We start from the raw sequence: 115,343 nt of genomic DNA, 5'->3' as shown, positions 1-115,343 counted from the left end.
ATCTTCGCCGGTGCAACTCCCCCAGCTCCGTCGAATAACTCCACTTCTTCACCAACCTGAGCCCGCATCACATGCAATAGGTGATGAGCTTCGGAATCTTTTAATTCCAGATCGCGTTCTAACCACGGAGCAGGATAGTAGTAGCGTTTTGACATAGAGAACTTGAATCCGTTGTTTTGTAGTCGAGATGTGTTGTCAAATAATCAGGTTGGCAGCATACTAAGTTAATCTTAAAGAAAAATAGACTGCCTGAAATCAACTTACTAACAATGGGAATTTGACATTATGTCTGATGTTGTCGTAAAACTTCGTGACCATGGCCCGATTCTGATCTCCGGAGATTTTGTCATCGAAGATGGTCAGGGAGAACCGATCGATCTTGCTGGCAAAACGAATATCGCTCTTTGTCGTTGTGGTTCCACCAAGAACAGTCCCTTTTGCGACGGTACTCACAAGGATTGCGGATTTATCGCAGAAAACCGTGCGAAATAGTGGTTTTGGTTTAGAGCATATTCAAAAATTACCTGAGGCGTTCTGCAGGAGCAAACACATCGTTTTTAGGACATTTGATGTCCATGCGACTGCAGATACCATTTGAAAATGGTTTAGCGTTGAAGGTTGAGTCTTCTTCATCAGCTGTTTCCAAGGGGGCTCCTTGGAAACGAATAAATCCTCAACCATCACCACTAAACTCTCAACCAAAATCACTCAGTAGTTTTAGAGACCGAGGCCATTTCGGTTTTTGATCCCAACAGGAGAGCAAACCAGCGGGTTCGTTCATCGCTGGCCAGGGAAATTTTCACGACCATTGTTAAAGGGACGGCCAGCAACATCCCAGCTGGTCCAAGGACCCAGCCCCAGAAGATCAGGGACAGGAAGACAACGAATGTCGAAAGGCCGAGACCTTCTCCCATGATCCGGGGTTCTAACAGGTTGCCAATGACAAAGTTGACTGCCAGAAAAACAATAGCAACATAAGCAGCTGCCCAGGGACCTTGATCAACCAGTACATAGAGGACCGGAACAATCCCTGCGACCATCGACCCAATCGTGGGGATGTAATTGAACAGGAACGAAACGATTCCCCACAGAGCGGCGTAATCTGTGCCCAGTAATATCAGTGCTGCGGTAATTAGAAGTCCTGTCAATAAGCTGACCATTGTTTTTATCAGCATGTAACGACGAATCGAAGCCAGAACTTCCGAAACCTGCTCGATATATTTTTGCGAATTCCCCGGTAGTTCCTCCAGTTTCTTCCCGAATCGAGACCACTCCAACAGCAGGAATAACAGCATCAATAAGACAATCAAAGTGTAGTTCAGGATCCCGACAACACTTTCCAGAAACGCTCGGAAAATCTGCACGGGAGAAAAGATATTCAGAACTCCATCGTCACGATTTGTTGTTTTGGTCGTTGGGAGCATTGGTGAGAATTCGATGATGTGTCGTTGCTCTCCGAAAATGTATCCCGGTAGCCCAAAAGGTTTGACCAGCGGGGAGTCCTCGACAATATTTTCCGGTTCAGGAGTAACAACCAGTTCTGCAGGAGAGCTTTCCTCTGTCATTTCATCTTCCGTTGGGGAATCCGCAGGGGTCTCCTCCGTATTCGGCTCGCCTTCTGCCGGAGTCGTATCTGTGGATGTTCCTACAGGGAGTGGGGTCGCTTCTGGTTGCTGCAAAGGTGGAATCGGGAGTTTCATCCCAACCTCCCCACTCTCTGACTCACTTGTTCCGACTTCGGGAGCAGTTCCTTCAGCCCCAGAAAGTAGCTCTGTTTCATCGGCACCTGAACGGATGGATTCCGTCGAACTTCCTTCGGGGACAGGCATTAATCCTGGGACAGAAATTTCTACAGATTGAGGCTTGGCGGCCCGCTCCTCGCTTTTGGGTAAGTCGAGTGAAAAACCACGATTCTCCAGCCATTTGATAATTCTCTGCTCCTGATTGAGCACGACCGCATTCAATTCCGGGAGTCTGCTGGCCAACTCATTCACCGAACTGACAACGACGGAAATGGCGATCAGTGAGGAGACACCCATAAAGACCATCAACAGGAAGATTGCCGCTCCCGTATTGATATCCCGTTTCCTAAGCCATTCGAGAATGGCGGAAATGATCACACCGATAAAAATTGCCAGTAAGAAGGGAATGATGATCGCGCGCGCGGCACTGATGCCTGCAATCACAATCACAATCGCAGCCGCAATCATCAGTGAATTGATGAATGGTGACCGCCTGTCATCAGGATATGGTGTTGCTTCCTGCACAAACTGAACCTTATGTATATATCATCGAAATAATTGATGATGGGATCAAATTGAGCCGTAGGTCATCAGGCATAGCCTGACCTACAAATCTATTAAATCATGCAAAGAGATAACTAACCGATTCATTACGATGAATTCGACGTATCGCTTCTCCAAGCAGGGGGGCGATGGTAATGGTTTTAAGATTCGGAAGTTGCTGCTCCGGTTTTAAGGCGATGCTGTTGGTCACAACAATTTCACTGATCGGAGCCTCGGCTAACCGCTCAGGAGCAGGGCCACATAACACGCCGTGCGTGGCAGTGACAAACACATTGCTTGCCCCATGTTGCTTGGCCACTCGGGCAGCTCCACAAATCGAGCCCGCGGTTGCTATCATGTCATCAAAAATGAAAACCGTTTTCCCTTCGATAGGACCACCTATTAAATTGGCCTGCTTTGTTTCCATCGCATTGGCTCGGCGTTTATCAATAATCACAAGCGAGCCTCCCAGCTTGTCGACATGCTGCAATGCCCGTTTAATGCTTCCTTCATCGGGACTCATCACAACGATCTGCTCTGGATCGAGTTCCAGCGATTGAAAATATTGATCAATCACTGGGGCAGCATACAGGTGATCGACCGGGACATCGAAAAATCCCTGAATTTGAGCCGCATGCAAATCGACCGTTAATACGCGATCTGCACCCGCCTTCGTAATTAAATTAGCAACGAGCTTGGAAGTGATTGGCACACGACCGGCATCCTTGCGATCCTGTCGGGCGTATCCGAAATAAGGAATCACACAGGTAATTCGTTCGGCACTGGCTCGTTTGCAGGCATCAATCAGGATGAGCAGTTCCATCAGATGGTCGTTGACGGGCGGACTGGTCGGCTGGACAATGAAGACGTCCCGCCCGCGAATATTCTGCTCCAGCCGTATACTGAGCTCACCATCCGGGAAGTCGCCAATCGCCACTGCAGCCATTTCCACACCCAGATACCCGGCGATTTCCCGGGCGAGAGCCGGATTGGCACGGCCGCTCAATAGACTTAATTGATCGTACATCGCTGTTTCAATTCTTTTCATGTCTCGCAAACTATTAATTACGAAAACAGATCGACAGAATTTGCCTAACCTTAATGTTTGTGAGAGTTCGAGCGAAATTCAATTTTCCCGCCTGCACCGTTTTTTTCAAGTCACGTCAATCTTAGCAGCCCTGGACTCCATTCTGTAGGAACTGGCGTGTAAACTCAGAGGTCGTTCAAATGAAACAATCTCTCAATACTGCTTTACAAGTTGATATTCTGCTATTAATTACTAAAAAATGATGACATCCTCTTCAAACATCATGGAAATTATTCGTCGGAATTTGCTCGACATTCAACAGCGTATGCAAGCAGCTGTTGTAAGGAGTGAATTTCGCATCAATATTCCCAAACTGATTGCCGTGACAAAATATGCGGAACCGGAATGGATTGAGGCACTGGTTGAACTGGGATGCAGGAATTTCGGAGAGAGCCGTCCGCAGCAGTTGGCTCAAAGAAAAGTCTGGCTGGCAGAAGTCAAAGATCTCAACTGGCATCAAATCGGACATTTGCAGCGTAATAAAGTGCGACCTGTCGTTGAATCCGGGGCATGGATTCATTCCATTGATAGCTGGCGATTGCTCGATCGGATCGAAGAAATCTCAGCCGAACTCCAGTTGACAACACCACTCCTGCTACAAATTAACATTTCCGGAGAAGAGCAGAAATCCGGATTTGCGCCTGAAGATTTTCTTGAGGAAGTCGAACGGATTAAGTCGCTTAACCATTGTCGGGTATTGGGATTGATGACGATGGCACCTGATACCGAGGACGAAAACATCATTCGCAATGTTTTTCGCGAACTTCGAATATTACGTGACCAGGCTCGTCAAAAACTCCCTGCTGAACTTCAATTGCCGGAGCTTTCGATGGGTATGTCGGGAGATTTTGAAATCGCGATCGAAGAGGGGGCGACGATGGTGCGGGTCGGTTCGAAACTGTATCGTGGATTAACTTCGTAGAGCAAATCACCACCCTGTCCTTGTTGCTTTTACATCGTATTGATTAAATTTCAGAAGAATTGGTTGCAGAACTTCGCTATTTTATCAGACATGTTTTTTGAAATCCTTCACTTAATTACGTGCCTATGCTTTTCGTTGGATTTGAAGTCATGTTAGAATCTGAGTAAGCGAAGAGGGGATTGAATCCTTTCAATCTGTTACAATTTCGCAGTTCACCTGACGTTCATCGATGATGGTGTCTATCAATTTCCTTTAGTTTACTGACGTTGGTCAGATCAGAGATCTCATGAGTTTGGAAGAACAACCGGTATCGGATAGCGAGACCACACAACAGGCGGATGTCGAAAACAATCCTAATCGCACCGAGGAGTCGGCTGCCGACCCGTCCGCGGCGACACCGAGTGAGCCGGAGGCTGTTTCCCCAGCCAACCCTCCTCGAGAGGAAGAACAGGTTGAAACGACAACCGATTCTACGCCTGCCCCCGAACCTGTCGCAGAGGAACCGGCTGCCCAACAGCCCGCACCGGCTACGGAATCTGTAGCAGAAGCTCCGGCGGCGAATGAGACAACTCCTGAACCGGTTTCTGAGAAAACAACGACTGATCCAGCCGCCGAAGAACCTGCCCGCAAGTTTGAACTCAATCCCACGGTCGATGCCAGCCAGGCAAAAGCAAAACCGTCGATCAATTCCGGGACTATGCGGGATTTGAATGAGTCTTCGTCTTCACAGGCAGGTACTCCGCAGCAATCTAATTCTGCAGAAGCCGTACCAAACCAGGGACCAGTAGAAATCCCTGCATTAGAAGATCTCGATGGCGACCTCGAATCTCAACTGGCCGCTGCGATGTCCGGTTCACCGGCTGGCAGCGATGCCACTCAAAATTCAAGCAACTCATCCACAGGAACCCCCAAGGATGACAGTGAACTCGAACCGGGAACGAAATTAAAAGGTAAAGTGGAATCCGTTGATGAAGAACAATTGCTGATTGATATCGGCTATCGTTCTTCTGGAATTCTGGCTCGTCGAAATATCGAAGACGATAAAATCCCGGAAGTTGGCAGTGAAATTGAAGTGATGGTTGGGTCGGTTAATGAAGCCGAAGGGATTATTGAACTGGCTCTTCCTTCAGCCGTCCATCGTGCCGGCGGCGACTGGAACTCATTGGCCCCCGGACAGATTGTCGAATGTACGGTTGAAAAAACGAACAAAGGCGGACTCTCGGTTATTGTGAGTCAGTTGAAAGGCTTTATGCCAGCTGGTCAGGTCGACCTTGGCTTTGTGGGTGATCTCGAAACGTATGTCGGTCAAAAGATGACTGTTCGAGTAATTGACGTTAATCCCAAGAAGCGAAATCTGATTGTCAGCCGCAAGTCGATTATGCAGGAAGAACGTAAAGCAAACGAAGCTAAGGTCTGGGAAACAATCGCAGAGGGAGAGCAGAGAACGGGGATTGTCAAATCGGTTAAAGATTACGGCGCATTCGTCGATATCGGTGGGCTGGATGGATTAGTTCATGTTCGAGAAATGAGCTGGACTCGTGTCAATCACCCTTCCGATGTGATTTCCGAAGGCGATCAGGTCGAAGTCAAAATCCTGAGTCTCGATCGTGGTAAGAAAAAGATCAGCTTGGGAATGAAGCAACTTCTGGCAAATCCCTGGGAATATGCGGATCAAAAATATCCGAAAGGGACAGTCATCAAGGGGATCGTCAAAAAGACGACCGATTTTGGTGCGTTTGTGGAAATCGAGCCGGGTCTCGAAGGGCTGGTTCATATCAGTGAGTTGGACTTCAAACGCGTGAATCACGTGGGTGAAGTTGTAAAAGTTGGTCAGGAAATCGAAGCGAAAGTTCTGGAAGTTAATAAGAACAAACGTCGAATTTCCCTGTCGATTAAAGCGGTCAAACCGAAGCCGCAACTCTCGCCAGAAGAAGTCGCCAAACGGGAAGCCGAAGCGGCAGACATGCAGAAGTTCCGCGAAGAAGCCGAGAAACGCCGTGAAACTCTCAGGGGTGGAACCAGCAGCGGTTCGGGCGGCGGACTTTTTGGAAATCCGACTGATTTTAGTAAGTAGTCGGTCACGGCTACTCTATTGTCGTGTCCCCTCTCCCTCCGGGAGAGGGTTGGTGAGGGAATCCGTGTGAATTGTAATATGAACGTCGCAGGAATCCCCTCATCCGGCCTTCGGCCACCTTCTCCCCAGAGAGAAGGAAGTTAATCCGTTCCTGCATGAGATAAGTGCGGTTAGCCTCCGGGTATGAAGAAAGTCTACTGGCATGCCCGTAAAAAAAAGTACGGTGAAACGCCGGCGCAAACGACGTGTCTCTCCCGAACATGTGACAGCTGTCGTCGATCAATTGCAGGAGAACTATCCTCATGTCGAATGTGAATTGATTCACCACAACGCTTACGAACTGCTGGTCGCGACCATTCTTTCTGCTCAATGTACCGACGCACGCGTCAATCAGGTCACACCAAAACTGTTCAAAAAGTATCCCGATCCGTTTTTACTGTCCAAGGCAAAACAAGCGGATGTCGAGAAGATTATCCATTCGCTGGGATTCTTTCGAGCCAAGGCAACAAACTTAATTGGCATGGCCAAAGGAGTGGTTGAGCAGCATGCCGGAGTCATACCAGAGACACTTTCCGACTTAACGGCTCTTCCCGGTGTTGGACGCAAAACGGCTAATGTGGTTCTGGGAACCTGGTTTGGAATTCCTTCGGGCGTTGTTGTTGATACTCATGTTCGACGGATTTCGCAGTTACTCGGGTTGACCTCTGAGGTGACGCCCGAAAAAATCGAACAGGATTTGATGCAACGACTGCCGGAGGAGGAATGGATCAATTTCTCTCACCGACTGATTCGCCTGGGTCGGCAAACGTGTATTGCCCGCCGACCAAAGTGTGAGGAGTGCCCCATGCTGACGATCTGTCCGCGAGTTGGCTTGCCAGTGCTCAGCACAAAATCATAAAGTGGAATCCTAATTACTTCACAACACTTTCACATCGATTTGACCCATGAACGACTTGCTGCAGACGGCTTATCACGATGTCCTCAAAGGGGCAATTCTTTCCGAAGAGCAGATGCGGGGAGTTGTGAATGAATTGATGGATGGCTTGAGTGACCCGTATCAGACTGCCGGGTTTCTATCTGTTTTGGCAAGTCGAGGAGAAAGTGTCTCTGAAATAGCTGGGGCTGCTCGGGTGATGCGTGAAAAGTGCACGCCGATTCGCGAATCTGGAGCAGGACTTCTCGACACTTGCGGGACAGGTGGAGATGGACTGCACACATTCAACATCAGCACCGCGGCTGCCATACTGTGTGCCTCTTCAGGAATGAGTGTGGCCAAGCATGGTAATCGCTCCGTTTCGAGCACGAGTGGAAGTGCCGATGTGTTGGAACAACTCGGTGTGGCAATCACGCTGACTCCCGAGCAAGTCGATCAATGTATTGAAGCCGTCCAGATTGGTTTCTGCTTTGCACCATTACTGCATCAGGCGATGAAGCATGTGGTTCCAATTCGCAAAGCTCTGAAAACACGAACCATATTCAACATGCTGGGCCCACTGACAAATCCTGCACGAGCCGAGTTTCAACTGGTAGGGACGATTCGTAACGAATGGGCCAGGAAACTGGCAGAAGCGTTATGTACGCTCGGCACAGAACGTACAGCTGTCGTATGCGGGAACAATGAGTTGGATGAAGTTTGCCTGTGGGGAACGACGACGGTTTATCTTGTGGAGAACAACCAGATTACGGAGTTGATCTGGACACCAGGAGAATTTGGACTGCAAGCCTGTGAGGTCGGAGAGATTCAGGTTCATTCGGCAATCGAATCGGCAAAAATGATTCAAGGAATTTTAGCCGGTCAAGCAGGGCCAGCCAGAAATATCGCCGTCGCTAACGCTGCTGCCGCATTGTGGACGAGTCGGAAAGTCAGCACGCTCAAAGAAGGAGTCGAACAAGTTCAGAATGCGATCGACTCCGGAATGGCGCGAAAGAAACTTGAGGAATTGAGCAAGTTCACACAAGCCTTTGCAACGCCAACATAAAAAGCAGGCCTCGGCTTAGAGGCCTGCTTTAAACATATCATCGAGTGGAGCGGAATCCGCGAATTATCGCAGAGCCGCTTCAGAGCCTTTGGCACTGATTTTAGTCATTGCAGTTGCGATAAACTTCGCAGGTGCCTGCACGAATTTGTCAGCGTGTGATTTTGAATGACACATGTAAAGTTTGTTGTCAAAAGACACGACCCAACGGACTTCGCCACGCATCAGTTTTCCGGTTTCTGCCAAGTGAACCGGGCAGTTCCCGGAGAGTTCCGGCCAGAATTTTTCTGGATTCTGATCGAACTTCTTTTTGTTCTCTGCTGATGCAAAATAAACGACATAGCCATCGTGTGTGCTGGAGAACTTTTTGTCGCCGTCGACAAGCTTGTGCTCTTCAATCGCACTGACGAGGCAGTCTTCTGCAAGCACTTCGCCGTTGCCTTCTTCCATGACCAGTTCGGTGGCTGAGGCGAGATTAATTTCCGACTTGTTTCTGTCCAGGAAAGACAAAAACTCGCTTGTTCCCTGATAACCACGAACTTTTTCGGCTTTTTCGGTTGTGGGATCAACCACAGCAATTGTTGGCATCGCACTCACGCCGAATTTTCGAGTGACACCTGGATTATCATCTGTGTCGATCATTACAGGGATGAAATTGGCTTCAATTTCGTGCTCGATTTTGCTGTTGGAAAGCGTTGAACTTTTCATTCGCTTGCAAGGTCCGCACCAGGAAGCGGTGAACATGATCAGAAGCGGCTTTGATTCCACAACTGCCTGCTTTTTAGCCTTATCGTAGTCAGATTCCCATTTCAGACTGCCTGCCTGAACTGCACTCTCCATCAACCCCACCAGGGCAACACATGTGGCGAGTAAATACGTAGCATTACGTGTTAATTTTGACATCTTCTCTCCTTATATTCCTGAAGTTCGAAGGGGTAGACAATATTCCCTTCGTCGGATGGTGTCCGAAAATTCTCCTGCCGTTTACATGCCCGCTTACGAGCAAGCATGTTGATCATCTCTCGTAGATCACCAAACAAGCTGATGAATACTACGAGTTTGTTCCATTATGACCAGTAGCGTTATCACTTTCTGTGAAATGAAATACATCCACGTTGAAAGATTCTGATTGGAAACCATATCTGGTTTCATAATTTGGGAGAGCATCCTGCTGAGGGCTCAATAGCATCCGGCAATTGATAAAGTCATTGGATTGTCGTGTTCGTTCGCGTGAAATAACTCGCACAAGAACGGAGAACATAAAATGTTAAGATGGAGATAATAGTAAAGAGAGAACATCTGTACCAGCGATAAATCGAAGTAATTTCCTACTTTTTAACAGGAATACTTCTGATCGGAATTGGCCGGGATGATAGCGGATATGCCCTGAATGGCAAGGCCTCTATCAGGAAGTGCCCGGAGTGAAAGACCTATCCCAATTTTATCTGACCGATTTCTGGGCTGGATGCCGTTGCGTACAATTTTCGTGGAATTCGACCCGCCCCTGCCGCATCGCGACCAGACTGACAAGCCAACTTCATCGCTCTGGCCATCTTTCGTGGGTCTGCTGCGCCTGCAATGCCAGTATTCAGCAAAACACCATCAACTCCCAACTCCATCGCGAAGCAAACGTCGCTAGCCGTGCCGACGCCGGCATCGACAATGACTGGATAACTGGAATCGTGTTCTTTGAGATATTCCAGACAGATGCGAATATTATTGGGATTCAAAATCCCCTGACCACTGCCGATTGGACTGCCTGCCGGCATGACCGAACTTGCTCCTGCTTCCTGTAGTCGACGAGCCGTCATGGGATCGTCTGTCGTGTAGACGAGCACCTGAAAACCCTCAGCGACAAGTTTTTCTGTGGCCTGCAGAGTCGCGAGCGGATCGGGTAATAGTGTTTTCTTATCACCAAGGACTTCGAGCTTGACCCAATCGGCTCCCGGGTTTTCCAGACCTTCAAGAATTTCCCGCCCCAGTCGCGCCACACGCACGGCATCGTCGGCATTAAAACAGCCAGCCGTGTTCGGAAGAATCGTGTAGCGCTTCAGATCGATATAGTCGAGAATATTGCGACCTTCAGAATCGATCAGGCGATCTCTGCGAACGGCGACAGTAATCACTTCCGCTCCCGAGATTTCCAGGCAATCCCGCATCGTGTCAAAGGTATCGTACTTTCCTGTACCGACAATTAAACGCGAGGTAAAGGAATGACTCCCGATAACGAGAGAGGCCTCTGTTTTTTTAGACTCGGACATAATTTATTGATTCGTGTTAATGACTGATTCAGAATCTGTTGGTCAGACTGTGCCTGACGAATTTAGACGTTCATGGTTAATCATGTCAGGTACTGCCTGACCTGCGAGATTATTCATCCACCGCCAACAAGCGTCACAATTTCAATTTCATCTCCTGATTGCAACTGACATTCACGATGCTGACGCCGCGGCACAAGTTCCCGATTTCTTTCGACGGCCAGATAACGAGAATCCAGAGCCCGTTGTTCGAGGAGATCGCTAATGGAAGTGTTCTCTGGAATGGAGGTTTCCTGGCCGTTGAGTGTAATGGAGATCGTAGACATGGATTTTTCGTATGGAACAGGCGATTCAAAAATGATTGTTATCGTTAATGGCGGAACGCAATGTGATCAAACAATTTACGGCGATGGAATAAACAATTTAATCGCTTCGGAGGCTTGAGATTTGTTCACCAGCACTACTGCAGAATCCCCCGGCTTGAGGACATCTTCTGCGGTCGGAACTTTCACAAAATCATCGCGGACAATCGCAGCCAATAAGGTTTTGGACAGAGAAAGTTCTTTAAGCGGCAATTTCGTGACTGGCGAATTCTTTTTGACTTCGAGTTCCCAAATCAAGACCTCTCCATCTGCCGTCTCTTCGGAAGCGAGCAATGGTCCACCGGAGACCATCCCCAATATCTGCCGTGCCATAACTTCGCGTGGGCTGACGGCTGTATCGATCTGCAATTTTTCGAGAACATTCACATAGTCGGGACGACGGACAACGCTCAAAATTCTTGCAGTTCCCAATTCCCGTGCTTCGACACCGCAAATAATATTGTCTTCATCCCGTCCCGTCGAAGCGACAAAGATATCGGCAAACCCGACCCGGGCTTCCCGCATTTCTGCCTGACTGGTTGCATCGGCCAGCAGAATGGTCGCCTTCGGCAAACTTCTGGCCAAATATTGGCAACGCTCCTCATCCGACTCCATTATTGTGACGCGATACCTCTCCCCTTCGAGCGTTTTCGCCAGATAGTATCCCACCTTTCCGCCACCGGCGATGATCACATCGAGCCGGGGAGGAGCTTTAATCTGAAACATCTTGACGACGCTCCGTAAAACATCTCGCTCACCAACCAGGGTAATTCGATCCCCGACACCAAATGCATCATCGGCATGTGGGATATAGGAACGCCCGCTGCTTGTCACCAGTCCAATGCGAACATTAGCTGGCATTTTGATGTCTCTAAGTGGAACTCCAACTTCGCGAGAGCCTTCCTGCACTTCGACTTCGTGAATTTCGACTCCACCGCGTGCGAACGTTTCCAGTTTGAACAAACCGTTAGCGCGAATGGCTTTGGCAAGTTCGAGGCCAGTTAATTTTTCCAGAGAAAGCAGATTGTCTATTTTAAAATGGCGACGATAATCAAAGGTACTGTAATCAAGATATCTGGGGTCAAAAATTCTGGCAATGCTGCGTTTAGACCCCATTGCACTACATAACGAGGCTCCTACCAGATTCGTTTCATCATCACTGGTGACCGCCAGGCAAAGATCGGCATTGAGGACATCCGCTTGAAACAGAGTTACGGCATCGCACCCAGAGCCATGAATTGTCTGCACATCGAGATCTTCCCCCGATCGAGCCAGGGCTTCTTTACTGGAGTCGACCAGCCGGACATTATGTTGATTTTCACACAACAAAGCTGCGATGGATGCCCCAACGGTCCCCGCACCTAATATGACGACATTCATTCCGTGACCTGATCAGAATTCAACCGGTATCGCTATGATTGAAAGTCTGTCTAAAAATTGGATTCGTAATTGCTCAAAGCTGTCAGCCTGTGTAAAACAAATTCTCATCGTGAAGGATTGAGTTAACAACTATTCGCAGTGTCAGTTTAATAACCTGACATTCTCTTCACAAATACACAACACCAGACCGCGACAGAACTGTGAATTCAATGGACGAAACAGCTTGCCCACTGTGGATTAAAATCTGTGGAATCCGATCAATACAGGATGCCGAAATGGTTTCGCAGTTTCAGCCTGCTGCCATTGGATTAAACTTCTACCAGAAATCCCCACGTTCGGTAACAAGGGAACTGGCACGAGAAATCATCCTGAAAATCTCAGATCCGATTGAACGTGTTGGTGTCTTTGTTGATCAAACTCCCAAGGAAATTGCAGAGATCGCTAATGAGCTTCTCCTGACTCATGTTCAACTACATGGAGATTATCAGCCCGAAGATCTCGATCCTCTCAGAGATCATTCGTTGATCTGGGTGTACCGATTGGGCAACGAAGGAATTTCTCCATTATTGAGTCAATTGGATTCTCTCCTACGGAATCAGATTTCCATCACTGCTTGCCTGATCGATGCCCGCGTTCCCGGACTCTACGGCGGCAGTGGCAAAACGGTCGACTGGGCATCGCTGGCCAGAGACTATGATCAGGAAAAGCTCCCGAAATTGATTCTTGCGGGGGGGTTGGTTCCCGAAAATATTGCAGAAGCGATTTCAATCGTCCATCCCTGGGGAGTTGATGTCGCCAGCGGCGTAGAACAGGACGACCAGAAAAATCCTCAGCTGGTAGAGCAGTTTTTAAAGAATGCGGTGTCAGCCATTTGATCGGAGAGGAGTCGTTTTATTAGAGGGATGCCGTCCCCTCGCTGACGCTTCGGGTTAAGATTGCTCGTTTGGTCCCTCAATCTTCAACTACAAAAAAAGCGGAGCCTCGATAATCGGGCTCCGCATTTTTTATTTTGATGGTAATACAGTTCAACTAGGCAGCACGGCCTTGTGTGAAGCTAAGGAATTCTGGAACCGGCTCTTTGCAGGATTCCATGAACGCTTCGATCACTTGCATATCGAGAGCAGAGGCACTGTCGGATTCGGGATGGAACTGAACTCCCAGGCAGAACCAGTCGTCGCTGATGGTTTCATAAGCTTCGATGATCCCATCGGGCGTTGTTGCTCCCACTTTGAAAGGAGCAGCGAGTTGATCGACAGCCATGTGATGATCGCTATTGACGCGAATTTCACCAGGTCCGTAAATGTCGTCCATGCGGGTTCCGGGAACGATTTCCAGAACGTGTCGCAGTGTGCTTTCCACAGAGTCGCGGTGCTGTAGTGGTCGAGCAACGCCTTCCTGAAGATCATTGAATAAGGTGCCGCCACAAATGACATTCATCAGTTGCATGCCGGAACCGATGGCGAGCACGGGAATTTTCAGATCGTAAGCCATTTTGGCCAGACGTCGGTCAAAATCTTCCCGACGGTTGGGCATCTGTCGCGTCGCAGGATGTTTTTCCAATCCAATTGCGACGGGATCCAGATCGAGCTTGCAGCCTGTAAGAACAATTCCATCGACCATGTTGAGGAATTGCTTAAGGTCATTGTCATCAGCATATGGCGGAGCGATGAGCGGGATACCGCCTCCAGCTGTGATTGTGTCGTAGTATCCGGTGTTGATCCAGCTCAGAGCCGTGGCATCTTTGCGGGCTGGTCGAAAATCACAGTTCATTCCAATAATAGGCTTCGTTGTCATCGGTCGTTCCTTCCATGAAACTGCTCTACACACCAACTTCAAAATCTCATACAAATCAAACTGCATGAATGAAATTGATGCGTGCAAGTTAATCAGATTGAAAGCAAAACAAACTCAAAGCACGAAAACTGTTGCGAAGTTCGGATCAGACGGCAGCAAATTGTCTGACCAGGTAAAGAACATCGACATACTTATCGTCCCTGACAAGTCCTGAATCGAATCATCATAAATTGCGTTTTCTTCATCGTCCCTCCCCGCATCCTTACGGGCTCGTCAAGATCAATTCGATGAAGTGAGCATGTTTTACAAACGTAAATCGCAGCTGTAAAGCAATTCGTTCATTTTGTGAAGAATACTTTCTAAACCACTACATCTTGTGGAGGCTGGGGCATTCAATATCAACTCGATATTTCTCAGATGTCAACATTTTCAGACTGACGCTTGATCGCGTTCAATAGTCTCAGAGCGTATTACACAGTTAAATAGGGCATTTGTAGATTAACATTGCGGAATTTCTTGACTGCATTTGCGATCGTCGCAGTGCTCGGCAAGACTTTGCTCATAGACAGGAAGGTTTTCAGAACGATTCCAGAAGCAACCGAGAACGATTTGAAACCGTATTCGAAGCATACCCAGCGACTTCACTCGACATCCGACATCGTCCGGATTCCGGCATGGTGTTCAGCAACCGCTTCATTGGAAAATGGCCAGTGCAGAATAAACCGGGCACCTTGAACGGGAGCATCGCCGACGACGATGTCTCCGCCATGTTCTCGCATGATTTTTCGGCTGACGGCCAGTCCAATCCCGGTGCCGCTGGCTCCTTTTGTCGATTCAAAGACGTTGAAGATTCGCTCTTTCACCTCGTTGGGGATGCCGGGACCGTTATCGGTCACTTCGATCACAATCTGATCTTCAGCGGTGTCGAAGCGGGTTGTCAGTTCCACCTGCCCTTTACCCTCAGAGTGCTCCGCAGCATCGATGGCGTTGGTTACGATATTTAGCACAGCTCGATGGATCGCTTCCGGATCAAAGGTCGACTTGGGCATTTCCGGATCGGGAATGTACGATAATTGAACTCCATATTCTTGAGCATGCTGCTCCATCAATTCAAATACATCATGAACGACATCGTTAGCTGAGGCGACTTCAATGCTCGGTGTGCGTTCCTTGCTGAATGTGAGCATATCCATGACGAGGTTGTAGATTTTGTCCTGATTCTTTTCGACCAGTTTCCAACCTTTGAGAATCAAATCCCGCTGATCCTGTTTGAGGCCGATGTCGATGAGGTAACTTCCTCCCCGTACTCCCTGCAGAATATTTTTGATGTGATGGCTCAACGTGGCAATCGTCTGGCCAATCGCCGCCAGTCGTTCCGCATCGACTAAGGACTGCTGATAGCGGAAGTTTTCGATGGCCAGTGCACATTGTCGAGCCACTGCGGTGAGCAGTCGAAGTTTCTGATCGGTGAGATGTTGCTCCGAGCGATCATTCAAATTGCGCGTGCCACCGTCTGGCTCTGTCACATCCAGATAGATCGCTCCGAGCAATGTCATCCGACCAAGCATCGGCACACACAATGCTTCTTTGACACCAGCTTGCAGAATGCTTTGACCGGGATCGAAACGGGTGTCGTGCAATGGATCGGTCGAACGAACCGAGTTCCCGGTTTTGATGACGTAGTCGACAATCGATTTTGAAATCGGCATGCGAGCCTGAACAGCGGAGGCGGAAGACTTCACCTCAATCGAACTGACCGAAGACTGTGGCACGACCATACCGGAATCGGTATCGATTAAAAGGATACAACCTCGATCGGCATGAATCGTTTTCAAAATCATTCGCAAAACGCGATCGAGCAATTCGGACAAAGTCATTGAAGGACGCACCGCCTGCTCGGCAATTTCGCCAATCACATAAAGCACATCATCGGGCAGCAGATTGCTATGATCGACCGGAACATCTTTTCCTTGAGTTGTCGATTGCTGAGGAGAAAAGGTGCGGATGATTTGAGAGTGCCCATGTTGAGAGCTTCCTCCAACCAGATCGACATGCGCGATTGAGGAACGATCGGGAGAGCGGATTGCATAAACGAGTGTGGTGCGTCCCAGGCGAACTTGATCGCCAGATTCCAGTACTGTGGATTTGATTTTATGACCATTGACGAACGTTCCGTTGGAACTGTTCAGGTCTTCCAGGATCCAGCCTTCCGCTTCAGGCCGAATCCGGGCATGTGTGCGGGAGGCTTCGGTATCGAGCACGCGAATGGGATGCTGAGTTCCCCGACCGATCAGCATTTCTCCGGTCAACATGAAGCGAGTCCCTTGATCGCTTCCTTCAATGACCAGTAATGATGCTTCACGATCCTGCATGTCTTTTTCCACACTTGCAATGAGAGAATTAACTACTGACTTCGCCCTGGCTCTAATGATCGTTCAATGGTAATCAATGCCCGTCTGGAAATCATCAGAAATGGCTTTTGAGCTCAGACTTTATTTATTCCTACCCTGCTACTGTATTTGTGAACACTGAAAAACGAGGACTCAATTCCGCAGAGACTGCTCAACGATTATGCTACTCTCAAAACGATAGGATTGAGGGATCATTATTTCTGAAATCACAGATAATTTGTTCAACTAATTTGTTCAACTACAGGCAGGAATGTCATCAATGGATCACGCACAAATACTTCATCGGTTATTAGAAGACCGTCTGGTCGCCATTTTACGGGTTGATGATTCTGCTTTATTGATCGATTTATGCAAAGCGATTGCAGCTGGCGGAATCAGGTCGATTGAAATCACAATGACCGTTCCCAATGCACTGCGAATTCTCGAAGAAGTCCGTCAACAACTTCCTGAGGATATTCTCTTAGGAGCTGGCACCGTTCTCGATGCAGAAACCGCACGTCTTGTCATCCTTGCTGGAGCCGATTTTATCGTCTCTCCGCATACCGATGTCGAGATCATTAAGATGTGCAAACGCTATGGCAAACCAATCGTCCCTGGAGCATTCACGCCGACCGAAATTGTGCACGCCTGGCAGTCGGGAGCCGATATCGTCAAGCTGTTTCCTTCAGATCCAATTGGTCCCAAATATCTGAAAAACCTCAAAGGCCCACTCCCGCAAATCCGCATGATGCCAACTGGCGGCGTGGAACTCGACACCATCCACGAGTTTTTCGCAGCCGGTGCCTGTGCCGTCGGAATCGGGGGAGCCCTCTTGAAAAAAGAATGGCTGAAAGAAAAAAACTTCGCTGCTGTTGAAGCCGAAGCCCGGAAGTTTGTGGATGTGATTCAATCGATTCAATCAGCTTAACATAATACTCAATATTGAATTCATTCCAGTTGTTATGAAAACCCGGGTGGCGGGGGCGCACTCGAAGAGAAGCCCCGAATCGTAGAACTTCCGGGGCTTCCGCTAAAGCGGAGCGCCCCCGCCACCCCAGATTCAACTTGTTCCCAAGGTCCTCCTTGGGAACGAGGAAACACAATTCGCAATCTCTGAAATAGACACGAAGCATTATGCACGGATTACAGGAACGGATTCAGGAAACACTCGAGGTCATTCGTGGGCAATGGACCAGAGAGCCTCGTATCGGGATTATTTGCGGTAGCGGATTGGGCAAACTTTCTGAAGCCTTAACGATTGAAGCGGCTTATGAATTTGCAGACCTACCGCACTTCGTTCTTTCGACCGCACTGGGTCATGCTGGTCGGTTTTTATGCGGCAAGTGGAACCAGGCGCCTATTGTCGCCATGCAGGGACGATTGCACTTTTACGAAGGTTACACTCTTGCCGAGATCACATATCCTGTTCGTGTGATGCAGGCTTTGGGGGTAGATCTGTTAATCGTGACCAGTGCCAGCGGAGGTATGCATCCTCAGCATCATCCGGGACAGATTATTGTCATTGATGACCATATCAATCTGATGGGGGATAACCCGCTCGCCGGCTGGAATGACGAAGACCTCGGCCCCCGTTTTCCAGATATGAGCAGACCCTACGATCCTCCTCTCCTTGAAAAAGCTCTGGAAATTGCGCGTCAGAAAAACATTTCTGCTCAGCGGGGAGTGTATGTCGGCGTGAAAGGTCCCAATTACGAAACGCGCGCGGAATATCGGTTTTTCCGGGCGATTGGAGGGGACGTCGTCGGCATGTCCACGGTCCCGGAAACACTAGTCGCCGTGCATGGTGGAACGCGCGTGGTGGGATTATCGACCGTTACGAATGTCTGCCTGCCCGATGCACTGACTCCCGTGACTGGTCAGGAAGTGATTGATGTCGCTCATCAGGCTTCTCGAAATGTTCGCATCATTATCGATGGCTTGATTCAGCACGAAAGTAGAACCATGAAAAGCGAATTGTTTCCTTGAATGGGAAACGCAATACCATCCATAAGGAGAAAATATCATGACCGAACAGAAAACACTCTTTGAAAAAATCATTGATCGGGAGATTCCAGCTGACATTATCTTTGAAGATGATCTTTGCCTGGCATTTCGCGATATTAATCCTCAGGCTCCGGTTCATATTTTAGTGATCCCCAAAAAGCCGATACCCTCATTAGCAGAGGCGACCGATGACGATCGGGTTCTGCTGGGGCATTTATTGCTGGTATTGAAAGATGTGGCCCTGCAGGAAGGACTGGATAACGGATTTCGAACAGTCCTCAATACCGGACCAGATGGAGGACAGGATGTTTATCACATGCACTTCCATCTCCTCGGCAAACGCAAACTGACCTGGCCACCGGGCTGATGGAAGTGATTCCGAAATCAAAACTGCTGGGCAAGTCAGCATTGGCACATATCAAATGACAGACAAAGCTCACAAGTGCATTACCACAACTCCCCGGCGACATTCCCCAGATACCCGATTGCGTTTTTGATATCTTCAAAGCGGTTCTCGCCTGCTGTGCGTTGTATATTCAGGCTGCCCCGATATCCGACTTCGAACAGAGTGGCGAGCATTTCATCCCACACGATTTCGCCGCGTCCTAATTGCGTTTCTTCACCACCACCTGAATAATCGCGGACGGCATCTCGAGCCGTAAATTGCTCGATAGATTGATACAGTTCTCGAAGGGCATCAATGGGATCGTGCCCGCCGAGCATATATCGTGAGGGATCGAAATCGATGGCTGTCGGTCCGGAGCGAATCGTCGCCAGAAACTCTTTGAGCACCTGTGGCGACTTGCCAATTGGAATGATCGTCAGCACGACACCAATATGATTTCCATAACGAGCCAGATCATCGATGGATTGCTGCAGCACCGAATAACTGCGATGTTCGGGATCGGGAATCTCGCCAATCTTCAGGCAGAGGTGCCGAGCTTTGAGTTGAGCCGTCAATTCCATCGCTTCCCGAGTCGCCGCAATCCGGGCATCCAAATCGGCTTCTTCGAAAAATGAACGCCGAATGGTGAAGTTAAGGGCGGTCATTTTTAAACCGTACTCATTGAGAGCTTTGAGCAAATCTCGCTTTCCGGTTTGCGAGATCTCCCGAGGCTTCAATTCGGTCCGGGCATCACAGCGGATACCGGACACTGGCAATTGAGCGATCAATTTCAGTGCCGCCTTTAAAGGCAGGTTGAGTGAACTGGTGGTGACGGAGAACTGATTTTCCATTGTGTCTGTTCATGGTGGAATGTGCAGAGATAGTCAGTGAAGTCAGATCGATGTGCAATACCGCAATAATCGGCAGAGTTGGCAGGATCATCCCAGCCCTCTGTTTCGCTGGCAATTGCTATCGAGCTGACTGAACGGTCGATTTTAGAAAGAGAACATCCTGCTGAATACAGACTCCAGGAAATCCTTCTCAGGAAGTTTCTCGTTAATCAAATATTTATTTGATTTCAATTGTCGTGAACCACAGATCAATCCAGCCGTGCTGGGTTGATCTGTGGCCATCCGTGGTTCAAAAATCAGCTTCACAAATGACCTCAGAACTCAAATTCTCCAGATGAAAACTTTTGCTCATATCTTTGTTCTGATCATATTCGCATTTGCGAACGTGTCGACGGCCTGCGCGGCTTCGTCATCGGGGCAGTTTTCAAATGGAATTCATATTACGAGTGGGTCGATTCCAATCGCCAGGTTTGGGTTTGAAGAAGAGCAGGATCGGGATTACGACCGTCTGCCCGATGACTGGATGCGTCGCAAAGGGCCGGACTTTCGCGACTATGTGTTTGCCGAGATCGACTACACACAGGCAGCCGAAGGACGACGGAGTCTGCAGATCGAAGCCAATGGCAGCAATGCGGCTTATTATTCGAAACCAATCTCGATTGATGCCAAGCACTCTTATGTGATGAGCGCTTCGGTACTGACAAGGGGCTTAAAATATAATGCCGCGGTCGTCACGTTTTCGTTTTTGAATCAGCGCAAGCAACGGATTCATCGTATTGTGACAAATCCTGTTTCAGGGACGCATAAAGATTGGAGTCATCTTCAACTCGAACCACTGATTCCTGACGAGAATGTTCGATATGTCGTGGTGGGCTGCCATTTGATCAGCAGCAGCAAAAACGATATCACAGGGGTGGCATGGTTCGATAATATTTGCATCGGTAAACTCCCGCGCCTCAAACTGGCCAGCGATTTCGAAACTCACTTTCGACAATCCGATGCTCGTGTCACGATTGAATCCTCTGCAACGGGACTCGATACAGAGTACGAAGAGGAAGAGTTTCATTATGAATTGAAACTACACAGTGAGGACGTTTATGGAAAATTACTCGATCAGACGAGCACAGTAATTACTCAGGCGATGATCGAGGAGTCGACCGAGTCGGAAAACACGGGAGAAACTTTCTGGGAATTGCCTGTTTATCCTCCAGGATACTACCGGGTCAGAGCGACCTTGTTGCGGAACGATGTTGAAATTGTCAGTCAGTGGACTTCGTTTGCCGTAATGAACCTCAAAGGAAAATCTCCAGAGAAAGGAGAATTCGGCTGGAATCTATCGGGAGCCCAGCATGGGATTTCTGCGAATGATTTGCTGGACATTACGCGGGAATCGGGAATTAACTGGGTGAAGATCCCTGTCTGGAAGCTGGCCTATTCGCAGCAATCCAGCGAGACCGGCCAATTGCTGACCGGTCTGCGGAATCAGTCGATCATTCCGATTGGGATGTTAGTCAATCCACCAACAGAGATTCGCGATAAATTTACTGAGGAATGGACTGGGATTAGTGAGTTATTCACTTCTCCTCCCATCGTCTGGAGACAAGCCGCCAATCAGGTGATGGCGTTGTATTCCCCGACGGTCACACGTTGGCAACTGGGAAATGATCTCGATTCGAGTTTCGTCGGGATGCCCAATTTCGAGGGATCATTGGATGGCATTCGCAAAGAGTTACAGCGGATTGGACAGATCCGACAACTGGGAGTTCGCTGGAATATCGATTCTCCAGTTCTGAAAAATCAATTGGTTTCGAAAAACTTTTTGACGTTGATTTTCGACGAAAATACGTCCTATGAACAAATCCAGAGCAATGTCGAAGCGATCCACTCCAGTGGATTTGAGGCGTGGACGATTGTCAAAGCCGATGACAGAATTCATCAGACAGATCCTCATCAGCGAGCCAATAATCTGGTTCGACGCATGATTGACGCCAAACGCAGCGGAGCTGACCTGGTCTTTGCCTATGATGTATTCGATCCGGAATATGGACTGTTGAATCAGGATGGCTCTCCCTCCGATTTATTTTTGCCTTGGAGAACAGTAACGCTGGCATTAAATGGCAGTAAATATGCGGGCTCGATTCAATTACCGAATCGCAGCACGAATCACGTTTTTCTGCGAGACAATGAAGCCACAATCGTGATGTGGAATGATGATCCTGTGACCGAAGAGATCTATCTGGGGGATCAAGTTTCTATTCATAGTGTCTGGGGAGAGAAAACAATCGTTGCCAGTTCACCGATTAACGGACGGCAAATAATTGAAGTCTCATCTGTTCCCACAATTTTAACAGGCTGCTCAGCCGAGTTGGCACGCTGGCGGATGGGTGTCAAATTTCAAAAAGGGCGGATTGCCAGTTCTGCAGCTGAGCATGAAGATACGCTCCTTGTGACGAATGCCTTTCCATGGAGTATTCAGGGGAACGTACAGATAGTACCGAATTATGGTTGGGAATTTACGCCTCGCAAGCAGACACTCTCTTCAGACGCTGGAGAGCAGATCGAGCTTCCCTTTTCTGTTAAGCTCCCGTCTCAAACGGCTATTGGCGAACAGCTGATGGCCATCGAATTTGACCTGGGCGGTTCGGGGCTAAATTTCCCATTTCGAGTTTACCGAGACTATCTGGTCGGGATGGGCGATGTCCATATGGAAGTCCGCTTATTGAAATCCGATCATGGCCAGGTGATTGTCGAACAGATCATCACAAACGAAACCAATCCCCCCGAGGTACTTGATTTTCGCTGTAATCTGCTCATTCGTGGACGGAGGCGTCATACCAATAACATGCCGAGTCTGGTCAGTGGCCAAACTCGAAAAGTGGTTTATCTGATCCCTGAGTTCGATAAACTGGAAGCGAAAGACCTCTGGCTACGTGCCGATCAGAAAAATGGCGCACGAACATTGAACGAATTGCTCAATGAAGAGCAGGTGCTGAAACTGTTGGAGCGGCCCAGGGTAGTGAATAGTGTTGAAGGTTGAAAATACACTGGCCTCTGAACACTGGCCATTCCCAGTCCCACAATTGCGACCTGTTGCCCTCGCGAGTTAAACTGATTTGCTAATGCGAAGTCCGTTTAAACTTGAGAGGAATTCTAATGCGTCGCTTTGGATTATTATCAATCGCTCTAATTGCTAGCTGCCTGTTCACCGGTGCCGTCCTGTTGCAGGAATGGAAAAGCGGGATTCCGTGGATTGAACCCCAGGTCGTTGCCCCTGGCGATGCGGATACTCCGCCTGCCGATGCTATCGTATTATTCGATGGCACCGACCTCTCCTCCTGGAATGAAGGCAAAGGCTGGAAAGTGAAAGACGGCTTTGTCGAAGCCGGCGGAAAGCAGGGGATCACCACCAAAGAAAAGTTTGGCGATTGCCAACTGCATATCGAATGGGCTTCACCCGAAAAAGTTTCCGGGAATGGGCAGGGACGCGGTAACAGCGGTGTCTATTTCATGCAGCAATACGAAGTTCAGATACTCGATTCTTACGAGAATGAAACTTATTTCGATGGCCAGTGCGGCTCGATTTACAAGCAGTATCCACCGCTGGTCAATGCCACTCGCCCTCCTGGGGAATGGCAGACCTATGACATCATTTTCACCGCTCCCCGCTTTCATGAGGATGGTTCCGTCGAAGCACCTGCGGCTTTCACCGTGCTGCATAATGGCGTGCTGATTCAGAATCATGTCGAGCTACAAGGCGGAACATTCTGGCACAAGCCGCCTGAATATAATAAGCATGATGACAAACTGCCTATTCATATTCAGAATCATGGCAACAATGTCCGCTTCCGAAATATCTGGATTCGCAATGTCGAACAATTGCCAGCTCGGGAAGATCAGCCTGCGGAAAAGTCTTAAGTCGGTAATTTGAGGAAATCACACACAAGCACGAAGCGCAAGTGAGTGAGTCCAATGCCAATTAACAAACTCGCTTGAACTTCGTGCTTGTATTTTCTCAAACCATCAGCATAAAAATGGTGATAATGACCCCACAGACGGCTAGAAACAGCCAGAAGGGAGCCCATTCCCGCAGTGCACCGCCGAAAGTGTACCACGGATAATAGCTTCCTCCCGCATATCCATCATGCAGGTAGCAGCCGCAGTTGGGGCAGATGGAAGACTCTTCATACACATCGGTTCCACATTCCGGACAGGGGATCGTGTCGACTTCATCGTCGTCATCGTCTCCGTAGTCGTCATCCCAATCGTCATCGTAGTCGCTGTCTTCGTAATCCATTTATGATCTGCTATGCTAACGATGTGCATCATGTTCGCTGTGTGGAACGGAACTCACGAAAGTAATATTTGTAGCACGAACACAAGAAATATCATCCGTTATTAACATTCTGAATTGAAATTACAAGCACGAAGCGCGAGCGAGTGTGTCGCACGGTTTCTACACTCACTCGCTCGCGCTTCGTGCTTGTAAGAATCGTTTTTGACTTTATACAACATTGTCATATTGCATCGATTATTTCAGGCAAAAGTAAAAAGATAATCGAGGCAATCACTTACCCGTATAATTCTTGCATTCTATTTCTCAGGGAAAGTCAGCCGATGCCAGCTATTACGATTAGCGATACCACTTCAGGAAGTCAGGCTCAAGTACTGCCGGAGTTGGGATTCAATCTGTTTCAGTTTTCCGTCACGGTTCAAGGGCAAACGATTGAAGTGCTCGATGCGGACGAAAACTTTGCTGAAGGGAATGTCAAACCGAGCCGTTGTGGAATTCCAATTCTGTTCCCGTTTCCGAATCGAATTGATGCCGGCAAGTTTTCCTGGGATGGAAAAACGTATCAACTGCCGACCCCGAATCCCGGTGCCCATTTCATTCATGGTTTTTGTCTGGATCGCCCGTGGAGAGTCACTGAGCAGACCGAAAGTTCGGTCACTGCAGAATTCCAACTGAGCAAAGACGCACCGGATCGACTCGAATTCTGGCCCGCCGATTTCATCATTCAATGCACGTATTTACTGCGTGGCAATGCTCTCAAATCCCAGTTCACCTTTAAAAATCCCGATAGCAAACCGCTGCCTTGGGGTTTCGGAACGCATGCCTATTTCAAAATCCCACTTTCGGATGGCAGTTCGGTTGAGCATTGTCTCCTTGAAGCCCCCGCTCACCAGCAATGGAAACTGGAGAATTATATTCCGACAGGAGAAAGAGTCCCCGTCACCGAAGCGAACGATTTGACAGATGGAGCATATTATTCTGCCTTAAAGCTCGATGACGTTCTGACCGATCTCAAGCCCGATGGAAAAACACTCAAGTGCGCTGTAGTCGATGAAGGTGCAGGGCTGCAAACAGTTCAGGAATGTGATGGGCGGTTTCGGGAACTCGTCGTCTTCACGCCGCCGGGACGGAATGCGGTTTGCCTCGAACCCTATACCTGTCCGACGGATGCGATTAATTTAACCGCCAAAGGCATCGAATGTGGCTGGGAAACACTCGCCCCAGGAGCCGAACATCATACGTGGATCGACATCCGTGTCGAACCAATTATGGCATAACCAACGCAAGTGGGTGGCTGGGGTCGAAACGCAGCGAAGCCCCCCTGAAAACAGATGTCCTTGTTGATTGAATCAAGAACTCATGAGTAATTCCGATTCCCTGAACCTGTCCACGTTGCTCGAAGCTGTTGCCAGTGGGTCTCTCGATGTTGCCTCTGCCATGCAGCAGATTGAAGTTGCTGATCAAAGCACGAAATCTGAAACAATCGATCTGGACCTGGATATCGATCGTCAGAAACGCTGTGGATTTCCAGAAGCCATCTACGGGGCTGGTAAACCAGCAGAAGTGATTGTGGAAGCCTTCAGAAAATTAATCTCCGTTGGGCAAAATTGCCTGGCGACACGCGTCGAAGAGGCTCAGGCTGAAGTCGTTCTGACAAAACTACCAGATGTGAACTGGAATCCGATCGCTCGAACGCTTCGGTTGATGGTCTCCGAGAATGCAGCAGAAATGTCGAAGTCTGGCACATGTGTTGTTACCGCTGGCACAACAGATCGCCCCGTTGCCGAAGAAGCCGCTGAGACGTTGCGTTGGATGAACTTCGAGCCAGGCGTCATTTACGATGCTGGTGTTGCTGGTCCGCATCGGTTATTAAAGTCATTACCGAAATTGGAGTCTGCCAAAGCAATTGTGGTGGTGGCTGGCATGGAAGGGGCGCTCCCTTCTGTGGTTGGAGGCTGGGTCGCCTGTCCGGTAATCGCCGTGCCAACGAGCGTCGGCTATGGAGCCAATTTTGGTGGACTCTCTGCCCTGCTTGGTATGTTAAACAGTTGTGCCGCTAATGTTTGCACGGTGAATATCGATGGTGGATTCAAAGGAGGATATCTGGCCGGTTTGATCGCCTCGCAATCTGATTCCTCAAATTAAATTTACAAGGAACTTTTCAATGAGAAGTCATTTAGAATCGTTGCCAGCCTTACCCACGCGAGATCAGGATTCGCACAAGGGATCGTATGGGACCGTCCTGTTGATTGGTGGTTCCCGTGGCATGGCGGGATCGATTGCCCTATCCGGCATCGCTGCTCTACGAACAGGATGCGGACTGGCTTTTCTGGCGTGCCCGGAATCGAGTCAGGGAATTATCGCCAGTTTTGAACCCTCTTATCTCACAATCGGTTTACCCGAAGATGAGGACGGCCGAATTTCTTACGAGGCGAATTCTCGAATCCGCGAGCAAATGAATTCTGCTCATGCCATCGCAATTGGCCCCGGTTTAGGTTCTTCTCGCGACACTGAATTACTGCTCCTCGATCTGTACGCGACAACCGAGCAGCCTCTTGTGATTGATGCGGACGGCTTGAATGCGCTCTCCCGTTTGCCGGATGGACTTCCCAAACCCAATGGACCGAGAATTCTCACGCCGCATCCCGGTGAGATGGGACGGCTCACAAAGACGGATGCCAAAACGGTTCAGCAGAATCGGGAAGAGATCGCAGCAGAATTTGCCGAGAAGCAGCAGTGTATAGTGGTCCTGAAAGGCCATCAAACCGTAGTCACCGATGGGCAAACGGTCTTCGTCAACATGACCGGCAACAGTGGACTGGCAACTGGTGGAACGGGCGATGTCTTAACGGGTGTCATCACTTCGTTGATTGCTCAAGGCCTGTCACCCTTCGATGCCACTCGCGTGGGGGTTTATTTGCATGGATCGGCTGCGGAAATCATTGCGGAAAAAATTGGAGAAGACGGCCTGATCGCTTCCGATTTACCTTTGGCTGTTGCGGAGGCCATCCACCGTTATCGATTGCACTGATCTGATCAAGTTAGACAGGCTTGAAGTTTGTCTGAAACAGAGAATCGTGTAATCCCGAGCAGACTTGGCACTTTGAACCGGTAGAATAAATATCCAGTCCACTTTTGATCATTACGATTGTCTCCCATTTCATTTCAAGGTAGGCTTAGCTCTTTCTGATCAGGCTCTTTTCTGAGCAATCGGGATCCTTCATTTTCCCAAATTGTGGTGGATGATTATGCCAATTGAAGTGACGTGTGATCTTTGCTTTCGGGACCATAAGGTTAAGTCCGAATACGCCGGGAAGACATTTAAGTGCAAAGGTTGCGGAGAACCCCTGACAGCTCCCAGGCCGAAACGTCGCCCCAAGCCAACTGCTCCCGTCGAGAACGATGATTTTCTTGGTGCTCTCGACAAAGCCGCAGGCGATCGAGGCAAATCGTTGCCCCCAAAAGTCGCCAGTCGGAAGCCGAAGAAATCTTCTAAGGCATCTTCTTCACAAAAATCAAAACAGACGGCTTCTTCGGGGATGAATGATGGGAATGTGAAAGCCATTATGGGGGGAGTCGGAACTGTTCTGCTTCTACTGCTGGCGGTCGGCTTAAAGCTCGCCAACAAGACTGATATTCTGGATCGACTGATTCCCGCAGGAGTTGAATGGAGTCATTTTCAGATACATAAGGGAAACATCACTCTGGAAGTGCCTTCCACTCCAAAATTGAAACAGACACCTGTTCCTAATGCAATTGCTTATGGAACCTTTGTTTCAGAGGCACGCATGTTTGCAACTTCCGTTGCCTATGCCCAATTTAATACATCTGAAATCCCTGACAACGGAAAGTCGTTGTTCACAATCGGAATGATGAAGTCTGATCTTGCCAGAGAATTGAAAGCTGAACATCCCGGAACAACGATGGAACGCGAAGAAACGGTCATGATTGATGGCATACCTGTGCTACTTCTTGTGACGAATTCGACAATCAAGAATAATAAAATGCGGTTGTTCTGCTACTTTTTTCTGGCAGGAGATACGTTATACGGATTCGAATTTATTGAAAAAGCCAACAGCCCTAAGGATAGTGACCGAGACTACTTTGTGAATTCCATCCACTTTTCAGAGAAAGTCAAAACGGCCTATCGCGACTGGCAAGGCAAAATTGAAAGCCCTGGCTCGATATCTCCTCAAACCAAGGAATGGAATTCTGAAGAAGAAACTTCTGAAGTCTTTAACATTCCTTCAGATACGACTCTGGCTCAACTCATCAGCAATTGAAATAATGACCTCAGTGGAATTGACGCCGCTTCTTCTGCAAATTCTTTCACAGGAACAGGCACTCCATCGCAGCGAAGCTGAGTACCTGAGAATTGATTCCAGCGAAGTTCAATCATTCTGTCGGATGTCCATGAAGATATTGTCTGGCTATTAGTCATTCGAATGATTCGAGCAGTCGAAGTCTGTAACAGATCCTCCAAATCCGTTTCACCAACTACAACGACACAATCGACCTCATTGTGGGCGATCAGGCGTTTTGCGTGATAACGTTGTGGGTCATATTCGCTGCCATCTTGCCGGAATGAAATATGATCCGGGAATCCTGTCATTGCCAGAATAGTTTCCTGTGGGCTGCCATGATGAATTCCACTGCCTGCAACGATCCGATGTAATCGTGCGGTTTTGTTGATTTCCATCAGCATTTGTGTCAATTGAGTCGCGACGCCGAACTCGGCTGATCCTTGCAGTAAAATGGGATACTGAGACTTGGCCGTCTGTTCACCGAAAATTTGACAAAGCTTCTGCAATTCGGAAGATGTCCCGCGATAATCACATTGCAAGTTTTTCCGAATCTGGACTAGTGATTCGAGCAGGCTCTTATCGTCCAGCAGAAACACCTCATCGAAGTTCTCCGAACTTCCAAGATTTTCGGAAGTGCCTACATAGTATACAGTTCTGTCGTTTCGAGACGTAATAAATTGCCCCTTCGGATCCAGAAACCGCTCTGAAAAGCGAGGCCATTGGCTGAAGGGATCGAAATTAAAACAGATCAGTAAGTCGCAACGATGTCGGAGTTCTCCGAAACTGCACCCGCTGCCTCCGTATTTCTGATAAGCAAGTGTCGATTCGGAATCTTTGCCAGTACTCAAAACCATCTGCTCACTTTGAGCAAATCGAATACATTCAGTCTGCATTTCCAGCGAAAGCCCCTGTAAACCGCACATCATGGGAGAATTCGCAGCCTTGAGCCATTGGCGAGCCGTCTTCAAATCCTGATCAGAGTTTGCAGTTGCTGAATTTGAGGAATTCTCGACAAGAGCCGTCAGGAATCTTTGTCCACATGAGCAGGCGTTCGATGTTGAAATTTCCAGCGGGCTGATTTCAAGCAGAATATCGTCGCAAAGTAAGCCGCAGCCACAGCAGGTGACATTTTCGAGACGACGATTCATGTGAGTTTACAGGTGTATTTTAAAGACGTCTGGAATGAGCCGGGAAAAAATCCGGGATTGACCAAAATCGAGAGAACTGACACCATACCAGCTTTGAACCTTCAATGCGATTGCGCTCGTGTTTCCGGCAGGACTCAGGGGCCAAATTTCTTTAATTAACCGCTAAAAATACAGATGGAAATGAGACAAGGATGTCTTATCACCTGATTGATCTAGTCCAATCTCTGGATGCCCCTCGAATTCTTGTGCTGGGCGATCTGATTCTGGATCGCTATTTATGGGGCAATGCTGAACGAATTTCCCAGGAAGCCCCTGTGATTCTTCTCCGAGAAGAAAAACAGGAACTGCGACTCGGCGGAGCAGCCAATGTCGCCAATATGCTACGTGGTCTCGACGCTAAAGTTACGATGGCCGGAGTCGTCGGTGATGATCGCGATGGCGAAGACATGATTGCCGCATTAAAAGCGGTGGGCGTCGATTGTTCCACCATTTTGACTGATCGCACCCGCCCCACCACCACAAAACAACGCCTGATTGGACATGCACAGCATCGACATCCACATCAGATGCTGCGAGTCGATCGTGAAAGTCGCGAGCCATTAGAGCTGATTTATGCAACTCAACTACTCGATCGAATCATTGGTCAAATCTCTCAGCACGATGCGATTCTGATTTCCGATTACGCCAAAGGTGTCTGCACACCCGAAGTTCTCAAGCGGGTGATTGAAGTGGCTCGGGATGCTGGTAAACCTGTGATTGTCGATCCTGCTCCGATGGACGAGTACAGCCGTTATGCAGGGGCAACCGCAATGACACCGAACCGCACCGAAACTGGCAAAGCGACCGAGAGAACTATCCGCAATTACACAGACGCTTTCGCTGCGGGACGACAACTGGTTAATCAGTTGGGACTGGATCGAATTTTTGTGACGCTCGATAAAGATGGCGTGGCCGTCGTGCGAGCCGATGGAACCAGCGAAAGTTTCCCGACTCGTCAGCGCGAAGTTTACGACATCACCGGAGCAGGGGACATGGTTCTGGCTACGATTGGCCTGGGAGCAGCAGCCGGCTGGGACGATGCGGATCTGGCTCGCATGGCGAATATTTCCGGTGGTCTCGAAGTCGAACAGGTTGGCGTGGTCTGTTTGTCCCGTGACGAACTCGTGCGGGATTTATTGCAGGAACGCAGCCGCGATGAAAATAAAACTTACGAACTCGAATTTGTTTCCCGGCACGTTCAGGCCCGCAAACAAATTGGGCAGAAGGTAGTCTTCACGAATGGCTGTTTTGATGTCATGCACATCGGCCACGTCTCCTATCTGAAGCAGGCAGCTGCTCTCGGCGATTGTCTGGTGGTGGCCATCAACAGTGATCAAAGTGTGCGAACATTAGGCAAGGCTCCCGATCGACCCATTTTCCCACAGGAACAGCGAGCCAACATGCTCGCGGCTCTCGAATGTGTGGATTATGTGGTCGTCTTCAACGAGCAAACCCCTCGTAAAGTCCTGGAAGAGATTCGCCCCAACGTGCTGGTTAAGGGCGGAACGTATCAGATCAATGAAATCGTTGGTCGGGAAATTGTGCAGGCTTATGGCGGGGAAGTGCTCGCATTAGGAGAAACTCCCGGCGTATCGACTACAGAAATTCTAGCCAGACTCCGAGGAGATGGCCCGATGAGGTTTGCAGCATGAGACGTGCAGTCTGGTTACCAAATTGGATTGGCGATGCCGTCATGACCACACCCGCTTTGCAGGCATTGCGGAGGAGTGATCCGCAGGGTGATCTTGTCGGCATCTATCGCGAGCCAATGGATGCGGTTTTTGAAGGCAGCAAGTTTCTGACCGAAATGATCCTGGATCGTTCCGGAAAGAACTCGAACTGGTCAGAACGCCGTAAATTCATCAAACGAATTCGCGAAGAACAGTTTGATGAGATCATTCTCTTCACCAATTCCATTCGTACGGCCTATATCAGCTGGCGTGCGAAAATTCCGATTCGTGTCGGCTTTCGACGCGATTGGCGAGGCTGGATGCTGACCGATAAACTCGCACCACTCTCATTGACCGAGCCAAATCCAGTGATTGATGAATACAATCGCCTGGCCAGTCATGCTCTCGCCAAGGAATTGGATGTCTCCCGACAATATCGTCTGTCTCTCAAGACAACCCGGGACGATGAAACCCTCTGGGAAGATTTTGCGAGTTTGCATTGTCTGGATGCCGGTCATTACATCTGCTTCAACTCGGGTGGAGCCTTCGGAGCCGCCAAGCATTGGCCGGTCGCTTCGTTTGCGAAACTGGCCCTGCGAATTGTGAAAGAACAGGAAGTTCCTGTCGTGATGATTTGTGGCCCTGCCGAGCGGGAACTGGCTCGGGAATTTATGCAGCTGACGAAGCATCCGATGATTCATTCGCTGGCTGAGGAATCTCCCAGTATCGGTTTTTCCAAAGCGATGGTGAAGTACGCAGGCTGGATGATCTCGACCGATTCCGGCCCACGACATTTCGCACACGCGTTCGATGTACCGGTCTTCACGATTTACGGACCAACAAACATCGCCTGGAGTGATACGTATTTCGACAAAGCAGAAGCCTCACAACTGGACCTTGATTGTGGCCCCTGTCAGGAACGAACCTGCCCGCTCAAACATCATCGCTGCATGCAGGATCTGGGAGTTGATCAGGTCTATCGGGAGTTCTCAGCCTTCCAGCAGAGAGTCCTGGCGATTCCCGAAGAAGATCATTTCGCCGCTTGAGTTCCCTATGTGGATCGATCCCGTTCTTTTTCACTAGCGGAGTTAACCGTTACAAGCACGAAGCGCAAGCGAGTGTGTCAGACCGTTAAGAAACACACACTCGCTTGCGCTTCGTGCTTGTAACTTCTTTTCGTCATCGACGATCTGAGTCGGAAAAAGTAGGCGTCGCTCAAGCGATTCGGCGATCAGATCCTGGAAGTTCATCGAATTGGAATTCGTCGATGATGTCGTCGTAATGTCCAAGATCATCGAGCAGGTTCAATTCCTGCTCCAGCTTTTCAACGAGTTGAGCAGCAGAAAGATGTTTCGTCTCAACTTTGGAAACACGATTGGGAAAAACGGAGTCTTCCAGCTTTGGAGCCTGGGCAGGTTCGGACTCTCCATCGGTCGTTCGTAATTCATGTTCGACTTCGGCGATCAGATATTCAAACCGATAGTTCCCGATACTGAATTCATCTCCCGGTTGCAACCGGCTGCGGCGTGTGACAGCTCCGTTCACGACCAGTTCGGGATAAGGAAACATCGCTTCGATGCAATGAGCTTCAGCATCCGGCTTGATAATCGCAAAGATCATCGGCACACCGTCTGCCGATAGTTGCAGTTGGCAGGAACTCCCTCCACCAATCAGATATTCATCAATGTCGATCGCCCGCAGTGGATATTGCGTTTTTCCGCGAACGATGCGGAGGACTGGCTTTTTGAGGGTGATTTTCATGGTGAGCATCCTGCTGACTAGAATTGAGCTCGAGCGTCCTGCTGGCTGTATGTGTTTAATTGTTAGATGAAGCGGCATCGAATCGAATTCTGAACACATCTATGGTTTCTTTATCGACGCTTTCAACTCAAATCACGAGTCCTGTCTGAAATCTTACTGCGTCTGGTTCGAACCTCTCAATCCCAGAACAATCAGGCAAGATAGGGCTATTGGGAACAACACGTGGCGGAGGCGACATCAATTGTTAAGAAATAACGATTGTAACGGAAATCGGGTTCATATCGATTGGGTCACTTACCGATCAAACGATTACAGACCGATTAAATGTCACATATCAAAGGTCCTTCCACGTCTATAGAGATCTGCAAGGTGCTCTCTGACCTGCTCCCTTTTGGTTTGAATTGATTTGTTTCAAACAGAAATCCGCCAGAGATTTGCGAAAACGGCTCTCAACATGTCGACTTCTCCCGAATTACAACATGCTCTTGAACTGCATCAGCAGGGTGATTTTTCGACAGCGATTCTGCTGTACGATCAACTCCTGCGATCACGTCGGGATGCCATGACGCTGCAGTTGAGAGGACTGGCTGAGCATCATCGCGGGAATCATCGGGAAGCTCTTCCCTTTTTGAAGGAAGCCCTCCGACAACCCAATCCCACAGCCAAACTGCATCTCAATACCGGAAACGTTTATAAAGCCCTCGGCAATCTTCAACCAGCCGAAAATCATTTTCTGCAAGCGACCAAGATCAATCCTGCATTGTGTGATTCCTGGAAAAGCCTGGCAGAAACCCAGGCAGGATTGAACAAAGAAATATTGGCAATCGAGTCCCTGCATAAAGCGTTACAGATTGAACCCGGCGAAGTCTCCTGTCATCGTTTACTGGGAAAGATTTTTGCAAAAACAGGACAATTGGATGAGGCGGTTACTTCCTATCTGCGAGTTCTCGAATTGGGTGCTGAAACACCAGCTGTCCTGAATGAACTGGGCAGTCTGTATCGCGTCATGGGGAAACTGAAAGAGGCTGTTGAACTCTTCCAACGGGCCACACAAATTGATGTTCGCCAGCCCGGTTTGTGGTGCAATTATGGAGCAACACTACACGAACTCAAACGACTGACAGAAGCCGAGAAAGCGTTGAAACAAGCGGTCCGCCTTCATCCTCAATTTGCCGGGGCACATTACAATCTCGGAAATCTTTATCGAGATTGTCATCGCAATGATCAGGCAATAGAGCATTATCAAAAGGCGGTCGAATGGGCACCTGATAGTACCGATTTTCGTCTGAACTACGTCTCGATGCTCAATACAGTCGGGCGATTTGAAGAGTCTGCGGTTCAGTGTCGAGAGCTGATCCGGATCGATCCGAACTTTGCCCCAGCCTACTACAACTTGTTCACGTTCAATTCCGATCACGTGACCGAGCACGAAGTGGCGGAGTTGGAGCGTTTGCTCCACAACGAAGAACTCGATGAAATTGCACGGGCCAATGCCTTTTTCAGCCTCGGTAAGCGAAGTGATCGGCTGGGGCTTTATTCAGAAGCATTTGCACATTTTGAAAAAGCCAATCAACTGACTCCACGACGTTTAAACTTTGACGAAGGCCGGCTCAAATCACTTGTCGATCAAATGATTGCAGCGTTTCCGGCTCACGCGAATCCTTCTCATCAATTCCGTGGCTCAAAGACAACGCAACCTATTTTTATACTCGGGATGCCGAGATCGGGTTCGACCTTAATCGATCAGATTCTGACCAGTCATTCTCACGTTCAGGGGGCGGGAGAATTCGATGGGATTCGGCATCTAATCCAGAACTTTCTCGAACGTCCCTTTAGACAGGAAGGTCAGAACGAGAAAGCCTATCCGGGGTGTTTGTCAGAACTCAGCCAGTCTTACCTGGAAGAAATGGCTCAGGTGTATCTGCAGCGTCTTGTGGCAACCGCAGGTGAGGCTAAACGAATTACTGATAAAATGCCCAACAATGCGTTTCAACTCGGGTTGATCTCAATGCTCTTTCCCGAGGCGACCATCATTTATACGCAGCGAGATCCTCGTGATATCGGGTTGTCCTGCTATTTTCAAAACTTCACCGCGTACCATGAATTCAGTTTTGATCTGAAGAACATCGGCATCTTCTATCGAGAGCATCTGCGGCTCATGGAACACTGGCATCATGTGCTGCCGATCACAATTCATGAAGTCGTTTACGAAGAACTTGTTTCGAATCAAGTCACAGAAACTCATCGACTTGTTGAAGAAATTTGCGGACTCCCCTGGGAAGAGTCTTGTCTGCAGTTTCATCAAAACGAACGAGCCGTCCACACGGCTTCACTCTGGCAGGTGAGACAGCCAATTTATCAGCAGTCCGTACAGAAATGGAAACAGTACGAAAAATACATTGGGCCACTTCTGGAAACACTTCCGGTAGATACTCAAAGATTCGACTCCCCCCTTTCCCAATGAAAGATGGGCGAGTGATTTGAATCAAAGTAACTCAATAAATAGAGAACCCATATCGTCAGGCACCGCTTGACCAGCAGGGAATAAGGACAGGGACGTTGACTCAAAATCTACCCACGACTCATCGCGAAAATTCCTCGAACGTCGGCGTCGCGGCTCAACCTCATATTTCCTTTCCGGAAAATGAAATCAAGACCGCCATGCAGAAACATCAGCAAGGCGATCTTGCCCAGGCGATGGCAGAGTACGAACGACTCCTGCAACGCGAGCCGGATCATGCAGACGCTTTGCATCTCTCTGGCGTAATTCTCCACCAGCAGGGCGATCATCGGGCTGCGATCAAGCGGATTGAACGTGCTCTGCAACTCAAGCCGAATGCACATTTATTTCTTAAAAATCTCGCTTCGGCCTGTCGATCAGCAGGCGATCTCGACAAAGCAAAACGGCTTTGTGAAGAAGTGCTCGCCATCGAGCCCAACGATCCCGTCGTGCTCAATATGCTCGGCCGAATTCATGAGCAGCAAAAAGATTACGCGGCTGCTGTTCATTGCTATCGCACAGCCTTGAACAGCAATCCGACTTCCCAGGATAAGTTTGACATTCTCATTCACGCAGGCGATTGCCATTCCCGGTTGAATGATCGTGAACAGGCTTTGCAATGCTTTCGATACGCCTTGAGTGATCATCCCAAAAGTCTAGTGGCAAATCATAATCTGGCACGAGAACTGCAATTTGCGAATCAAATGTCCGAAGCTGAAGCTTATTACTTAAAAGCTCTGGAGATTGATCGATCCTGTTCTTCCGCCTGGAATAATCTGGGTGTAATTTATCAGGGACGAGCAGAGTATCTGAAAGGATTGAACTCTCTCAATCAGGCGATAGAAGCCAATCCGAACTTGCCGGATGCTCATAACAATCTCGCAAATATTCTGGAAGCGATCGGAGAACCGGAACGCTGTCAGGAATTGTATGAACGGGCTATTCAACTCCGTCCCGACTATGCCGAAGCTCATCATTCCCTCTCGCAAGTCCATTTGCGAAATCGGGAATTTAAAACTGGCTGGAAGTTATACAACTGGCGATATCGAAAACAGGATCACGACCATCGCCCGTTTCAGCACCCCACCTGGAATGGGGAATCGTTGACCAATCAGAAGCTACTGGTCTTCTCCGAGCAAGGCATCGGTGACGTTGTAATGTTCGCAACCTGCCTGCCGGATTTACTGGCTCAAGCGGAACAAGTCACGCTGGAGATCGATGGGCGGATGGTGCCTCTGCTTGCCCGTTCATTTCCCTCCGTCAAAGTGATTCCACGAGAGGATCTGGACCCAAAAGTCCCCGTCACTCTTCCGGGAATCGATTTCCAGATCTGCCTGGCCGATTTACCTGGACGATATCGCAATCATTTCAATCAATTTCCCCGTCAGGAAAAAATACTGACCGCCAATCCAGAACTTCGCCAAAAATGGAAGTCTCGCTTTCAGGAACTGGGCGAGGGACTGAAGATTGGGATTTCCTGGTTTGGAGGCAAGAATCTCGATTTGCAAACGCGCCGTTCACTCCCGCTTGAACACTGGGAGCAGATTCTAAAAACCCCACATGTGCACTTCGTCAATCTGCAATATGGCAATCATCAACAGGAATTACTCGAAACACATCGTCGTACTGGTGTGAAAATTAACGACTGGTCAGACAGTAATCCGCTGAATGACCTCGAAGATTTCTCCGCCAAAATCGCAGAACTGGATCTCGTGATTTCTATCGACAATGCGACCGTTCATTTTGCGGGCGGATTGGGCACTCCAACATGGTGCCTGCTAAATTCTTTGCCAGACTGGCGCTGGTTTCGTGGAGAGACCTCGACACCCTGGTACAACTCGCTGAAACTTTATCGACAAGCCTCTCCCGGGGAATGGTCAACTGTTGTGGAGCAGGTTGCAGAGGAATTAAAAACACTGGTCAAAGAATCCAGTCAAAAAACATCTCAGACCGAGCTCAGTTCACCGGGTCAACCACCGGTCGTTATTGAGAAATCATCAACAAAGAAGTCATTGCGACCTCAATGTGCAATCATTACCCCAATCGGACCGGGACATGCCGAAATTTACAAAGAAGCAGAACGCTCGATTCGTGATGCCTGCGTCCGTTCGCCCGGTCCATTCTGCAAAGTCATCCCCTTCAGAATTGATGATCTACAGGGACAGATTGGTCGATCTCGGGCTCGTAATTATGCCGTCGAGCAGGCCGCCGCACAGGGGATTGAGTGGGTCTTTTTTCTGGATGCTGATGATGTTCTTGTGCCGGAAACGTTTGCCAATGTCGAGCATTTGCTGGACGATTATGATGCGATCTGGGGGCAGATTTTCAGCTTCAATGATGGCAGTAAACAGGCAGAACGACGCGAGGGGCAACTTGGGCCGACGAATCGATTTGAAGATGTTCTGAATGCAGATCCATTCCACTCGTTGCAGATGGGGCACTTTGTCCGCACAGAAATCGCTGCTGCAAATCCCTTCGACGAAACTCTCGATGTCGGCGAAGATTTTCATTATTACATGCGCATCTGGGCTAAGCATCGTTGCATTAAGATTAACGAGCCCTTGTTTGCCAATCGGCGTGGACGCCATTCGATCGGACCTCGTTCCGGCTCCGGCCATGAATGGACAGTTCGCGTCAATCAGATGTTGAATCAGTATCGGAATCAGCCTGCAACTTCGCCTGCCCAGCAAGTTGCTGCACCGATGAAACTCGCCATTTATGGCATGATGCGAAGCGGTACGACTTTACTCTGCGATAAACTGACGGTTCCCGACCATGGACTGATTCTGCTCGAGCCCAACATTCATCTGAATAACTGGCCCGATCAGGTTCTCAAGCAAATGCAGGAATTCGGACTGAACGTCTCTGAAGAAGACTGGAAAAAGGCGGACGAATCTCCTGAGTCGTTCCAGTCTTATTTTAATCGACGACTGTTGCCCAAATTACAGTCGCTGGATTACTGGGGCGTCAAGATGGTGAACTTCGCCAACTGGCAATCCTTCCTGCAGATGTATCCGCCAGAGCATTTGATTCTGTGTGTCCGCGATCTACGGGATGTCATCCTCTCGGCTCTGGATCTGGCCCCCAAATTGGATCTGTTTGTCGATGACAACTGGATTGAAAAACGTGCGATTCAAACCGCAACTTCTCTCGTCGAAATGGCAAAACGCCCACACACTCTTGTGCGATACATTGATATGTGTCAGCAGCCGGAATTGATTGACAAACTGGCTGCACAACTCGGCTTGCCGGGACTCGGCGACCACCGCATGAGTCTCGAAGCGGTGCCCCATCGCAAGTATGAAGATGACAAACACGAGGGCGCGGTGACTACCAATTCCGTCAATCGTTATCTACGTGAACCTGAAGGACCAGCTAAAGAACTGGCGGAAAGAGTTTTTCAACACTGTCAGGATTACAATGAAGTCTTCGGGTACACAGAAGATTCCTCAGCGACCAGAGTTTCAAGTTTTGAGATGCCAGGTGTCGAAGAAAAACCTCTGGAATCGACAGCCGCTCAGCTCGATGAATTCTGGAAGAACGATCAACTCGCCAACATCATTCCTCAGAATGAGGATCTCGGAGCCTTCCCGGAAGGCTGGGATGTGCGACCGGTTTTATGGGAGCAGCTGAAAGAGCATATCAAACGGAGTGTACTCGAAATCGGCTGTGGTTACGGACGACTCTGCAAGGCCTTTCCGACTGATTATTATCTCGGTCTGGATGTGAATCCACAGGCGATATCAACGGCTGAGGAAACGCATACCGGCTACGAATTCCAGACAATCGGTTTTTGCGATGAATATCCCAAAACCGATGCCGCTCTGCTCTATACGGTTTTGCTGCATATCGATGATGAAACAATCACTACGATGCTCGAGCGAATTAGTCGGGCCAGCGACGTCATTTTGATCGCCGAGATTCTCGGCAAAGAACGCTGGCGTCGCGGCGGGAATCCGCCGGTCTTCAATCGTGATCTGCAGGACTACGTTCAGTTAATGATGCAGCAAGGCTATTACCTCAGTTCATGCATCGAAAAACCATACGAGCATTATCCAGATACGAATATCAGTTTTCTCAAATTCCAGCGAATGCCCGGGAAATAATCTCAGGGCAGGGCAGGTTGTTTGGAAACAAACTCTGTTTAAATAAACACAATATTTATTATTAGGATCAATCATGGGAACAGGTTTTTTGCCGGATGATGTACTAGGCGACATGTTAAATGAATTGATCAATGTGCCTGGAGATTTCGCCGAAGTTGGTGTATTTCGTGGTGCGTTGTTCAAACGACTGGTTGCAGTCGCTCAGGTGCTCAAACGGAAAGTGCATGCGTTTGACAGTTTTGTCGGCATGGCCGAACCGACTGAACACGATCATGGATTGTACAAAAAGGGAGAGCTCAGCTCTGGAGGAGTTGAAAACTTTCGAAAGATCATTCTGGATTCCATCAAAAAGCATCGCGACCTGGCACAAGCGGCTCAACAGAATGTAGGAGTTCTGCCCGGCGAGATTCTCGATGACTGCTTTGAACTCTGGGAAGGTTTTGTGCCCGAGTGCCTGGAAGCTTGTCCGGTGAATCAGTTTGCGTTCATCTACATCGATCTGGATCATCACGATCCGACACATCAAGCTCTCGAATGGGCCTGGCCACGTCTGGCACCAGGAGGTTTACTGGGATTTGATGACTACTTCCCAGGACGAGAGAAACTGGCCTCGCCTCCGATCGATCGATTTCTGGAAAAGGAAGTTTCCAATCTGCATGTGCTGCACTTGAGCAATAACCAGTTGTTCATACGAAAACGGATGTTAGTTGCAGCGAAGAAAAATGTTGCCTGACGGAAATGAAACGCAACGGAATCCGTATTCGTTTCAACCGCTACAAAACCCCAAGTCGGTGGGAAAAGCGTTATATTTTCCGCAAATGATTTAAGCCACAAAGTCTTCGCTGATTCTGTGCCCTGAGCTGTCGATAAATAGTAAAGCGCCATGATGACTCGATGTCTCACAATTCTCGTGTCACTGAGTTTGTTGGTTCCTTTGGGCACTTCAGGTTCTTTCAATGTCTAATCTGTCATTAACAACCGGATTGATCAGCGGACTGGACATTGCCGGTCTTGTGGAAGCACTGGCGACGAATCAGCAGCGTGCCATTGACCGCCTGGATGCTCGTGCCCAGGAATTTGATGCCCAGAAAACGGCGATTGGTGTTCTTGAAGCCAATGTGCTCACGCTCTCGACTTCAGTCTCTTCTCTGAAAAATAAAATCACTTTCGAGCAACAGAAAGTGACGAATGCCGGTTCTGATCAGTTCAAAGTTTCAGTTGGAAAAACTGCGATCAATGGCAGTTACGTTTTCCAATCGGTTCAACAGGCCTCCGCTCATCAGTCGCTTTCACGTGGTTTTGCCGATGCAACTGAGCAGAAGGTTGGCGAAGGTACACTCATCATTTCGCAGGGAGGTTTTCTGGACGAACCGACTCTGCTCGAATCGTTGAATGATGGATCTGGAATCCGTCGTGGCAAGATTCGAATTACAGATCGCTCGGGATCCTCGGCTGTCATCAGTCTGACCGAAGCACTCAATGTCGATGATGTTTTGAATGAAATCAATTCCAATGTCGACATCTCCGTCTCGGCTCGGGTTGTCGATGGTCGCTTTATCCTGGAAGATACTTCCGGGAGCACAAGTACCAATCTAGCCGTAGTCGATTTGAATGGTGGTTCGACTGCTGCAAATCTGGGAATTGATAAATCCGTTTCCAGTGCCACCCTTGACGGAGATGAAGTTTTCGAAGTGACTGAGAACTTCTCTCTCAAGCAGATCAATGATGGCAACGGCATTACGCTCCTGAACGGAGCCGCGGATATCAAGATCAATCTGTCTGATGACACGAATCTGGAAGTCAATCTCGATGGAGTGAAGTCACTCAAAGATGTCCTCACTAATATAAACGATCATGATGACAATGCCGGACGGGTCTCCGCAGAGATTGTCAGTGGACGTATCGTATTAACAGACAATACGTCGGGTGCAGAGACACTCAGCGTCGAAGACATCAACAATTCCTCAGTCGTCAAACACCTGGGACTGAACGCGGCATCCTCTGGAGATACATTGACGGGAAATCGTCTTTCGGGAGGTTTGAATTCTGTCCTGCTGAGGAATATTCGTGGTGGACAGGGAATCGAAACGCTGGGTGAGATTTCGATTACGGATCGATCGGGGCAAACGGCAACAATCGATTTGTCTTCTGCCGAAACGCTGACGGATATTATCGAGGCCATTAACGCAGCAACCGAAGATGGCACGGGTGACAAACTGCTCGTCAGTGCATCGATCAATGATCTCGGTAATGGTCTGATTATCAAAGATACTTCTGGAGCAACCGACAGTAACCTGATTATTGCCGATGTTAATACAGGAACGGCCATCGCCGACCTGGGGCTCGAAGTTGATGATGCTGTGACTGAAATTGATTCCGAGTCTCTGCACCAGCAGTTTGTCAATAAAGCGACCTTGATTTCCGATTATGCACCTGATGGCGGCGCGGTCGAGGTTGGTCTGTTTCAAATCACCGATTCCGATGGCAATGTTGGCGTCATAAACATTACCTCAGCGGTTAAGAATATTGGAGATGTGATTACCCGTATCAATGCAAATTCGTCGGTTTCCGTAAGAGCAGAACTGAATGAAACCGGCGATGGTTTTGTGCTGATTGATGAAGCCGGTGGCGCGGGGACGCTGGCTGTGGAAGAGTTTGGACAAACAACAACCGCAGCCGATCTGCGACTTTTACGAGATCCCTACACAGGTGGCGATGGTGCTCAGCGGATTTCGAGTCGAAAAGCAACCATCGTCGATATTGATGATGACGATACGTTGTCCGATGTTGTCTCCAAAATGAATGCCGCAGGTTCAGCCGTCAAAGCAAGTGTGTTTGACGATGGATCGAGTTTTAATTCGAAACGCCTCAGTGTGACGGCGACAGAAACCGGTAAGAAGAGTCGTCTTGTTTTCGATGATGGAGATCTCGATCTCAACTTTGCAACGATCGCCAAAGGTAATAATGCGATTCTGCGGGTCGGTGCAGATCCTGCTTCGGCGTTTTTGATTTCCTCAAAAACGAATCGATTCGATGGAGTCGTACAGGGAATCGATCTGGATATTACCAATGCAGGGTCAACTGCTGCGACTGTCAAAATCGAGGCCAACACAGAAAGTATTGTCAATAACCTGAAGAACTTCGTTTCGACTTACAATCAGTTTATTGATATTGGGAGCGAGTTGACGAAATTCGACACGGAATCGAATCAGCGGGGAATTCTGCAAGGGGATACTTTCGTTTTGCGAGTCACAAATCGAATGAGTAATGCCCTCGGAAAACGATTTGGGATTGGTAATGAAACCATTCAATCATTAAGTGCGTTGGGAGTTCGCGTTGGAGCCGGCGGAATTCTGGAATTGAATGAAGATCGGCTGCAGGAACATCTGCGGAATGATTTTAACGGCGTCAAAGAATTCTTTACGCAAAAAGATACTGGCTTTGGAGATAAAATTAACAGCACACTGAACTCATTGACTGACATTGTCGATGGAACGTTCACTAATGAGAAAAATTCGCTGACCTCCTCGATCGACACCACGAATGAGCGGATTGAGGAATTGAAAATTCTGCTGGAAAGCAAGAAGGCTCGACTACTCAACGAGTTCATTCAAACCGAAAGCATTCTGGGTAGTCTGGAAACACAGCAGACGGCGCTGGCTGGAATTAAATCCATCAGTGTGCCATCACGATAACACTTTTCAATCTTAAGATTTACTAATTTGCTCAACGGGAAAGCGGGAACTATGTACGAGAATGAATACCTGGAAACACAAGTCATGACCGCTCCCGGTCCTCAACTGCACCTGATGGTTGTCGACGGATCGATTCGATTTGCGCGGCAAGGCAAGCTGGCCTTACAGGAGAAAGATTTTGAACTCTCGCATGAGTGTCTGAATCGTTCCCGTGAATTTCTCTCCGAGATGATTTCCGGCCTCAACCCGGAAGTGGCCCCCGAAATGGTTGGCTCGCTCAAGCAGTTATTTGCCTATATTTATCGCGAACTGGCGCTGGCCGATATCGATCATGAGCCCGAGCACATCGACAAGGCGATTCAAGTGTTGGAAAAACATCGAGCCGCCTGGGTGGAACTCATCGAACAACTTCCCGCCCAATTCATGCAAAAGAACGATGCCCCAACGGACTGGGAAAGTTGAACACAATGATTACGAGTCGTTGGTGGCTCCCATCACATCTAGATGCTGTCTCATTCTACAAGGACGAAGCGCAAGCGAGTGTGTCAGTTTACGTTGAATTAACACACTCGCTTGCGCTTCGTGCATTTATTTCACTCTTAATTACTCAATTCTCTGTCCAGTAATCGACAACGAGAACGTCTGAGAGAATCGGCTTGAGTTTCTCTGTGAATGCGATGTGAGACGGGTGCGGCAGGTAGGCTTCGAGGTCGGCTTTGCTTTTGAAGGTGACCAGAAAACAATGAGTGAATCCTTTCGCCAGTTTTTCCGGGCTGACATCGGTCCCGTGTTCGTAGCTGATTATGGTGTCGACTTCATTTTTAAGTTGACCGAAAGCTGTCACAATTTCATCGATCTGTTCCGTAGTCGCATCGTCATTGAATTTGAAGAGAACGATATGACGATAGACGCGTTCTGCTTCAGTTTTCGGTTGCCCCGAGACCATAGAAAACATACCAGCACAAACAACACACAGACTCATGAGAAATAATTTGGACATAGTTCGCCTCTTCGAATAATTTTTAGTATCGATAATTTATCAAGTATTCAGAAGTTGCATCTGAATCTGCTCGAATCACTTCAGATTAACAGTACTGGTATTAAGTTGCCAACGGCTCACGCAGAAAAAGAGCCCCGTTGAACTGTTTATAAGAAGCGATTACTGGATTAGATCTGCCGCGTGAACATCAGACCTTCTGAAATACTTTGGGCTGCAGTGGGGAAAACCTCTCACTCTTTGATCATTTCGTGGAGTTTTTGCATTAACTGCGAAGTCAACTCGGGTTCACTCTGTGAAATGTCATTCAAATCGAAGCGATCTTCGGGTTTGGCAAAAAGTTCGGGTTCCTGGAAGTGAAGCGAATTTTCTTCCAGTCGATTTTTCTCTGATTGAGGAATGCATAACAGCCACTCTGCGGTCCGCAAACCCAATTGTTTATCCGAGTGAAGCAGAATTTCCTGGCGATTCTGAATTACTAATCCCGCATTCAATTCCAAGAGATTGCAAATAACGGGCAGCAAATCTTCGGCCGACATCAACGATTGATTACGACAATGCTCGGCATTCTCTCCAGCTGACGAAACAATAAGGGGAGCCCAGAATTGTCGCGTAAGACTGTGCTGATAATCGGCTGCAAATGAAGCGGATGAGCATTGTTCATTGTCGAGGAAGCCCCCGGATTCAGTCGTGATGATCCAGTGGAAGGAATTTGCTTCCCGTTTATGAGTGATCAGACAAATCAATTCTTCGATAGCCAGCACAATTTCCATTGCCTTTTCATCCAGATCGCTTGCGATGCGATACCATGTGACATCACATTCGGCAGGAGCAAGTTCCGAGGGAATGTCTTTGGGTTGTATCGAATGGCAGGCAATGGAGATGTCATTGGCGTTGCAGAATGGCTGCAGTTGATCGAACGTCTTTGCGAAACCTGCGGGACTGGTATGATACTCGTGAAAAACTGTCCCAGTCCACCCCAGTTGATCCAATCCGGGTGTGGAAATCTTTTCGTTTCCGTAAACCGGAAGATCCAGTGGAGAGAGAGCGTTCACAGTGATGATTATCAGCGGATTCCGTTTCATGACTTACCCTTTGGTTGGATCAGGTAAGTTTCCCCGTTGCCAGCTTTGACCTTCAGTACTTTCAGGGATAACGGAACGAATATTAACGCGGAAGGAATTCGAAGGCTGGGGACTGAGGCCGGGCAGGGCTTCCTGAGCGTATTTTTTGGGAAGGCGAATGATGCGATTCGGATCGACATCGGGCAGAATCCATTGTGCATAGTTTCCGCCATCTGTCACAACACTTACTGAAAATGTCAGGCTCCTCAAGGGATTGATATTCCGAATACGGCCTTCGAGTTCAAGCAGTCCGCCGCGATCCGTGCGAGAAATCGCAGACAGTTCAATATCGGCCAGTCCCTGTTGAGCATAATAATAGCCCGCCTTCTGAGGTTCCTCGCGAACATTCCTCTGTCGCCTCATGGCGGTGTTGAGAGAGAGGATAAATTCCTGCTTGAGCGACTCCATATCATCGCCAAAGAACTGCTCGAATTCGCGTTTCCGAGCCAGGTCTTCCTCTTTGAGAAGAGGTTCCTTTTCCGAAAGCATTTTTACATATTCGGTGTATTCTTTCGGATGTTCATTCACGAGTAACCAGTGCAGACACCAGGCCAGGCAATAGGCATCGCCCGCCATCACATCTCCCTGAAAGGCGAGGTCTTCAGAGATCAAATCGTCCCAACCAACCTGTTCCACCTTAGGAGCTTTGGCGGCAAATCGCGAATGGACTTTTGCGGGACCTGAGCGGATGCGGTCTTTGTTGGCCTCAAACCCAGTGGCTATGCCTTCGTTGAACCAGGCAGGAATGGGCGCCAGCCGTTTGAGCAGGCCACGATTGTAAACCTGTTGATGGATTGCCTCGTGAAGTGGGACTTCAAACGTCGAACACTCGGCCATACGGATGGAAAGAAAATTTGTCATGCCGTCATAAAATCCGGAAATGCGCGAGACGGAAAGCCCTTGGCCCTTTGTAACTTCCATCGCGTATTTGTTAAAGTCGTCATCGGATTCAAAAATCAGTAAGACGAGTGGCGTTTCTGGGTCCTGAATTTCAAGTCGCATATCCTTGGCGAACGTTTGAAAGACGCTCTGGACATTCTTCATAAACTGAGCCGCTTTGCGCATGAAGCCGGTTGCCGGACCTTCTCCAGCTCGTTCCAGTGGTCCCATGAGCACCATGCCGATCACAAAATGATCGTCCGTAAAACTGCGAAACAGATCACTGCCAAATTTTTCGGTGAGATGTTCGACCATTTCATCAGTGGAATACGGTTCCCAGTCAACAGAATTGTCGCGTTCCAGCACAGCTCCCTGAGCAACAAGCTTCATCCCGCCATCTCGACGTTCAATCGCAATCGCCCCCTGACCACTCCCATGAATTCGCCCGATCACTTCTTCCCGTTCGCCAGCAGGGGTCGCAATGGTAAAACGATCTGCTTGCAATGAAGCTGGCAGAATCAGAAATACGTGCAGAACAATTCCCGTTAAACCAAGCTTGAAATGTTTCATGGAATTGAATTTTCTTAGTGATTCGGTTGGTTCGATTGATGTGTGTTGTCTATTACTCAAACGGATATGACCAATTTCAACGTCATTTTAATATTAAGTGAGAACGTTCCTGGGTTACGATGTTGAACAAAACATCTGAACCAGTGGTACAAGTTCTGTTTACTGATTACGATAAACCTCATTCAAAGGAAACAGCGATCCAGTTTCCGAATACGACATTCTCACAGTCAGGATGAGCGATTTCATGGTTGAATTCAATGGAACATCTTCATCGAAAGCCCTTTCGCATTCGAAAGCGACTCCGTTTGGTTGTGGATGCTTCTTCGTGTTCTTCTTTGGGATTTTCTTCCTGATTGGATCGTTTGGAACAATTCTGGTTGGCTCAGATCTCGTGCTTCCCTATCTGCAGGCACTCAGTTGGACGGAAAATCCTTGTACGATCACCCAATCCCAAGTCGCGCAGAATGGGCAACTGAATTTCGAATACGAGTATACGTATCTTGGAAAACAATATACACAAACACAATACGATGCTTATGAAAGTACAATCAAATCTGCCGACGAACGACGGGAAATTGTGAATGAGAATCCTGTTGGCAAAAAAACCGTCTGCTTTGTCAATTCGAACAGTCCAGATGAAGCCATCCTGAGTCGACATTTCAATCCGATCAGTCTCTTCGCACTGATCCCCATGTTTTTCGCTGCGATTGGACTGATTGGTATGATCGCCGGGCCAATTCTTACTCGGAAGTTTTCGAATAAAATTGCCGAGGCTCAAAAGGATGCAGCTTTTCAGACCAGCTCACCACTCGCAGCTTCCCTCACGTCTCAATCTCGTGACTGGCAGGAACCGGGTGTGACGAGTGGTCCTCAGGAATTGAAATCGGATGATCATCCTAAGCGGAATTTTATCATCTGCCTCCTGTTTTCGATGTTCTGGTGTGGAATCGTTTCGATATTTGTTTTCGAGACCATCGGGGAATGGGTGCAGGGAAATCAACCTTGGATGCAAACCTTGTTCATGACACCTTTCGTTGCAATCGGATTAGGTGGACTCGGTGGATCGGTGTACCTGTTCCTGAAAATCTTCAATCCGGTCCCCAAACTGGTCGTCAGCGAGCGAGCCATTCCTCTCGGCGAAACCATTCGCATGAAATGGATTTTCGATGGCCAGGTCTCTTCTATCAGGAAAATGACGATTCATCTCGTCGGGACCGAATGGGTGCAATATCGCCGGGGAACCAGCACTTATACGGACACGGATGATTTCTATACCGAGGAACTGATTGAAATCACCGATCCGATGCAGATGGAGATCGGGGAGATTCAAGTCACGATTCCTGCAGACACTATGCATTCGTTTTATGCAAGCAGCAACCGCATTCAATGGAAACTGCAAGTCAAAGGCGACATCGCCCGCTGGCCGGATGTGGATCAATCGTTCGGTATTACCGTGCTGCCAAAATCGCTCAATCGATAAACCATGTTCTCAATGGAACCCTGATTTCCGGTATCGTTTTGAAATGGATCTCCAGGGTGGCAGGGGCGATCCGCTTTAGCGGAAGCCCACACTTGCCTGATAATAACCTATCCCCTTAATCGCATGCAGATTCTCTGATATATCCCCTTCCTGCATAACCTTCCTAAATTTTCCTTCCCTCATATTGAAATTAATCCCCCCTATGTTACCCTAGTTAACAGTATCTGAGCAGATGTTATTGAAATGCTTCCCTCTTCAAGAGAGTTTGAAGTGTAGTTCTTCTGCCTTGATGCCAGTTGAATCCAACTCATTTTCGTTCCACAGACTCAGTTCAAAACACATTAAACAAGTACGAGGGGAGCAGTTCATGGTCACATCGAAGGTGAAACTTTTCAGTCTTTATGGCTTTGCCGTGGTCGCATGTGCGATGCTGATGACAGCAGACAACGCCGAAGCCCGCCGTCGCGGATCTTCCGGCAGCAGTGGCAGCAGCGGAAGCAGTGGCAGTTACTACGGCAGTAGTAGTGGTAGCAGCGGAAGCTATGGGAGCAGCAGCGGAAGTTACGGAAGTAGTGGCAGCAGCGGAAGCTCTGGAGGTTACATCAGGGCCCGCCGTGCACTCCGCAGACATTCCTCAGGCTCAAGTGGTTCCAGCGGATCAAGCGGATCAAGCGGATACTACTCTTCAGGCTCTTACGGTTCCAGTGGATCAAGTGGTTCTTCAGGATCTTATGGATACACCAGTTACTATGGTGGTTCCAGTTCGAGTGGCTCTAGCGGTTCCTACGGCTCAAGTGGAAGCTACACGAGCTACTACGGTTCCAGCGGCTCAAGTGGTTCGTCAGGTGGATACCCGACTTATTACTCGTCACCAGGTTACGAATATGAACCGGGACAGATGTACGAGACCGTTCCTCAAGAAGAAGTTCCAGAAGTCGAAACTCCCGTGATCGAAACCGAGCCGTCTGCAGGCACGATCTCTTTCCCACCACTTTCGACTTCTCAGACTGACAACAAAGTCCACATTCAGATGACTGTTCCCGAACAGGCCAATGTGTATTTGAATGGTCAGCAGATGACTTCAACCGGATTGGTCAGAAAATTCGTTTCTCCAGAACTTCCCGGTCAAGGCCCTTATTACTATCAAATTCGGATTGAATTGCCTGCCAAGGGTGAAAATCTGGTTGTAGAACACAAGCAAAAGGTCGTCACTGGCGAAAATTACGAACTAACCTTTGCTGAACAAGAGGGAACGCTTGCCTTGGTCCCAGCGGGGTCAGGAGCTGAACTCGTCAGCCGATAAAATCGTGCTAATGTTCAGGAAGCGTTCTTAAAAGCACGAGTAGGACGCTCGAATTGAATTTTCCAGATTCGGAGAGGAGGCTGAACGCCTTTTCTCCGAATCTTTTATTTAGAGCGCCTGTTTTGTGCAAGTGTGACATTTTGACATTTGAAAATATTTGACACTCCCATCAAAGCAATGGAATACTTTGAAATAGATTTGAGCAAATGGGATCTCAGGCAATGATGAGTTTCGCCGATTTGATCGGCAGGATTTGAGCATGAACAGCAACATGACAACTAAACAGTCAGCCGACAGACAACCAGAGGTCTATCGTCCGAAAGGATTGTGGCCAAAAGTTGGTTTCGCGGTGTTGAATATTTGGATTATCGTTCATCTGCTGGCCATCATTGCTGCTCCGGTTTCGGTTTCACCCTCTTCGAGTGTTGAACGCGGGTTGTGGAGAACACTTGCTCCATATGTGCAGGTTCTTTATCAGAACAATGGCTTCCACTTCTTCGCTCCGAATCCTGAAGGTTCGAATTCGATTCGCTACGTTCTTGAATATGAGAATGGCGAACTGGAGCGTGGGAAATTTCCTAATAAGCAAATCAGTCCTCGCCTGTTATATCACCGCTACTTCATGCTCTCGGAAAATTTGGGACAAATGAATGGTGAGCTACGCGAGATCATGATACGCGATTTTGCACGGCAGCTCTGTCGTGATGCAGGAGCCGAACGGATTACTCTGTTACTGGAGTGGCACGAACTGGCTTTGAGGGAACGGATTATGGCAGGAGGGAGCCTGTACGACGAAGATCTCTATGAGGTTACACCGCTGGGAACATTCACATGGGACGAACTGTCCAAATCCTCGAAAGAGAATGTCGCAACTACATCGGCCAAGTAAGCGAGAATTGGAATCAATTCTGGTTTACACCGCGCGACCCCTTCTCAATGTCCGTCTTGCGCATTCTCGTTGGCTGGATGGTGTTTTATACAACACTCATCTGGGGAATGCGGCTGGAGGCGTTCTTTAATGTCGATGGCTTCAATTCGATGGAGATGATTAACAAAAATCTCCTCACGAATGAAGGTCCGTTTGCGATGTCGTTCTGGTATTGGGTGCCCGAAGCCTGGGTCTATCCGGTCCATTACCTCAGCCTGGCAATCACTTTCTGCTTCATGATTGGCCTGTACACGCGAGTGACTTCGATCTTGTCACTAATTGTGGTGATCTCGTATGCCTACCGCGCACGTTATGCCAATTATGGGCTCGATCAGATCAACGCCATCCTGACATTATATCTCTGCATTGCACCGAGTGGCACTTACCTCTCTGTCGATCGCTGGTTGAAAAAACGTCGCTCGCCTGATGGAGTTCTTCCAATCGTTCAACCGACACTGGCCACGAATATCGCCACACGGATGACGCAGTTACATTATTGTGTCATCTATCTGGCAGCGGGAATGGGTAAGTTATTCGGCGATACCTGGTGGGATGGCTCAGCCATGTGGCGCGGCTTTGCCAATGCGGAATATCAATCGTTCGATTTAACCTGGTTGGCATATTTCCAACCCATTACAGAAATGATTACGCACACGACCGTCGCCTGGGAATTGTCCTTTGCATTTCTCATCTGGCGACCATTAGCGCGTCCGATCATTCTGCTCATGGGAGCAGGGATGCATTTCGGAATCGGTCTCTTCATGGGGATGTGGACCTTCGGCTTCTGCATGATGTTCGGCTATGTCACATTTCTCGATCCGATCAAATTCAAGCATGTCCTCGAATATTTCTGCAGAACATCCTTTGGTATGAGTTCACTTGAAAATCAGGATTCGCTGACCGAGACATCTCGCAAACACAATACGAAGTCTCCATTGCCGGCTGATTATCATCAGGGAGTACTCTCGGACCGAGACCCGGAAACCTCTCAGAAAACAATTCGCGATCTGAAAAAGCAAGGTTACGAAACAGCGGGTCATTAAGAAACTGAATATAATCGCCAAGACGCCAGGTTCAGCAAAAAATGAAATCAGAGATCAAACTCTCTATTCCTTGGCGTCTTGGCGGTTCATCAAAATAATACTGAAGTGAAAGCCTTTTCCAGTACGGAATAGAGGACGATTGTGATGTTGGAAAAATGGACGACTCTGGTCATTACAATGGCTGCGCTGGGAATTTCCGGCTGCACCAATGGTGAAGATAACCCCATGGTGGGACGTCACAAAGCATTGATCGCCTACCAGGAAGGCGATTACGAACGAGCAATCAAACTGCGTGAGGAAGTGCTCGAAAAGCATCCTGACTATCCGTTTTTATGGGAAGTCCTCTACGAACAGGGAGTCGCCTATCTGGATATGGATCAGCCGGAAAAAGCTCTGCCTTATTTTGATCGGACGATTGAAATTGATCCCGAATACAACTTTGCTTACATCCGTCGAGCCGAATGCTACGACATGCTCGGCAATTTCGAGGCTGCTTTGGCTGATGGAAACAAAGCACTCGAAGTCAGCCGAATCAGCAGTGAATTTGCGGATCTGTTTTTGACACGTGGCAACGCATACTCCCAAAATGGGGAGCAAGAAATGGCCGCCCAGAACTGGGAAGTTGGTTTAAAAATTTCTCCCGGCATGGTCCCTTTACTCTATCGCCTCTCAGGATTTTACCTGCGTACAGATCGTGTGGAAGAAGCCCTCGAACTGATCGATCGTTCCCTCGAAGTTGAAAATCAGGATCCCGAAGTGAACCTGATGCGAACAATTGCTCTGGCTCGTCTGGACCGAATGGACGAAGCCGAGGAAGCGTTGATGCGAACTCAAAAAGTGAACACCGAAAATCAGGATAATCACATCGAAGTCCCTGCTTCTCTTCAGGAATTGATGCAGAATATACAAGGCGCAAGAACCTCAGCCGAAATCCCGCAAGCACCAATGCCACTGCCTGAAGTGGTCGATTCTCAGAGCCAGCAGAAGCAGGCGTTTGAAGTCAGCCGGAAGTATTTGATTTCACAGGGATATCAGTGTGAAGAGAAACCAGAGGAAAACCTGCAGTTTATCAGTTGCAAACTGGACGATGAATCCTATTCGATTCGCGTCAAATCGGTCGCGGATGCCCAGGCTGACAGCTTCGGTCTGACCGATGCGGAACTCGAAGAAATGATGCAACAATCTCCACCTGCGGGATTGATCGTCGTCACCGGAATCGATGCAGCTACACCTGAGGCTCAACGAAATCCAACCGGCCGCGTCGCAGCCTTCACAAAAAGCTGGCGACCAGATCCGACTCGACTTTCACCGATTGCCTATCGTTACCCATTGCCAAAACCGGAAGAGTAATTGGTAATCCGACCGACTCGAGTCATTGCTGACTCGGCTCGCCGATGACGAACAAAAACGATCCTTCAATGAATTGCCGAAGGATCGTTTTGTGTTTGATCAATTACTATCTCCGACAGGATTAAGCCGCGTCGGCATCGTAGTAGTTGGAAATACGATTCGAGACCGGCAGCTTGAGGATGTTGGCCTCTTCTTCCAGTCGGTATCGCATGATGTAGGCATCTTCGCTGGTGTCGTCGTAATGCTTCCGCAATACCGTGACGGCCATGAAATCCTGTTTTTTGAAGAACAGTTGAGCGGAGAGATTTCGCTCACGAACTTCAAGCAGGATTTCGCGACGGCGTTGCAGCGAAAGCTTGTCGACCAGGCGCTCGACCATTTTCGTGCCGATGCCTTTGCGAGCATACTGTTTGCCAACAGCAAAATTAAGGACATGTAGATTGGATTTGTGCAGTTCGTAAATCATGAAACCAACGATTTCATGATCGACCTCGGCTACCATGCCGATGCAGTTGCGTTGACGCAGAATGCACAAAAACTCTTCTTCGGTCCAAGCGTACTCAAAACTCTCTTGCTCAATAGCCAGTACTTCGGGCATGTCCCGACGAATCAACCAACGAATCTGTAGAGAAGATTTTGGATCACTAAGATGACTGAAACTCACCGCGGCCTCCTTGCCCATCGATAGGTATCTGATGCCGGAGGTGAATGCTGTCTCCGGGTGTCATACTGACGTAGTGATATCAGCATTCTGAAATTCTGGCAAGACTACCGATACCTTTTGTAAGAGTTACCTCTAATTATCTCGACATTTTTTGCATGCGACATTTGCTCCAAATTGTTTCACACACAGAAGTTTAGCAAATTTCGATAAAATCGAAATTTATTTGGGGAGAGATGCTCATCCAGGCATGTAACCGGGAACATGTGGAGAATTTTGCTCAGACGACGGCAAATCCGTAGAGAATTTTATCATTCAATCGCGGCGATCTGCGGGAGAACAAATCCAAACCAGTAATTTAAGCGTTTCTGCGACAGCAATTGGCTGAGCGAAATGCTCTAAGCCAGCTCTAACTGTTTAGCCATCGCTTTGCGTTCCTGAATCAGATCTTTAATTTTACAGCGGCAGCACATGCACCCCGTTCCCGCTTCTGTCATGCGGGCAACTTCTTCAATCGTCTCGGCTGAAAAGATATCAATCGCCTGTTCCACCGTTTTGCGGGGAATTCCGAGGCATCGACAAAGGATTTGCTGATCGGACACGGGCTTTACCTCAAATTGGAAATTCAAAATTGGGGTGGGCTATGGGGTCAGTTGTGAACTGAATGTGGCATCTCTTAATGAGACTGAGTCTCAGTTCCAATGTATTGTTCCGATAGAGAATGAATGAGTCAATCGTTTTTGTCAAAAAATTGGCAGGAAAAGGTAAAATCATTCAAGAGTGTTGATGGGAATATCAGTGGGATTTCCTGTTTATTGATCTGCCTCCAGTGTGCGGAATAATCCACAAAGCCCTTGCATTCCTCACGTTGCGACTTTCATGCACGAACTCTTGTTTTCCTTTTTGAAGAGTTAGTGGATGCTCCCATCTGGTCAACCTATGTTTAAGATATTCACGGGGCTTCGTGATTAATCATGCGGATTCCTCACCACGATTGGAACTGAGTTACAAGAAATCCGAGTTATTTGCGGAGCAGAATTGATGCGTTGGCAGTTGAAATCATTCATTCTTCGACAATTGAGCGTGATGCCCGGTGGAAAATCAGCCTATTTAACAATTCAAAGAATTCTGGGCACAACACGTCCTCAGCCACGTCGCGATTTCACACGGGCGATAGAGCTGATTGAACTGATTCGGGAAACCGGTCAGCAGATTAACGGCACTTCCTGTTACGAGGTGGGGACAGGCTGGCATCCCTATACACCGCTCGCATTTTATCTGGCAGGAGCCGAACAGATTGAGACAGTCGATGTGAACCCCTGGTTGTCGCTGGATTCCGCCCGAAAGGCCATCGCAGCTGCGGAACCTCATCTCGAATGGCTGTGTGAGTCTTTACAGCTCGACAAAGATGAAGTCTGGAGCCGCTACCGGAAAATCAATCTTCAGGCAAAATCCCTGTCCCAATTACTGGAAACGATGAACTGTCGATACGTTTACCCGGGTGACGCAACCAATACTCCTCATCCACCACAATCTTTTGATTTTGTGGTCAGTTCCAATGTGCTCGAACATATTCCGGAAGAGATCCTGAAAAATATCGCCAAAGAAAGTTGGCGGATTTTGAATCCGGGTGGATTGGCTGTGCATCGATTCAACCCTGGAGACCATTACGCCAACGATGATTCCCGGGTAAGCACCGGCAATTTTCTGAAATTTTCCGAGAACAAATGGAAGCCGCACGGCTCTGGCCTGGCGTATCACAATCGACTGCGTTGCAGTCAATATTCACAAATTTTCCGCGAAGCAGGCTATTTGAGCCTGATTGAAAAAACGCGGGTCGATGAGCGGGTGTTACAGGAAATTACGAACGGCAAGCAGGAACTGTCGCCAGAATTTCAAGAATTTGCTCCGGCAGACCTCGCCTCCGACTACATGTGGACAGTCGGCATGAAAGCCAACGTGAACGCTGATAATGACTTCCCAGCCAATCGGGATTACATCGTCCAGCAAACACCAAAGCACCGCACAGGCAACGCCTGATTCTGCAGAGAAAAGACATTTTGATTCACGCACAGGCTTCCAAGCTGAACTACCCTTCACATAGTGATATGGCTTGCATTCCTTCTCCCTGGAGATCATGTCTGCAGAATTAGTTTGTTCTTGGAAATCATGCACGCAGGGTGTGTATAAACAGAGTGAAGGGGGCTTCAGATGCTGACATTACAAGTCGGATTCTGGCTTTGCGTTGGGTTAATCCTTTACAGTTATCTCATTTATCCGATGATGTTGGCTGTCGCAGTACGGCTGCAAAACCCCCAAACATCGGCACCAGAAACTTGCGAAATTCCCGTCGAAAGTTGGCCGCGAATCTCTCTGATTATTGCCGCCTATTGTGAAGAGAATGTCATTCTGCAGCGATTGCACAATGCTTTAATGCTCGACTACCCGGCTGATCGCATCGAAATTCTGATCGGCGTCGATGGAGATCTTGATGCAACTGGGGAGATTGTCGCTTCCATTCCCGATGACCGCATTCGTTTACTGCAGTTTCCAGTGCGTCGTGGCAAAGCCTCAGTATTGAATGACTGTTTTGCAGCAGCAACCGGAGAAATTTTACTCTTTTCCGATGCCAATACCTTCTGGGACAAAGATGCAGCGAAACAACTCGTGCGACATTTCACCAAAAACAGTGTCGGCGGAGTTTGCGGACGTCTCATTCTGACGGATGCAGACGGCGGGACAAATTGTGATGGCCTCTACTGGCGATACGAAAACCAGCTCAAAGAATGGGAAGGCCAACTTGGGGCATTACTGGGCGCTAATGGAGCCATTTACGGAATCCGTAAGAATCTCTATCAACCGATTCCCCCTCAAACCATTATCGATGATTTCCTGATCGGCATGCGAATCCATCAGCAGGGCTCTCGTTTTCTTTATGAGCCGAACGCAATCGCCCGCGAAGAAACCGCACCAACGATCAGCGACGAATTCAAAAGACGTTCCCGTATTGGAGCAGGTGGCTTTCAATCGCTGGCCTGGTTGAGTTCACTTTTACTTCCCCATTATGGCCTGGTCAGTTGGGCATTCTGGTCGCACAAAGTTCTCCGCTGGATTTGCCCGGCTGCAATGCTGGTCGCGTTAGTCAGCAACTGGTTTCTGGCGGTCACGCCGCCGTATCAGGCCTTGTTATTGCTTCAGTCAGGTTTCTATCTGGCAGCTTTATGCGGAGCGATGTCCATTCTTCCCGGACCACTGGGAAAACTGTCACGCGTACTCTGGATGTTCGTGAATATGAACGCGGCTCTGGCAAGCGGCTTCTGGAAATGGCTTTCACAATCACAGTCAGCAACCTGGAAACGGACCGATCGATCTGAAACGGAAACAGAATCGAAGCCAGAATTTGTGGCTTCTGTAAAATAACATTTTCGGAGTCATTTTAATTTTGAAAGATCGGAACAAGTGAGTCCCCAGAGGACTCCTTTCTTCTGAGGACTCCAGTTCCGTTACCGTGCATGAACATCTTCAGATGTCGGTTGCACGATGAATTATCAACGCAAAAAGCGACCCCAAATTCAGGCCGAAGCCAGGATTCGAGGCCGCAGTGCGAGACCGAATTTGTCACACGCTTTCAGAACATCATGAATCGCTGCTGAATCATGATGAGAAAACGTTCGGTCTGCAGGAGATTTTCTCAACAGGGGCTTCCCACTTAAATAACTGGGACAGGTGTTCTGGGATTCTGCTCGCATTCATGATCAGGCTCTTCTGCTACAGGCGGCTCACCAGCAGGACGTCCAGGATTTTCACTGACGGGCGTTTCGCTCTCGCTTCCTCCACCATTTTCTTCTTCCTGATGACGTTGGAACATGTAGAAGAATTCAGGAAAATCGATCGCACGATCCTTGTCCAGATCGATGATGGCAAAGCGGCGTATCAGCCATTTGGGAGACTCATCGGGAGTAATCAAATGATCCCGATTTTGATCGATGCGACGAAACAGTTCGTGAGCCTGCCGCTCGAGACGCCCCCCTTCCCGTTCCGGGGGTTGTGCTTGAATGTCGGAAGCGAAAATGAATTGAGCAATTCCAATGAGAATAAGAGATCGCATAGCCGAGACTCCGTTTTGATTAGGATGTTTCAGTCTTGCAGAGAAGCAAGGCTGGAATATCTATGGAAACGGAATCGCAAGAGATGTTCTACAGGATTCTACGAGATTTAGAAAAGTGACTACTGCTCGGGGACCTTGATGGATTCGATCATCTTGACGACTTCTTCTTCATTCCACTTTTTCTCATCAACGATCAGCAGAAAGAAAACTTTGCTGCCTCCTTTGCCAGGCAGGATCGCGCGGACCTGACGGACTTCACGTTTCTTATTGGCTGGCTGAGCCTCCTCGTTCTCATCAGCAGGCACTGCAACCTCAGTTCCTTCCTCGGCTGGTATCGTTCCTTCTTCAGGTGCAATAACCTCAATATTCTCAATATTCTCAATATTCTCAATATTCTCAATATTCTCAATATTCTCATTTTCAACAACGATCTCATCTTCAATAACTTCAGCCATACCCTCTTCGGCTTTCACGCGACCATGCAGAAAAGTAAATTCCACTGGTTTCCCACCGATTTCAAATTCCTTGACTTCAGTGCTCAGGACTTCCATTTCAGAGTCATTCGCTTCTTTTTTGATTTCTTCGCTTATCTTATCGAAAAAATCCTGATTCTGTGCCAATTGGCCACTCAGTCCTGCCACAATCAGCACACCGCCATTGTCATCAATCTCCATGAAAGATCCTCTCACTTTCACGAAAGAAAATACATCCATATTGATGGCGGCTTCTGGTTTGTAAGTCTCTGGCAGTTCGATATCGATCAACTCATCGAGATTTGCCTTGGCGGTGACAGGATTGTTCTCGAAAGTGGGAGCCATGGAGTACAGCGAGATCCCGATTCCGCAGCAGCAAAGCATCGTCATGCCGCCAGCCACAGCTAACATAATCAGAACGAAACGGAGACCGCAGCCACTCGATTGTTTTTCGCGAGGCTGCTCCCCTTCGGGACGAAACAGATCATCATCACCAGTTGACATGACGTTTACTTCTATCGATAAGAACTCAGTTGCTATTTGACACTGTTCTTATGATATGACATTCCAGGGGAATTTCTATCCAAATCCCATTTAAGCACGAAATGCAAACACGAGAGAGCCCTGAAACGAACAAAAGCCTCCACAAATTGAGGAGGCTATTGTCATCTATAATGATCAGGGCTGGAATTCAGACCTGTTTTCTGGGCAGAGCAATCGAGTAAAGCATTGTTACCGAACCGAGGGCCAATAACGAGAAGGGCATCCATTCGGGTGGAGCCAGTTCATATTGCTGATTGGCATTGGCGGTCATGAATTCGCTCAGGACAGGAACCTGAGCCGGTTGATCGTAGCCTTCGTTGAAGACAACTCGATCCACCATCAAAAACGTGCCTCCGCAGAGCACGACAAACATTCCAATTGAAAAAAATGCGGAGCGAATCATATCTGCAATATGTTTCCAGACTTGAGGAAGAAGACCTGCATCAATTTAGCAGGTCGGCAAGAAAAGTATCGGCAGAGATTCTGGTTTCAGTGGAGCAGGTTTAGCCATTTGATCACTTTTCATCGCTTGCAGTTCCGAATGTGACGGCTATGCTTGGAACTCTGTTAAGTCCGGTTGTACTGTTGGAAAAACTTCAGGACTTGAACTTGGTAGTGCTCTTTCGAGCTTTAAATGTCGCCCTCAAATCGATATTCCGCAGGTAGTTTGCCTGCTCCAGAATTCTGAACGTACACGACATTTAGCGATAGTTGGAATAGTAGGGTGCGTCTTGACGCACCGTGCTGCAGAGGTCGATCTGATACGGATCGAGTCTGATTATTTTGGAACTTTCGAAACCAACGATGACAGATAGGAATCATCCCTACTGATATCGCCGATCATCAATATTTATTCACCGCTACCATTCGGTGCGTCAGGACGCACCCTACAGGTGCAAGTTCATTAAGAAAGCAATTCGATGCGTGCAAATCTGGTTCTGTTACCTGGAGATGGAATTGGCCCTGAAATCGTAGCCGAGGCGGAAAAGGTCCTCAAATTTATCGCCAGCGAACATGGACACGAATTTGACATCACCACCGGCGAAATCGGCGGCTGCGCCATCGATGCTTATGGCGACCCTCTCCCCGAAAAAACATTGGAACCGTGCCGCAATGCCGATGGCATTCTGCTCGGAGCGGTTGGCGGCCCCAAATGGGATGATCCCAACGCGAAAACCCGTCCGGAAGTCGGCCTGCTCAAAATCCGCAAAGAACTCGGCCTGTTCGCCAATCTTCGTCCGATCAAACCTTACGCAGCCCTAATTGATGCTTCGCCGCTGAAAAAGCATATCATTGAAGGGGTCGACATTCTTTTCGTTCGCGAACTGACCGGTGGGATCTACTTCGGAGATTCGCGGTCGTGGGAAGAAAACGGCGAAACCGTCGCCACCAACGAAATGACGTATCGCACTTCGGAAATTGAACGCGTTGTTCGAGTCGCTGCCAAAGCCGCGCAAACTCGCAATAAACATCTCACCTCGGTCGACAAAGCCAACGTCCTCGAAGTGTCTCGATTGTGGCGAAAAACAGCGGAAAACGTCGTCAAAAAAGATTTCTCAGATCTGAAATACGATGTCGTCCTCGTCGATGCGATGGCCATGCATCTCATTTCCCGCCCACGCGATTTCGATGTCGTTGTGACGGGCAACCTGTTCGGTGACATTCTGACCGATGAAGGCTCGATGCTCCCCGGCTCCCTTGGTTTACTTCCTTCGGCTTCCCTCGGAGAAGATGGCCCCGGTCTTTACGAACCAATTCACGGCTCTGCTCCTGACATCGCAGGCAAGGGCATCGCCAACCCACTCGCCACCATTCTCGCAGCCGCCATGATGCTCAGGCACTCCCTCAACCTGATCGAAGAAGCCGACCGCATTGAAGCGGCTGTGGAATCGGTCCTGAACGCAGGACATCGCACAGCCGACATCGCCGCTGGCGGCAAGTCTCTCGGAACTGTGGAAATGGGAGAGAAAGTACTGGAAGCGTTGAAGGGGTAATCGGCATACAAGCACGATGATCCAATCGCATGTTTTATCACGTGGACAACATACGGGACTTGGTTACCGGGTGATGAGCGAGGCTCTTGGCATTCTGGAGAACTTCTCGACCCGAATGAGCTATTCCGAGAGATGGCGGTTTCAGAAATGAAGGAATCACCATTCATTTTGAATGGTGATGATCGAAAAACAGTTGGCCAAACAATCCAAAGACATTGTGAAATCAGGAAATGGCAATTATTCGCATTGAGCGTAAGAACGAATCATGTTCATGTTGTGGTTACTGCACCTGGGTATGAGCCACTTACAATTTCTCATCAATTTAAAGCATGGTGCTCTCGAAAGCTGAAATCAACTCAGAAAAATCGTCAGCGATTCTGGACAGAGGGAGCAAGTCGTCGGTTCCTTAACAATACTAATCAGCTGGAATCGGCTGTGAAATATGTATTGGAAGCTCAAGACCGTCGACATTGATTTCATACAAGCACGAAGCGCAAGCGAGTGTGTTAATTACGTACATTTGACACACTCGCTTGCGCTTCGTGCTTGTATGTCTTAAGCGGCTCGACGATCCTGATTCCCATCATCCAGATAATTACGAACAAGACTCACATCGCATTGCAGGCAACGGGCGATTTCTTCATCGGCCAGCCCTGCCTGCCGTAGTTCTGTAATGCGTGCCAGTGAGTTCTCATCGAGTGATCCGGCTTTGTTCTCGGGAACGCGATCCGCTCGCGAGAGATTCAGCAAATCTTCCAGACGATCAATTTCTGACTCGGCATCAATGATCAAACGATCGAGCACATTGAGCGTTGTCTCGACCCTGCCTTCGACTTCGCGGCCGTAATCGAACAGACGAACTTCCATTTCGTGCAGAAGTCCTTCAGGAGATTTCGATTTCTTCTGCTGTTCGCGTTCGTTTTCGCGGAGAGGATCTCGACGCGCAATTCGATTCCGACTGGCAGACCCTCGCCACATCAGCATCCCACTGGTCAGCAGGATCCCAGCCGCAAGAGCAAGTGTGAGTTCGAGTTCGGTGAACATGATAGTCGCTAGTCGTTAGTTAATAGTGAATAGAGTTCTGTAACAAGCTGGATTCGGATTCACTCGTCTCTTGTTAATTAATAAGACAAAACACTCTGGCCTCTGGGCACTATACATTTGTCAGTGATCGTGATCGTGATCGTGATCGTGGCGATGAACGTCCGTCTTGTGAGTCTTCGGCTGCGAAGTTGGTTCTACAAAATTGCCTTGAGCGGCTCGATAGACTTCTCTCAGTGGGACTTCGTGTTTCGCTGCTGCCTGGGCGCAGTCTTCAAATTCCGGTTGAAACCAGGCGGTGCGTCCGACCGGGTTGGTCAGTTTTCCCCGGATGGAGCCGTAAATGGTATCAACTGTTATCACTTCCCTTGCCAGTATGCTGCGTTCGAGTTGTGTGATGCGGATTCCCAGGGTGCCAGTTTGTTCGAAGAGAATCGCTTTCATCTTGTCCGACTGCGATGGTTTGCAGAGCACGCTGAATAAGGTGCCGGGCCGATTCTTTTTCATCTGAATGGCTGTGGAATAAACATCGAGAGCCCCGGCTTTTTCGAGAAGTTCTCGGGAGTAGCCAATCGTCTCGGCTGTTGTGTCATCCAGATTGGTTTCGAGCAGAGTGACTGTTTCCTGATTCGGTGTCTCGATCGATTCTCCCACGAACAGTCTGAGCAGATTGGCGCGCTGCGGGAAAGTTTTTGTGCCGGAGCCGTAGCCGATTTGCTCGATGGTCATTGGAGGTCGATGGCCAAAACGATCGACCAGCACTTTGACGATAGCCGCTCCCGTCGGCGTGGTTAACTCAGCTTCGACGGGTACATCCTGAAGTGGAATCCCTTTGAGGATTTCAGCCGTTCCCGGAGCCGGCACGGGGCAGATGCCGTGATCGATATTAATCAATCCGTAACCGGTCGGAATGGGACTACAATGCACCTGATCGACCTTGAGCAAATCAAACCCGATTGCCGCTCCGATGATATCGACAATCGAATCGATTGCTCCGACTTCATGAAAGTGGACTTTATTAATGCTTGAACCGTGCACGCAGGCTTCAGCTGTGGCAATCGCTTCAAAGATTTTCAGAGCCAGTTCTTTTTGTGAAGGCGTGATGACTGCGGAACGATTGAGAATTTCGTGAATATCCGAAAGATGCCGATGAGCATGTTGTTCGGGATGTTTCACTGTGACCGCTGTCGCCGCAAATCCACCTTTGATGACTTTCTCAACATGCAGTTCGACACCATCGAGTTTCAGGGAATCAATCCCGGCTCGAATTTCATCTGCATCGACGCCAGCATCGATCAGAGCGCCGAGCGTCATGTCGCCACTGATCCCCATCTGACATTCAAGATAAGCCGTTCGCATTGGTTTTGGTCAATCGTCGTAATACAACTGCCATCACTGGCAGGGTTCAACTGGAATTCGATACTCTATTCCGTAGTCTAATACAGTCTCACAATTGCCTGAAGTCCAATTTGAAAGCTCCGCTTTGTCTGAATTTGCCTCTTCCAACTGGAAAAGAATCTGTGTTTTTGCCGGGTCGCAGCCAGGAAATGCTCCTGAATTTCAGGCAGCCGCGGTCGAACTGGGCCGGAAAATCGCGGAAAACGGCTGGTCTCTCGTCTTCGGCGCAGGGAGTGTCGGCTTGATGGGGCTGATTGCTGATGCAGTTCTGCAGGACGGTGGAGAATCCATTGGTGTGATTCCTGAATTTCTAGCCACCAAAGAACTGCTTCATCCGGGATTGACCCACGTTCACATCACGGAAGATATGCACACCCGAAAAGCAAAAATGGCCGAACTGTCGGATGCGTTCATCGCCTTGCCGGGAGGATTGGGGACTTTTGAAGAGTTTTTCGAGGTAATGACCTGGGCACAACTGGGCGTCCATTCGAAACCGATCGGCTTGCTGAATGCGAATCGGTTTTATGATCCCGTTGTCAATCTGATCGATCATGCCGTTGAAACCGGGTTTGTCAGAAAAGAGCATCGGGAACTGATTTCCGTCGCCCCCACGACGGATGAACTCCTGACTGCTATGCTGCATCATAAAAATCCAGACATCCCGAAATGGTTCGATCTGGACGAAACGTAACGAAAGCGGAAGACGGAAAGCGGAAAGCCGTCAATCTTTCACCCTGGACTCTGGACCATAGACCCTAGACTAACCACATGCATCCCTCTGCTCTGCCTGAAGAAGAATTATTGCTCGATTGTCAGATCAAACGTCAGCGACGGAGCGGTCCTGGGGGGCAGCATCGGAATAAAGTGGAGACAGCGATTCGGATTCTGCACCAGCCGACCGGACTCTCTGCTCAGGCAAGTGAGCGACGTTCTCAAGCGGAAAACCAGAAACAGGCCATCGAAAGATTGCGGATTCAGCTGGCACTCAACTTTCGCAACGCGGAAAAAGGGGATGAGCTTTCCCCGAGCGAATTGTGGCAATCCCGGGTTCAGGGTGGAAAAGTTGTGGTCAGTCCACATCATGCTGTTTTTGCAGCCTTACTGGCCGAGGCGATGGACCAACTGCTGGCTTGCAACTGGGATCACAAACAGGCAGCGGAACGCCTGGGAATTACGAGTTCGCAGATCATCAAATTTATAAAACTCGAACCGGAGGCCCTCAAATTGCTCAATCAGCATCGCAATGAACAGGGAATGAAGGGTTTGACCTGATCAGGCGAGCCGAATCAATCAAAACCGAGTGGGTTGCTGGAGTCGTAGCGAAGCGAAGCCCCCAGAGCGTGCGTTTTGAAGTAGCACATTTGGCATTTTTTCGTATTAAATTTGATTATGAAGTGTGTGCCACGGCTCTGTGAGCCGTGTTTTCCAGCGTTGTGGCATCAGAAGCGTTAAAAATAATTAGATCGCACTATACACGGCTCACAGAGCCGTGGCACGATGTATCAACGCATTTTTTTGTCTTCCACCTGCATATTTACAGAAAGTGCAACTTTAAAAAGCGTTGGATTCTCTCCGTTTCGACACACTCGCTTCCGCTTCATACTCGCCTTGCCCTCCTGCCATGATGGCAGTTTTGACATTCCTCGTGATCCGCCCCACTTTGTCAGAATTCCCCGTGCCAATTCATAATCCCTTGAATTTATGATCGAAATAAGATTATTCCCCTCCGGGATTAATCTTATTTCACATTGGCACACGAGTTGCGTCTAATCTCATTCAAGCAAATATACGCCTGCAGAATTGTCAATAATGGCAGGCGATGATATTCAGTTCTATTTCTCAAGTTGACATCAGGAGCATGTCCCATGGCAGCGAGTACGGCAGTGAAAATTGTTCCCTTAGGCGATAAAGTCGTTTTGAAACGTCAAGAAGCCGAAACGACAACGAGCGGCGGTATCGTCTTGCCGGATTCTGCTCAGAACAAACCGCAACGAGGCGAAGTGATCGCGATTGGCGATGGTCACGTGAAAAGCGACGGCACAAAGATCCCTCTGACCGTCAAAGAAGGCGATAAAGTCATCTTCAGTTCCTACGCTGGCGACGAGATCAAAGTCGGCGACGAAGATTACCTGCTCCTCCGCGAAAGCGATATCCTCGCAACCTTCTAGGTTGTCTGGAGTTAGTCAATCGCACCCCAGTCATCACTGACTGGGCTCGCCACCCTACAATTGAAACATTTAATTCCTACAAAGAGATCAGGAGAATATTGAAATGGCAAAAATGATTGCTTTCGATCAGGAAGCACAAGAAGCGATGCGTCGCGGCGTGAGCAAACTGGCTCGAGCCGTCAAAGTGACTCTCGGACCACGCGGTCGTAACGTCATTATCGAAAAAAGCTTTGGCTCTCCAACCGTCACCAAAGACGGTGTGTCTGTTGCCAAAGAAGTTGAGCTTGCAGACAAGTTCGAAGACATGGGCGCTCGCATGGTACGCGAAGTTGCCAGCAAAACGTCCGACGTCGCCGGCGACGGTACAACAACTGCCACCATCATGGCAGAAGCGATCTTCAACGAAGGTCTGAAGTCTGTTGTTGCCGGTGTCAATCCGATCGACATGAAACGCGGTATGGAACAGGCTGTTGCCGACATCACCGAAAATCTGCGTGGCATGGCGATTGAATGTAAAACCAAAAAAGCAATTGCTCAGGTGGGAACTGTCGCTGCTAACGGCGATAGCGAAATCGGTCAGATTCTTTCTGAAGCCATGGACCAGGTTGGCAAAGATGGTGTGATCACTGTCGAAGAAGGCCAGAGCCTGGAAACAAGTTTCGAAGTTGTCGAAGGGATGCAGTTCGATCGCGGATATCTCTCTCCATACTTCGTGACCGATTCCACAAATATGGAAGTCAATTTCGAAGACGCCTATGTGCTGATTCACGAAAAGAAGATTTCCAACATTAAAGACCTCGTTCCTGTTCTGGAAAAGGTTGTTAACTCCGGCAAACCACTGCTGATCATCGCTGAAGATGTCGATGGCGAAGCCCTGGCGACACTGGTTATCAACAAACTGCGTGGCACATTCAATGTCGCAGCCGTCAAAGCTCCTGGCTATGGCGATCGTCGTAAGGCGATGCTGCAGGATATTGCCATTATGGTTGGCGGACAGGCTATCTTTGAAGACCTGGGCATCAAACTGGAAAACATTCAGTTGTCTGATCTCGGTCGCGCCAAGAAGGTTGTTGTCGACAAAGACAACACGACCATCATCGAAGGTGTTGGCAAAACAGCTGATATCAAATCTCGGATCGATCAGATTCGTCGCGAAGCGGAAAACTCAACCAGCGATTACGATCGTGAAAAACTGGAAGAGCGAATCGCGAAGCTTTCTGGTGGTGTGGCTCAGGTGAATGTCGGAGCCGCGACTGAAAGCGAAATGAAAGAGAAGAAAGCCCGCGTTGAAGACGCCCTGCACGCAACCCGTGCTGCTGTTGAAGAAGGAATTCTTCCCGGTGGTGGTGTCGCACTGCTGCGTTCTTCAACTCAAGTGAGCCCGAAGAAATTGAATCACGACGAAAAGGTCGGATACAACATCATCGTGCGTGCTTGCCGTGCTCCGCTGACTCAAATCGCTGATAACGCCGGCCTTGATGGTGGCGTGATCTGCGAAAAAGTAAGCGAACTCGAAGGCAAAGTTGGCTACAACGCCGCTTCTGAAAAATACGAAGACATGGTCAAAGCCGGTGTCATCGATCCTGTCAAAGTGACTCGTACCGCTCTGCAGAATGCCTCTTCGGTTGCCACTCTGCTGCTGACCAGCGACGCTTTGATTGCCGAAGCTCCGAAAGACGAAAAAGGCCACGGTGGAGACGACGATCTCTATTAAGCCGAAACAGCTTTGAGCTGATTTTAATAGAAAGACGCCTTCGCAGGAGGGCGTCTTTTTTTATTGGGTAGACTCATTTCGTTCGCAATTCCAGAGGGTGTCTGTCAAACTTTGAAGTTGACTGCCGAATCAGAGTATTGAGGTAGTACACGGCTTGCTTGCAAATCCCCGGTAAGATTATTGAACAGGAAGGTTTATCACATGTGGAAAATTACGCTCGCTTTTCTGCTGATCGTCACGTCCTCATGGACTTCTGAGTCTCTGCAGGCTGCGAAGAAGTCGCCGAATGTTTTGTTTATTGCGGTTGATGATTTGAACAACTGGGTTGGTCGATTGAAGGGGCATCCTCAGGCGGAGACGCCGAATATCGATCGGCTGACGGAGATGGGGGTTCTGTTTACGAACTGTCATTGTGCGGCTCCGGCCTGCAATCCTTCGCGAGTCGCGTTGATGACCGGACGTCGCCCATCGACCTCCGGCATCTATTTCAATGGCACTCCCTGGAAGCCTGCCCTGGAATCGATGACGACCATTCCTCAGCATTTTCAGAAGCATGGTTATTATGCCCTCGGTTCCGGGAAGATCTACCACAGTGGACACGAACCTTCCTGGAACGAATACGCTCCCTCAAAAAGCAAGCACACCTTTGGCGCTGATTTCAAATTTCCTCACAACGTGAATGGCTTGAACAAATCACACTTCGACTGGGGCGGGATTCCACAATCTCCTGAAGAAATGCCGGATAGCAAAACTGTCGATTATGTGATTGGGCAGTTAAACAAAGACTGGGATCAGCCTTTCTTCCTGGCATGTGGGATCTACCGACCGCACCTGCCCTGGTATGTGCCTCAGGAGTTCTTTGATAAGTATCCGCTCGAAGAGATTGTTTTGCCGGAAACGCTGGATAATGATCTGAATGATGTTCCCAAAGCGGGCCTGAAAATGGCCAAGCCGGAGGGAGATCATGCGGCTGTCGTCAAAGCGGATGAATGGAAAAAAGGAGTGCAGGGATATCTGGCTTCAATCGCCTTTACCGATCAGATGATTGGCCGGGTTCTGGAAGCCTACGAAAAATCTCCGCAGCGAGAGAACACGATTCTCGTCTTCTGGACCGATCACGGCTGGCATCTGGGGGAGAAAGAACACTGGCGGAAATTCGCCCTGTGGGAAGATGCGACGAATGTCCCCCTGGCGATTGTGCTGCCTGATATGGAACAAGCTGGCAAAACGTGTGATGTCCCCTGTAATCTGATCGATCTCTATCCGACGCTGATCGACATCTGTGGTTTGAAACCGGCGGAAAAACTGGAAGGCAAATCACTGATCAGTTTCCTGGCTGATCCCGATCAAGAGGAAACACGTTACAGTGTGACGACACACGGGCCGAACAATCATGCAGTGCGGTCTGCTGACTGGCGATATATCCGCTATGCCGATGGCTCCGAAGAATTGTACGATCACCGCAGCGATCCGAACGAGTGGCATAACCTGGCAGGCGATGAAAAATTCGCGGCTCTCATCAAGCAACATGCTGCGGAGTTACCGAAAATGAATGTCAAAGAGTTGGCTTCGGGTGGTGAAGAAAAGACCGTCAAAAACAAGAAACGGAAGTCGAACTGAATTGCGTCATCGAATCTGGCTGGTTTTTCTAATCGCTGTCGTCGCTCGTCTGGCGGCTGCCTTTGTACTGAATATGACATTGGATCGTCTCCCCGATCGGAATTATCTGATCGAGGGAGATGCCGATGGGTATTGGATACTGGCACAGAAAATTGTGTCTGGAGAAGACTTTGCACTTTATGAGCCGCCGCGATATGTGATGCGGATGCCCGGCTTCCCGGCTGTGCTGGCGGTTTCAATTTCGATCTTTGGCGAGTCACTCTACGCGGCTCGATATTTCCTAGCCGTCCTGACCAGCTTTGCGGTCTTCCCCGCATACTGGCTGGGGAGTCGGGCAAGAAACTCTTCGACGGGAATCATTGCGGCATTGCTGATTGCTTTGATGCCAGCTTATGTAGGGTTTTCCGTCGCGATCCTGAGCGAATGTCTGTTTGCAACATTCATTGTCTGGAATGTTTGGGCCTTCACTCGCTGGTTGGAAGCGGAAGATGCCTGGAAAAAAGCCCTCGGCTGGGGAGCTGCTTCTGGACTGATCGCAGCAATTGCCGTTTATATTCGTCCCAGTTGGTTGTTGCTGCCCCCTGCCGTTGTACCGGTGATATTGATCTGGGGGAAAGCGGCTCTGCCAAAACGATTCGTCTCATCAGGAGCGATGCTGCTCTGCCTGGTGGGAGCATTACTTCCCTGGGGACTTCGCAATCAGAATGTCACTGGTCATTTCGTTTTGACGACCTTATGGATGGGGCCGAGCTTGTACGATGGTCTCCATCCGGGAGCAACAGGCGATAGCGATATGACTTTTTTCGAGCAGGAACATGTCAACGACCGACTTTCAGAATACGAAGTGAATCAGCACTATAAAGATCGAGCCGTTCAATTTGCGAAAGAAAATCCATGGCGTGCTTTTGAATTGAGTCTGATCAAACTGATCCGCTACTGGAATCTCTGGCCAAACGCGGCTCAGTTTCAGAATACCGCTTTGGTGATCACTTTGGCGGTTAGTAATCTGTTTTTGTTTGTTGGCGCGGGCTGGGGGATCTGGGTTTCTCGCAATCAGTTGTGGCTGGTCATCCTGTGTGTTTTACCCATCCTCTACTTTGCGGCTCTGCACACGCTGTTTGTCAGTTCATTGCGATATCGATTACCGGCCGAGTATCCACTCATTGTGATGACAGCCCTTGGATGGCAGGCGATTTTCCTGCGTTTCAAAAATGAACTACGGATAGACACGGATGAACACAGATGAAATGATACCCGATAGCCTGCAGTGCATGAGGTGAATAGAGCATACAGGAGATACACGGAAGCGAGTGGGGTCAATTCAGGGAAACACATTCGCTTGCGCGTCGTGCTTATATTGTAAGTTATACTGAAAATCTGCTCTCATTCACTCTCTAAAATTCCTCTGTCGATAAATAAGGATGTTGGCTAGATTACGCCCTTCGAATGGATTCGATTATGGGATTTGGCTTTACATCTCGGAAAAAGCAGAAAAACACCCCGAAAGGGCGTGGGCGATCGTGGTTTGGCTTTTTCTGGGAAACATTGGCGGGAGTCGTCTTTACGGCTGCGATCGTTGCAGCCATTGGGTTAGGCCTGCTGATGTGGGGCTGGTCTCAGCGAGATCAATTCCTGACGGCCGAAATTCGCAAAGCGCTCCTCAATCAATTCCCCAATGCCGAAGTCAAGTTCGATGCCGCTGAGTTTGATCAGCGAGGCCGAATTCTGCTCACCAATTTGAGCTTTGCCTCCCGAGCCGATTCCGAAACAATTTTCTCCGTTCCCGGCTTGCGAGTTACCGTCGATCAGGACTTGATGCTCAATGAGCGTAAGGTCGATATTCAATCGATTGAATTGAATCGGCCTGAATTGACGCTGATACATAGTCGGGATGGTCACTGGAACTGGGAAGGGCTTTTTGAAGCCGAGGGTAAGGAAGCCGCTTTGCCGATTGTGCGAATTCGCGATGCCTCCGTCATTCTGCAGTACGAACACGAACAGTTCTCGCGTGCAGTCCGGCTGAAAATCGACGCCATTGATACTGATCTCATTCCCGCCTCGATGCACGAGTATCGTTTTTCGGGAGTGGGGCGAGAAGAAACTCTGGGCGCCTCTCAGTTTTTTGGGGCTTTTGACATCAAGCATCAAACCTGGGATCTTTCCGGGGAGTTGAATCAACTGAAGATCGACCAGCCTTTGCTGGAAGTGGCCTCGGTCATTTCTCCCGATGCAAAATCGATGGTCGCTCAACTGCAGTCGACCCGGTCGAGTCGGGATGCGGAGGCAAACCTTCAGGTTGCTCAGGTTTCTGCCAGTTCCAACAAGACCTTCGTTGATGGAACTCCAGCCGACGCACAGGTTTCACTCGAACTGACAACCGACGTGCAGTTTCATTCGAGCAAAAAAGCAAATTCCGAACCCGATTTTTCCGTGTTTGCTCAACTGGTCAGCGGGCAGTTGAGTCATCCCGACTTGCCGGTTCCACTGGATCAGATTAAAGGAAGCCTGGCTGTCGATAAGCTGGGATTACGCATCGATAACATTGTGTTGGGGTCTGGAACAACGTCCGCTCGACTGGCCGGGGCCTGGGGCTGGGGAGTCGATTCGTTGCCCGAGCATGTCGATGAAGGAATCGGCATCACCTTGAACAACTATCGAGTTTCTCCTGCGACTCGTGAGTATCTTCCCTCTGGTCTGAAAAAAGTTTACGACGAACTCACCCCGGCTGGATTACTCAGCGGTCAGTTTCGTATTCGACGGGGTGTCGAAAAGCCAATTGATTTTGATCTGGTGAAAGCGAGTATTCGCGAAGCCACGGCGATCCATGAGATGTTCAAGTATCCAGTCTCCGAGATTACTGGAGAAATCATTCGAACAGATGATGGTTCCAGTAAAGAGACCTGGGCGATTGAATGTGAAGGCCGGGCTGCCAATCGGCCGGTCAAATTTTCAGGTACGCTCATCGATCCGGGGCCGGATTATGAAACTGTGATCGATATCCATACCGACAAGTTTCCAATCGATAACCAGTTTTATCGGGCTCTTTCACCCAAACAATCCGAGGTGATGACGCATATCGGCATTCAGGGAACCGCCGATGTGCATTGCGTCGTGCTTCGACGTCAGGCTCATGGCCCAAAGCCGATCGTCCGTCTGGCCATCGATGTCTACGATAGTTCCATGCGTCTGAAATCGTTCCCGCTGCCAGTACGGGATCTTTCCGGACATATCGCTTTCGATGAAAACGGCTGGCAGGTTTCTCGCGTTAAAGGCAAACACGGCGAAACCCCTATCCATGCTTACGGTACGGTCAAGGAAATTGGTAACGACGACTGGAAACTCGAACTGACCATGATGGCTGAGCAGGCTCGGTTCGATCACAATCTCTATCTGGCCATTTCAGAATCGGATAAGAAAAGTGCACAGGTCTGGCAATTGCTGCGACCGCGTGGCCTGTTCGATATCAATCTGAAAGTCGACTGGACGACCGGGCAACAGGTCGAAGTCGATGTGCCTTTGATGAAGCTCAAAAACTGCGAAATCAATCCGACGGTCATGCCATGGCGGCTGATGGATCTGGAAGGAACCGTCACGGTAAATCGCGAACATACGGTAGCCTTTGAAAACCTGAAAGCCCGGCATGATCAATGTGTGATCGAAACTTCCGGCTCGTTCATTCCGCGTAAAGATTTCTGGCAATTGCGATTCGACCAGATCGATGCCGATGATCTGACGCCGAGTCATGAGTTTATGGCTGCTATTCCCAAGAATCTGCGTGATCTGCTGGTTTCAGTCAAACTGAAAGATCCCGTCTCACTTTCCGGACAGGTCGAATTCAAAGGCGATTACGCAGGCCGCACCATCACGGCTGCATGGGATTCGCGAGCGGTGTTGAATCAAACCGATCTCTACATGGGGGTCGATGTCAATGATGTCAGTGGTACGGTCAGTTGTCAGGGATACTTGAATCGTGATGGCGTCGCGATTGTTCCCAACGGAAAACTTTCCATCGATTCCTGCTGGGTGATGGGATATCATGTCACCGATATTCACGGCCCCTTCCAGCTCAGTGAGAAAAAAATGGTAATCGGGTCTCCGAAAATGTTTGATTCCGAAGATGCCGGTAATGAATGGTCGACGGTCTCTCGTGAAGAGCGAGTGACAGGTCGCATTTTTGATGGAGAACTCTTTCTCGATCTTCTCGTTCAGCGAACTCCGACCACGCCCTATTTGCTGCGAACAACTTTGAGTCGAGCGAATCTGGAGAAATGGGCGATTGAAAGCAATTATGGTCAGGCAAACATTCGCGGCGAAGTGAATGGCTATATCGACCTGGCAGGCGACAGTGTTTCCTCACGAGCAACCGTCGGAAACGGGCGACTACTCATCAGCCCGGCTGCGTTGTACGAAGTGCCGGTTCTATTCCAGATGTTCCAATCCCTGCGTTTCGCTCCGGCCGACGATACCGCATTCCGACACGCGTATGCAGAGTTTCGCGTTCTGGATGAGAAATTCGTCTTCGATGAAATCGGTCTGCTCGGCGATACAATGAGTCTGTTTGGACAGGGGTATGTCCGCTTTGACAGGACGATCGATCTCGATTTCGTTTACCGTCCGCCGCGTCGAGGAGGAATTAATCTGGCAAGCCAGCTGATGAATCGTCTGGAAAATGTTCTGCCTGTTCTGTTCACCGTGGAAGTCGATGGCACGGTCGATGTGCCTCGGATAGCCGTCAATGATGGAATGCGGGAAACCCTCCGCGGCTTCGGCCGTATGCTACAGCAGGCACCGGGAAACATCCGACCGCCAAAAATGATGCCACCTCCACGCATTCAACAACCGCCAAGGACTGCTGAATTGCCACCGACTCCGTAATATGTGGTGGCACGTCCCAGAACGAAGTGATGGGCGTGGAGTAAACCCTGGGGGCTCCGCTTCGCTACGGCCCCAGCCACCCCAAATTCCACTTACTGTGCCACGGCTCTGTGAGCCGTGTTTTTGGGCGTCATCGTGGTATACACGGCTCGCAGAGCCGTGGCACAGTCGATTCTGACTAACCTGGTCAGTCTGCCATCATGGCAGATTTGTTTTCCTCGGGTTCGCTGACAAAATCCTATTCTGCTATATCCACTGCGGTTCCCGCTCTTTTCTCCTCTTTTTTCTGAATGGCACATGGCTTGCATTATTGGTGTTAGCAATTGAAAGGAGTGCCATTCCTGCAGGTTCGCTTTGTGAACTCGTGAATGCACTTCTGATATGGACTGCCAATTGTCTTCCTGTCCAAGCTGGAAATCAGCTCGGAAGCGAGAGGCATGTCTCATAGATCAATCGAACATGGAATACTGGGCTTTTAAGTGCCAGTGAAAAGTTAAGGTTGATGATGTTGTAGGGCACGATGATTGTAAATTCAGTCAGCGAAGTGCGTTACAGTTATTGGAACACCAATTCAAAGCCCTGAAACAGGGCAAGTAGTGAGGGAAAACCGTGGCAAAATTGTTGAGTTTTGATGACGATGCGAGAAAGCAACTCCTGGCAGGGGTGACTAAACTTGCCAATGCAGTCAGCAGTACACTCGGACCTCGCGGACGAAATGCCGTTCTGGACAAAGGCTGGGGCGCTCCTAAAGTGACCAAAGACGGCGTGACCGTCGCGGAAGATATTGAACTCGAAGACAAGTTCGAAAACTGTGGCGTCCAACTGGTCAAAGAAGTCGCTTCTAAAACTGGCGATATGGCTGGTGATGGAACAACCACTGCAACAGTTCTGGCCGAAGCGATGTTCCGCTCAGGTTTGAAATACATTGCAGCCGGGGCAGACGCGATGTCTCTGGCTCGCGGAATGAACAAAGCGGTTGCCGCTGTGACCGAACACCTGGGCACAATGTCCAAGACTGTCAAAGCCAACGATCGCGACGCGATTAAGACTGTCGCGACTATTGCCGGAAATAACGATCCGGAAGTCGGCGAAATTCTGGCAGATGCGTTAATGAAAGTCGGCAAAGACGGCGTGATCACGATTGAAGAAGGCCGTCATATGACGACCGAAGTCGATCTGGTCGAGGGAATGCAGTTCGAGCGAGGCTTCCTGTCACCACACTTTGTGACCGATCAGGACAAACAACTTGTCGAAATGGAAAACTGCCGCATTCTGATTCACGAAGAAAAAATCAGCAGTGCTAAAACTCTGGTTCCGCTACTCGAAAAAATCTCTGAGGCCAATGTGCCTTTGCTGATTATCGCTGAAGACATCGACGGCGAAGCACTGGCGACTCTGGTTGTCAACAAATTGCGAGGTATTCTGCGAGTTGTTGCTGTGAAAGCTCCAGGCTATGGCGATCGTCGTAAGGCGATGCTGGAAGATATCGCAATCCTGACCAAGGGAACTGCCCTTTTCAAAGACTTGGGTGTGAATCCAGAAGCGATCGAAATGAAAGATCTGGGCGTTGCCAAGAAGATCATCATTTCTTCAGACAACACGACCATCATTGAAGGAGCCGGTTCCAAGGCTGCGATTGATGGACGAGCAGAACAGATTCGCAAAGAAATCAGCTCAACCGATTCGGAATACGATCGCGAAAAACTGCAGGAAAGACTGGCCAAAATCGCCGGTGGTGTTGCTCAGGTTCGCGTTGGTGCAGCGACCGAAACCGAAATGAAAGAGAAGAAAGACCTCATCGACGATGCCCTGGCCGCTACGCGAGCCGCCATCGAAGAAGGAATTGTTCCCGGTGGTGGAACCGCTTTGCTGCAGTGCCGTGACGCCGTATCAGGCTTGTCGCTCAAAGGCGATCAGGCCCTTGGTGCTCAGCTGGTCGAAGGGATTCTCGAAATGCCACTGCGAAAGATTGCAGAAAACGCTGGTCTCGATGGTTCTGTCGTTGCCAACCGTGTCCGCAAGGGCAAAGGCAAGGCTTATGGCTACGATGCCATGAATAATGAGTACGGCGATATGTATAAGTTCGGCGTTGTCGACCCGGCCAAAGTGGTTCGCTCGGCTCTGCAGAACGCAGCCAGTGTGGCCTGCCTGTTGCTGACAACCGACTCAATTATTGTTGATGAACCCGTCGAAGCCGACGATCATCACGATGATCACCATCACGACATGGGCGGCGGTATGCCGGGCATGGGCGGAATGGGCGGCGGAATGCCAGGCATGGGTGGCATGCCAGGTATGGGTGGAATGGGCGGCATGCCAGGCATGGGCGGCATGGGCTTCTAACACAAGCATTCTGCTTGACCGGGGCAGTCGCATGATTGCTCAAGGAGGTAGAATGTCTGGTTTGCTCCTGCAGGTTGCTGTGGGAGTTAGGGTTAAGAGATCGTTAAATACAATTTGATATAAGCTGATGGTACTTGCGTGCCTCAGATTTCAGTTAAATAAGAGAAATCAATTTAGGAGTTTTGATCGATGAAGTTGAATCCGCTCGATGATCGTGTTGTTATTGAACCACTGGCTGCTGAAGAAGTGACTGCAGGCGGGATCGTTCTTCCTGACTCTGCTAAAGAAAAGCCACAACGTGGCAAAGTGGTTGCCGTCGGGCCAGGACGTTTGCTCGATAGTGGCGAACGCTGTGCGATTGCAGTCGCCAAAGGCGATGAAGTTCTTTACGGCAAATACGGCGGAACCGATATCGAAGTCGAAGGCACGGAATACAAAATCCTTCGCGAAAGCGACATCCTCGCCAAAGTCGTCTAGAGCATTCTGCTCTACCGGGTGCAGTCGCATGGACGCCAAGAAATAGAGCTTGTCGATTTTGCTCCTGCAGAACGTGGCTAGGAAGTAGAGATTTTCAAATTAAGTTTTAATGAGGATCAAATGGAGTCGAATTCATTTTATCCTCAGAATTTGAAAACTCAGGATTATAAAATTTCGCTCGATACTACTGAGAAGTTTTTCAGACAATATTATTCGCCGGTGGAAACAAATGCTCCCGGCGCTGCAATTTTGAGGAGATACCAACGTGGCTAAGCAAATGCTTTTTTCAGATCAGGCTCGCATCAGACTGCAGCGCGGTGTGCGAACTTTGGCGGATGCCGTCGCTGTCACGATGGGGCCAACCGGTCGCAATGTGATCATTGACAAAAGTTTCGGCAATCCTGTCGTCACCAAGGACGGCGTGACCGTCAGTAAGGAAGTCGATCTGGCTGACCCTTACGAACACATGGGTGCCAAGCTCGTCAACGAAGTCGCTTCCAAAACCAGCGACATCGCCGGTGACGGAACAACGACTGCGACTGTGCTGACTCGTGCGATTTACGAAGAAGGTCTTCGCAGCATTTCTCTGGGTGCCAATCCTACGGTTGTTCGCCGTGGAATTGAAAAAGCAGCCAATGCCGCTGTCGAGAAACTGAACAGCATGGCTAAGCCCGTTTCGGATAAATCCGAAGTGGCCAGTGTCGGTGCGATTTCTGCCAATAACGATCAGGCGATTGGCGATTTGATTGCCAACGCTATGGAAAAAGTCGGTCGCGATGGTGTCATCACTGTCGAAGAAGGCAAAGGGAATGAAACAACTCTAGAACTGACCGAAGGGATGCAGTTCGAAAAAGGATACATCTCTCCTTACTTCGTGAACGATCCTGAAACGATGTCCTGTGTTCTGGAAGATGCATTCATCCTGCTCTTCGAGAAGAAGATTTCCAGCTTGCGAGACATTGTGCCGATTCTGGAAAAAGTTTCTCAGACCGGCCGTCCGATGCTGATCATTTCTGAAGACGTCGAAGGCGAACCACTGACTGCACTGGTTGTCAACAAACTTCGTGGCGTGTTAAACATCGCCGCTGTGAAGGCTCCTGGCTTTGGCGATCGCCGCAAAGCGATGCTCGGCGATATTGCCGTGCTGACTGGCGGAACTCTGATCTCAGAAGATCTGGGTCTGAAACTCGAAAATATCGAAGTCGAACACCTCGGACAGGCTCGTCGCATCGAAATCACAAAGGACAACTGCACCATTATCGAAGGTGGCGGAGATTCCAAAGCGATTCAGGCACGCGTCGATCAGATCCGCAATCACATTGAACAGACCGATAGCGATTACGATCGTGAGAAGTTCCAGGAACGACTTGCGAAAATCACTGGTGGCGTCGCCATCATTTCTGTCGGTGCAGCAACCGAAGCAGAAATGAAGCAGACCAAAGCCCGCATGGAAGATGCACTGCACGCGACTCGTGCAGCAGTCGAAGAAGGGATTCTACCAGGTGGTGGAGTCGCACTACTTCGCTGCATCGATACCGTTCGCGCTTTGAAACTCGAAGGTGATGAGCAGATCGGTGTGGATATCATCGCTCGTGCCCTGCAGGGACCAATCCGACAGATCGCAGAAAACTGCGGTGTCGATGGAGCCGTCATCGCTGATGAAGTGATGGGCATGAAGGTCAATGAAGGCTACGACGCCAAGAAGGGTGAGTACGGCGACATGGTTGCCAAAGGTATTATCGATCCTGCCAAAGTTGTCAAAACCGCTTTGACAAACGCCGCTTCGATTGCCGGTCTGATGCTCACCACTCAGGTTTTGGTCACCAAAACCGATGGCGATGGCCAAGATCACAAGCAAATTGAAGGAGCCATCCGTTAATCGGGGGTTCAACGAATAGTTTCGTCAGACACGGACGATAGTGACGAGAAATGAAAAGGGTCATCGCGTTCCGATGGCCCTTTTTTTAAGCATAGTGCTCGACAAGAAATTGACTGGTAGTACAAGCACGAAGGGTGGCGGGGGCGCTCTCGAAGAGAAGCCCCCGAAGTGTTGAACTTTCGGGGGATTCCGCAAAAGCGGAGCGCCCCCGCCACCCCAGATTTGGTTTTGTTGGAATCAGGTTTGGCAGGCGTTCAAAATATGCTCGAGAGTTCTGTCGTGATATTGACAGAAAGCCGAATGGGATGAAAGTACTCTTCAGTCCATTCGATTCAAATAGCGAGAGTCTGAAATGATGGTAGAGAAGCGAGATTATTACGAAATTCTTGAAGTCGAGCGCACGGCTACGATTGAGGTGATCAAAAAGTCGTATCGAAAAATTGCGGTGAAGAATCATCCCGATCGCAATCCCGATGATGAAGAAGCGATTGCACGCTTCAAAGAAGCGTCCGAAGCTTACGATGTGCTTTCCAACCAGGAAAAGCGTGCCCGGTACGACCGTTATGGACACGCCGGCATGGGTGCAGGAGCCGGTGGCGGCGAACAGTTCCACGACATCCAAGATATTTTCGATGCCTTTGGCGATCTATTCGGCGGTGGTGGACGTCGACGTTCCGGCCGCTCCCGCGGACCTGCTCGTGGCGATCATCTGCAGACAACCTTAACACTCGATTTGCTCGAAGCCGCGAATGGCTGCCAGAAATCGATCAGTGTCAAACGCAATAAGCTCTGCGAAACTTGCGATGGAACAGGAGCCAAGCCAGGCACGAAACCAGAATCATGCGAGTATTGCGGCGGTGTGGGGCAGGTCGTCCAGAGCCAGGGCTTCTTTCGGATGCAGACAGCTTGCCCCAATTGTGGCGGGGCAGGGACGGTCGTCAAAGAGAAGTGTACTTCGTGCTGGGGAAATGGATTCGACAAAGAACAGGTCGACCTTGAAGTAAACGTTCCTGCTGGTGTCGATAATGGCATGCAGTTGTGTTTACGAGGAGAAGGAAATCCTGGTCGCGGCGGTGGACCTCGCGGCGATTTGTTTGTGCATATCACCGTCAAAGAGCATCCTCTGTTTCAACGTGAGGGGATGCATTTAATTTGCCGGGTGCCAATTACATTCTCACAGGCGACTCTGGGGTCAGAGATTGAAATTCCAGTACTCGGTGGTAAAAAGACACTGACGATCGCTCCGGGAACCCAGCCAAACGAAGTGATTCGCTTACGCGGAGAAGGAATCGCCGATCCACAAACCGGACGTAAAGGTGACCTGCATGTGGAAATTAATGTTGATGTTCCCAAGAAATTGAATGAGGAACAGGAACGCCTGCTGCGGGAACTGGCCGAGCATGATCATGTACATGTTTCTGCGCAACGAAAAACATTCTGGGATCATGTGAAAGAGTTTGTAAACTGGGATGATGACGAGGATTAAGCATCGTTTTTGAATTGCATATTTTGAACCACGGATGGACACAGATTTTCACGGATAGTCTGAATTGAAAAATATTGGGTTTGTGCTGATACGCCTGATAAATTTATTAAACATATAGAGTTGCTGTGATTGAGAAGATCATGAATAACGAAGAATTGAATTCTGAACAGGACTTGCCGGAAGACGTTGATAATGCGAACGGCGATGAGACGGAAACCATTCCATTTGAAGATGCTGCCGAGCAGGCTGAGGAAGTTTCGCCTCTGATCGTATTGCAGAATCAGGTGGAAGATCTCGAAGACAAACTGGTTCGGTCTCATGCCGAACTGGCCAACTTTCGTCGCCGAGCAGCGGTTGAACTTCAGCAGTTCCGCATGTACGAAGGCATCAATCTGTTACGGGATCTGTTACCGGTCATCGACAACCTCCAGAGAGCGGCTCAGGCTGCGGAGAACGCTTCGAGCATTGACGACTTGAAAAAGGGAGTCGAGATGGTGACTCAACAGTTTGTGGAAACGCTGGGCAAACACAACGTCGAGCCGATTCATGCTGGAAATGAAGCCTTTGACCCAAATCAACATGAAGCGATTCAGCAGATTCCATCAGCCGACGTCCCTGCGATGCACGTCCTGCAGGAACTCGAAACCGGCTACAAAATTCACGACCGAATCATCCGCCCGGCTAAAGTCATCGTCTCAACAGGACCTGCAGAATAAAGCTTGAATATACAAAGCAGGTTGGTTAGTGATGAACAAAATATTTTGAATCAAGTGTTGCACAATCTGGTCTCTGTGCGAATGATATCTGGTGTATTATCGGTTTCTGGAAGGCTCCTGTGAGCATTCCTCTTTTTAAGAGAAGTTCAATGCCAACTTACGATTACATCTGTGGGGCCTGCGATGCCCACTGGGAATTGTTTCAGTCGATTAAAGCCAGCCCCGTCCGCAAGTGCCCGGAATGTGGCAAGATGAAAGCCAAGCGACAAATCGGCACCGGAGCAGGCGTAATTTTTAAAGGCTCGGGATTCTACCAGACCGACTACCGCAGTGATTCCTACAAAAAAGGAGCCGACGCGGCTAAGAAATCGCAGTCAGAAGCGAAATCCGAATCCAAGTCGGAAACCAAGTCGAGTGATTCTACCCCGAAATCGAAATCTTCGAGTAGTAATTCCGAATAGTATGAGAGTTGTCTGATGATCAAACCATTGACCTGTCCCGTCTGTAATAAACAGTTGCCACCTCAGGTCACGGTGTCGTATGCGACGTTCCCTTTTTGCAGTGAACGCTGCCGGAATGTGGATTTGCTCCGCTGGTCGGATGGTAAGTACGCGATCGTCGAAGACATAAAAGATCGGCCGGATCTCGTCCAGGAATATCTCGAAAAATTGGAAGAGCTTGGCGAGGCTGAGTACGAAGACGATTCTGAATCGATGTAACTTTCTGAGGAGTCGAACCGCTTGTCCGATGATCAGAAAATGGAATTTGACTGGCTGATCGTGTGTGCTCTCCAGATTGAAACTTCAGCAATTGCCAGTCTGCTCAATAATCCCAAGTCAATTACCATCGGTAAGAGCTCAGTTGTGATCGGGCAAATCAAAACGGCCCGCATCGCACTTGTCACAACTGGCCCCGGACGAAAGCGAATTCGTCAAGTTCTGCCACTGCTACTGGATCAGATTCATGTTTCGCATCTTCTGAATGTGGGACTGTGTGGTGGGCTTTCATCGGAGTTATCTGCAGGGGCTCTCATCGTTCCGAATGATATCATCGAGGAGCAGGGTCCATCTATTCAGCTGGCTTCACCTGTTAAAGATATTCAGGAATCATTCGCAACTGTCTCTTTGCTCTCTGTCATCCATCCATTGCATTCCCGCGTATTGAAAGAGAAAGCTTTCACAGATTCGTCTGCTCAGGCCGTCGATATGGAAGCGTTTTTTGTAGCAGAAATCGCACAAGATCGAAAAATTCCGCTGACCGTCATCAAAGGTGTCAGCGATGATTCACTCACTGATTTCCCGGCAGAATTAATGCATGTAACGAGACAAGATGGAGGAGTCGACTGGAGTCAACTTGTAAGATCAATTCTCTTTCGACCAGGAATGATCATCAAATTATTACGCTTACAAAAATCAAGCCGGCTGGCAATGAAGAATGTTTCCGAGCAGGTCAAGAGGCTAATTGAAAGATGCCAATCTAATGGAAGAACTGAAGGAACCGCAGATGAACATAGATAAACGCGGATGGCTCACTATTTATCTGCATTAATCTGTGTTCATCTGCGGTTTTAAAAATATTTTCTATTGAGCGTCGATGTTTGATTACGTCATGTACAGCCTGACCTCAGGAAGATTTCTCATCATGACTTGAAGTCGGGATCGTAGACGTGATACTTGATTTATCAAATAGTAAATGTATCGATGCCAAAAGAGGCTCGTAGCGACAGAATAAAATGAGGTTTGGTGATGAGTGCGGCGGTGAAGGAATGTCTGAAGTCCTGGATAGCATCCCGGTGCGATGAATCGACAATCAAATGGATTAACGAATCTTGCGAGCTGATTGCACAAAATCAGCTGCCTCAACTCTACTTGCGTTTTGGCTTGGCATCGCGAAAAGTTCCGAAATTAAATCTGGAATTGTCTGCTGAAGAACTGAGTAACGCTCAGTCTGCTCAAACGAACTGGCGTCCGAAAAATTGGAGTCTGATTGAAGCCGTGCGTTCTTTGTTCGTATTGTCACTTCCAGAAAGTGATGCAGCAGAATATGTGAAGGTGCTGGATCGCTTGTTTGGAGCAGGAGAAGTGAGTGAACTGGTGGCATTGTATCAGGCATTGCCCCTGTACCCGTTTCCGGAAGCTCATGTGAATCGAGCGGCTGAAGGAATTCGGACAAACATGCGGAGCGTGTTTTGTGCGGTTGCTCATGACAATCCTTACCCTACTGATCAATTGCCGGAAGGTTTGTGGAACCAGATGGTGCTCAAGTGCCTGTTTGTGGAAGTCAGTTTGTATCCTGTCATTGGCTTGGAAGACCGTAACAATGCGGCTCTTTCCCAAATGCTAAGCGACTATGCCCACGAACGCTGGGCGGCCAGCCGAACGGTCCATCCCGAACTGTGGCGATGTGTGGATGTCGATGTTTATGAGCCCGCGATTGATGACTTATCGCGTGTTTTAACGACGGGAAACGACATCGAGAGAGCAGCAGCAGGATTAGCTTTGACGGGTAAAAAATCACCCGCAGCGATCAAGTTATTGGATACTCAACCCGAGTTGAAAGAGAAAATTGAGCAACGGCAAATCAGTTGGAAGACTATTCACGAGCAGTTGTTTGCATCCGTGGTACAGAATTCCTAGCCAATTTCGTGAGGAAGTGCCTGACCTACACCTCATTCTCTTGGCGTCTTTGCGGTTCCTACCATTTACGGTTGGGGAAAAATTCGGAAGTTGGGGATTTGCATCCGCTTCATCTCATCTTCGAGGGTTTGAGTGGAGTCCTCTGTGATTTTGATTTTGTCGCCTTGTTTGAGGATATCGAGATTGGTCATGATGACTTGGTCGCCGGGAGTCAGTTGATCTTTCAAGATGCGAATTGTCTGGATATCGATTGTTTTCTCAATCGGGACACTGACGACTTTCCCATCCTGTGCCAATAAAATCTCATCATCGATGACCGCATCGCGAGGAATGGCAATTACGTTCTCGTACACCGGGCCTTCAATTTGCACGGTCACAAAAGTTCCAGGCAGAAGTGGCGATGCTGAGTTTTCATTGTCGACGACGACAAACACATCGACAGTTCGGGTTTGTGCATCGGCTGTCGGAGAGGCTCGGGTAACAAGTCCTTCCCAATACGCATCGGCTGTGCTGCGTGTAGAAATTCGAGCGGTCGGATATTCGCCCGCTGCGATTCGGGGAATGATTTTCAGATAGTCTTCCATCGCAATACCGATGGGGATTTCGACCTGTTTTTTACTAGTCACAGTGACAAGGGGATCTCCGACACGAACGTATTGCCCTTTCTCGACATTGATTTTTGAAAGTTGCCCACTGATCGGACTGGTCACCGAAGTTCGCTCAACTTCCAGTTTCGCCAGATCGAGTTCGTTGCGGCGTGTTTGTCGTTTTGCTTCGACTTGCTTGATTTTCTGGGGCATCAACGCCAGTTCGGTTTCGAGTTGAACTTTGGCTTCTTCGTATTTTCTGAGATCGAGTTCGGCAGTGGTTAAATCGCTGGGACTGGCAATTTCCTGACGGACAAGATTTTCGACTCGTTTATATTCAGAGATGAAGGCATTGAAATTTTTCTCTGCGATTTGGAGTCGTCGAGTGAAATTCTTTTGCTCCTGCTCCAGACGATTCAACTCGGCCTGATCTTCATTGAGTAAGTCCTCGGCTTGTTCAACCCGCTCCTGATACGTCTGGGGATCGATGCGAGCAATTAAATCTCCACTGGATTGTTTGGAGACACCATCGACATCGGTCTGAAAAGAGGCTGCTGAGATTTCCTTGCCGATCTTCAAGGGAACGATCGTTTCGACAATTTCTCCAGAAACCTGAGCAGAAAGAATCACCTCCTGCATCGCTCGGGCCGTTCCGAAACCGGTCAGCATTTCCTGAATGGTCACACTGTCCGCTTGATACACCTGAACGATGTGCGAGCGTTCAACCGGTTCTGCTCGTTTCGGATCCTCCCGCATCGAAGCGACCAGCCAGGTGACAAAGCCGCCACCGATCAGGCAAGCTGCAATCAGAATGATGGAAAACAAAGTTCGCATACCAGGCAACTTTCTCAGCAAAGATGTATGTTCAGAGGATTTCAGAGCGACTTTCCTCGGTGGCGGAGGTGAGGAACTTGTCGAGAAATCGGGCTCTTGGACACTCGAATCGGGCACAGTGAACAGCCTTTATTGGGTCAGATCAGGAATTGGCTAACAATTCCGATAGGTTTTGCAGCAATGAGAAATTGGATTTGGTTGAGTGTTGAAGGTTGAGAGTTGAGCGTTTTTATCTGAAACTACCGCAGATACGAAATTTTATGTACGTGCATTGCAAAACTGCTGTCTCTTCAGCGTTCTTCTCTCAACCCCTCAACCTTCAACCCTAAACTCTCATCAACATTATAACCATTTCTTGTTCTGAGTCAGCATCGAAGTTTTATGGCAATTACGAGAATTGACAAACTGGACGACCCTCGACTCACGGTCTATCGGGAGACACGTAATAAGTCGCTCTGTCTCAATTCGGGTCGATTTCTGGTCGAGGGCTGGCGGGTTGTGGAACGATTACTGAATAGTGATTATGAGGTAGATTCCGTTTTAATCAGCGAACGTCGCATCGAGACATTTGGCCCGCAGTTTGAGCATCGATCAGATGTGTTTGCCTTGCCGCAAAGTGAAGCCGCACAACTGGTTGGGTTTAATTTTCATTCTGGAGTAATGGCCTGTGCATTTCGTCCAGAGAATGCTGTCCTGGAGGATTTTCACAATGAGAAATCGCTGATTGTTTGTTGTCCACAGATTACCGGACCAGATAATCTGGGGTCGATTATTCGACTGGCTGCAGGCTTTGGAGCGAGTGGAATTTTATTGGGATCAAAGTCGGCTGATCCGTTTTTGCGGCGAGTTGTCCGAGTCTCGATGGGATCCATTTTTACAATGCCGATCCGAACCTCAGAAAATCTCACGGAAGATTTACAGAGTCTTCGTAATTCTGGATATCAAATCCTGGCAGCCGAAAAGACCGAACTTTCAATGCCACTTACCGATTACCATCTACCTGAAAATGAATCTCCAATGGTCTTGATGTTGGGAAATGAAGCCGAGGGACTAGATGAAGAGAACCTGCAATATGCCGATGAGGTCCTGCATATCGAGATGACGAGCGGAGTTGATTCCCTGAACGTCGCAAACGCGGCTGCTGTCTTCTTATTTGCGTTGACGAATCGAAGTCACCGTCCTAAATGACTCATTTATCAATGTGTGTATAACCGCCAAGACGCCAAGAATTAAGAGAAGATTTTTTGAACGGTCTAAAGTGTTAATTTTGAACTCTGTTCCAATTGAAAACCGGATTTCCTGTAACGTCTTGAAAAGGTCCTCCGGGGTGGCGGGGGCGCTCCGCTTCAGCGGAAGCCCCCGGAAGTTCAAAGATTCTTGGGCTTCACTTCGAGACCGCCCCGCCACCCGGGTACCATTGGAAACGCGATAAATGATAAACCCTTGTGAATCTTAGTGTCTTGGCGGTTTATATTATTCTTCTTCAGCTTCTGTTTTTTCTTCGGGGACCGCATCGGGATCGATGATTGTGACAATCTGGCCGGAGTTTTCGAGGCTGGCCTGCAAAGAATTGATCGTCCACTTGCCTGCTTCCAGTTTGGCCTTGACAAATAGTTTCCCTGTTCCGATAGGGCCTGAGATTGGAATTGTGCAGTCGGCGTAACCTTGCTGCATGTCGTCATCGACTTCGATATTTCCTTCCGAAATGAAACCGCCTTCGATCGGCAGCCCGAGTTCTTTGACGACCTGCTCATTACCGCGAGCCGCTTCGACAGACTTCATATGCAGAGGGTTTTTTCTCAGAGACTGCAGAGAACTGATGTAGGCAAGTCCAAAACATCCTCCACATAACGAGAATACTAATGCCATCACTATTGGCAGGACAAGCAGTTTGTTATTCCAGGCCCAGTCGAGAAAATAAGGCGAGTGAGGTTGTTTTGGTGCTTCGCTCAATGAATTGTGTCCTGTGGAGTAATGCTGTATAGAATCAATGTGTCTTAAACATCAGAACCTTGAATTGTCAAAACGAGTCGTCTACTGCCGCCGTGATTTCGATGTTCGCAAAGATAAATCCCCTGCCAGGTTCCCAACTGGAGTTGACCTTTTTTGACTGGAATCGAAACAGAGGCTCCCATTAAGGAGGATTTGACATGGGCGGGCATATCATCCGGTCCCTCGCAGGTATGGACGTAGGGAAAATCTTCCGGTGCGATATGATTCATGGCTGCTTCCATGTCGACCTGAACATCGGGATCGGCATTCTCGTTGATGGTTAGCGAAGCGGAGGTATGCTTGATAAATACGTGCAGTAACCCGACCTCAATCGACTTCAACTCCGGCAACGCTTCGACGACGTGACGAGTGATAATATGAAACCCGCGAGTTTTTGCCGGCAATGAGATTTCCGTTTGATGCCACATGGTCGAGAGTTTCTTATTCAAGTATTTTTAGAACTATGGATGGACACAGATATAAATTTGCGGCTATGCCGGTGTGCTCTGCCAATCGCCCTATGTCATTTCATTTGTGCCACTGCTGAGTTTCCCAGCAGTGTTTATTCGGCATTGAATTTAAAGTCCAGACAACATTTTACGAATAAAAATAGTAACTGAGTTTAACCATCATCCTTGTAGATCGTCGGCCCCTCACTGACGCTTCGGTTTAAGATGGTTCATGAAAAACATCCTTGCATATTCGTGGTTCAAATTTCCTTATTGTCCAGGACCGTCTGAGATTTCCATCGCAAATAATGATCGACAATGGTAATCGCGACCATCGCTTCGGCCATGGGGATGAAGCGTGGGAGCAGGCAGGGATCGTGTCGTCCTTTGGTGCTGATTGTTGTGGGCTCGCCATCTTTCGTGACGGTTGGCTGTTCCTGAGATAATGAGCTGGTTGGTTTGACCGCTGCCCGTAATACGATGGGAAGCCCCGATGAGATTCCACCCAGCATACCGCCGTGGCGGTTGGAATCGGTTGTAATTATTGTGGGGGATTGACCGGGGATGAAGTGATCGTTGTGAGCCGTTCCCCGCATGGTTGTGCAGCCGAAGCCGATGCCGTATTCCACACCCAGGACAGCAGGCAGGCTGAAGAGTGCTTTGGCCAGATCGGCTTTGAGTTTATCAAAAACCGGTTCGCCGAGACCAGCTGGGATGCCCGTCGCAACAATCTCGGCTGCTCCGCCGATGGAATCCTGTTCTTTGCGAACGGTGTCGATCAGCTCGATCATTCGGTCGGCTGCTTCTTCATCGGGACAGCGGACGATATTCGGCGTGCCATCGCTGCGGGTTTCGACCTGTTCTAATGTGATTGAGCCAGGATCGGGAATGTTGGCATGGACATCGCCAACTTGAGTCACATATCCAACGACTCGACCGCCGCAGGTCTGTTGCAGAATTTTTTTGGCAATCACACCCGCAGCCACGCGGACAGTCGTTTCCCGAGCAGAGGAACGTCCCCCGCCGCGGTAATCGCGGAAGCCGTATTTGGCATCGAATGTATAGTCAGCATGTCCCGGGCGGTAGATATCTTTAATGTTGCCGTAGTCGCGACTCCGCTGATCTTCATTACGAATCAAAATCGCCAGAGAAGTTCCCGTCGTTCGGCCCTCAAAGACACCCGAAAGGATTTCCGGAATATCGGCTTCCTTTCGCTGGGTGACAATTTTACTTTGGCCGGGACGTCGACGATCGAGATCGACCTGCAGTTCTTCGACGGAAATCTCGATTCCTGGGGGAACGCCATCGATGATGACGACATTTCCCGGTCCATGGCTTTCGCCAGCTGTTGTGATACGAAATGTGTGTCCAAATGTATTACCGGGCATAGTTTATGACTTCAAAGACTGAACCGTACTGGATTTTGTGGGTCATTACGGATTGATAGTTAGGATTTGATTGAACATCATTATGGGTGGCGGGGGCGCTCCACGATAGTGGAAGCCCCCGGACGGTTTGTTTTCGGGGGCTTCTCTTCGAGAGCGCCCTCGCCACCCAGTCAGCAGTGGAACCCGAGGATCCCAACTGTTTAAGATGTTTCTCTCAACCATTCTAGCGATTCCGATTTAAGGAACCAGCCGACAAACTGTTTCGTTCCGCTTGACGTCGTGACGGAATCGCGGACAATCCGGCTGAATGAGACACAAATTGATCAACCATCAGTGGTTGTTGACTTCTTGATCTTCAGGACCTTTTCTCTGCCCGTTTTCACCATCGATAAAGATTTCGAATCCATGAAATTTTCCCCAGCTGTCGAAAATCTCGCCCCTTCAGCCACCATTGCTGCCGCGACCAAAGCCAAAGAACTCAAAGCTCAGGGAAAAACGATTTATGAATTCACACTGGGGGAGCCTGACTTTAACACGCCGGCTCATATTTGTCAGGCGGCAGTCGAGGCGATGAATTCGGGCAAAACTCATTATACACCTGCAGGTGGAGTTCCCGAACTGCGCCAGGCCATTTGTGCAGCCGCCAAGCGGGATTACAATCTCGACATCACGCCTGCCAATGTGGTTGTGTCCAACGGTGCCAAGCATTCCATCCATAATGTGCTCACCACAATGTGTCATCCCGGCGACGAAGTGCTGATCCCGACACCTTACTGGGTCAGCTACAGTGCACTGGTCGATTTGGCCGGCGGAATTCCGATTCTCATCTCAACCGACGAGTCCCAGGGATTTTTGCCGACAGTCGAGCAAATTGCGGAAAAAGTGACCGGCCGTACAAAGCTGATCATGCTCAACAGTCCGTGCAATCCAACAGGCGTTGTGTTCCCGGTTGAACTGATGAAGGCAATTGGTCAGTTGGCCGTTGATCGTGACTTTTATGTCCTTTCCGACGAGATTTACGACAAACTGATTTACGAAGGAAACGAAACCGCCTGCATGATGACGCTGGGCGACGAGATTGCCGCCCGTACTATCGTGATTAACGGAGTGAGCAAAGCCTACGCAATGACTGGCTGGCGAATTGGCTGGACGATTGGTGAACCGGCTTTGATCAAAGCAATCGACAAGCTGCAAAGTCAGCAGACGTCGAATCCCTGCAGTGTCAGCCAGTACGCAGCCATCGCCGCATTGAATGGACCGCAGGAATGTGTCAGTGAAATGCTGGCCGCATTTTCAGAGCGTCGGGAGTATGTTGTGAATCGGATGCGGAAGATCCCGAATGTCACCTTTGCCGATCCGGGTGGAGCGTTTTACGTGTTCTTCAAAGTCTCTGATTATTTCAACAAGCCTCTCCAGAATGGAGCTGTGGCTAAAGATTCAACCGAGTTCTGCACGAAATTGCTCGAAGAAGGTCAGGTCGCTCTCGTGACCGGCGATGCTTTTGGAGCAGAAGGTTATGTTCGACTTTCGTTTGCGACTGATATGCAGACGTTGGAAGCGGGACTGGATCGCCTGGAAAAATTCCTGGCCGGTTAGTGTTATTCTGACTGTGGATTTGTAGATGCATCCACTGTGTAAGCCTGGATGATTTTCTCACCGGTATCGAGATTGAATTCGAGCGACAGGTCTCCTGTATCGGCGTAATCATTCGGATTGAAATCGACTCGGTAAGGACCGATCTGTATTTCGATTTTATTCGTGAATATTCCGTGATAGACAAAGGACGCTTTCGACTCCATTATTTCAACTGGAAGATACTCATACAACAAATCGCCATGTGTGCCTCCATGACTTGATTCGTATTTGAATCGCTGGTCGACTTTCACATAAGGGTGACGTTCCTTGAGCTCTCGGAAATAACGATCTTTAATCTGAGTGAGATTGCCACGGAGAGTGACATGGAGAGATCGTAACGGAGGAAGTTCGTAGACGATGCCGGAAAGCCCAGCGGTCAGATCTGTGAACAGAGTCCGGCGTTTATCAGGTGCTTCAATGATGCCGTAGTACTCATATTGTTTACTCAGTTCCGTTAACTCGAATTTCCCCTGAGCATCGGTCTGGCCTATTTCTTTGCCCATCCAGCCATGAGTCCCGGAACTGTTTTTTCCGACTTTTTCACGTACGTACAAGAGAATCTTCGCATTGGTAACCGGTTGATTCTCGACATCGATCACCGTACCCGTTGTCGGCTCGGCTCTTACAAGCTCCAGCTCATATGTTCCAATTGAATTGGGATGTTCGAGATTTAACTCGGCTGGTTCATACCCGTCTGCTTCCACATAGACTTTGTAGGCGACTTCGTTCACATGCTCGAATCGATAGACTCCTTGCTCCAGGGCTTTAGGTTTACGATGGGAGCCCCCGGAATAATTTCTGTAAGGATAACCATAGACATTGGCGTCATGGATAGGATTTCCATCTTGATTGAAAATGGAAATATCCAGGGGACCCCCCGGCTTAAGAACAACGACCAGATCCTCGACTACTCGATCCGCATGGTTTTCAATCGGTCCCAACCAGGCTGGGGCGTAATCCGAAGAGATAAACATTAATTCCAGATCGCCACTGGAAATTTCCAAATCAAATGTATCCGTGACATTTCCCCCATTACCTGACCTTGAACTCGAAGAATTTTTAGTTCTTCTTTCGGAATGGTAATGAACGGTCACTTCATTCGTATTGGGTGAACCATCTTCCAGAAGTATTTTCCCTTTGACACGGCCTGTTCCCTCCTCATAAGGAACAGTCGGAGCCTTGTCAGGTGATGCCGCTGGAGTGACAACCTTCTTGGCGATCTCCAGTTGCTGCCCAGTCGAAGCCAACCAGATCGAAAGACCGAACACGAAAAGCAACATCAGAGCGATGGGGAGATAGACGAAATAAAAGGCAGGAGAGCGTTTCAAAATTCTTCCTCATTTGGAATCTGAGAGTTTAGTTTTCCTGTTCACTCGAATTTTCGGGAACATTGTAAGGTCGGATTGTTTTCTCTCCCGTATCCATATTGAATTCGAGTAACAGATCTCCTTGGCTGGCATAATCATTGGGATTGAATTCGACTCGGTAAGGGCCAATAAGTACTTCGACTTTCTCACTGAATATTCCGGGACAGGCAAAGGTCGCTTCGGCTGCCTGTTGATCAAGCGGAATATAATCATGCAAAGTATTGCTGTGATTTGAGCTGCCATAGGAGTAGGTGAATTCCTGATCCACTTTGACGTAAGGTCGATTTTCTTTGAATTCATTGAAATATCGATCATGGAGCTGAGCAAGATCGCCTGTGATCTTGCCCTGAAGTGTTCGTTTAGGAGGCATCTCATAGACGAGACCAGTGCTGCCAGCTGTGAGGTTGGTAAAAGGGACGCGACGTTTATCAGGAGCTTCGATGATCCCGGAATGTTCATGGTCGGACATCAAATCGTCCAGTTCGAATTTTCCCTGTTCATCGGTGACTCCGATTTCTTTCCCGCTCCAGCTATGAGTTCCACTGGTATTTCCTCCGACAACCATTGCCCGCACATACAACAGAAACTTCGCATTGGCGACGGGTTGATTGTCTGCTCCAATCACAGTTCCTGAAGTTGGATTTGCTTTGACGAGTTCCTTTTTGTAGAGGCCGACCTTGTCGGGGTTTTCGATCTTAAAACTCGTCGGTTCAAATCCATCCGCTTCGACATAGATTTTGTAAGTCAAATCGTTGACGTTCTCTCTTCGATACACACCCGCCTGAGTCGCCTTGAAGGGGTTATGCGAACCACCTTCATTATTGATAATCGGAAAGCCGGTGACATTGGCGTCGATGACGGGATTGCCATTTTCATCGGTGAGGGAAATGTCGAGAGGGACTCCCTTTTTTAGCACGATGACGAGATCCTCAATCAGTCCATCGGCATGATTCTCCAGCGGTCCCAGCCAGGCCGGGGCAAAGTTTGAAGAGAATACTGTGATGATGGTATTGCCACTTTGAGCTTCCAGATCAAACGAATCGGTCACCTGAGGACCCGTTGCGCGATAAGAGGCGGAAGTCGTTCCTGTGACCCGATTGGATTCGTAGTTAAGTTGAACCTTTTCAGTGTTGGGTGAGCCATCTTCGAGAATAATTTTTCCCTTGAGCCGACCTTTGCCTTCTTCATAGATAAAATCGGCTGGAGTCGCCGTTGCTGCCGATTGATGCATGGTTACGAACAAAGTCCCTGATGCCATTAAAAACAACATCAGACCAAAGATTAACAACAACATTAGCACGACGGGGAGAACAACATAAATCAACACAGGACTTCGTTGCATCAGTTTACCTCTTTTCGGGATTAATTTTGACGTCCGATTTCCCCGTTGTTAAATCGAGTTCGACGTGCCAGTCATCCTGTCCGTTGGAATCAATGGGGACGAGATATGGTCCGATTTGAATCTCGATTTTTCCTGGCAAGGTTCCGTGAAATACGAAAGTTCCGACTCCATCTTCATTCGTAACATTGACCAGATCATTAATCGAAGCTGAGTAAGGCGTATCAAAAGGTGAATATGAGGAGTGAGAATGTGAGCCTCTGGTTTTTTCAGTGAAAGTGAGTAGCTGTTGGATCCCCACGATCGGTTGATTGTTATTGATTGTTTTCAGGAGTGAGAAATCACCTCGGATAGTTCCGGTGATGATGCCGGTTTTGGGGATTTTGATTTCGACATCTTTCTGATCCTCTTTGAGTTCATTGAAGAGGGTCCGTTGCATGTCCGGTGTTTCTACGATTCCGAAATAGATGGCATCTTCTGCAAGCTGGTCCAGAATAAACGTGCCATCTTCTGCTGTTGTGGTCATGAGGGCATCATGAGTTGGATCTTCGAATTCATCAGCAACTAATAAATGACGCAGTTTCGCCCCGGCTACAGGATTGCCGTCTGCATCGAACACCTTCCCCGTGGTTGGTTTGGCGATTTGCATTTGTGTCGACCAGTGGTCGTAGTCGTCGATATCTTCTTCACGTGTGGAATAACCGGGAGCGGAGAGACGGATTCGCAGGGTTGTCGCAGGCATCATTTTGAGGAGATACACATTCTCATCGATCTTCTCGGCTTCTCGAAAACTTCCAAACTGATGGGCACTTATCACAGGTGCAGCGGAGACTGTCGCATTCGAGATTGGATTTCCTTTATCGTCTTTCAGTTCGACTTCAAGTTCACGACCTTTCGTCAATTCGAGTCGGAATTCCTCGGTTTGTAATCCAGGAAAATTGCTGATGGGCCCTGCATAAGTTAATGCATAATCGGGATGCTCGGTATATAAAATGACATTGCCGGAGCGTATTCTGTGAGAGAATTCCCCCTGCACCGGCCCGAAGACTCCCGTTTGATAAATATCTCCTCCAGAATTTTCGTGACCACTGACCGCGTAATAAATCAGCAAGTCGTCTGTGTTTTCTGTTCCAGAAGGGAGAAGAACTCGACCAGTCACTTCTTCCTGACCGGGTTCAAAGTACATCATGGCTGGAGTTGCAGGGGAAGATGTCGTCGAGGCCGCAGTTGGAGTAATAGTAGTCAGTGTGGTTAAATATTGATTCAGGAAATATCCGCCTCCAATCAACCCCGCCAGCAAAACGCAAACTAATACGGAGGCAAAGAGAAATGCTCCAGTTTTATTAGGGGAATTTTCTGACATGTGATTTCCAATAAGTGAGTGACTTGAATTCATTTACTTTGATATGTCAGACTGTAAGTCGCAAGAGACAACGGCTCTGCAACCCGAGCCGATCATTGAAAAGTTCAGAAAGTGACTCAGATGACCCATTTATTCAAAGCATGTCTGGTATTGACCGTCTTATCGATCTCGCAATTACAGGCGGCGGAGAAGCCCAACATTCTGATGATTGCAATCGACGACCAGAACGACTGGATCGGCTGCCTCGATGGGCATCCCGCGATTAAAACTCCGTATATCGATGCTCTGGCCAAACGAGGTACCGTTTTTCTGAATGCACACTGCCAGTCTCCGCTGTGTAATCCTTCCCGCACCTCCTTAATGACGGGTAAGCGTCCCGATACGACCGGCATCTATGGACTTGCTCCCTGGATTCGGCAAGTCGATGAACTCAAATCGATAGTGACCTTGCCACAGTATTTGCATCAGCATGGATATCGAAATTACTCAACCGGGAAAATCTACCATGGCGGAAATGGTCGTCGTAAAACTGACACCGAGTTTCAGGAACTCGGACCACCAGCCGGAGTCGGTGTTCGTCCCAAAGAAAAACTGGTCGATACTCCCGCCAAGCATCCCCTGGTCGACTGGGGAGTTTTCCCACACAAAGATGAAGACAAAGGGGATTGGAAAGTTGCCAGCTGGGGCGTCGAACAATTGAGCGGGGAGATGCAGGAGCCGTTCTTTCTATCCGTCGGATTCTTTCTCCCACACGTTCCCTGTTATGCAACGCAGAAATGGTTCGACTTGTATCCGGATGACGACTCCGTTCTTCCTCCATTTCTGCAGAACGACCGAGCAGATACCCCTCGATTTTCGTGGTATCTGCATTGGAAACTTCCCGAGCCGCGACACAAATTTCTGGTCGAGAGCAATCAGTGGAGAAATCTTGTTCGGTCCTATTTAGCGAGTACAAGCTTTGTTGATAGCCAGGTCGGTCGTGTGCTGAAGGCGCTGGAGTTGAGTGGACATCAGGACGATACGATTGTCGTTCTCTGGTCGGACCATGGCTGGCATCTGGGCGAAAAAGAAATCACCGGCAAGAATACCTTGTGGGATCGCTCGACCCGCGTGCCCCTCATCTTCGCCGGACCGGGTGTGGTTGCAGGTCAACGCTGCGAATCACCTGCCGAGCTGCTCGATATCTATCCGACTCTTGTCGAGATGTGCGATCTCCCTGAAAAAGAGGGCCTTGAAGGTCATTCCTTAACACCTCAACTGGCTGATGCAACCGCAAAGCGGGAATGGCCTGCGATTACCACTCACAATGCCGGCAACCACGGTTTGCGTACCGAAAAATGGCGTTATATCCGCTATGCCGATGGTTCCGATGAACTGTACGATATGACCAGTGATCCGAACGAATGGCACAATGTCGTCGATAAGCAGGAACATGCCAGGCTGATTGAAGAACTCAGCAAATATCTTCCGGAAACCTCAGCCGATCCCGCTCCAGGCAGTGCTCACCGCATCCTCACGATGGATGCGATGGGAAATGTCATCTGGGAAGGAAGTCCAATCGGTAAAGATGATCCTATTCCTGAACTTGATTGAAATAAGATTCCTGTATGATGTGAAATAGAGTGACATTAATTTTACATACAACAGGATTCGCAGATGGTCTACGTCTGGGCAACGTTACTTTTAATCTTCAACATGACCGCCTGGCTGTCGACGTTATTGACGCTTCCCGGAAACTGGTTGCTGGTGTTGTTCACTGGAATTTATGTCTTCTTTCTGCCGGCAGATATGGAGCCACGGATCAGTTGGACGGTGGCCATCGTCGTGCTCGTATTAGCAATCCTTGGGGAAATTGTCGAATTTTTCGCCGGAGCCCATGGGGCGGCTAAGCAGGGGGGAAGTCGACGCGGAATTGTTCTCGCAATTCTGGGCGCGATTATCGGCAGTATGACAGGAGCGATCGTTTCGATGCCGATTCCAATTATCGGCCCATTAATTGGAGCTTTGGTTGGCGGAGCAATTGGCTCCTTTGCGGGAGCCTGGGTCGGCGAGCACGGCACAGGGCGAACATCAGCCGAACGTTACGCGATTGGACAGGGAGCAATGATGGGGCGTTTACTGGGAACTGCTGGTAAACTTGTAATCGGTGTCATCATGCTGTTACTCGTCACGATGGATTCGTTTTTTGATTTTGCAACGAAAATGTGAGACATATTTATCGCTGGAGTAAACTTGCATCCCCAAGGAGGACCTTGGGAACACAAATTTGAAGCGGAGGAATTTGAAAATCACTTACGGATTTTCATCGCCATAGTTAATCAGGCTGCAGATATCATATCCTTCCAGATGACGGCGACCGTTCAGGAAGTCGAGTTCAATCAGGAAGCCGCAACCTGCGACCACTGCTCCGGCTTGCTCAGCAAGTTTTGCACAGGCTTGAATCGTACCACCGGTTGCGAGCAGATCGTCAATCAGGAGGACGCGATCTCCTTCTTCTACGGCATCGATATGCATTTCGAGCGTATCGGTTCCATATTCGAGTTCGTAATGGAATGCTTGAGTATCAAACGGGAGCTTGTTCGGCTTGCGAACTGGAATGAAGGAAGCATTCAGTTCTAGCGCTAAAGGAGCAGCGAAGATAAATCCGCGGGCTTCTGCGGCCATGATTTTGGTGATCTTTGAATCTTTGAAATGCTCGGTAAAACGACGGATCGTTTCCCGAAACGCTTCGTGATTCGCTAGCAGTGGTGTGATATCTCGAAACATGATTCCCGGTTTGGGGAAGTCTGGTACGGAACGGATAACGGATTTCAGTTCGAATTCTTGATTCATGGTGTCGGGCTTTCGAGTGTATTAATTACTTTTGCATTCAATAGCTGACGAGCTTCGTCGACATATTTTTGTGACATCGAGTCGCCATCATACAGCACGATCAAACTTCGTAAAATCGACTGAGCCTGTTCAGGTTCACTTTCCATCAAGAGAGTTCTGGCTTGCTGCAATGCTTCTTGTGCAAGCGACACGGAATTCGCATCCGATTTATTATCTGGGCTGATGGTTTTGATCTCTTTGAGAATTTCTCCAATTGCCCTGCGTAATTCCCGCTGGTCTGTGTTGTTAGCGAGTAAGTTATAGAGATTCTGCAGAATCGCCTCGGCCCTGGTCCGATCGCCGAGTTGAAAATATTCGCTTGCCATTTTGAGAAACCGATGGGCATCGGACATCGCCAGCACACGTTTTCGGCTCAGACGTGTCAAACCGAATTCCTGTTTAAGTTCCTGCACAATAATCTCAGCCAGGATCGGTTCGACTTTTTCTTCCCAGCGTTCGGGATTCTCTTCGAGTAAAGGCTGAAGATACTCGTCCTTGGCTCGGGGCCAGTAGAGAGGTCCTTGTTGAAACAGAGCAATTCCTTTCTCATATTTTTCTTCCTCTGACAGAGGTCGTTCGGTAAACCAGAAGATTCCCCCTGCCAGCAATGCGATCAGCAATAAGGCGAGAATCCAGACATTGTCAAAATACCTGGCGAACGGGGAACCAGAATTGGCATTCTCGATTTCTGCCCGCAGCATATCGCGCATGAATGTGCCGCCGATGGCATTCGGATCTGAGGATTCAGCAACAATCGTTTCAGCCGTCCCGTCAAACGTACCGGTGGCATGGGTATCTTCCAATGATGAAGAAACTTCGACTTTCTTCAGGATCTCCTTAAGTCGCAGGGAAAGCACATAAGCATCGGGATAACGTTTGTCGGGATCTTTTTCGAGACACTGACAAACAACGTCATCGAGCCAGTGCGGAATTTCGGGAACATATGTACGAGGCCGGTCGAACTGTCCGAATCGATGCTTCTGAATCACTTCCATTGACGTTTGCCCACTGAAAGGCGGGCGAGCGGTCAGCATGGCATACATCACCGCACCCAGCGAATAGATATCGCTTTTCTTGGTTGCCCGTTGTCCTTTTGCCTGCTCAGGAGACATGTACTCAGCCGTGCCAATGATGCCTCCTGTTTTTGTTAACTTCGAAGAGGCAAACACCTGAGCGACTCCAAAGTCGAGCAGTTTAATTTGATTATCATCCGTGAGAATCAGGTTCGAGGGTTTCAAATCCCGATGCACAATCCCGGCATCGTGAGCCGCTTTGAGAGCCTGGCAGATTTGCACCGAATAAGCGATGACATCCTGCCAGGCAATTCGTCCATGATTACGAATATATTTGCTGAGTGTCGTCCCCTCCACATATTCCATCGCGTAGTAATAGGTTTCGTCGTTATCGATGCCATTCTCGTAGACTTGAACGACATACTTATTTTTCAAAGCCTTCATAGCATCGACTTCGCGAGTAAATCGCATGACGAAGCCTTCCTCACGTGCCAGCGAAGCCGGCAGAACTTTGACCGCAGCCAGTTGCCCTGTCTCAACATGCTTGCCGAGATAAACGGTTCCCATCCCTCCGGAACCAATTTTTTTTTCAATCAAATAAGAACCGATTTTGTCAGGAATCACAGAACACCTGCCTATGAAAGGAGAATGAGAGGAATGGCTGCAGTTTGGCTAATACCGCTGATGAATTCAATCGGTTATACAGAGTCGAATATTTATAGTGATCAAGTTACCATTGTTACTGGTGTCGATTTTAACTTTCTCTTGCGATTTCACTCTCATTCGAAGTGCAGATCCTCTTCAAATTTCATCTGAATTCAATCTATCTCATTGCGGAGTGAACATGTTCTTTTCCTGCGATCAATCAATCAAGAAACGTTCAAACTCTTTCTGCTTTATCTTTCTGATTCTGACATCACTCGCGTGTTCCAGAATTCAAGTTCTGCAGGCCTCTGAGAATGAACGCCCTAATATTTTGTGGATTACCTGTGAGGACATGAGCCCCCGATTGGCCTGTTATGGAGATGAGACCGTTTCTACTCCACGTCTCAATCAACTGGCCAGTGAATCGGTTCGTTATACGCACTGTTTCGGAACCTATGGGGTTTGTGCTCCGAATCGGCACACGCTGATTATGGGGATGTATCCGACCTCAACAGGTGCGATGGCGATGCGGACCTGGAAACGAACTTCGGCTCTGCATCTGATTACCGATCCTGAGCTGAGAGCTTTGCCCGTTTACGAAGCGACTCCACCCGCCGAGGCGAAGTGTTTTACCGAATACCTCCGCGCGGCTGGCTACTATTGCACGAACAATTCCAAAACCGATTACCAGTTCCGACCACCCATCACCGCCTGGGACGAATCCAATGCGAAAGCTCACTGGAGAAATCGACCTGAGGAAACAACTCCCTTTTTCTCGGTTTTCAACTTCACAATCACGCACGAGAGTAAAACCTTCAAGCAGTCATCACCTTCTGTTGTGAATCCTGAAGATGTGACTCTGCCGCCTTATTATCCCGATACACCAATTGTTCGCAGAGACCTGGCTCGTCAATACGATAATATCATTACGCTCGATGGACAGGTCGGCAAAGTACTCGATCAATTGAAACAGGATGGACTCGATCAGAACACAATCGTTTTTTTCTTCAGCGATCATGGGGATGGATTGCCGCGAGCCAAACGCTGGGTTTATGACTCGGGAATCCATGTTCCATTCCTGGTACGCTTTCCCGATGGCCAACTGGCAGGCACAACCTGCGATGATCTGGTCAGTTTTGTCGATTTTGCTCCGACCACGCTCTCACTCACTCAACTCCCCATTCCTGAATATATGGAAGGCATTCCATTTCTCGGAAATGAAGCCAATAAAAAGCGAGACTACATTTTCGCATTTCGCGATCGAATGGATCCCTCTCCAGAACGCATTCGAGCGGTCAGGGATCATCGTTACAAATATGTGCGGAACTATCGGACTGATTTGCCCTACATTGGTTTTCTCCCTTACCGGGATCAGGCAGGGATTATGCAGGAGATCCACCGTTTGAAAGATGCCGGTAAACTGGGGCCGGACCAGTGGCAATTCACGATGCAGAGCAAACCAGCCGAGGAGTTTTACGATACTCAAACCGATCCCTATGAAATTCACAATCTGGCTGAGGAATCCCAGTATTCAGAATTGATCCAAAAGTTCCGCAAAGTGCACGAGCAGTTTGTTGAGGTTCATGGCGATCTGGGAGATCGACCAGAGACGCAATTGATTAAAGACCTCTGGCCGCCCGACGGGAAACAACCAACAACAGCCGAGCCAGTTATCTCACGGGATGATGGGAAAATGCAGATCGATTGTTCGACACAAGGGGCATCGATTGCTTATCGCAAGAAAGGCGAGAAGAACTGGCAATTGTATTCGGGCCCGGTTGAGTTTTCTGGAAACAAGCCGATTGAATCTCAAGCGATTCGCCTGGGATGGAAGCCGAGCGGCACCGTTGTTTGGTCACCAAATCAATAGAGCATCCATGAGGAATTGTCTGTCAAATCGAATCAGTTAGAGTGGCACGTTCACCTGGCACAATTTTTGATTTGCTTATCAATTATGGACATCTGGATCCTACTAGTATTTGGAACAGGATTTCCTGTAACATCTTGAACAGAAACTCCGGGGTGGCGGGGGCGCTCCGCTTCAGCGGAAGCCCCCGGACGTTTAATCATTCGGGGGCTTCTCTGCGAGAGCGCCCCCGCCACCCGCGTTTGATTATTTTCCGGTGTTCATCTGGTGTTAACCAGTGTTCTTAAAAATCGTTGAACTTCGCCGGTTTTCATTTGGAACGCGGTTTAGAATAATCCATAGTCTTCTATCAGGTTGTCCCACTGCGGGGTGTAGCCAAGTTGTTCTTCAATGTCCGCCAGTAGAGTCGCCTCCATGTTCATGGCTGTGCAAAGTGCGTCGAGGCCTTTGTAAATTTGCTCCGGCCGCGGCGTTTCAATTTGAATGACATCAGATTGTGACCATTGATTTAACACGGCTAAACTCCAAAAGAGAAAGTCGAACTATGAACTATGGTGTACAATCTGCTGTTCGCCAAATAGATATCAGCCGATAACAATAAAATATCGTTAAGTGCAGTGATTTCCCTCTAATAAACTACGAAATATCAAGTCGATGGGTTGGCAGGTGAGCCGTTCCAGCCAGCTGGCACCGAGCGAATATGCAGATCGCGTTGCGGGAATGCGATTTCGATGCCTTCCTGCATGAAACGGCGATGAATAGTGGAATGCAGCCAGTGAATTGTATCGAGGCGTTTATCCATAGCCCCCAGATAGACTCGCATGACAAAGTTCAGCGTGCTGTCCCCAAATCCTTCAAAGGTTACGAGCGTTGCCGGATCATTCAGGATATGTTCATTCTCTTTAGCAATTTCAAATAGTAGTTCACGTACCCGATCAGTATCGGAACCATAAGCAACGCCAACCGGAAGCGTGACACGGTTCAACGTATCGCTTAATGTCCAGTTGAGCAGACGGCCTGTGACAAGTTCCTTGTTCGGAACCAGATATTCTTTACGATCCCAATCGGTAATTGTAGAAGCACGAATCCGAATCCTGGTCACAATTCCCGTCACTCCCTCAATGGTGACGATATCTCCAATTCGAATCGGGCGTTCAAACAGAATGATCAATCCGGAAATAAAGTTCGCAAATATTTCCTGGAGACCAAAACTCAGTCCAAACGTCAAAGCGGCTGCCAGCCACTGAATTTGTTCCCAGCGAAATCCGAGCATTCCGAAGGCGTATGTTGCCCCCACGAAAGTTGCAATGTAGCCAATAACGCTTGTGAATGCATATCGTAACGAGGCATCGAAGCCGACCCGTTGCAGGACCACGAAATCGATCATCCCTGGCAGGTTGCGGGAGAGTCCAAAAGTGAGCATGGAAGCAATAATTGCGATGAAGAGATTCACCGGAGTAATCGCTTCGGATTCCGTTTGCATCGAAGCAGATCCATCGGCCAGGATTACTTCCTTCTTCACCAAAGTCGTCCAGAGTTGGATTTCGTCCAGATAGGCAACTGCCGGCAAAACATCACTCCAGATGTTCCACAGTCCGACGACAAACGGAATCAGAATTAAGAAATTGATCAGACGCAATGTTTGCTTTTTGCGGTCATCTTCGATAAGCCGCGATTCCTGCTCCAGTTTGACGCGCTGGCCTTCAAGCGTTTGAGACTGCGATTCTTCAGTACCCATTCGCATTCGTTCTCGAAGGACATAAATGTGGAACCAACGTTGGAACATGCGATACCAGCGTAATGCAATTCCCCAAATGAGTAGAATCACACAGATGTGAATGGTCGTCTGCGCCATTCTCCACCCGAGTTGACTGGCGGTATAGTAATAGCCAACCCAAGCCATTCCAGCCAAAATGATCGGGAATGCCGTTGCCAGCGGATACCAGATCCAGCGGGTTTTTGAGATTGGAGTCGAGTTTTTCAACAGGAAAACTTCTCGCATCAATGAACCACTCGGGTTGAGCAGTCGATGCGCAAAGAGCCCAGTCAGGATCATTCCGACGGCGAAGAAAATTCTCTCTAATGGAAGTCGGTCCAGGTCGGTTGTCAGTTCATTCAGGAATGTGACCACAAAAAAGATGGGCAGAAGGATCACAATCATTTCATACATCTTGTGGCGAATTCGGGCCGACATCACATTCGGACCATTGAAGTGGGCGTCGACCAGACCGTTCTTTCGGCAAACCTGGCGAAAGAACTCAATCATCCCAAAAATCAAACCGATGCGTTTCAACGTTTCTGCGAGAGCATTACTGAAATTGTTATTGGTGTCGACTTCGCTCAAACGCCAACCGGCAAACCACAGCAACATCGGAATGGGAGCAGCGATGACAGCGGTGAGCAATATCGCACGAAGTGTCGGCCAGATTTGCGAGGCACTGTTCTTACGGGCGATGTCTGCCAGGACAGAAAGTTCCCGCACGGCTTGCACACGTAACAGAATCAGCAGTATGAATATTGCGAAACCTAAGCCGTGAATTAACTTATTTTTCTGCATATCCTGCAGATAATTTTTCGGAACCGTCACCAGATCTTCTCTGGTCACTGGATAGCTGCTCCGTTGAAATAAAGAGGCGAGATCGTATAACCCCAACGCTTTGTCACTGCGGGTCCAGAAGATTCGTTTACGGATATAGTTCCGATATTCGTCGACAGTCTCCACCAGAGACCGCTGATTCGCATCCAGAACTGTCAAATTGCCCAAGAGGTCCGAATAGGTGGACTCCAGATTATCCAGCGTCTCTTTTTTTCGAAATATGATCTCTCGAAGTTTGGCTTTCACAGATTGCTCAAAGATGCCTAGCTCCGAATCGTCAACCTTCTTCTTGATCTCTTCCATCTTCTCGTTAACGGCAGCGTCGATATCGATCAGCTTTTTCTGCTTGGATCTCAAGTTGATCTGCTCAAATGTTGTTTCACTCATCACCGATTTTCGAGCCTGAATCTCGGCTCGCTGTTCTTCAATATTAGGGAGCTCGTATAATTGACGAAGTAAGGAAAGTGCAAAACCTTCACTTTTCCCCGCTTCAGTATTTTCCTGTTCTTGTGTTGTCTGCTCGTTTCCGCTCACTTCCTCAAGCAGTAATTTCACCTCTGCATTTCGGACCTGAGCCTCTTCATTGAGATCGACCAGTTCGTTAATCCGAGTTGTATAGGCTTCGATTTCGTCAATATATGGCTGGAGTACTGGTAGAGTCGTGTTACTCTCCGCTTTCAATTCTTTGAGAGCATCCATATTCTCTTTGAGCTTTTTTTCCGTTTTCAGTTGTTGCAACAGTTCCACTTTTTTACGTTGCAAATCGACTTTTTTAGTCCACAGTTCAAACTTTGTCGCCAGCCTGCGGACAGCTTTTTCCGCGTCGTAGAGGGTTAATTCCTCTTTCACGGCTGCCGTTTCTTCATTCAACATCTGCAGTTGAATGTTATAGAGATCTGACAATGCCTGTGTGAGTCGGGGCGATTGACCTGCAGGTGGCGGCGAGGTGAGTTTTGCCTGGAGATCTTTTATCCGGTCGGGCTGAGTCACCTGTAATTCCAGAAACTTTTTACGATCCGTACCCCGTTGAGTTTGTGCCTGATCCGCTTGAGCTTTCTTGGCTTCCCAGTCCCGCAATTCCGCTTCAGCACTGGTTAGAGCCTGATCGATATCCGTTAGCTCCGAGGACTTGTTCACAGTTAGCGGATACTGCTCTGGCAAATCTTTATATTCAGCCTGATCCGCGGCTGCTTTTTCGGGAACCTTCGGTATCGCTTCCCGATTTTCAATCACTCGTTTCTTGTAGGTATCGATTTTTTGACGGGATTCAATGGCGATGCGGTACGTCTGCAGCAACTGATCTTTCAACGCCGGCTCGAGAGTTTCGTCACTCTCCACCATTTTGAGCTTGGCTTGCAGTTCCTCGACCGTTGGAAGAGAAGTCAATGCCGTTTCGGCAGGTTCTGCCTCTGGAACAGGTTCTACTTCTGGAACAGGAGTTGAAGTCGGAACAGGGGTTGAAGTCGGAACGGGCGTCGAATTGGGGGCCGGGGTGGACTGAGCCGGCAGTGGGAGCGGAAACAGGGGAGACGCATCTTGAGCCGATACAGTTGAAGCCAGGCAACTCAAATAGATTGTCAAAATTGACAGCAGGCGGGCATCAATACGTACGGGCAGCGAAATGAAAGGTTTCATGGACATCCGTGTCGTTAAAACTTTGTGCCTTTGCAGGCGGGTGATCTTGAAAAAATGCTTTAATATATCAAGTCAGTATTCTATTCCAATTGACTCTTTAAGTCGTATGCCACTGGCATTCGTTAATGCAAGTACTTAAGTTACAATGCACTGGCAGAGCCACGCCACTCTCGGATTCCAGCTGAGGGAAGAGTGGCGACCTGAGGAATCTAACACGAGTATAAGCAAATTCCTCACTCTCTGTCATTACTTGATTATGAGACCTGTGACAATTGGGTTTCTGCGGAAAAAGATTGCTCCCAATTCATCTTCATAATCCAGTTTCCACTTGGAATCCTGCTTCAATGCCTCCAATAGTCGGGAATGATAACGCTTGTCGATGACGACGGTATTCGCTCCGTAACGGTCGATTTTATCTTCCCAGCCCTGGTTTGCTCGGGCAATCACGAAATAGTCCAGCCAGACATCTCGCGGCACCAGATGAGCATGCGAATTCAGAAAGAGTTGTCGGTCCTCAGGACCAGTCCACAGCAGATAATCGCCCCATTCGTACGCATTGAAAATCAAACCGTCCGGTTCATGTTCGTTCAGATAATTAGCCAGCAGCACTGGTGTCAGACTCGACAGATTCGAACGATAAAAATCGAGAGCTTTCTCTGGTTCCTGCGGGTAACCATGCAGCAAGGTTGCTCCAAATGGCGTGTAGGCAAAAAAGATCCAGGACATCCCCACAGCGACCACGGTATTTAAGCCGGAACGATGCGGCTCATTCTGAGTCTCTGATTTCAATTTCGAAAATCGGTTCAGTATTGCATGTCCATGGACAACAACAGACAAGGCTGCAATCGGTGTCCACCAGACCACCATCCGCACAGACCACATGCCAGCGATCGCGAAAACAATCAGTAGCAGAAACTCAGCGATCGAAACTCGCCGAGGTGTGTAGCTGTACAAAATTATCAACAAAATACCTACAATGACCATCGCCTGTCCATGAGCCATCCGAAGTGTCAACGGCTCCCACTCAACCAGAGTGGACAGATTCAGGTTCCCTGAAATGGAATGTATGATCGAGAAGATACCTATTCCATAAGGATTGATCAGCACGGCTAGCAGACACAATTCCAGCATCACGAAGTATCGTAAAGAAGCCCAGGCCGCGATACGTTTGGTGCGGAGGTATTGATCAGCTGTTTTGCCAATCCAGAGCAAACCGATCAGACCCAATCCAACCGGAAACGATCCATGCAAATTCGCCCAGAGTAGAAAGATTGCCGGAACAAGTCCCCATTGCCACTTCGTCCACTTGTGACAAGACACGAGCGTCCAGACCAAAACAAAACAGGTAAAACCAGCAATTTGAGGCCTGATGATCGTGAGCGTTTTCCAGGCAACAAATCCGAAAACGGCCAAACCGATCAGACTCAATCCATAGGAATCGGTCTTCTGACGAAAACGAATCAGCAATGCCACCACGCATATCGTAAGTGCCAACGCATACAGAAAGCGTAACGAAGTCACACCAAACTGCTCGTACATCAAATAACCGAGCACTTGAGACAACCAGGCCGTATCGAAAAAGGGCATCCCTTCACACAGCGGGAGTAAAGGTTCGGTCGCAGGAATCGATTTCGATTCCACGATCACCCGGCCATATGCCAGATGTCCCCATAAGTCGGTGTACCAGAGCTTATGATAATTGAGCACCGCATAAATGAAGCCGACAATTGTCGTCCAGATGGCAGCCGAACGGGACATTTGCGCCCATTCCGGAAAGCGATCTTCCAGCATCGAGGCATCGGGAACGTGAGACTCCGACGTTTCCTCAATGGATTCTTTCGGCTCGACAACACCAACAGAATCATCCTGAAGGGTTTCAGGATTGGGATTGTCTGTCGATGTGATCTCTGAATGATTCATGGGATGATGACTGACCGATCTGATGGACTCAATGGGAACGTACTCTTAACGCTACGTTCGATCTGCGAGTCTATCAAATTCCGACTGCTCTGCACGAGAGAGAATTACGTCGGTTGATTTAATCCTGACGATTACAACACTTCCCCGACCGATTTTCTGTTCACTCCTGGGTGGCACGTCCCAGAACGAAGTCATGGGCGTGGCGGTAGTACATGAACTCTCTTAAACCAGTGGCATCGCATTCGCAGCCAGAATCGTAACTAAAAGTCCAAAAACTCCCATCACCGAGGTCATCGGTGTGACATATTTGAGCGTTTCCCACTCGGTCATCCCGCTCATTTTTCCGATGACCCAGAAGCCGGAATCGTTCATCCACAGGAACATTTTGCTGCCACAGCCAATTGCCAGTGCCAGATAAACCGGATGAAATCCAAGTTCAACCCCAGCCGCAAAACTAGCCATCACACCGACACCGGTAATCATTGAAACCGTCGCAGATCCCTGAGCCAACCGGACTAATGCAGTGACAACAAAGGCGATGACCAGAATCATCGTCGTGGATGCCCCGGCGACATCGCCAAACAGATTCGCTATCCCGGTTTGTTGAAGCGATTTCCCGAAAGCTCCCCCGGCTGCGGTAATCAAAATAATCACTCCTCCGCTGGCCAGAGCCGCCTGCAGAGAATTTGCCAGGTCCGAAACATCCGATTTTTTCTGACGAACCAGCATGATAATGGCCAGTGTTGCCGAAATTGCCATAGCAATGTTCTTATTACCGAACAGGACGAAGAATTGATCCACCCAATGAATAACGGGTGAAATGTCCGCCTGGTCAACACCTTTGAGAACAGTATTCATGACTGTTGCGCCTGTGATCAACAAGACCGGCAGTATGATTGGCATCAGCGACATCCAGATCGATGGCAAGTCGCTGTCTTCTCGATCGGCGATATTTTGTAGTTCTTCGAGCGACATGTCTGGACTTTCCCTGAGAGGGATATCGACAAATCGGCATAGAACAATCGAATACAAAAATCCGACCATTGCACAACTCAGTCCCACCAGACCACCTGCCAGAATCATGACGCCGACATCAACACCCAACTCTTCAGCGACAAACAACGGGCCAGGAGTTGGCGGAACGAGTGAGTGAGCCATTGTGCCCCCCGTAACGATCGTCAGGATATAAAGCAGATAGTTCTTGCCAGTCCGCAATCGCATCGCCTTACCGATCGGAATCATCAGGTAAAAAACGGTGTCGAAAAACACCGGCGTCGAAAGAGCAAAGCCACTGAAGATAAAGGAGAGAGGTGCATTTTTCTCGCCAACAATACTAAGCATCCAGCGGACAATCTTCTCCGCGGCTCCACTGTCGAGCAGGCATTTCCCAATGATGGCAGCCAGTGCGATCAGAATTCCGATACCCGTGCAGGTCGCACCAAAACCACCCGCAACGAGATTACCAACGGTCTGGTTTGCAAAAGCCGTCGCATCCTCACGAGCCTGAGGCGTGACAACAATGGATTTATCCCAATCCACACCTGTTGATCCTTCAACCGGCATGATGTCGACGATGGCGTGCTCTTTGTCATCGAAACGTGCGAGAGTCGCTGTGGCAACGGTTTCCACGCTTCCAGTCGCTTCCACCTGCTTTGCCAGTAAAAACTGCTGTCCGATCTGATGAGACGGCGAAGCTTTGAGATCGAGAGTGGCTGTCCCTTCCTGCTGATTCAAAACGGGAATTTGCAACTTACCCAACCGATACCACTCGACCGTCGAATTGGGAGTTAGCAGCGATACGACAATCGCTGCCAGTACGAGCGCCAGAAATGCATGGAGCCGGAACCCAAGAATCCCTCCCACAACAATGACTAAACCCACACCCACAATACACAACGTGGCAGTTAAACTCAGCATTTTATTTTCCCAGTTGGTCGATCAGCAGGCGAAGAATTATGAATGATGAATATTTACAAGCATCGTTAAAATCAAGGTCCGTTTTAACAACTTGTACACACACATCAGCATGAGTGGATTGAAACGTCCAGTCGCATTCTGACGCAGCATCAAACCATTTGCAAGGAAAGGTTCCAGACCATTTTCTTATGGTCTCTGCAGTCGCATGAGCATTAAATGACAATAGATAACTGTGTTTGCTACTGTCATAAGCTGCGGTTCATTTTTGAAGATGCACCAGGCAGTATGGTCATTCCGTATTGTGAATTTGCTTGATTTGGGCGAGCATTGAGGCGACTCAAGGAGGAGAGCCAATGATCACAAGACATGAATTGAAGATCGTCAGTGGAACGCGATCAAAGAATTATTATCCGGCAAGGACTCCGATCCTGAACGAACTGCTCAAGACAACCGACTTCTTGTGAATGTCGTTTTATTTGTCCACAAAACGGGGATTCCCCGGGCCGATCTTCCTGAGCAACGTGTGGCTGGAGTCGAAGCCCGCTAACTCCCGATTGCCTTTTTCGTAAACAATTTCGCTACCGGGTCGCTCAGAGAATCTCGCAGAGTTCTCTGAGTGGCGCAGCCACAAGAGGATGTCCCCATTCCCTCGAAGGATTCTGTCGGCCAGGGAAGTCATCAGCTAAAGAGCAGTACAGCAGACTCAATGATTCAAGTCTCCACGAACTGTGCCGTTACTGACGCAGTACTCTCTCTACCATCAAATGTCGTTTGACATGAGCCACTGCTGGGCGGTCATCTGCTGCGCACAGGAGATGGCGAACCAGGCTGGCTGACAATCTGGCAAGGCATGAGCAAAGAGAAGCCGCAAAGGCGGTCTGGCGACCCTGCGGTCGAACCTTCCATGATAATACAGTCACCATAAGGGACCGTGGATCAAACTGATTGTAGAAGCCCGGGCCAATAAAGAAACTCCCCTTAAAGCTTGGGGGTGTTTTGCACCGGGCATAGGTAGTTCCTGTTAATGAAAAAGGATGGCTATTCTGTGATGAATAGCCATCCTGCAATTCCTTGGATGTTGAGGATATTCGTAATTTTTAAACGAAATTCTCTCTACCAATCAAGCTTTTTGTCAAATGACCTTGAAGTAAAGTCATTGAAGGATGAGTCGAGTTGACTCGTTTTCTTTTCCTGTATCTCAGACTGCTCGTTGTGGGGAATGGGAGCTTTTTCTACAAAGTTGATGTGCTTCACATTGTTAACAGGCAGTGTTTGAGGGGCAGATTGTTGTTGATCAAACTGATTCATTAATCGAGCTCGTCGCTCCAGAAACAATTTGGTTTCCTGTTCTCTAGCCAGTTGGGCACACATAGTTTCCATGGCTTTTAAGCGTTCATTGAGTTCCGTCACTTCCTGGCATTTCTGGTGGTATTGACTTTCGATAGCAGGTTTTCGTGCAGCCTGCTTCATTTCAATTTGCATTTGCAGTTTAGCGATTTCTCTCTGGAGAATGTCCTCTTCGGATTCATATCTCACATTTTGAGTTGGCTGGAGGTAACTTTGATGAGGTTGTTGTGTTTGCCCCATGAGAGCATCTTGAACACAACGTTCCAACTGCTCCAGTTTTTTACGCATTTCTTCTTTTTCCTGACGCTCCTGCTCCAACTGATCGAGCAGTGTTCGTTCGACATTAAAATCTGTCTGTCCCTGAGTATTGAATGAATTCATGGTACCGTACATTCCCTGTTGCTGGAGCAGGGCAGCATTTGAAGTCGTCATGTAAGTTCCATTGACGTTGACCAGTTGACCACCAGGATTGATCTGGCCGAATGTCGCAGGTTGACCAGCGACATAGGGAGCTCGTGAACTGTCTACAAAGACTTCAGCATCTCGTCGAAAACGGAAGAAACTGGGCAACTGTAAAGTCGGAAGTTCGAGCTTCAACTCTGGAAAGCGAAGCGAGAATCCTCGAACACCTATTGAACCGGATTCGCCGGCGACATCACCAGAAGGTTGTCCATTGGCAAAGACACCCTGTTGGGCCATCTGAGGATAAACAGGTGGAGGAGGCGTCTGGACGCATCCACAATTTGAGTCTGCACAATAACCGGACGCGCACGGTTGCTGGGCCATGGTTGTATTGGTGACATTCGCTGTCACAAGGCTGGCAGCTGCCAGAATTCCTGCTATTTTGAACTGAAACATTGATAAATCCTTTTAATACTCACTCATCATGAATAATTGTTAACAGTGTAAGAAGTTGTTTATTTAAGTAGTTCTTCGAGTTGACTCAATTTGTGCTTAAGGTCTTCAACCTGCTTTTTCAGTTCAGTAATTTTTTCAGACTCTTCCTCCGAAATATCTTCATCACAATCAGCCGATTGACTTTGATTGTTTGCTTTTTCTTCGAGTTGAGATTTCAACTGAGCAATCATCAATTTCTCGAACAGTGCATTATTGGTAATTCCCTGATCACCTAAAATTGAAGTTGTACCAATGATTGCACGTGGACGGACAGCAATTGCCTGCTGAGCAACCAATGCTGCAGGAACACTTGTAACGATTGGAACGCGTGGTGGTGCTGCCAGTCCACAACGTCGTCGTGGGCAGCAGGGAGGAGGGCAGGCAGGCTTCTGATAGCAGTCAGTACATGACTCCTGTGCGAAGCAATGAGTTTCGGTTAAGCACAGTAATACTCCACCGAAGACAAGTAGTATTGTGATTCTGGGGAACATATCCGATTCCTTATGGTTTATTGTACTGAATAACGCAGTCCTGCATGGACTAACTATTATTCATCAGGAATCGGTCTTTTTAATTGGATGGTCCCCATGTGATAATATGATGAACAGGATTTTAATGATTCGTTTTGTTCACTGGATAAATAACCAGTGTGATCAAAAAAAACGGCACAATCCGAATATGCGGATGTGCCGTTTTTATTGTCTAATCTGATGACAAAAAGTGCTTACTTAAGATCAGCTTCTTTAATTGTTCCTTTTTTGACTAAAGCGGCAATCAGTTTGTCCAGCTTTTCGTCAATGCCTTTGACATCAGCTTGAAGAGTCTCGATATCACTTTTCATCTTCTCTTTTTCGCAATCAGATTCGTCTTTTTTGTCGGCTCCACCGCCACCATCAAACGCACCATCGGATACTTCGTTAAATTCAGCTTGAGCGATAATTTTGCTAGCAAGCTGATTGGCAAATGCTCGTTCCAGGGAGGAATTCGCTGAAAAAGTTCCGAATGAGCCGGCAACCGAATTGCTGAATAAGCTGTTTGTAACCACATAAGGTTCGTAAACCGCTCCTACGACTGGTAAACCTGTTCCAAATGTCGAAAACGTGCCAAATTGAGAAGGGGCGACCAATGTGGAAGTTGCCCCGTAGCAGCGATATCGCTGGGCTTGAGCAGACTGCACAAACACAGAAGCAGTAACTGCGACAACACCCAGTAAGATCAGAGCGAACTTGAAAGACTTCATTTTTTATCCTTTTCCTGATTGCCTGCAATTGAGAATTACTGTCTGAGCGAATTATGAGACGGAATCCGCTTCACACATAATTACTATACATTTAGGAATTATGCAAGTAATGGATATTCTGGGGTATTCAAGAAATTTAATAACCTTTTTTGGGATCTTCATAAATCAGAAGGCATTTGGAATACCAATTTCAATGAGCATTACTTTACCAAGTGTTTCCATTTTAACAGCATTTTCATGCTTCAACATTGAATAGTAGTGAACAGAGAGTTAAAATAATGCCCTAATGTCCAGTTTACAAGTGTTTGGAATTTCAACAGGAATCATCAGATGGCTAAACCAACATCCAAAAAGAAGAGCGAATCAGTTAAGGAATTATCAGAGAATTTCTCCGATGGATATTCTGAAAATGTCAATCAATTGAATACTGATTTTACCACTCAATCAACAACGAACTCCCATGGCTTAAAAGGAGGTTTTTCAGTTGAATCCATTGTGTCTCCAGATTCATTTGGAATTTCAGATGACTTCATTGAAGCTTTGGAAGAATTGCAGTCCCAATTAGGGGGAGCCTCAGCATTTCGTGCCTTTGGTGAATCAAGTAGTTTGGTGGAAACGGATCAGACATCAGTCGTAGGGACTGGTATTGGATTAGCAACAAAATCTAATTTCCTTAATAGTGAGTTAACTTTAAAAGTCTTTGTTGATTCCTTTCAACAGTCCTCTATATCCACAGACATGCTCGGTATCGAAGGTAATGTTCGGGGGAAATCTGTCGAAGTCGAGAGTATTGAAGAAATTCGAACTCTCCAGGGAAATCCTTTCCGAACCCGACACTCGCGTCCTGTCCCCTGTGGAATTTCCATTGGGAATTATGATGCCTGCATGAGACGTGGAATTCGGGACGCAGGGACATTAGGTGGAGTTCTGGTACGCTCGAATGGGAATTTGTGTATCCTGTCTAATAATCACGTGCTGGCAGATTCCAACAGCGGAAGAAAAAGAGTTGATCGAATTATCCAGCAAGGTCTTCTGGATGGAGGAAGAGCACCGGAGCAGGATGGCATTGCCATCCTTGAAGATTTTGTTGAGTTGAGGTCTTCAGGAAATCTGGTCGATGCTGCCGTGGCATTTACTGCGAGCAGATATGTTAAGCCTGAATTTGTCACATACACACTTGATCCCCGACCGATTGCCCCGCAACTGGGAATGCTGGTTGGCAAGAATGGTCGGACCACTGGTGGAACCCTGGGAATCATTCATGATATTGTCAGCATCCCTGTCAGTAATCCCTACTTGGGAACTCTTGGTTTCAGCAATCAACTTCTGATTCGACCAGCCAATCCGAATTCCACTTTCAGTGCCGCAGGAGACTCGGGCTCATTAATCGTGGCGGCCTCTTCAAAACGTCCCGTTGCCTTGTTATTCGCAGGGAATGGTCAAGTCACTTTGGCGAATCCCATTGGCACGGTCATGAGTGAACTGAATATTGATCGTTTTCTGGGTGAGTACTAGAGCCGTTTCCGCGAGAGTGTAGCGGGTGGTCGCCTGGAAAATAGGCTTCAAACCCACAAAAAGCCGCTACAGTAAACTGCAAACCGCAGTAATCCAATGTCCTGAATTCACGATAATCATTTCTGTAATATTTCAATTTCATGAAATCGGATCAAATCATCTGATTTGGAATCAGACGATCTCCAGAAGTCCATCAGCGAACCGCGAGAGAATATTCTTTCGCGGTTTTTCTTGATTACATTAAGAATGATGTAATTATGGTATTGATCTGTGCTGCAGTTTTCTTCTGCATATGATAAAGAGTGAATACTGAGTTTAATCCTAATAAATGGGCGGTTATTACAATCAGGAGATGGGTAAAATGTATGACAAAGAAACACAGAAATTGCTTGGTATTCTTGAAAAATTCCGTAAGCAAATTGAAGAGTTGCCAAGTGTTAAAGGCGAGGGGGTTGGCTTGAGCAGAAGTGGTGGAAAATGCATTAAGCTTTACGCAGAGCCTTCAGAAATGAAGAGTGAAAAACAGCTCAAGGAAAATGTTCAATCGATCATCGGAAGTAAGACAATTGATATTGAAGTCCATCCTTACGAAGATATCAACATGTTCTCAAACTGAATATGAACCAGGTAGTATTGGCTGAGAATGGAGGAGTTGGGAAATTGAGGCTGATTGGACTTCCCCAAGAATAGTGGGCGCCCAAAAGAGAGTGTAAGCTCTCCGAGAGGAGTAGTTCTAGAGATCACACACGGCACGGAAGATAAATCCCAAATATTCTGGCATGAACTGTATTCCGACTCATTAAGCACGAGGGAATTGCCGCTAGAAGATTGTATCGTATATGGATTAGACCTGTTGATTCCCATCCAGAATAGTTCAAAAAAAGAAGCCTAACAAGGCGCAGATGGCGACGCCGGGGAAGCCGTCTGATTAATTTTGTACGTTCAAGCCGGCACCGCCATTGCTATGACGTAATGTCGTTTGACCATTCATTGACATGCCGCATGCAAAACTTCAAGAAACGTGCTCGACTCTTCGCTGAAAAACTTGGCGGCGAAATTTCTTTCGGTCATGATGGCTCACTCACCTTTGCGATTGATGACAAATCAGCGACCTTCGACCCTGTTTCTAAAGAAGACATGAATTGCTCGGTTAAGGTTGGTGGCGATTCCACGCGCTACCAAATACCAAAGAGTTACATTTTTGACATTATTGACAAACTTGGCACGCGACACTTAGCGTCATCGCTCCTCAAGTACGAACTCAAACCCATTCTCCAACTCAATGACTATATAGTTGACGAAAAGGTCAGCGGTTTCTGGATAGACTGCGCCGCCAAATTGCCGACAACCCATCGCTAGTGAATTCTGAATTGGGTGGCAATCGAATTATTGTGGAATACTATCGTGGCACACTTGTCATTTCCGATGACATCCTTTGGTGCGCGACCAATGTCGTTGACTTCTGACCTGGTCTGACCCGTTATTGGAACATACGCAACGCAATGTGAGATGCCAGATCGCGACATAACTTCTCCCTTTCGCACCCTGATTGCCACTCGCAACTGCTGAACCCAATACTCGAAACAATCGAGCGTCTGGTAGCCGTTCGTGCTGCGTATAAAATAGAACTAACGACCAAAGGCCATTACGCGTGCGATTCCGATGACATCGTTATTGCCGGTGACAACCGGATGCTGTTTTTCCATTTCTCAGTGTCCGATTAAGAAGCCTCAGAATCCGACGAATCGGGTTAACCGAACCGGCCTTGTATGACGTTTCTGTTCGTAGCTTCGCAGCTTTGGTGAGAATGCGACCGGCGGCGAGATCAGGCCGGCACT

At 48.6% G+C, this 115,343-nt stretch carries 95 protein-coding genes (1 of these 95 only partly in view); 56 read left to right on the top strand and 39 right to left on the bottom strand.

Annotated features, from left to right (window positions below; translation table 11 throughout):
* Nucleotides 1-155 carry the 5' end (the start) of a 16S rRNA (uracil(1498)-N(3))-methyltransferase gene (locus Pan54_RS23530; protein ID WP_146505882.1) on the bottom strand. 571 nt of this gene lie to the left of the window's left edge, so 155 of the gene's 726 nt are visible here — the first part of the coding sequence; the start codon lies at nucleotides 153-155; its stop codon lies off the left edge, out of view.
* A 130-nt stretch (nucleotides 156-285) separates the two neighbouring features.
* On the opposite strand from Pan54_RS23530, the gene Pan54_RS23525 reads away from it, so the two are divergent.
* Nucleotides 286-492, top strand: a complete 207-nt coding sequence (locus tag Pan54_RS23525; protein WP_146505881.1) for a CDGSH iron-sulfur domain-containing protein — start codon at nucleotides 286-288, stop codon at nucleotides 490-492.
* Nucleotides 493-704: 212 nt separating this feature from the next.
* On the opposite strand, the gene Pan54_RS23520 is transcribed toward Pan54_RS23525, so the two are convergent.
* Both Pan54_RS23520 and Pan54_RS23515 read right to left on the bottom strand, forming a co-directional pair.
* Nucleotides 705-2,267, bottom strand: a complete 1,563-nt coding sequence (locus tag Pan54_RS23520) for an AI-2E family transporter (RefSeq protein ID WP_146505880.1) — start codon at nucleotides 2,265-2,267, stop codon at nucleotides 705-707.
* 97 nt (nucleotides 2,268-2,364) lie between these two features.
* Complete coding sequence (locus tag Pan54_RS23515; RefSeq protein WP_146505879.1) at nucleotides 2,365-3,312, bottom strand: ribose-phosphate diphosphokinase; 948 nt, start codon at nucleotides 3,310-3,312, stop codon at nucleotides 2,365-2,367.
* A gap of 259 nt (nucleotides 3,313-3,571) precedes the next feature.
* Here Pan54_RS23515 and Pan54_RS23510 point away from each other — a divergent pair, with 259 nt between their 5' ends.
* The 4 genes from Pan54_RS23510 (at nucleotide 3,572) to trpD (ending at nucleotide 8,347) form a co-directional block, all read left to right on the top strand.
* Complete coding sequence (locus tag Pan54_RS23510) at nucleotides 3,572-4,294, top strand: YggS family pyridoxal phosphate-dependent enzyme (protein ID WP_146505878.1); 723 nt, start codon at nucleotides 3,572-3,574, stop codon at nucleotides 4,292-4,294.
* 286 nt (nucleotides 4,295-4,580) lie between these two features.
* Entirely contained in the window at nucleotides 4,581-6,368 is a 1,788-nt protein-coding gene (locus Pan54_RS23505; protein ID WP_146505877.1) for a 30S ribosomal protein S1, read from the top strand.
* A 202-nt stretch (nucleotides 6,369-6,570) separates the two neighbouring features.
* A complete protein-coding gene (gene nth, locus Pan54_RS23500) occupies nucleotides 6,571-7,266 on the top strand; it encodes an endonuclease III (RefSeq protein WP_146505876.1) in 696 nt (231 codons plus the stop codon).
* 46 nt (nucleotides 7,267-7,312) lie between these two features.
* Nucleotides 7,313-8,347 carry an anthranilate phosphoribosyltransferase gene (gene trpD, locus Pan54_RS23495; protein ID WP_146505875.1) on the top strand — a complete coding sequence of 345 codons (1,035 nt, stop codon included), beginning with the start codon at nucleotides 7,313-7,315 and terminating at the stop codon, nucleotides 8,345-8,347.
* A 63-nt stretch (nucleotides 8,348-8,410) separates the two neighbouring features.
* Here trpD and Pan54_RS23490 read toward each other — a convergent pair whose 3' ends face one another.
* From Pan54_RS23490 to trkA, 4 genes are all read right to left on the bottom strand, one after another.
* Nucleotides 8,411-9,247 carry a thioredoxin family protein gene (locus tag Pan54_RS23490; protein ID WP_146505874.1) on the bottom strand — a complete coding sequence of 279 codons (837 nt, stop codon included), beginning with the start codon at nucleotides 9,245-9,247 and terminating at the stop codon, nucleotides 8,411-8,413.
* Between the two features lie 527 nt (nucleotides 9,248-9,774).
* The gene (locus Pan54_RS23485; RefSeq protein WP_146505873.1) at nucleotides 9,775-10,605 is read right to left on the bottom strand and encodes a thiazole synthase; all 831 of its coding nucleotides are present in this window, start codon (nucleotides 10,603-10,605) and stop codon (nucleotides 9,775-9,777) included.
* Nucleotides 10,606-10,718: 113 nt separating this feature from the next.
* A complete protein-coding gene (gene thiS / locus Pan54_RS23480) occupies nucleotides 10,719-10,928 on the bottom strand; it encodes a sulfur carrier protein ThiS (protein WP_146505872.1) in 210 nt (69 codons plus the stop codon).
* A 75-nt stretch (nucleotides 10,929-11,003) separates the two neighbouring features.
* Entirely contained in the window at nucleotides 11,004-12,344 is a 1,341-nt protein-coding gene (trkA, locus tag Pan54_RS23475) for a Trk system potassium transporter TrkA (RefSeq protein ID WP_146505871.1), read from the bottom strand.
* Between the two features lie 209 nt (nucleotides 12,345-12,553).
* Between trkA and Pan54_RS23470 the strand changes: the two genes are divergently transcribed.
* A complete protein-coding gene (locus tag Pan54_RS23470; protein WP_146505870.1) occupies nucleotides 12,554-13,219 on the top strand; it encodes a phosphoribosylanthranilate isomerase in 666 nt (221 codons plus the stop codon).
* Nucleotides 13,220-13,373: 154 nt separating this feature from the next.
* On the opposite strand, the gene Pan54_RS23465 is transcribed toward Pan54_RS23470, so the two are convergent.
* Together Pan54_RS23465 and Pan54_RS23460 are read right to left on the bottom strand one after the other, a co-directional pair.
* Nucleotides 13,374-14,138, bottom strand: a complete 765-nt coding sequence (locus Pan54_RS23465) for a gamma-glutamyl-gamma-aminobutyrate hydrolase family protein (RefSeq protein ID WP_146505869.1) — start codon at nucleotides 14,136-14,138, stop codon at nucleotides 13,374-13,376.
* Between the two features lie 641 nt (nucleotides 14,139-14,779).
* The gene (locus Pan54_RS23460; RefSeq protein WP_146505868.1) at nucleotides 14,780-16,510 is read right to left on the bottom strand and encodes an ATP-binding protein; all 1,731 of its coding nucleotides are present in this window, start codon (nucleotides 16,508-16,510) and stop codon (nucleotides 14,780-14,782) included.
* Between the two features lie 298 nt (nucleotides 16,511-16,808).
* Between Pan54_RS23460 and Pan54_RS23455 the strand changes: the two genes are divergently transcribed.
* From Pan54_RS23455 to Pan54_RS23445, 3 genes are all read left to right on the top strand, one after another.
* On the top strand, nucleotides 16,809-17,456 hold the full coding sequence (locus Pan54_RS23455) for a bifunctional 4-hydroxy-2-oxoglutarate aldolase/2-dehydro-3-deoxy-phosphogluconate aldolase (protein ID WP_146505867.1): 648 nt from the start codon (nucleotides 16,809-16,811) through the stop codon (nucleotides 17,454-17,456).
* A gap of 206 nt (nucleotides 17,457-17,662) precedes the next feature.
* The gene (locus Pan54_RS23450; protein WP_146505866.1) at nucleotides 17,663-18,514 is read left to right on the top strand and encodes a purine-nucleoside phosphorylase; all 852 of its coding nucleotides are present in this window, start codon (nucleotides 17,663-17,665) and stop codon (nucleotides 18,512-18,514) included.
* A gap of 37 nt (nucleotides 18,515-18,551) precedes the next feature.
* A complete protein-coding gene (locus Pan54_RS23445) occupies nucleotides 18,552-18,899 on the top strand; it encodes a histidine triad nucleotide-binding protein (RefSeq protein WP_146505865.1) in 348 nt (115 codons plus the stop codon).
* 80 nt (nucleotides 18,900-18,979) lie between these two features.
* On the opposite strand, the gene Pan54_RS23440 is transcribed toward Pan54_RS23445, so the two are convergent.
* Nucleotides 18,980-19,768: a sugar phosphate isomerase/epimerase family protein gene (locus Pan54_RS23440; protein ID WP_146505864.1), complete on the bottom strand. Its 789-nt coding sequence runs from the start codon at nucleotides 19,766-19,768 to the stop codon at nucleotides 18,980-18,982.
* Nucleotides 19,769-20,102: 334 nt separating this feature from the next.
* Here Pan54_RS23440 and Pan54_RS23435 point away from each other — a divergent pair, with 334 nt between their 5' ends.
* Together Pan54_RS23435 and Pan54_RS23430 are read left to right on the top strand one after the other, a co-directional pair.
* Nucleotides 20,103-22,805 carry a hypothetical protein gene (locus Pan54_RS23435; RefSeq protein ID WP_146505863.1) on the top strand — a complete coding sequence of 901 codons (2,703 nt, stop codon included), beginning with the start codon at nucleotides 20,103-20,105 and terminating at the stop codon, nucleotides 22,803-22,805.
* Between the two features lie 116 nt (nucleotides 22,806-22,921).
* On the top strand, nucleotides 22,922-23,683 hold the full coding sequence (locus Pan54_RS23430) for a 3-keto-disaccharide hydrolase (protein ID WP_146505862.1): 762 nt from the start codon (nucleotides 22,922-22,924) through the stop codon (nucleotides 23,681-23,683).
* A 97-nt stretch (nucleotides 23,684-23,780) separates the two neighbouring features.
* Here the strand turns inward: Pan54_RS23430 and Pan54_RS23425 are convergent, their stop codons facing one another.
* Complete coding sequence (locus Pan54_RS23425) at nucleotides 23,781-24,062, bottom strand: hypothetical protein (RefSeq protein ID WP_146505861.1); 282 nt, start codon at nucleotides 24,060-24,062, stop codon at nucleotides 23,781-23,783.
* 320 nt (nucleotides 24,063-24,382) lie between these two features.
* Here Pan54_RS23425 and Pan54_RS23420 point away from each other — a divergent pair, with 320 nt between their 5' ends.
* From Pan54_RS23420 to Pan54_RS23405, 4 genes are all read left to right on the top strand, one after another.
* The gene (locus tag Pan54_RS23420; protein ID WP_146505860.1) at nucleotides 24,383-25,336 is read left to right on the top strand and encodes an aldose 1-epimerase; all 954 of its coding nucleotides are present in this window, start codon (nucleotides 24,383-24,385) and stop codon (nucleotides 25,334-25,336) included.
* An 82-nt stretch (nucleotides 25,337-25,418) separates the two neighbouring features.
* Nucleotides 25,419-26,204, top strand: a complete 786-nt coding sequence (gene larB / locus Pan54_RS23415; protein WP_146505859.1) for a nickel pincer cofactor biosynthesis protein LarB — start codon at nucleotides 25,419-25,421, stop codon at nucleotides 26,202-26,204.
* Nucleotides 26,205-26,223: 19 nt separating this feature from the next.
* The gene (locus tag Pan54_RS23410; RefSeq protein WP_146505858.1) at nucleotides 26,224-27,090 is read left to right on the top strand and encodes an NAD(P)H-hydrate dehydratase; all 867 of its coding nucleotides are present in this window, start codon (nucleotides 26,224-26,226) and stop codon (nucleotides 27,088-27,090) included.
* 217 nt (nucleotides 27,091-27,307) lie between these two features.
* A complete protein-coding gene (locus Pan54_RS23405; RefSeq protein ID WP_146505857.1) occupies nucleotides 27,308-28,342 on the top strand; it encodes a hypothetical protein in 1,035 nt (344 codons plus the stop codon).
* Here the strand turns inward: Pan54_RS23405 and Pan54_RS23400 are convergent.
* Complete coding sequence (locus Pan54_RS23400) at nucleotides 28,324-29,511, bottom strand: hypothetical protein (RefSeq protein WP_146505856.1); 1,188 nt, start codon at nucleotides 29,509-29,511, stop codon at nucleotides 28,324-28,326. The genes Pan54_RS23405 and Pan54_RS23400 overlap by 19 nt on opposite strands.
* A 191-nt stretch (nucleotides 29,512-29,702) precedes the next feature.
* Between Pan54_RS23400 and rfaE2 the strand changes: the two genes are divergently transcribed.
* Together rfaE2 and waaF are read left to right on the top strand one after the other, a co-directional pair.
* On the top strand, nucleotides 29,703-31,202 hold the full coding sequence (rfaE2, locus tag Pan54_RS23395; RefSeq protein ID WP_146505855.1) for a D-glycero-beta-D-manno-heptose 1-phosphate adenylyltransferase: 1,500 nt from the start codon (nucleotides 29,703-29,705) through the stop codon (nucleotides 31,200-31,202).
* Nucleotides 31,199-32,266, top strand: a complete 1,068-nt coding sequence (gene waaF, locus Pan54_RS23390; RefSeq protein WP_146505854.1) for a lipopolysaccharide heptosyltransferase II — start codon at nucleotides 31,199-31,201, stop codon at nucleotides 32,264-32,266. Before rfaE2 ends, waaF begins: the two co-directional genes overlap by 4 nt.
* A gap of 169 nt (nucleotides 32,267-32,435) precedes the next feature.
* On the opposite strand, the gene Pan54_RS23385 is transcribed toward waaF, so the two are convergent.
* Nucleotides 32,436-32,981, bottom strand: coding sequence for an FHA domain-containing protein (locus Pan54_RS23385; protein ID WP_146505853.1), 546 nt, complete (start codon nucleotides 32,979-32,981; stop codon nucleotides 32,436-32,438).
* Between the two features lie 454 nt (nucleotides 32,982-33,435).
* Between Pan54_RS23385 and Pan54_RS23380 the strand changes: the two genes are divergently transcribed.
* The 5 genes from Pan54_RS23380 (at nucleotide 33,436) to Pan54_RS23360 (ending at nucleotide 43,744) form a co-directional block, all read left to right on the top strand.
* Nucleotides 33,436-35,445 carry a tetratricopeptide repeat-containing sulfotransferase family protein gene (locus tag Pan54_RS23380; RefSeq protein ID WP_146505852.1) on the top strand — a complete coding sequence of 670 codons (2,010 nt, stop codon included), beginning with the start codon at nucleotides 33,436-33,438 and terminating at the stop codon, nucleotides 35,443-35,445.
* Between the two features lie 95 nt (nucleotides 35,446-35,540).
* Complete coding sequence (locus Pan54_RS23375; protein ID WP_146505851.1) at nucleotides 35,541-39,587, top strand: tetratricopeptide repeat protein; 4,047 nt, start codon at nucleotides 35,541-35,543, stop codon at nucleotides 39,585-39,587.
* Nucleotides 39,588-39,660: 73 nt separating this feature from the next.
* Nucleotides 39,661-40,320 carry a TylF/MycF/NovP-related O-methyltransferase gene (locus Pan54_RS23370; protein ID WP_146505850.1) on the top strand — a complete coding sequence of 220 codons (660 nt, stop codon included), beginning with the start codon at nucleotides 39,661-39,663 and terminating at the stop codon, nucleotides 40,318-40,320.
* Nucleotides 40,321-40,543: 223 nt separating this feature from the next.
* Nucleotides 40,544-43,282: a flagellar filament capping protein FliD gene (gene fliD, locus Pan54_RS23365; RefSeq protein WP_146505849.1), complete on the top strand. Its 2,739-nt coding sequence runs from the start codon at nucleotides 40,544-40,546 to the stop codon at nucleotides 43,280-43,282.
* A 51-nt stretch (nucleotides 43,283-43,333) separates the two neighbouring features.
* Nucleotides 43,334-43,744 carry a flagellar export chaperone FliS gene (locus Pan54_RS23360; RefSeq protein ID WP_146505848.1) on the top strand — a complete coding sequence of 137 codons (411 nt, stop codon included), beginning with the start codon at nucleotides 43,334-43,336 and terminating at the stop codon, nucleotides 43,742-43,744.
* Between the two features lie 145 nt (nucleotides 43,745-43,889).
* Here the strand turns inward: Pan54_RS23360 and Pan54_RS23355 are convergent, their stop codons facing one another.
* The 3 genes from Pan54_RS23355 to Pan54_RS23345 form a co-directional block, all read right to left on the bottom strand.
* On the bottom strand, nucleotides 43,890-44,282 hold the full coding sequence (locus Pan54_RS23355; RefSeq protein ID WP_146505847.1) for a Dabb family protein: 393 nt from the start codon (nucleotides 44,280-44,282) through the stop codon (nucleotides 43,890-43,892).
* 230 nt (nucleotides 44,283-44,512) lie between these two features.
* Nucleotides 44,513-45,364, bottom strand: coding sequence for a hypothetical protein (locus Pan54_RS23350; protein ID WP_146505846.1), 852 nt, complete (start codon nucleotides 45,362-45,364; stop codon nucleotides 44,513-44,515).
* Nucleotides 45,365-45,367: 3 nt separating this feature from the next.
* Nucleotides 45,368-46,852: a DUF1570 domain-containing protein gene (locus Pan54_RS23345; RefSeq protein WP_146505845.1), complete on the bottom strand. Its 1,485-nt coding sequence runs from the start codon at nucleotides 46,850-46,852 to the stop codon at nucleotides 45,368-45,370.
* Between the two features lie 244 nt (nucleotides 46,853-47,096).
* On the opposite strand from Pan54_RS23345, the gene Pan54_RS23340 reads away from it, so the two are divergent.
* From Pan54_RS23340 to Pan54_RS23320, 5 genes are all read left to right on the top strand, one after another.
* Nucleotides 47,097-48,332 (top strand): DUF3592 domain-containing protein, encoded by a 1,236-nt coding sequence (locus Pan54_RS23340; protein ID WP_165441942.1) that lies wholly within the window; start codon nucleotides 47,097-47,099, stop codon nucleotides 48,330-48,332.
* 367 nt (nucleotides 48,333-48,699) lie between these two features.
* A complete protein-coding gene (locus Pan54_RS23335; protein WP_146505843.1) occupies nucleotides 48,700-49,635 on the top strand; it encodes a TIGR03000 domain-containing protein in 936 nt (311 codons plus the stop codon).
* Nucleotides 49,636-49,906: 271 nt separating this feature from the next.
* On the top strand, nucleotides 49,907-50,524 hold the full coding sequence (locus Pan54_RS23330) for a hypothetical protein (RefSeq protein WP_146505842.1): 618 nt from the start codon (nucleotides 49,907-49,909) through the stop codon (nucleotides 50,522-50,524).
* A 47-nt stretch (nucleotides 50,525-50,571) separates the two neighbouring features.
* Entirely contained in the window at nucleotides 50,572-51,606 is a 1,035-nt protein-coding gene (locus tag Pan54_RS23325; RefSeq protein ID WP_165441941.1) for an HTTM domain-containing protein, read from the top strand.
* Nucleotides 51,607-51,750: 144 nt separating this feature from the next.
* Nucleotides 51,751-52,956 (top strand): tetratricopeptide repeat protein, encoded by a 1,206-nt coding sequence (locus Pan54_RS23320; protein ID WP_146505840.1) that lies wholly within the window; start codon nucleotides 51,751-51,753, stop codon nucleotides 52,954-52,956.
* 121 nt (nucleotides 52,957-53,077) lie between these two features.
* Here the strand turns inward: Pan54_RS23320 and rimI are convergent, their stop codons facing one another.
* Both rimI and Pan54_RS23310 read right to left on the bottom strand, forming a co-directional pair.
* Entirely contained in the window at nucleotides 53,078-53,620 is a 543-nt protein-coding gene (gene rimI, locus Pan54_RS23315; RefSeq protein WP_242631411.1) for a ribosomal protein S18-alanine N-acetyltransferase, read from the bottom strand.
* Between the two features lie 395 nt (nucleotides 53,621-54,015).
* A complete protein-coding gene (locus tag Pan54_RS23310; RefSeq protein WP_165441940.1) occupies nucleotides 54,016-54,219 on the bottom strand; it encodes a (2Fe-2S)-binding protein in 204 nt (67 codons plus the stop codon).
* A gap of 439 nt (nucleotides 54,220-54,658) precedes the next feature.
* On the opposite strand from Pan54_RS23310, the gene Pan54_RS23305 reads away from it, so the two are divergent.
* Entirely contained in the window at nucleotides 54,659-55,657 is a 999-nt protein-coding gene (locus Pan54_RS23305; RefSeq protein ID WP_146505837.1) for a class I SAM-dependent methyltransferase, read from the top strand.
* Nucleotides 55,658-55,828: 171 nt separating this feature from the next.
* A complete protein-coding gene (locus Pan54_RS23300) occupies nucleotides 55,829-57,037 on the top strand; it encodes a glycosyltransferase family 2 protein (RefSeq protein ID WP_146505836.1) in 1,209 nt (402 codons plus the stop codon).
* Nucleotides 57,038-57,326: 289 nt separating this feature from the next.
* On the opposite strand, the gene Pan54_RS23295 is transcribed toward Pan54_RS23300, so the two are convergent.
* From Pan54_RS23295 to Pan54_RS23280, 3 genes are all read right to left on the bottom strand, one after another.
* A complete protein-coding gene (locus Pan54_RS23295) occupies nucleotides 57,327-57,725 on the bottom strand; it encodes an EF-hand domain-containing protein (RefSeq protein ID WP_146505835.1) in 399 nt (132 codons plus the stop codon).
* A gap of 119 nt (nucleotides 57,726-57,844) precedes the next feature.
* A complete protein-coding gene (locus Pan54_RS25990; protein ID WP_165441939.1) occupies nucleotides 57,845-58,702 on the bottom strand; it encodes a hypothetical protein in 858 nt (285 codons plus the stop codon).
* 187 nt (nucleotides 58,703-58,889) lie between these two features.
* Nucleotides 58,890-59,144, bottom strand: coding sequence for a hypothetical protein (locus Pan54_RS23280; protein WP_146505832.1), 255 nt, complete (start codon nucleotides 59,142-59,144; stop codon nucleotides 58,890-58,892).
* A gap of 517 nt (nucleotides 59,145-59,661) precedes the next feature.
* Here Pan54_RS23280 and leuB point away from each other — a divergent pair.
* On the top strand, nucleotides 59,662-60,735 hold the full coding sequence (leuB, locus tag Pan54_RS23275) for a 3-isopropylmalate dehydrogenase (RefSeq protein ID WP_146505831.1): 1,074 nt from the start codon (nucleotides 59,662-59,664) through the stop codon (nucleotides 60,733-60,735).
* A gap of 132 nt (nucleotides 60,736-60,867) precedes the next feature.
* Nucleotides 60,868-61,209: a transposase gene (locus Pan54_RS26885; RefSeq protein ID WP_146505830.1), complete on the top strand. Its 342-nt coding sequence runs from the start codon at nucleotides 60,868-60,870 to the stop codon at nucleotides 61,207-61,209.
* Between the two features lie 81 nt (nucleotides 61,210-61,290).
* Here the strand turns inward: Pan54_RS26885 and Pan54_RS23265 are convergent, their stop codons facing one another.
* Together Pan54_RS23265 and larC are read right to left on the bottom strand one after the other, a co-directional pair.
* Entirely contained in the window at nucleotides 61,291-61,779 is a 489-nt protein-coding gene (locus Pan54_RS23265) for a hypothetical protein (RefSeq protein ID WP_146505829.1), read from the bottom strand.
* Nucleotides 61,780-61,899: 120 nt separating this feature from the next.
* Nucleotides 61,900-63,135, bottom strand: coding sequence for a nickel pincer cofactor biosynthesis protein LarC (gene larC / locus Pan54_RS23260; protein ID WP_146505828.1), 1,236 nt, complete (start codon nucleotides 63,133-63,135; stop codon nucleotides 61,900-61,902).
* A 124-nt stretch (nucleotides 63,136-63,259) separates the two neighbouring features.
* On the opposite strand from larC, the gene Pan54_RS23255 reads away from it, so the two are divergent.
* The 16 genes from Pan54_RS23255 (at nucleotide 63,260) to Pan54_RS23180 (ending at nucleotide 83,088) form a co-directional block, all read left to right on the top strand.
* Complete coding sequence (locus Pan54_RS23255; protein ID WP_146505827.1) at nucleotides 63,260-63,865, top strand: LOG family protein; 606 nt, start codon at nucleotides 63,260-63,262, stop codon at nucleotides 63,863-63,865.
* Nucleotides 63,866-63,942: 77 nt separating this feature from the next.
* Complete coding sequence (locus Pan54_RS23250; protein WP_146505826.1) at nucleotides 63,943-64,446, top strand: peptide chain release factor family protein; 504 nt, start codon at nucleotides 63,943-63,945, stop codon at nucleotides 64,444-64,446.
* Between the two features lie 593 nt (nucleotides 64,447-65,039).
* Nucleotides 65,040-65,342, top strand: a complete 303-nt coding sequence (gene groES, locus Pan54_RS23245; RefSeq protein WP_207310210.1) for a co-chaperone GroES — start codon at nucleotides 65,040-65,042, stop codon at nucleotides 65,340-65,342.
* Nucleotides 65,343-65,445: 103 nt separating this feature from the next.
* Nucleotides 65,446-67,056: a chaperonin GroEL gene (gene groL / locus Pan54_RS23240; RefSeq protein ID WP_146505825.1), complete on the top strand. Its 1,611-nt coding sequence runs from the start codon at nucleotides 65,446-65,448 to the stop codon at nucleotides 67,054-67,056.
* A gap of 201 nt (nucleotides 67,057-67,257) precedes the next feature.
* On the top strand, nucleotides 67,258-68,676 hold the full coding sequence (locus tag Pan54_RS23235; RefSeq protein ID WP_146505824.1) for a sulfatase: 1,419 nt from the start codon (nucleotides 67,258-67,260) through the stop codon (nucleotides 68,674-68,676).
* Between the two features lies 1 nt (nucleotide 68,677).
* Nucleotides 68,678-69,922 (top strand): ArnT family glycosyltransferase, encoded by a 1,245-nt coding sequence (locus Pan54_RS23230; protein ID WP_165441938.1) that lies wholly within the window; start codon nucleotides 68,678-68,680, stop codon nucleotides 69,920-69,922.
* 212 nt (nucleotides 69,923-70,134) lie between these two features.
* Nucleotides 70,135-73,551 carry a hypothetical protein gene (locus tag Pan54_RS23225; protein WP_165441937.1) on the top strand — a complete coding sequence of 1,139 codons (3,417 nt, stop codon included), beginning with the start codon at nucleotides 70,135-70,137 and terminating at the stop codon, nucleotides 73,549-73,551.
* A 609-nt stretch (nucleotides 73,552-74,160) separates the two neighbouring features.
* The gene (gene groL / locus Pan54_RS23220; RefSeq protein WP_146505821.1) at nucleotides 74,161-75,894 is read left to right on the top strand and encodes a chaperonin GroEL; all 1,734 of its coding nucleotides are present in this window, start codon (nucleotides 74,161-74,163) and stop codon (nucleotides 75,892-75,894) included.
* Nucleotides 75,895-76,083: 189 nt separating this feature from the next.
* Nucleotides 76,084-76,371, top strand: coding sequence for a co-chaperone GroES (gene groES / locus Pan54_RS23215; RefSeq protein WP_146505820.1), 288 nt, complete (start codon nucleotides 76,084-76,086; stop codon nucleotides 76,369-76,371).
* A 265-nt stretch (nucleotides 76,372-76,636) separates the two neighbouring features.
* Nucleotides 76,637-78,250 carry a chaperonin GroEL gene (gene groL / locus Pan54_RS23210; RefSeq protein ID WP_146505819.1) on the top strand — a complete coding sequence of 538 codons (1,614 nt, stop codon included), beginning with the start codon at nucleotides 76,637-76,639 and terminating at the stop codon, nucleotides 78,248-78,250.
* 355 nt (nucleotides 78,251-78,605) lie between these two features.
* Nucleotides 78,606-79,736: a molecular chaperone DnaJ gene (gene dnaJ / locus Pan54_RS23205; RefSeq protein WP_390621958.1), complete on the top strand. Its 1,131-nt coding sequence runs from the start codon at nucleotides 78,606-78,608 to the stop codon at nucleotides 79,734-79,736.
* A 140-nt stretch (nucleotides 79,737-79,876) separates the two neighbouring features.
* Nucleotides 79,877-80,452 carry a nucleotide exchange factor GrpE gene (grpE, locus tag Pan54_RS23200; RefSeq protein WP_146505817.1) on the top strand — a complete coding sequence of 192 codons (576 nt, stop codon included), beginning with the start codon at nucleotides 79,877-79,879 and terminating at the stop codon, nucleotides 80,450-80,452.
* 149 nt (nucleotides 80,453-80,601) lie between these two features.
* The gene (locus Pan54_RS23195; RefSeq protein ID WP_146505816.1) at nucleotides 80,602-80,913 is read left to right on the top strand and encodes an FmdB family zinc ribbon protein; all 312 of its coding nucleotides are present in this window, start codon (nucleotides 80,602-80,604) and stop codon (nucleotides 80,911-80,913) included.
* Between the two features lie 15 nt (nucleotides 80,914-80,928).
* Nucleotides 80,929-81,171, top strand: a complete 243-nt coding sequence (locus tag Pan54_RS23190) for a DNA gyrase inhibitor YacG (protein WP_146505815.1) — start codon at nucleotides 80,929-80,931, stop codon at nucleotides 81,169-81,171.
* A 21-nt stretch (nucleotides 81,172-81,192) separates the two neighbouring features.
* Nucleotides 81,193-81,969: a phosphorylase family protein gene (locus tag Pan54_RS23185; RefSeq protein WP_146505814.1), complete on the top strand. Its 777-nt coding sequence runs from the start codon at nucleotides 81,193-81,195 to the stop codon at nucleotides 81,967-81,969.
* Between the two features lie 228 nt (nucleotides 81,970-82,197).
* Nucleotides 82,198-83,088, top strand: a complete 891-nt coding sequence (locus Pan54_RS23180) for an EboA domain-containing protein (RefSeq protein ID WP_146505813.1) — start codon at nucleotides 82,198-82,200, stop codon at nucleotides 83,086-83,088.
* Between the two features lie 65 nt (nucleotides 83,089-83,153).
* Here the strand turns inward: Pan54_RS23180 and Pan54_RS23175 are convergent, their stop codons facing one another.
* On the bottom strand, nucleotides 83,154-84,509 hold the full coding sequence (locus Pan54_RS23175; RefSeq protein WP_146505812.1) for an efflux RND transporter periplasmic adaptor subunit: 1,356 nt from the start codon (nucleotides 84,507-84,509) through the stop codon (nucleotides 83,154-83,156).
* A gap of 381 nt (nucleotides 84,510-84,890) precedes the next feature.
* Between Pan54_RS23175 and Pan54_RS23170 the strand changes: the two genes are divergently transcribed.
* Nucleotides 84,891-85,697, top strand: coding sequence for a TrmH family RNA methyltransferase (locus tag Pan54_RS23170; protein ID WP_146505811.1), 807 nt, complete (start codon nucleotides 84,891-84,893; stop codon nucleotides 85,695-85,697).
* 285 nt (nucleotides 85,698-85,982) lie between these two features.
* On the opposite strand, the gene Pan54_RS23165 is transcribed toward Pan54_RS23170, so the two are convergent.
* The 3 genes from Pan54_RS23165 to aroC all read right to left on the bottom strand — a co-directional run bounded on the left by Pan54_RS23165 (nucleotide 85,983) and on the right by aroC (nucleotide 88,338).
* A complete protein-coding gene (locus Pan54_RS23165; RefSeq protein ID WP_146505810.1) occupies nucleotides 85,983-86,462 on the bottom strand; it encodes a cytochrome c oxidase assembly factor Coa1 family protein in 480 nt (159 codons plus the stop codon).
* 44 nt (nucleotides 86,463-86,506) lie between these two features.
* Nucleotides 86,507-86,929: a secondary thiamine-phosphate synthase enzyme YjbQ gene (locus tag Pan54_RS23160; RefSeq protein WP_146505809.1), complete on the bottom strand. Its 423-nt coding sequence runs from the start codon at nucleotides 86,927-86,929 to the stop codon at nucleotides 86,507-86,509.
* A gap of 281 nt (nucleotides 86,930-87,210) precedes the next feature.
* Nucleotides 87,211-88,338 carry a chorismate synthase gene (aroC, locus tag Pan54_RS23155; protein ID WP_146505808.1) on the bottom strand — a complete coding sequence of 376 codons (1,128 nt, stop codon included), beginning with the start codon at nucleotides 88,336-88,338 and terminating at the stop codon, nucleotides 87,211-87,213.
* Nucleotides 88,339-88,743: 405 nt separating this feature from the next.
* Between aroC and Pan54_RS23150 the strand changes: the two genes are divergently transcribed.
* Nucleotides 88,744-89,934 (top strand): pyridoxal phosphate-dependent aminotransferase, encoded by a 1,191-nt coding sequence (locus Pan54_RS23150; protein ID WP_146505807.1) that lies wholly within the window; start codon nucleotides 88,744-88,746, stop codon nucleotides 89,932-89,934.
* Nucleotides 89,935-89,936: 2 nt separating this feature from the next.
* Here the strand turns inward: Pan54_RS23150 and Pan54_RS23145 are convergent, their stop codons facing one another.
* The 3 genes from Pan54_RS23145 to Pan54_RS23135 are packed head-to-tail and all read right to left on the bottom strand — an operon-like array spanning nucleotide 89,937 to nucleotide 94,042.
* Entirely contained in the window at nucleotides 89,937-91,301 is a 1,365-nt protein-coding gene (locus Pan54_RS23145) for a carboxypeptidase regulatory-like domain-containing protein (protein WP_146505806.1), read from the bottom strand.
* Nucleotides 91,302-91,329: 28 nt separating this feature from the next.
* A complete protein-coding gene (locus tag Pan54_RS23140; RefSeq protein WP_146505805.1) occupies nucleotides 91,330-92,682 on the bottom strand; it encodes a carboxypeptidase-like regulatory domain-containing protein in 1,353 nt (450 codons plus the stop codon).
* A gap of 4 nt (nucleotides 92,683-92,686) precedes the next feature.
* A complete protein-coding gene (locus tag Pan54_RS23135; protein ID WP_146505804.1) occupies nucleotides 92,687-94,042 on the bottom strand; it encodes a carboxypeptidase-like regulatory domain-containing protein in 1,356 nt (451 codons plus the stop codon).
* A gap of 120 nt (nucleotides 94,043-94,162) precedes the next feature.
* Between Pan54_RS23135 and Pan54_RS23130 the strand changes: the two genes are divergently transcribed.
* On the top strand, nucleotides 94,163-95,635 hold the full coding sequence (locus tag Pan54_RS23130; protein ID WP_146505803.1) for a sulfatase: 1,473 nt from the start codon (nucleotides 94,163-94,165) through the stop codon (nucleotides 95,633-95,635).
* Between the two features lie 63 nt (nucleotides 95,636-95,698).
* Nucleotides 95,699-96,250 (top strand): DUF456 domain-containing protein, encoded by a 552-nt coding sequence (locus Pan54_RS23125; protein ID WP_146505802.1) that lies wholly within the window; start codon nucleotides 95,699-95,701, stop codon nucleotides 96,248-96,250.
* An 84-nt stretch (nucleotides 96,251-96,334) separates the two neighbouring features.
* On the opposite strand, the gene Pan54_RS23120 is transcribed toward Pan54_RS23125, so the two are convergent.
* Nucleotides 96,335-96,874 carry an adenine phosphoribosyltransferase gene (locus Pan54_RS23120; protein WP_146505801.1) on the bottom strand — a complete coding sequence of 180 codons (540 nt, stop codon included), beginning with the start codon at nucleotides 96,872-96,874 and terminating at the stop codon, nucleotides 96,335-96,337.
* The gene (locus Pan54_RS23115) at nucleotides 96,871-98,550 is read right to left on the bottom strand and encodes a serine/threonine protein kinase (RefSeq protein WP_146505800.1); all 1,680 of its coding nucleotides are present in this window, start codon (nucleotides 98,548-98,550) and stop codon (nucleotides 96,871-96,873) included. Before Pan54_RS23115 ends, Pan54_RS23120 begins: the two co-directional genes overlap by 4 nt.
* 220 nt (nucleotides 98,551-98,770) lie before the next feature.
* On the opposite strand from Pan54_RS23115, the gene Pan54_RS23110 reads away from it, so the two are divergent.
* The gene (locus Pan54_RS23110; RefSeq protein WP_146505799.1) at nucleotides 98,771-100,441 is read left to right on the top strand and encodes a sulfatase family protein; all 1,671 of its coding nucleotides are present in this window, start codon (nucleotides 98,771-98,773) and stop codon (nucleotides 100,439-100,441) included.
* A 323-nt stretch (nucleotides 100,442-100,764) separates the two neighbouring features.
* Here the strand turns inward: Pan54_RS23110 and Pan54_RS23105 are convergent, their stop codons facing one another.
* The 4 genes from Pan54_RS23105 to Pan54_RS23090 all read right to left on the bottom strand — a co-directional run bounded on the left by Pan54_RS23105 (nucleotide 100,765) and on the right by Pan54_RS23090 (nucleotide 108,506).
* On the bottom strand, nucleotides 100,765-100,953 hold the full coding sequence (locus Pan54_RS23105) for a hypothetical protein (protein WP_146505798.1): 189 nt from the start codon (nucleotides 100,951-100,953) through the stop codon (nucleotides 100,765-100,767).
* 131 nt (nucleotides 100,954-101,084) lie between these two features.
* On the bottom strand, nucleotides 101,085-104,669 hold the full coding sequence (locus Pan54_RS23100) for a mechanosensitive ion channel domain-containing protein (protein ID WP_165441935.1): 3,585 nt from the start codon (nucleotides 104,667-104,669) through the stop codon (nucleotides 101,085-101,087).
* Between the two features lie 246 nt (nucleotides 104,670-104,915).
* On the bottom strand, nucleotides 104,916-106,589 hold the full coding sequence (locus Pan54_RS23095; RefSeq protein ID WP_146505796.1) for a DUF2339 domain-containing protein: 1,674 nt from the start codon (nucleotides 106,587-106,589) through the stop codon (nucleotides 104,916-104,918).
* 222 nt (nucleotides 106,590-106,811) lie between these two features.
* Nucleotides 106,812-108,506 carry a GntP family permease gene (locus Pan54_RS23090; RefSeq protein ID WP_242631410.1) on the bottom strand — a complete coding sequence of 565 codons (1,695 nt, stop codon included), beginning with the start codon at nucleotides 108,504-108,506 and terminating at the stop codon, nucleotides 106,812-106,814.
* A gap of 370 nt (nucleotides 108,507-108,876) precedes the next feature.
* On the opposite strand from Pan54_RS23090, the gene Pan54_RS26880 reads away from it, so the two are divergent.
* Entirely contained in the window at nucleotides 108,877-109,053 is a 177-nt protein-coding gene (locus tag Pan54_RS26880) for a transposase (RefSeq protein WP_146506544.1), read from the top strand.
* A 566-nt stretch (nucleotides 109,054-109,619) separates the two neighbouring features.
* Here the strand turns inward: Pan54_RS26880 and Pan54_RS23080 are convergent.
* The 3 genes from Pan54_RS23080 to Pan54_RS23070 all read right to left on the bottom strand — a co-directional run bounded on the left by Pan54_RS23080 (nucleotide 109,620) and on the right by Pan54_RS23070 (nucleotide 111,990).
* Nucleotides 109,620-110,711, bottom strand: a complete 1,092-nt coding sequence (locus tag Pan54_RS23080) for a hypothetical protein (protein WP_146505795.1) — start codon at nucleotides 110,709-110,711, stop codon at nucleotides 109,620-109,622.
* A 59-nt stretch (nucleotides 110,712-110,770) separates the two neighbouring features.
* Nucleotides 110,771-111,241: a hypothetical protein gene (locus Pan54_RS23075; protein WP_146505794.1), complete on the bottom strand. Its 471-nt coding sequence runs from the start codon at nucleotides 111,239-111,241 to the stop codon at nucleotides 110,771-110,773.
* 233 nt (nucleotides 111,242-111,474) lie between these two features.
* Nucleotides 111,475-111,990 carry a hypothetical protein gene (locus tag Pan54_RS23070; protein ID WP_146505793.1) on the bottom strand — a complete coding sequence of 172 codons (516 nt, stop codon included), beginning with the start codon at nucleotides 111,988-111,990 and terminating at the stop codon, nucleotides 111,475-111,477.
* 330 nt (nucleotides 111,991-112,320) lie between these two features.
* Between Pan54_RS23070 and Pan54_RS23065 the strand changes: the two genes are divergently transcribed.
* The 3 genes from Pan54_RS23065 to Pan54_RS23055 all read left to right on the top strand — a co-directional run bounded on the left by Pan54_RS23065 (nucleotide 112,321) and on the right by Pan54_RS23055 (nucleotide 114,864).
* Complete coding sequence (locus Pan54_RS23065; protein ID WP_146505792.1) at nucleotides 112,321-113,505, top strand: hypothetical protein; 1,185 nt, start codon at nucleotides 112,321-112,323, stop codon at nucleotides 113,503-113,505.
* Nucleotides 113,506-113,866: 361 nt separating this feature from the next.
* The gene (locus Pan54_RS23060; RefSeq protein ID WP_146505791.1) at nucleotides 113,867-114,121 is read left to right on the top strand and encodes a hypothetical protein; all 255 of its coding nucleotides are present in this window, start codon (nucleotides 113,867-113,869) and stop codon (nucleotides 114,119-114,121) included.
* 386 nt (nucleotides 114,122-114,507) lie between these two features.
* Nucleotides 114,508-114,864: a hypothetical protein gene (locus tag Pan54_RS23055; protein WP_146505790.1), complete on the top strand. Its 357-nt coding sequence runs from the start codon at nucleotides 114,508-114,510 to the stop codon at nucleotides 114,862-114,864.
* Nucleotides 114,865-115,343 lie beyond the last annotated feature (479 nt).

It is taken from the genome of Rubinisphaera italica (genome assembly GCF_007859715.1).
GTDB classification, from domain to species: Bacteria; Planctomycetota; Planctomycetia; order Planctomycetales; family Planctomycetaceae; genus Rubinisphaera; species Rubinisphaera italica.
This window is presented reverse-complemented; position numbering and strand designations above follow the sequence as displayed.

Bases quoted from the DNA above. Each gene is read 5' to 3' on its own strand.
- Pan54_RS23525 (WP_146505881.1), top strand. From the start codon at position 286: ATGTCTGATGTTGTCGTAAAACTTCGTGACCATGGCCCGATTCTGATC.
- Pan54_RS23515 (WP_146505879.1), bottom strand. From the start codon at position 3,312: ATGTACGATCAATTAAGTCTATTGAGCGGCCGTGCCAATCCGGCTCTC.
- Pan54_RS23510 (WP_146505878.1), top strand. From the start codon at position 3,572: ATGATGACATCCTCTTCAAACATCATGGAAATTATTCGTCGGAATTTG.
- Pan54_RS23505 (WP_146505877.1), top strand. From the start codon at position 4,581: ATGAGTTTGGAAGAACAACCGGTATCGGATAGCGAGACCACACAACAG.
- nth (WP_146505876.1), top strand. From the start codon at position 6,571: ATGCCCGTAAAAAAAAGTACGGTGAAACGCCGGCGCAAACGACGTGTC.
- trpD (WP_146505875.1), top strand. From the start codon at position 7,313: ATGAACGACTTGCTGCAGACGGCTTATCACGATGTCCTCAAAGGGGCA.
- Pan54_RS23490 (WP_146505874.1), bottom strand. From the start codon at position 9,247: ATGTCAAAATTAACACGTAATGCTACGTATTTACTCGCCACATGTGTT.
- Pan54_RS23485 (WP_146505873.1), bottom strand. From the start codon at position 10,605: ATGTCCGAGTCTAAAAAAACAGAGGCCTCTCTCGTTATCGGGAGTCAT.
- thiS (WP_146505872.1), bottom strand. From the start codon at position 10,928: ATGTCTACGATCTCCATTACACTCAACGGCCAGGAAACCTCCATTCCA.
- trkA (WP_146505871.1), bottom strand. From the start codon at position 12,344: ATGAATGTCGTCATATTAGGTGCGGGGACCGTTGGGGCATCCATCGCA.
- Pan54_RS23470 (WP_146505870.1), top strand. From the start codon at position 12,554: ATGGACGAAACAGCTTGCCCACTGTGGATTAAAATCTGTGGAATCCGA.
- Pan54_RS23465 (WP_146505869.1), bottom strand. From the start codon at position 14,138: ATGACAACGAAGCCTATTATTGGAATGAACTGTGATTTTCGACCAGCC.
- Pan54_RS23460 (WP_146505868.1), bottom strand. From the start codon at position 16,510: ATGCAGGATCGTGAAGCATCATTACTGGTCATTGAAGGAAGCGATCAA.
- Pan54_RS23455 (WP_146505867.1), top strand. From the start codon at position 16,809: ATGGATCACGCACAAATACTTCATCGGTTATTAGAAGACCGTCTGGTC.
- Pan54_RS23450 (WP_146505866.1), top strand. From the start codon at position 17,663: ATGCACGGATTACAGGAACGGATTCAGGAAACACTCGAGGTCATTCGT.
- Pan54_RS23445 (WP_146505865.1), top strand. From the start codon at position 18,552: ATGACCGAACAGAAAACACTCTTTGAAAAAATCATTGATCGGGAGATT.
- Pan54_RS23440 (WP_146505864.1), bottom strand. From the start codon at position 19,768: ATGGAAAATCAGTTCTCCGTCACCACCAGTTCACTCAACCTGCCTTTA.
- Pan54_RS23435 (WP_146505863.1), top strand. From the start codon at position 20,103: ATGAAAACTTTTGCTCATATCTTTGTTCTGATCATATTCGCATTTGCG.
- Pan54_RS23430 (WP_146505862.1), top strand. From the start codon at position 22,922: ATGCGTCGCTTTGGATTATTATCAATCGCTCTAATTGCTAGCTGCCTG.
- Pan54_RS23425 (WP_146505861.1), bottom strand. From the start codon at position 24,062: ATGGATTACGAAGACAGCGACTACGATGACGATTGGGATGACGACTAC.
- Pan54_RS23420 (WP_146505860.1), top strand. From the start codon at position 24,383: ATGCCAGCTATTACGATTAGCGATACCACTTCAGGAAGTCAGGCTCAA.
- larB (WP_146505859.1), top strand. From the start codon at position 25,419: ATGAGTAATTCCGATTCCCTGAACCTGTCCACGTTGCTCGAAGCTGTT.
- Pan54_RS23410 (WP_146505858.1), top strand. From the start codon at position 26,224: ATGAGAAGTCATTTAGAATCGTTGCCAGCCTTACCCACGCGAGATCAG.
- Pan54_RS23405 (WP_146505857.1), top strand. From the start codon at position 27,308: ATGCCAATTGAAGTGACGTGTGATCTTTGCTTTCGGGACCATAAGGTT.
- Pan54_RS23400 (WP_146505856.1), bottom strand. From the start codon at position 29,511: ATGAATCGTCGTCTCGAAAATGTCACCTGCTGTGGCTGCGGCTTACTT.
- rfaE2 (WP_146505855.1), top strand. From the start codon at position 29,703: ATGTCTTATCACCTGATTGATCTAGTCCAATCTCTGGATGCCCCTCGA.
- waaF (WP_146505854.1), top strand. From the start codon at position 31,199: ATGAGACGTGCAGTCTGGTTACCAAATTGGATTGGCGATGCCGTCATG.
- Pan54_RS23385 (WP_146505853.1), bottom strand. From the start codon at position 32,981: ATGAAAATCACCCTCAAAAAGCCAGTCCTCCGCATCGTTCGCGGAAAA.
- Pan54_RS23380 (WP_146505852.1), top strand. From the start codon at position 33,436: ATGTCGACTTCTCCCGAATTACAACATGCTCTTGAACTGCATCAGCAG.
- Pan54_RS23370 (WP_146505850.1), top strand. From the start codon at position 39,661: ATGGGAACAGGTTTTTTGCCGGATGATGTACTAGGCGACATGTTAAAT.
- fliD (WP_146505849.1), top strand. From the start codon at position 40,544: ATGTCTAATCTGTCATTAACAACCGGATTGATCAGCGGACTGGACATT.
- Pan54_RS23360 (WP_146505848.1), top strand. From the start codon at position 43,334: ATGTACGAGAATGAATACCTGGAAACACAAGTCATGACCGCTCCCGGT.
- Pan54_RS23355 (WP_146505847.1), bottom strand. From the start codon at position 44,282: ATGTCCAAATTATTTCTCATGAGTCTGTGTGTTGTTTGTGCTGGTATG.
- Pan54_RS23350 (WP_146505846.1), bottom strand. From the start codon at position 45,364: ATGAAACGGAATCCGCTGATAATCATCACTGTGAACGCTCTCTCTCCA.
- Pan54_RS23345 (WP_146505845.1), bottom strand. From the start codon at position 46,852: ATGAAACATTTCAAGCTTGGTTTAACGGGAATTGTTCTGCACGTATTT.
- Pan54_RS23340 (WP_165441942.1), top strand. From the start codon at position 47,097: ATGGTTGAATTCAATGGAACATCTTCATCGAAAGCCCTTTCGCATTCG.
- Pan54_RS23335 (WP_146505843.1), top strand. From the start codon at position 48,700: ATGGTCACATCGAAGGTGAAACTTTTCAGTCTTTATGGCTTTGCCGTG.
- Pan54_RS23330 (WP_146505842.1), top strand. From the start codon at position 49,907: ATGACAACTAAACAGTCAGCCGACAGACAACCAGAGGTCTATCGTCCG.
- Pan54_RS23325 (WP_165441941.1), top strand. From the start codon at position 50,572: ATGTCCGTCTTGCGCATTCTCGTTGGCTGGATGGTGTTTTATACAACA.
- Pan54_RS23320 (WP_146505840.1), top strand. From the start codon at position 51,751: ATGTTGGAAAAATGGACGACTCTGGTCATTACAATGGCTGCGCTGGGA.
- Pan54_RS23305 (WP_146505837.1), top strand. From the start codon at position 54,659: ATGCGTTGGCAGTTGAAATCATTCATTCTTCGACAATTGAGCGTGATG.
- Pan54_RS23300 (WP_146505836.1), top strand. From the start codon at position 55,829: ATGCTGACATTACAAGTCGGATTCTGGCTTTGCGTTGGGTTAATCCTT.
- Pan54_RS23295 (WP_146505835.1), bottom strand. From the start codon at position 57,725: ATGCGATCTCTTATTCTCATTGGAATTGCTCAATTCATTTTCGCTTCC.
- Pan54_RS25990 (WP_165441939.1), bottom strand. From the start codon at position 58,702: ATGTCAACTGGTGATGATGATCTGTTTCGTCCCGAAGGGGAGCAGCCT.
- Pan54_RS23280 (WP_146505832.1), bottom strand. From the start codon at position 59,144: ATGATTCGCTCCGCATTTTTTTCAATTGGAATGTTTGTCGTGCTCTGC.
- leuB (WP_146505831.1), top strand. From the start codon at position 59,662: ATGCGTGCAAATCTGGTTCTGTTACCTGGAGATGGAATTGGCCCTGAA.
- Pan54_RS26885 (WP_146505830.1), top strand. From the start codon at position 60,868: ATGGCGGTTTCAGAAATGAAGGAATCACCATTCATTTTGAATGGTGAT.
- Pan54_RS23265 (WP_146505829.1), bottom strand. From the start codon at position 61,779: ATGTTCACCGAACTCGAACTCACACTTGCTCTTGCGGCTGGGATCCTG.
- larC (WP_146505828.1), bottom strand. From the start codon at position 63,135: ATGCGAACGGCTTATCTTGAATGTCAGATGGGGATCAGTGGCGACATG.
- Pan54_RS23250 (WP_146505826.1), top strand. From the start codon at position 63,943: ATGCATCCCTCTGCTCTGCCTGAAGAAGAATTATTGCTCGATTGTCAG.
- groES (WP_207310210.1), top strand. From the start codon at position 65,040: ATGGCAGCGAGTACGGCAGTGAAAATTGTTCCCTTAGGCGATAAAGTC.
- groL (WP_146505825.1), top strand. From the start codon at position 65,446: ATGGCAAAAATGATTGCTTTCGATCAGGAAGCACAAGAAGCGATGCGT.
- Pan54_RS23235 (WP_146505824.1), top strand. From the start codon at position 67,258: ATGTGGAAAATTACGCTCGCTTTTCTGCTGATCGTCACGTCCTCATGG.
- Pan54_RS23225 (WP_165441937.1), top strand. From the start codon at position 70,135: ATGGGATTTGGCTTTACATCTCGGAAAAAGCAGAAAAACACCCCGAAA.
- groES (WP_146505820.1), top strand. From the start codon at position 76,084: ATGAAGTTGAATCCGCTCGATGATCGTGTTGTTATTGAACCACTGGCT.
- dnaJ (WP_390621958.1), top strand. From the start codon at position 78,606: ATGGTAGAGAAGCGAGATTATTACGAAATTCTTGAAGTCGAGCGCACG.
- grpE (WP_146505817.1), top strand. From the start codon at position 79,877: ATGAATAACGAAGAATTGAATTCTGAACAGGACTTGCCGGAAGACGTT.
- Pan54_RS23195 (WP_146505816.1), top strand. From the start codon at position 80,602: ATGCCAACTTACGATTACATCTGTGGGGCCTGCGATGCCCACTGGGAA.
- Pan54_RS23190 (WP_146505815.1), top strand. From the start codon at position 80,929: ATGATCAAACCATTGACCTGTCCCGTCTGTAATAAACAGTTGCCACCT.
- Pan54_RS23180 (WP_146505813.1), top strand. From the start codon at position 82,198: ATGAGTGCGGCGGTGAAGGAATGTCTGAAGTCCTGGATAGCATCCCGG.
- Pan54_RS23175 (WP_146505812.1), bottom strand. From the start codon at position 84,509: ATGCGAACTTTGTTTTCCATCATTCTGATTGCAGCTTGCCTGATCGGT.
- Pan54_RS23170 (WP_146505811.1), top strand. From the start codon at position 84,891: ATGGCAATTACGAGAATTGACAAACTGGACGACCCTCGACTCACGGTC.
- Pan54_RS23160 (WP_146505809.1), bottom strand. From the start codon at position 86,929: ATGTGGCATCAAACGGAAATCTCATTGCCGGCAAAAACTCGCGGGTTT.
- aroC (WP_146505808.1), bottom strand. From the start codon at position 88,338: ATGCCCGGTAATACATTTGGACACACATTTCGTATCACAACAGCTGGC.
- Pan54_RS23150 (WP_146505807.1), top strand. From the start codon at position 88,744: ATGAAATTTTCCCCAGCTGTCGAAAATCTCGCCCCTTCAGCCACCATT.
- Pan54_RS23140 (WP_146505805.1), bottom strand. From the start codon at position 92,682: ATGCAACGAAGTCCTGTGTTGATTTATGTTGTTCTCCCCGTCGTGCTA.
- Pan54_RS23135 (WP_146505804.1), bottom strand. From the start codon at position 94,042: ATGTCAGAAAATTCCCCTAATAAAACTGGAGCATTTCTCTTTGCCTCC.
- Pan54_RS23130 (WP_146505803.1), top strand. From the start codon at position 94,163: ATGACCCATTTATTCAAAGCATGTCTGGTATTGACCGTCTTATCGATC.
- Pan54_RS23125 (WP_146505802.1), top strand. From the start codon at position 95,699: ATGGTCTACGTCTGGGCAACGTTACTTTTAATCTTCAACATGACCGCC.
- Pan54_RS23120 (WP_146505801.1), bottom strand. From the start codon at position 96,874: ATGAATCAAGAATTCGAACTGAAATCCGTTATCCGTTCCGTACCAGAC.
- Pan54_RS23110 (WP_146505799.1), top strand. From the start codon at position 98,771: ATGTTCTTTTCCTGCGATCAATCAATCAAGAAACGTTCAAACTCTTTC.
- Pan54_RS23100 (WP_165441935.1), bottom strand. From the start codon at position 104,669: ATGAAACCTTTCATTTCGCTGCCCGTACGTATTGATGCCCGCCTGCTG.
- Pan54_RS23095 (WP_146505796.1), bottom strand. From the start codon at position 106,589: ATGAATCATTCAGAGATCACATCGACAGACAATCCCAATCCTGAAACC.
- Pan54_RS23090 (WP_242631410.1), bottom strand. From the start codon at position 108,506: ATGCTGAGTTTAACTGCCACGTTGTGTATTGTGGGTGTGGGTTTAGTC.
- Pan54_RS23080 (WP_146505795.1), bottom strand. From the start codon at position 110,711: ATGTTTCAGTTCAAAATAGCAGGAATTCTGGCAGCTGCCAGCCTTGTG.
- Pan54_RS23075 (WP_146505794.1), bottom strand. From the start codon at position 111,241: ATGTTCCCCAGAATCACAATACTACTTGTCTTCGGTGGAGTATTACTG.
- Pan54_RS23070 (WP_146505793.1), bottom strand. From the start codon at position 111,990: ATGAAGTCTTTCAAGTTCGCTCTGATCTTACTGGGTGTTGTCGCAGTT.
- Pan54_RS23065 (WP_146505792.1), top strand. From the start codon at position 112,321: ATGGCTAAACCAACATCCAAAAAGAAGAGCGAATCAGTTAAGGAATTA.
- Pan54_RS23060 (WP_146505791.1), top strand. From the start codon at position 113,867: ATGTATGACAAAGAAACACAGAAATTGCTTGGTATTCTTGAAAAATTC.
- Pan54_RS23055 (WP_146505790.1), top strand. From the start codon at position 114,508: ATGCAAAACTTCAAGAAACGTGCTCGACTCTTCGCTGAAAAACTTGGC.